The organism is Acetobacter thailandicus (assembly GCF_011516655.1).
In the GTDB taxonomy this organism is placed as follows: domain Bacteria; phylum Pseudomonadota; class Alphaproteobacteria; order Acetobacterales; family Acetobacteraceae; genus Acetobacter; species Acetobacter thailandicus.
The window spans coordinates 288,357-403,699 of sequence record NZ_WOSV01000003.1; the positions used below are offsets into that span (position 1 = coordinate 288,357).

At 50.3% G+C, this 115,343-nt stretch carries 98 protein-coding genes, 3 tRNA genes, 3 pseudogenes and 1 riboswitch (2 of these 105 cut by a window edge); of the genes and pseudogenes, 56 read left to right on the forward strand and 48 right to left on the reverse strand.

Annotated features, from left to right (window positions below; translation table 11 throughout):
* The 5 genes from GOB58_RS06370 to GOB58_RS06390 all read right to left on the reverse strand — a co-directional run.
* Positions 1 to 511 carry the 5' portion of a 1,2-dihydroxy-3-keto-5-methylthiopentene dioxygenase gene (locus GOB58_RS06370; RefSeq protein ID WP_173559631.1) on the reverse strand. It extends 35 nt beyond the left edge of the window, so 511 of the gene's 546 nt are visible here — the first part of the coding sequence; it begins with the start codon at positions 509 to 511; the stop codon falls past the left edge of the window.
* Entirely contained in the window at positions 508 to 1,116 is a 609-nt protein-coding gene (locus tag GOB58_RS06375) for a methylthioribulose 1-phosphate dehydratase (RefSeq protein ID WP_173559632.1), read from the reverse strand. The genes GOB58_RS06370 and GOB58_RS06375 overlap by 4 nt, the downstream gene beginning before the upstream one ends.
* 96 nt (positions 1,117 to 1,212) lie before the next feature.
* Positions 1,213 to 1,455, reverse strand: a complete 243-nt coding sequence (locus GOB58_RS06380; RefSeq protein ID WP_086554003.1) for a twin-arginine translocase TatA/TatE family subunit — start codon at positions 1,453 to 1,455, stop codon at positions 1,213 to 1,215.
* Between the two features lie 156 nt (positions 1,456 to 1,611).
* Positions 1,612 to 2,073: a CHAP domain-containing protein gene (locus GOB58_RS06385; RefSeq protein WP_173559633.1), complete on the reverse strand. Its 462-nt coding sequence runs from the start codon at positions 2,071 to 2,073 to the stop codon at positions 1,612 to 1,614.
* Positions 2,043 to 2,699, reverse strand: coding sequence for a regulatory protein RecX (locus tag GOB58_RS06390; protein ID WP_265792925.1), 657 nt, complete (start codon positions 2,697 to 2,699; stop codon positions 2,043 to 2,045). The genes GOB58_RS06385 and GOB58_RS06390 overlap by 31 nt, the downstream gene beginning before the upstream one ends.
* A gap of 237 nt (positions 2,700 to 2,936) precedes the next feature.
* Between GOB58_RS06390 and GOB58_RS06395 the strand changes: the two genes are divergently transcribed.
* The 6 genes from GOB58_RS06395 (at position 2,937) to GOB58_RS06420 (ending at position 11,081) form a co-directional block, all read left to right on the forward strand.
* Positions 2,937 to 4,133 carry an aspartate aminotransferase family protein gene (locus tag GOB58_RS06395; protein WP_173559635.1) on the forward strand — a complete coding sequence of 399 codons (1,197 nt, stop codon included), beginning with the start codon at positions 2,937 to 2,939 and terminating at the stop codon, positions 4,131 to 4,133.
* Complete coding sequence (gene argF, locus GOB58_RS06400) at positions 4,133 to 5,131, forward strand: ornithine carbamoyltransferase (protein ID WP_086553999.1); 999 nt, start codon at positions 4,133 to 4,135, stop codon at positions 5,129 to 5,131. The genes GOB58_RS06395 and argF overlap by 1 nt, the downstream gene beginning before the upstream one ends.
* 29 nt (positions 5,132 to 5,160) lie before the next feature.
* On the forward strand, positions 5,161 to 6,114 hold the full coding sequence (gene hslO / locus GOB58_RS06405; protein WP_086553998.1) for an Hsp33 family molecular chaperone HslO: 954 nt from the start codon (positions 5,161 to 5,163) through the stop codon (positions 6,112 to 6,114).
* Between the two features lie 139 nt (positions 6,115 to 6,253).
* Complete coding sequence (locus GOB58_RS06410) at positions 6,254 to 7,198, forward strand: RAD23 family protein (protein WP_173559636.1); 945 nt, start codon at positions 6,254 to 6,256, stop codon at positions 7,196 to 7,198.
* Between the two features lie 81 nt (positions 7,199 to 7,279).
* Complete coding sequence (gene hrpB, locus GOB58_RS06415; RefSeq protein ID WP_173559637.1) at positions 7,280 to 9,835, forward strand: ATP-dependent helicase HrpB; 2,556 nt, start codon at positions 7,280 to 7,282, stop codon at positions 9,833 to 9,835.
* A gap of 145 nt (positions 9,836 to 9,980) precedes the next feature.
* The gene (locus GOB58_RS06420) at positions 9,981 to 11,081 is read left to right on the forward strand and encodes a S1C family serine protease (RefSeq protein WP_173559638.1); all 1,101 of its coding nucleotides are present in this window, start codon (positions 9,981 to 9,983) and stop codon (positions 11,079 to 11,081) included.
* Positions 11,082 to 11,147: 66 nt separating this feature from the next.
* Here GOB58_RS06420 and GOB58_RS06425 read toward each other — a convergent pair whose 3' ends face one another.
* The 3 genes from GOB58_RS06425 to GOB58_RS06435 are packed head-to-tail and all read right to left on the reverse strand — an operon-like array spanning position 11,148 to position 12,995.
* Positions 11,148 to 12,164 carry a ferritin-like domain-containing protein gene (locus GOB58_RS06425; protein WP_173559718.1) on the reverse strand — a complete coding sequence of 339 codons (1,017 nt, stop codon included), beginning with the start codon at positions 12,162 to 12,164 and terminating at the stop codon, positions 11,148 to 11,150.
* The gene (locus GOB58_RS06430) at positions 12,148 to 12,288 is read right to left on the reverse strand and encodes a hypothetical protein (RefSeq protein WP_158092781.1); all 141 of its coding nucleotides are present in this window, start codon (positions 12,286 to 12,288) and stop codon (positions 12,148 to 12,150) included. The genes GOB58_RS06425 and GOB58_RS06430 overlap by 17 nt, the downstream gene beginning before the upstream one ends.
* 14 nt (positions 12,289 to 12,302) lie before the next feature.
* Positions 12,303 to 12,995, reverse strand: coding sequence for an ATP-dependent Clp protease proteolytic subunit (locus GOB58_RS06435; RefSeq protein ID WP_173559719.1), 693 nt, complete (start codon positions 12,993 to 12,995; stop codon positions 12,303 to 12,305).
* Between the two features lie 244 nt (positions 12,996 to 13,239).
* On the opposite strand from GOB58_RS06435, the gene GOB58_RS06440 reads away from it, so the two are divergent.
* The 5 genes from GOB58_RS06440 to recJ all read left to right on the forward strand — a co-directional run bounded on the left by GOB58_RS06440 (position 13,240) and on the right by recJ (position 19,771).
* Positions 13,240 to 14,169, forward strand: a complete 930-nt coding sequence (locus GOB58_RS06440; RefSeq protein ID WP_265792923.1) for a hypothetical protein — start codon at positions 13,240 to 13,242, stop codon at positions 14,167 to 14,169.
* 147 nt (positions 14,170 to 14,316) lie between these two features.
* Positions 14,317 to 15,552, forward strand: coding sequence for an LL-diaminopimelate aminotransferase (locus GOB58_RS06445; protein WP_086553993.1), 1,236 nt, complete (start codon positions 14,317 to 14,319; stop codon positions 15,550 to 15,552).
* Entirely contained in the window at positions 15,549 to 16,868 is a 1,320-nt protein-coding gene (locus tag GOB58_RS06450; RefSeq protein WP_086553992.1) for a homoserine dehydrogenase, read from the forward strand. The genes GOB58_RS06445 and GOB58_RS06450 overlap by 4 nt, the downstream gene beginning before the upstream one ends.
* 46 nt (positions 16,869 to 16,914) lie before the next feature.
* The gene (gene glpX, locus GOB58_RS06455; RefSeq protein WP_086636115.1) at positions 16,915 to 17,913 is read left to right on the forward strand and encodes a class II fructose-bisphosphatase; all 999 of its coding nucleotides are present in this window, start codon (positions 16,915 to 16,917) and stop codon (positions 17,911 to 17,913) included.
* A 34-nt stretch (positions 17,914 to 17,947) separates the two neighbouring features.
* Positions 17,948 to 19,771, forward strand: a complete 1,824-nt coding sequence (gene recJ, locus GOB58_RS06460) for a single-stranded-DNA-specific exonuclease RecJ (protein ID WP_173559639.1) — start codon at positions 17,948 to 17,950, stop codon at positions 19,769 to 19,771.
* 71 nt (positions 19,772 to 19,842) lie between these two features.
* Here recJ and rpoH read toward each other — a convergent pair whose 3' ends face one another.
* Positions 19,843 to 20,730: an RNA polymerase sigma factor RpoH gene (gene rpoH / locus GOB58_RS06465; protein ID WP_086553989.1), complete on the reverse strand. Its 888-nt coding sequence runs from the start codon at positions 20,728 to 20,730 to the stop codon at positions 19,843 to 19,845.
* A 442-nt stretch (positions 20,731 to 21,172) separates the two neighbouring features.
* Between rpoH and GOB58_RS06470 the strand changes: the two genes are divergently transcribed.
* Complete coding sequence (locus GOB58_RS06470) at positions 21,173 to 22,291, forward strand: aldose epimerase family protein (protein ID WP_173559640.1); 1,119 nt, start codon at positions 21,173 to 21,175, stop codon at positions 22,289 to 22,291.
* 68 nt (positions 22,292 to 22,359) lie between these two features.
* Here the strand turns inward: GOB58_RS06470 and glnA are convergent, their stop codons facing one another.
* Positions 22,360 to 23,805, reverse strand: a complete 1,446-nt coding sequence (gene glnA / locus GOB58_RS06475) for a type I glutamate--ammonia ligase (protein WP_086553988.1) — start codon at positions 23,803 to 23,805, stop codon at positions 22,360 to 22,362.
* Between the two features lie 118 nt (positions 23,806 to 23,923).
* Positions 23,924 to 24,262 carry a P-II family nitrogen regulator gene (locus GOB58_RS06480; RefSeq protein WP_086553987.1) on the reverse strand — a complete coding sequence of 113 codons (339 nt, stop codon included), beginning with the start codon at positions 24,260 to 24,262 and terminating at the stop codon, positions 23,924 to 23,926.
* A 232-nt stretch (positions 24,263 to 24,494) separates the two neighbouring features.
* Here GOB58_RS06480 and GOB58_RS06485 point away from each other — a divergent pair, with 232 nt between their 5' ends.
* From GOB58_RS06485 to GOB58_RS06505, 5 genes are all read left to right on the forward strand, one after another.
* On the forward strand, positions 24,495 to 25,667 hold the full coding sequence (locus GOB58_RS06485) for an aminotransferase (protein ID WP_086636117.1): 1,173 nt from the start codon (positions 24,495 to 24,497) through the stop codon (positions 25,665 to 25,667).
* Positions 25,668 to 25,746: 79 nt separating this feature from the next.
* Positions 25,747 to 25,822 (forward strand) — tRNA-His (locus tag GOB58_RS06490).
* A 340-nt stretch (positions 25,823 to 26,162) separates the two neighbouring features.
* Positions 26,163 to 27,104 carry an AEC family transporter gene (locus GOB58_RS06495; RefSeq protein WP_086636118.1) on the forward strand — a complete coding sequence of 314 codons (942 nt, stop codon included), beginning with the start codon at positions 26,163 to 26,165 and terminating at the stop codon, positions 27,102 to 27,104.
* 144 nt (positions 27,105 to 27,248) lie between these two features.
* Positions 27,249 to 28,124, forward strand: a complete 876-nt coding sequence (gene yghU / locus GOB58_RS06500) for a glutathione-dependent disulfide-bond oxidoreductase (protein WP_173559641.1) — start codon at positions 27,249 to 27,251, stop codon at positions 28,122 to 28,124.
* Between the two features lie 137 nt (positions 28,125 to 28,261).
* Positions 28,262 to 30,673, forward strand: coding sequence for a glucose/quinate/shikimate family membrane-bound PQQ-dependent dehydrogenase (locus GOB58_RS06505; protein WP_173559642.1), 2,412 nt, complete (start codon positions 28,262 to 28,264; stop codon positions 30,671 to 30,673).
* A 66-nt stretch (positions 30,674 to 30,739) separates the two neighbouring features.
* On the opposite strand, the gene GOB58_RS06510 is transcribed toward GOB58_RS06505, so the two are convergent.
* Positions 30,740 to 31,687 carry an RluA family pseudouridine synthase gene (locus GOB58_RS06510; RefSeq protein ID WP_407651735.1) on the reverse strand — a complete coding sequence of 316 codons (948 nt, stop codon included), beginning with the start codon at positions 31,685 to 31,687 and terminating at the stop codon, positions 30,740 to 30,742.
* 262 nt (positions 31,688 to 31,949) lie between these two features.
* On the opposite strand from GOB58_RS06510, the gene GOB58_RS06515 reads away from it, so the two are divergent.
* Both GOB58_RS06515 and GOB58_RS06520 read left to right on the forward strand, forming a co-directional pair.
* On the forward strand, positions 31,950 to 32,978 hold the full coding sequence (locus tag GOB58_RS06515) for a FecCD family ABC transporter permease (RefSeq protein ID WP_173559644.1): 1,029 nt from the start codon (positions 31,950 to 31,952) through the stop codon (positions 32,976 to 32,978).
* Entirely contained in the window at positions 32,978 to 33,778 is an 801-nt protein-coding gene (locus GOB58_RS06520) for an ABC transporter ATP-binding protein (protein WP_173559645.1), read from the forward strand. Before GOB58_RS06515 ends, GOB58_RS06520 begins: the two co-directional genes overlap by 1 nt.
* A 2-nt stretch (positions 33,779 to 33,780) precedes the next feature.
* On the opposite strand, the gene GOB58_RS06525 is transcribed toward GOB58_RS06520, so the two are convergent.
* Positions 33,781 to 35,241 carry a protein adenylyltransferase SelO gene (locus GOB58_RS06525; protein WP_173559721.1) on the reverse strand — a complete coding sequence of 487 codons (1,461 nt, stop codon included), beginning with the start codon at positions 35,239 to 35,241 and terminating at the stop codon, positions 33,781 to 33,783.
* A 239-nt stretch (positions 35,242 to 35,480) separates the two neighbouring features.
* On the opposite strand from GOB58_RS06525, the gene GOB58_RS06530 reads away from it, so the two are divergent.
* Both GOB58_RS06530 and GOB58_RS06535 read left to right on the forward strand, forming a co-directional pair.
* Complete coding sequence (locus tag GOB58_RS06530; protein WP_173559646.1) at positions 35,481 to 36,575, forward strand: branched-chain amino acid aminotransferase; 1,095 nt, start codon at positions 35,481 to 35,483, stop codon at positions 36,573 to 36,575.
* 136 nt (positions 36,576 to 36,711) lie between these two features.
* A complete protein-coding gene (locus GOB58_RS06535) occupies positions 36,712 to 37,161 on the forward strand; it encodes a cupin domain-containing protein (protein ID WP_086553978.1) in 450 nt (149 codons plus the stop codon).
* Positions 37,162 to 37,301: 140 nt separating this feature from the next.
* Here the strand turns inward: GOB58_RS06535 and GOB58_RS06540 are convergent, their stop codons facing one another.
* From GOB58_RS06540 to GOB58_RS06580, 9 genes are all read right to left on the reverse strand, one after another.
* On the reverse strand, positions 37,302 to 38,462 hold the full coding sequence (locus GOB58_RS06540) for an SMP-30/gluconolactonase/LRE family protein (RefSeq protein ID WP_173559647.1): 1,161 nt from the start codon (positions 38,460 to 38,462) through the stop codon (positions 37,302 to 37,304).
* A 71-nt stretch (positions 38,463 to 38,533) separates the two neighbouring features.
* Positions 38,534 to 39,805, reverse strand: coding sequence for a serine--tRNA ligase (gene serS / locus GOB58_RS06545; RefSeq protein WP_086555492.1), 1,272 nt, complete (start codon positions 39,803 to 39,805; stop codon positions 38,534 to 38,536).
* Between the two features lie 35 nt (positions 39,806 to 39,840).
* The gene (gene tatC, locus GOB58_RS06550; protein ID WP_086555491.1) at positions 39,841 to 40,647 is read right to left on the reverse strand and encodes a twin-arginine translocase subunit TatC; all 807 of its coding nucleotides are present in this window, start codon (positions 40,645 to 40,647) and stop codon (positions 39,841 to 39,843) included.
* Entirely contained in the window at positions 40,644 to 41,288 is a 645-nt protein-coding gene (gene tatB, locus GOB58_RS06555; protein WP_086555490.1) for a Sec-independent protein translocase protein TatB, read from the reverse strand. Before tatB ends, tatC begins: the two co-directional genes overlap by 4 nt.
* A 58-nt stretch (positions 41,289 to 41,346) precedes the next feature.
* On the reverse strand, positions 41,347 to 41,991 hold the full coding sequence (scpB, locus tag GOB58_RS06560) for an SMC-Scp complex subunit ScpB (protein WP_173559648.1): 645 nt from the start codon (positions 41,989 to 41,991) through the stop codon (positions 41,347 to 41,349).
* The gene (locus tag GOB58_RS06565) at positions 41,978 to 42,874 is read right to left on the reverse strand and encodes a segregation and condensation protein A (RefSeq protein ID WP_086555489.1); all 897 of its coding nucleotides are present in this window, start codon (positions 42,872 to 42,874) and stop codon (positions 41,978 to 41,980) included. Before GOB58_RS06565 ends, scpB begins: the two co-directional genes overlap by 14 nt.
* Positions 42,875 to 42,904: 30 nt before the next feature.
* The gene (locus GOB58_RS06570) at positions 42,905 to 43,900 is read right to left on the reverse strand and encodes an SPOR domain-containing protein (protein ID WP_173559649.1); all 996 of its coding nucleotides are present in this window, start codon (positions 43,898 to 43,900) and stop codon (positions 42,905 to 42,907) included.
* Complete coding sequence (argS, locus tag GOB58_RS06575; protein WP_173559650.1) at positions 43,900 to 45,687, reverse strand: arginine--tRNA ligase; 1,788 nt, start codon at positions 45,685 to 45,687, stop codon at positions 43,900 to 43,902. Before argS ends, GOB58_RS06570 begins: the two co-directional genes overlap by 1 nt.
* Before the next feature lie 42 nt (positions 45,688 to 45,729).
* Complete coding sequence (locus GOB58_RS06580; protein ID WP_086635713.1) at positions 45,730 to 46,917, reverse strand: deoxyguanosinetriphosphate triphosphohydrolase; 1,188 nt, start codon at positions 46,915 to 46,917, stop codon at positions 45,730 to 45,732.
* A 151-nt stretch (positions 46,918 to 47,068) separates the two neighbouring features.
* On the opposite strand from GOB58_RS06580, the gene GOB58_RS06585 reads away from it, so the two are divergent.
* From GOB58_RS06585 to GOB58_RS06595, 3 genes are read left to right on the forward strand one after another with little or no spacing between them, the layout of a single operon-like run.
* A complete protein-coding gene (locus tag GOB58_RS06585; protein WP_086555486.1) occupies positions 47,069 to 47,440 on the forward strand; it encodes a HesB/IscA family protein in 372 nt (123 codons plus the stop codon).
* The gene (xth, locus tag GOB58_RS06590; protein ID WP_173559651.1) at positions 47,437 to 48,219 is read left to right on the forward strand and encodes an exodeoxyribonuclease III; all 783 of its coding nucleotides are present in this window, start codon (positions 47,437 to 47,439) and stop codon (positions 48,217 to 48,219) included. The genes GOB58_RS06585 and xth overlap by 4 nt, the downstream gene beginning before the upstream one ends.
* A gap of 3 nt (positions 48,220 to 48,222) precedes the next feature.
* The gene (locus tag GOB58_RS06595; RefSeq protein ID WP_173559652.1) at positions 48,223 to 49,596 is read left to right on the forward strand and encodes an amidase; all 1,374 of its coding nucleotides are present in this window, start codon (positions 48,223 to 48,225) and stop codon (positions 49,594 to 49,596) included.
* A 13-nt stretch (positions 49,597 to 49,609) separates the two neighbouring features.
* Here GOB58_RS06595 and GOB58_RS13335 read toward each other — a convergent pair.
* Positions 49,610 to 50,313: pseudogene (locus GOB58_RS13335) on the reverse strand (IS5 family transposase).
* Between GOB58_RS13335 and GOB58_RS06605 the strand changes: the two are divergent.
* Both GOB58_RS06605 and GOB58_RS06610 read left to right on the forward strand, forming a co-directional pair.
* Positions 50,200 to 50,848: pseudogene (locus tag GOB58_RS06605) on the forward strand (IS5 family transposase); the annotation flags it as partial. The pseudogenes GOB58_RS13335 and GOB58_RS06605 overlap by 114 nt on opposite strands.
* A 681-nt stretch (positions 50,849 to 51,529) precedes the next feature.
* Complete coding sequence (locus tag GOB58_RS06610; protein WP_206752256.1) at positions 51,530 to 51,793, forward strand: hypothetical protein; 264 nt, start codon at positions 51,530 to 51,532, stop codon at positions 51,791 to 51,793.
* Positions 51,794 to 52,108: 315 nt separating this feature from the next.
* On the opposite strand, the gene GOB58_RS06615 is transcribed toward GOB58_RS06610, so the two are convergent.
* Positions 52,109 to 52,863 (reverse strand): IS5 family transposase gene (locus GOB58_RS06615; RefSeq protein ID WP_173559654.1). Its coding sequence is split into 2 segments (ribosomal slippage): positions 52,109 to 52,524 and positions 52,524 to 52,863, totalling 756 coding nucleotides; the frame shifts between segments, so codons are not numbered across the junction.
* Between the two features lie 395 nt (positions 52,864 to 53,258).
* On the opposite strand from GOB58_RS06615, the gene GOB58_RS06620 reads away from it, so the two are divergent.
* On the forward strand, positions 53,259 to 53,990 hold the full coding sequence (locus tag GOB58_RS06620; protein ID WP_173559655.1) for a hypothetical protein: 732 nt from the start codon (positions 53,259 to 53,261) through the stop codon (positions 53,988 to 53,990).
* Between the two features lie 215 nt (positions 53,991 to 54,205).
* Here GOB58_RS06620 and GOB58_RS06625 read toward each other — a convergent pair whose 3' ends face one another.
* Positions 54,206 to 55,093, reverse strand: a complete 888-nt coding sequence (locus GOB58_RS06625) for an arginase family protein (RefSeq protein ID WP_173559656.1) — start codon at positions 55,091 to 55,093, stop codon at positions 54,206 to 54,208.
* A gap of 353 nt (positions 55,094 to 55,446) precedes the next feature.
* Between GOB58_RS06625 and GOB58_RS06630 the strand changes: the two genes are divergently transcribed.
* The 5 genes from GOB58_RS06630 (at position 55,447) to GOB58_RS06650 (ending at position 61,534) form a co-directional block, all read left to right on the forward strand.
* Positions 55,447 to 57,630, forward strand: a complete 2,184-nt coding sequence (locus tag GOB58_RS06630) for a beta-N-acetylhexosaminidase (protein ID WP_173559657.1) — start codon at positions 55,447 to 55,449, stop codon at positions 57,628 to 57,630.
* Between the two features lie 266 nt (positions 57,631 to 57,896).
* Positions 57,897 to 58,751 carry a prolipoprotein diacylglyceryl transferase gene (gene lgt, locus GOB58_RS06635; RefSeq protein ID WP_173559658.1) on the forward strand — a complete coding sequence of 285 codons (855 nt, stop codon included), beginning with the start codon at positions 57,897 to 57,899 and terminating at the stop codon, positions 58,749 to 58,751.
* Positions 58,726 to 59,793, forward strand: coding sequence for a class I SAM-dependent methyltransferase (locus tag GOB58_RS06640; RefSeq protein ID WP_173559722.1), 1,068 nt, complete (start codon positions 58,726 to 58,728; stop codon positions 59,791 to 59,793). Before lgt ends, GOB58_RS06640 begins: the two co-directional genes overlap by 26 nt.
* On the forward strand, positions 59,790 to 60,593 hold the full coding sequence (gene pgeF / locus GOB58_RS06645; protein WP_173559659.1) for a peptidoglycan editing factor PgeF: 804 nt from the start codon (positions 59,790 to 59,792) through the stop codon (positions 60,591 to 60,593). The genes GOB58_RS06640 and pgeF overlap by 4 nt, the downstream gene beginning before the upstream one ends.
* Complete coding sequence (locus tag GOB58_RS06650; RefSeq protein ID WP_173559660.1) at positions 60,593 to 61,534, forward strand: hypothetical protein; 942 nt, start codon at positions 60,593 to 60,595, stop codon at positions 61,532 to 61,534. The genes pgeF and GOB58_RS06650 overlap by 1 nt, the downstream gene beginning before the upstream one ends.
* A gap of 72 nt (positions 61,535 to 61,606) precedes the next feature.
* On the opposite strand, the gene GOB58_RS06655 is transcribed toward GOB58_RS06650, so the two are convergent.
* Positions 61,607 to 61,924 (reverse strand): DMT family transporter, encoded by a 318-nt coding sequence (locus GOB58_RS06655; protein WP_086555112.1) that lies wholly within the window; start codon positions 61,922 to 61,924, stop codon positions 61,607 to 61,609.
* 146 nt (positions 61,925 to 62,070) lie between these two features.
* Here GOB58_RS06655 and GOB58_RS06660 point away from each other — a divergent pair, with 146 nt between their 5' ends.
* Positions 62,071 to 62,643, forward strand: a complete 573-nt coding sequence (locus GOB58_RS06660; RefSeq protein ID WP_086635695.1) for a hypothetical protein — start codon at positions 62,071 to 62,073, stop codon at positions 62,641 to 62,643.
* 135 nt (positions 62,644 to 62,778) lie between these two features.
* On the opposite strand, the gene GOB58_RS06665 is transcribed toward GOB58_RS06660, so the two are convergent.
* Positions 62,779 to 64,275 (reverse strand): peptide MFS transporter, encoded by a 1,497-nt coding sequence (locus tag GOB58_RS06665; RefSeq protein ID WP_086555111.1) that lies wholly within the window; start codon positions 64,273 to 64,275, stop codon positions 62,779 to 62,781.
* A 231-nt stretch (positions 64,276 to 64,506) separates the two neighbouring features.
* On the opposite strand from GOB58_RS06665, the gene GOB58_RS06670 reads away from it, so the two are divergent.
* Positions 64,507 to 65,727, forward strand: a complete 1,221-nt coding sequence (locus GOB58_RS06670) for an NADP-dependent isocitrate dehydrogenase (protein ID WP_086555100.1) — start codon at positions 64,507 to 64,509, stop codon at positions 65,725 to 65,727.
* Positions 65,728 to 65,886: 159 nt separating this feature from the next.
* Positions 65,887 to 66,909: an NAD(P)/FAD-dependent oxidoreductase gene (locus GOB58_RS06675; RefSeq protein WP_173559661.1), complete on the forward strand. Its 1,023-nt coding sequence runs from the start codon at positions 65,887 to 65,889 to the stop codon at positions 66,907 to 66,909.
* Positions 66,910 to 67,023: 114 nt separating this feature from the next.
* Here GOB58_RS06675 and GOB58_RS06680 read toward each other — a convergent pair whose 3' ends face one another.
* Together GOB58_RS06680 and typA are read right to left on the reverse strand one after the other, a co-directional pair.
* Complete coding sequence (locus GOB58_RS06680) at positions 67,024 to 67,311, reverse strand: hypothetical protein (protein WP_173559662.1); 288 nt, start codon at positions 67,309 to 67,311, stop codon at positions 67,024 to 67,026.
* Between the two features lie 304 nt (positions 67,312 to 67,615).
* Positions 67,616 to 69,439: a translational GTPase TypA gene (typA, locus tag GOB58_RS06685; RefSeq protein ID WP_086555098.1), complete on the reverse strand. Its 1,824-nt coding sequence runs from the start codon at positions 69,437 to 69,439 to the stop codon at positions 67,616 to 67,618.
* Between the two features lie 346 nt (positions 69,440 to 69,785).
* On the opposite strand from typA, the gene GOB58_RS06690 reads away from it, so the two are divergent.
* From GOB58_RS06690 to GOB58_RS06705, 4 genes are read left to right on the forward strand one after another with little or no spacing between them, the layout of a single operon-like run.
* The gene (locus GOB58_RS06690) at positions 69,786 to 70,052 is read left to right on the forward strand and encodes a FeoA family protein (protein ID WP_086555097.1); all 267 of its coding nucleotides are present in this window, start codon (positions 69,786 to 69,788) and stop codon (positions 70,050 to 70,052) included.
* Positions 70,049 to 71,887, forward strand: a complete 1,839-nt coding sequence (gene feoB, locus GOB58_RS06695) for a ferrous iron transport protein B (RefSeq protein WP_173559663.1) — start codon at positions 70,049 to 70,051, stop codon at positions 71,885 to 71,887. The genes GOB58_RS06690 and feoB overlap by 4 nt, the downstream gene beginning before the upstream one ends.
* A 15-nt stretch (positions 71,888 to 71,902) precedes the next feature.
* Positions 71,903 to 72,139, forward strand: coding sequence for a DUF6587 family protein (locus tag GOB58_RS06700; protein WP_173559664.1), 237 nt, complete (start codon positions 71,903 to 71,905; stop codon positions 72,137 to 72,139).
* Between the two features lie 3 nt (positions 72,140 to 72,142).
* Complete coding sequence (locus GOB58_RS06705; protein WP_265792893.1) at positions 72,143 to 72,550, forward strand: hypothetical protein; 408 nt, start codon at positions 72,143 to 72,145, stop codon at positions 72,548 to 72,550.
* Positions 72,551 to 72,569: 19 nt separating this feature from the next.
* Here the strand turns inward: GOB58_RS06705 and GOB58_RS06710 are convergent, their stop codons facing one another.
* A complete protein-coding gene (locus GOB58_RS06710) occupies positions 72,570 to 72,998 on the reverse strand; it encodes a hypothetical protein (RefSeq protein ID WP_086555094.1) in 429 nt (142 codons plus the stop codon).
* 256 nt (positions 72,999 to 73,254) lie between these two features.
* On the opposite strand from GOB58_RS06710, the gene GOB58_RS06715 reads away from it, so the two are divergent.
* The 3 genes from GOB58_RS06715 (at position 73,255) to lexA (ending at position 77,550) form a co-directional block, all read left to right on the forward strand.
* Positions 73,255 to 74,430, forward strand: a complete 1,176-nt coding sequence (locus GOB58_RS06715; RefSeq protein WP_173559665.1) for a serine hydrolase domain-containing protein — start codon at positions 73,255 to 73,257, stop codon at positions 74,428 to 74,430.
* Between the two features lie 138 nt (positions 74,431 to 74,568).
* Complete coding sequence (locus GOB58_RS06720) at positions 74,569 to 76,782, forward strand: TonB-dependent receptor (RefSeq protein ID WP_173559666.1); 2,214 nt, start codon at positions 74,569 to 74,571, stop codon at positions 76,780 to 76,782.
* 99 nt (positions 76,783 to 76,881) lie between these two features.
* Entirely contained in the window at positions 76,882 to 77,550 is a 669-nt protein-coding gene (lexA, locus tag GOB58_RS06725; protein ID WP_086555091.1) for a transcriptional repressor LexA, read from the forward strand.
* Between the two features lie 39 nt (positions 77,551 to 77,589).
* Here lexA and GOB58_RS06730 read toward each other — a convergent pair whose 3' ends face one another.
* From GOB58_RS06730 to GOB58_RS06745, 4 genes are read right to left on the reverse strand one after another with little or no spacing between them, the layout of a single operon-like run.
* On the reverse strand, positions 77,590 to 78,360 hold the full coding sequence (locus GOB58_RS06730) for an ABC transporter permease (protein ID WP_338421272.1): 771 nt from the start codon (positions 78,358 to 78,360) through the stop codon (positions 77,590 to 77,592).
* A 41-nt stretch (positions 78,361 to 78,401) separates the two neighbouring features.
* A complete protein-coding gene (locus tag GOB58_RS06735; RefSeq protein ID WP_086555089.1) occupies positions 78,402 to 79,226 on the reverse strand; it encodes an ABC transporter ATP-binding protein in 825 nt (274 codons plus the stop codon).
* Positions 79,223 to 80,548 carry a glycosyltransferase gene (locus GOB58_RS06740; RefSeq protein ID WP_173559668.1) on the reverse strand — a complete coding sequence of 442 codons (1,326 nt, stop codon included), beginning with the start codon at positions 80,546 to 80,548 and terminating at the stop codon, positions 79,223 to 79,225. Before GOB58_RS06740 ends, GOB58_RS06735 begins: the two co-directional genes overlap by 4 nt.
* Positions 80,548 to 84,567, reverse strand: coding sequence for an amino acid adenylation domain-containing protein (locus tag GOB58_RS06745; RefSeq protein ID WP_173559669.1), 4,020 nt, complete (start codon positions 84,565 to 84,567; stop codon positions 80,548 to 80,550). Before GOB58_RS06745 ends, GOB58_RS06740 begins: the two co-directional genes overlap by 1 nt.
* A gap of 768 nt (positions 84,568 to 85,335) precedes the next feature.
* Between GOB58_RS06745 and GOB58_RS13340 the strand changes: the two are divergent.
* Positions 85,336 to 86,049: pseudogene (locus GOB58_RS13340) on the forward strand (IS5 family transposase).
* 360 nt (positions 86,050 to 86,409) lie between these two features.
* Positions 86,410 to 87,000 (forward strand): CotH kinase family protein, encoded by a 591-nt coding sequence (locus GOB58_RS06755; RefSeq protein ID WP_173559724.1) that lies wholly within the window; start codon positions 86,410 to 86,412, stop codon positions 86,998 to 87,000.
* Between the two features lie 285 nt (positions 87,001 to 87,285).
* Here the strand turns inward: GOB58_RS06755 and GOB58_RS06760 are convergent.
* A tRNA-Glu gene (locus tag GOB58_RS06760) sits at positions 87,286 to 87,361 on the reverse strand.
* A gap of 143 nt (positions 87,362 to 87,504) precedes the next feature.
* Between GOB58_RS06760 and GOB58_RS06765 the strand changes: the two genes are divergently transcribed.
* From GOB58_RS06765 to GOB58_RS06785, 5 genes are all read left to right on the forward strand, one after another.
* The gene (locus GOB58_RS06765) at positions 87,505 to 87,960 is read left to right on the forward strand and encodes a helix-turn-helix transcriptional regulator (RefSeq protein WP_173559670.1); all 456 of its coding nucleotides are present in this window, start codon (positions 87,505 to 87,507) and stop codon (positions 87,958 to 87,960) included.
* Positions 87,944 to 88,687: a hypothetical protein gene (locus GOB58_RS06770; protein WP_173559671.1), complete on the forward strand. Its 744-nt coding sequence runs from the start codon at positions 87,944 to 87,946 to the stop codon at positions 88,685 to 88,687. The genes GOB58_RS06765 and GOB58_RS06770 overlap by 17 nt, the downstream gene beginning before the upstream one ends.
* A gap of 210 nt (positions 88,688 to 88,897) precedes the next feature.
* Complete coding sequence (locus tag GOB58_RS06775) at positions 88,898 to 90,088, forward strand: replication initiation protein (RefSeq protein WP_173559672.1); 1,191 nt, start codon at positions 88,898 to 88,900, stop codon at positions 90,086 to 90,088.
* 580 nt (positions 90,089 to 90,668) lie between these two features.
* Positions 90,669 to 91,004, forward strand: coding sequence for a plasmid mobilization relaxosome protein MobC (gene mobC / locus GOB58_RS06780; RefSeq protein ID WP_173559673.1), 336 nt, complete (start codon positions 90,669 to 90,671; stop codon positions 91,002 to 91,004).
* Positions 90,994 to 92,964, forward strand: a complete 1,971-nt coding sequence (locus GOB58_RS06785) for a hypothetical protein (RefSeq protein ID WP_173559674.1) — start codon at positions 90,994 to 90,996, stop codon at positions 92,962 to 92,964. Before mobC ends, GOB58_RS06785 begins: the two co-directional genes overlap by 11 nt.
* A 97-nt stretch (positions 92,965 to 93,061) precedes the next feature.
* Here GOB58_RS06785 and GOB58_RS06790 read toward each other — a convergent pair whose 3' ends face one another.
* Both GOB58_RS06790 and GOB58_RS06795 read right to left on the reverse strand, forming a co-directional pair.
* Positions 93,062 to 94,198 carry a tyrosine-type recombinase/integrase gene (locus GOB58_RS06790; protein ID WP_173559675.1) on the reverse strand — a complete coding sequence of 379 codons (1,137 nt, stop codon included), beginning with the start codon at positions 94,196 to 94,198 and terminating at the stop codon, positions 93,062 to 93,064.
* Between the two features lie 96 nt (positions 94,199 to 94,294).
* Positions 94,295 to 94,370: transfer RNA gene (locus GOB58_RS06795), tRNA-Glu, on the reverse strand.
* Between the two features lie 207 nt (positions 94,371 to 94,577).
* On the opposite strand from GOB58_RS06795, the gene GOB58_RS06800 reads away from it, so the two are divergent.
* Both GOB58_RS06800 and GOB58_RS06805 read left to right on the forward strand, forming a co-directional pair.
* Positions 94,578 to 96,794 carry a TonB-dependent receptor gene (locus GOB58_RS06800; protein WP_173559725.1) on the forward strand — a complete coding sequence of 739 codons (2,217 nt, stop codon included), beginning with the start codon at positions 94,578 to 94,580 and terminating at the stop codon, positions 96,792 to 96,794.
* Between the two features lie 359 nt (positions 96,795 to 97,153).
* On the forward strand, positions 97,154 to 97,543 hold the full coding sequence (locus tag GOB58_RS06805) for a helix-turn-helix domain-containing protein (protein WP_265792879.1): 390 nt from the start codon (positions 97,154 to 97,156) through the stop codon (positions 97,541 to 97,543).
* A gap of 148 nt (positions 97,544 to 97,691) precedes the next feature.
* Here GOB58_RS06805 and GOB58_RS06810 read toward each other — a convergent pair whose 3' ends face one another.
* From GOB58_RS06810 to GOB58_RS06850, 10 genes are all read right to left on the reverse strand, one after another.
* Entirely contained in the window at positions 97,692 to 99,248 is a 1,557-nt protein-coding gene (locus tag GOB58_RS06810; RefSeq protein ID WP_173559726.1) for a cobyric acid synthase, read from the reverse strand.
* Between the two features lie 14 nt (positions 99,249 to 99,262).
* Positions 99,263 to 99,889, reverse strand: coding sequence for a cob(I)yrinic acid a,c-diamide adenosyltransferase (gene cobO, locus GOB58_RS06815; protein ID WP_173559677.1), 627 nt, complete (start codon positions 99,887 to 99,889; stop codon positions 99,263 to 99,265).
* A 115-nt stretch (positions 99,890 to 100,004) separates the two neighbouring features.
* Entirely contained in the window at positions 100,005 to 100,547 is a 543-nt protein-coding gene (locus GOB58_RS06820) for a histidine phosphatase family protein (RefSeq protein WP_086555150.1), read from the reverse strand.
* A gap of 156 nt (positions 100,548 to 100,703) precedes the next feature.
* Positions 100,704 to 102,041, reverse strand: coding sequence for a cobyrinate a,c-diamide synthase (locus tag GOB58_RS06825; RefSeq protein WP_173559678.1), 1,338 nt, complete (start codon positions 102,039 to 102,041; stop codon positions 100,704 to 100,706).
* A complete protein-coding gene (gene cobN / locus GOB58_RS06830; protein WP_173559679.1) occupies positions 102,038 to 105,529 on the reverse strand; it encodes a cobaltochelatase subunit CobN in 3,492 nt (1,163 codons plus the stop codon). The genes GOB58_RS06825 and cobN overlap by 4 nt, the downstream gene beginning before the upstream one ends.
* A 24-nt stretch (positions 105,530 to 105,553) precedes the next feature.
* Entirely contained in the window at positions 105,554 to 106,600 is a 1,047-nt protein-coding gene (cobW, locus tag GOB58_RS06835) for a cobalamin biosynthesis protein CobW (RefSeq protein ID WP_173559680.1), read from the reverse strand.
* A complete protein-coding gene (locus GOB58_RS06840) occupies positions 106,597 to 107,028 on the reverse strand; it encodes a DUF1636 family protein (protein WP_173559681.1) in 432 nt (143 codons plus the stop codon). Before GOB58_RS06840 ends, cobW begins: the two co-directional genes overlap by 4 nt.
* Before the next feature lie 193 nt (positions 107,029 to 107,221).
* A riboswitch (cobalamin riboswitch) is annotated at positions 107,222 to 107,479 on the reverse strand.
* Between the two features lie 562 nt (positions 107,480 to 108,041).
* Positions 108,042 to 108,176: a hypothetical protein gene (locus GOB58_RS13210; RefSeq protein ID WP_265792874.1), complete on the reverse strand. Its 135-nt coding sequence runs from the start codon at positions 108,174 to 108,176 to the stop codon at positions 108,042 to 108,044.
* Positions 108,177 to 108,237: 61 nt separating this feature from the next.
* Positions 108,238 to 108,876 (reverse strand): LysE family translocator, encoded by a 639-nt coding sequence (locus GOB58_RS06845; protein ID WP_173559682.1) that lies wholly within the window; start codon positions 108,874 to 108,876, stop codon positions 108,238 to 108,240.
* 56 nt (positions 108,877 to 108,932) lie between these two features.
* Positions 108,933 to 109,880, reverse strand: a complete 948-nt coding sequence (locus GOB58_RS06850; protein ID WP_173559683.1) for a 2-hydroxyacid dehydrogenase — start codon at positions 109,878 to 109,880, stop codon at positions 108,933 to 108,935.
* A 204-nt stretch (positions 109,881 to 110,084) separates the two neighbouring features.
* On the opposite strand from GOB58_RS06850, the gene GOB58_RS06855 reads away from it, so the two are divergent.
* The gene (locus tag GOB58_RS06855) at positions 110,085 to 112,190 is read left to right on the forward strand and encodes a M13 family metallopeptidase (RefSeq protein WP_173559684.1); all 2,106 of its coding nucleotides are present in this window, start codon (positions 110,085 to 110,087) and stop codon (positions 112,188 to 112,190) included.
* 48 nt (positions 112,191 to 112,238) lie between these two features.
* Here GOB58_RS06855 and GOB58_RS06860 read toward each other — a convergent pair whose 3' ends face one another.
* Positions 112,239 to 113,303 (reverse strand): alpha/beta hydrolase, encoded by a 1,065-nt coding sequence (locus GOB58_RS06860; protein ID WP_242005248.1) that lies wholly within the window; start codon positions 113,301 to 113,303, stop codon positions 112,239 to 112,241.
* Positions 113,304 to 113,487: 184 nt separating this feature from the next.
* Here GOB58_RS06860 and GOB58_RS06865 point away from each other — a divergent pair, with 184 nt between their 5' ends.
* The 4 genes from GOB58_RS06865 to GOB58_RS06880 form a co-directional block, all read left to right on the forward strand.
* Positions 113,488 to 113,682: a zinc-finger domain-containing protein gene (locus GOB58_RS06865; RefSeq protein ID WP_086555142.1), complete on the forward strand. Its 195-nt coding sequence runs from the start codon at positions 113,488 to 113,490 to the stop codon at positions 113,680 to 113,682.
* Positions 113,683 to 113,712: 30 nt separating this feature from the next.
* Positions 113,713 to 114,273 (forward strand): thioredoxin family protein, encoded by a 561-nt coding sequence (locus tag GOB58_RS06870; RefSeq protein WP_173559686.1) that lies wholly within the window; start codon positions 113,713 to 113,715, stop codon positions 114,271 to 114,273.
* A 48-nt stretch (positions 114,274 to 114,321) separates the two neighbouring features.
* On the forward strand, positions 114,322 to 115,158 hold the full coding sequence (locus tag GOB58_RS06875; protein WP_173559687.1) for an aldo/keto reductase: 837 nt from the start codon (positions 114,322 to 114,324) through the stop codon (positions 115,156 to 115,158).
* A gap of 75 nt (positions 115,159 to 115,233) precedes the next feature.
* Positions 115,234 to 115,343, forward strand: partial view of a tyrosine-type recombinase/integrase gene (locus GOB58_RS06880; RefSeq protein ID WP_173559688.1) — the beginning only. Its footprint extends 853 nt past the window's final position; the window shows 110 of its 963 coding nt (coding positions 1-110); it begins with the start codon at positions 115,234 to 115,236; its stop codon lies beyond the right edge, outside the window.

Genomic DNA, 115,343 nt, shown 5'->3' on the forward strand with positions numbered 1-115,343 from the left:
CGGTGTCGGTATAATCCGCAATCCAGCCTTCCTTGTGCGTAAAGATACGCAGAGTGACAAAATCAGGAGCCGGGCCGCCATCAAACCAGTGCTTATACCCTTCAGGCACTGAGATCAGATCTGACTGACAGCATTCGACATCATAAATCCGGTCGTCAATATGCAGAACGAAATGACCGCTGCCATGCACAAAAAAACGCACTTCATCTTCGCTATGCGTATGCTCTGACAGGAATTTTTTGCGCAGTGCCCCATAGTTCGGCGTTTGTGCATTAACCCGCAGAACATCGGCCGAACCGGCACCTGTTTCACCCATAAGGCGATCAAGAAACGGACGGTATGCTGTAAGCACTGTGGTCTCATCAGCATCACGCGGAGGAATTTCAGGCCCCTCCCAACGCTCAAAACGCACATTAAAAGGTTTAAGGAGCGCAGCTATCTGCGCAGGGTCAGATGTTTGTACAACAGCCTGCCCGGGTGCTGTATCCTCAAAGATGGTAAGAGTGCTCATCGCGCCAGTTTCCTTCTTTCAAGCTCACAGGCCAGCAAAAACTCGAGCCCTTCAAGGCGTGCCAGAGCCGTTGTCATATTTTTACCCCAGACATAGACCCCGTGCCCGCGAATAATATACCCGGCAGACATACGACCAAAAAAGGGCTCAACAACGCCGGCCAGACGCGCAATATCCTGATCATTCTCAAACACAGGGACCGACACGCTGGTTTTGTGGGTTGTCTGCCCTTCAAACACTTTGAGCACTTCATAGTCTGAAAGCACCAGAGCAGGGTCGGCACTCAGCATAGACAAGACTGTGGCCGCAACTGAATGCCCATGCAGCACAGCACCCGCCGTCGGGTCGTTGCGATAAATCTGACAATGCAGCAATGTTTCAGCGCTTGGCACGTCCTGCTGACGCAGAGGCCTGCCCTGCATATCGACAGTGATAACGCCATCAGCCTGCAAAAAGCCCTTGTGCCCACCCGAGCGGGTTATCGCGATGGCACCATCCTCAAGGCGGCGGCTGATGTTACCCGCTGTAGCGGGCACCCAGCCTCTGCTGTCCATACGCTGCCCTGCCTGAAGAATATCTCTGACAGCATGTGCAAAATCAGTCATTACGCCCGCTCAACCTCTCTCTGAATACGCCGGATATGCAGGCGCGTCAGAGGCCTTGTATAATACGAAAAAATTCAGACCGCCACTGCAACAGATTTAGTGTGTTTTCTCACGCTGTGCGGTCTGCTCAGTTGTGGCAGACGGTGGCGGAGAAGGAATTTGCCCGCCTGAAACGGGTGGCTCCTGGTTCATGGGCTCATCGTCAGCCATATGTTTTTTAAATGACTTAAGGCCCTTAGCAAAATCACCCATAAGAGAGCTGATTTTACCACCGCCACCAAACACCACCACAACAACAGCCAGAACTATCAGCCAGTGCCAGATGCTAAAACTACCCATTCTGCTGCCCCTCATTGACCACACGCCAGCTCTGCGCGCGGTTATACTACCTTAAAATATTCTGCCATGCACATGACGTGTCAGATGATGATCTGACAAGCCCACGACATGATTTATATCTGTTTTGTCACAACGCCACGACAGATCTCTACCAGCCTAGGGCTGTATGAAGCCATAGGCAGGATAAACAGTTTTGCCCATCCCATCAATCGGGGCCCACCAGACCTTTACTTTCGTCCAGTTATTCGCTGCCGAAACATCCTGCACAGGGGCATTACGGGTCACCCGTCCGGGCTCCCAGTTTGCGTGATCAACAATAATCCAGCGACTATTTTTGACTTTACGCACAACAGACACATGCCCCGCCGGCAGGCGACGTGTTGAGCGAAACACCAGCACATCCCCCGGCTGTGGCACAGACGACCTGACATAACGCCCCTTCGCCTGCCACCACCAGCTTGCGGCATCACCATGCAACAAACTTACCTGAGAGTGCTCACGTGCGTAGGGTGCACACTGAAGCCTGCCATTCCACCCTCCCCCGCAGGCCGAGAGCACCAGCAAAGCAAGACAAAAAATGCTCTGCCTTACGACTCGGCACGCAGACGCTCGGTCCATTCTTCAGCTTCCTCTGCTTCCATATCGAGCACCCGCCGGGCCACATCATGACCAAAACCCGAGCGCGCAAAAACACCGAGTGCTTTATGACGCATAGCCTGCTCAGCCTGAGGCCCGTCATCTTCTGCCTGAGCGGTAACTCTGCTGTTCAGGCGCGGCAAAGAGGCAAAAGGCCCAAGCCGTCTTTTCCGTGCCAGCACAAGCGCTGCGGCAAGCTCTGTTTCCTGGGCCGAAAAACTTTCCACAGCACCTTCAAGAGCGGCCTCACGTAACGGGGCATCCACACCATGGGACGCCAGATGCGCCTGCACAGCCTTACCAGAGCGGCCGGACCGGACCAGCCGCCGCGCCCGCGCCCGTGCATAATCCTCATCATTAACCGCACCGAGCCGCACCATGTCAGCGGCGACCTCTTTAATAACGTCGCGCAGAGCTTCACTCTTACCAGTCAGATCATCCCGGTCCACTCCGGCTTTCAGGGCTGCACGCTCCCACCTGGCAACACGACGGAACAAAACCTGCTCAAGGTCATGGCGTGTCGCGGCAAACCGCGCGAGATGCGCCAGAGCGACCTCACGCAATCGTGTGCGATCAGGCGGTGGGGGGCATTCAGAAGGAATTGTCACAAAGACCACCTGCACTCCCGATAAAATACACGGTTATTCTTTTTCATCTGATGGCAGAAACCCGTTTTCTTCAAGACTTTTTAACGTAACATATTTGACTTATCGCCTTTTGCTGGCCCATCATAGCGTTGCATGACAGATCACCCGCTCCGTACAGGCAGCGGGCTTTTCTGTTTTTGTGCCTCCATCCGAACGCGTCCAGAAACTTTTAACGACGGTAATGTAAAGATATTCTCCATGATTCCAGCTCTGACCCCTACCTACAACCGCGCCAATCTTGCCTTTGAAAAAGGCGAAGGCGCATGGCTGTACACGACTGACGGGCGACGATTCCTGGACTTTGCCGCCGGCATAGCAACCTGCTCGCTCGGCCATGCACACCCTCACCTGGTTAACGCTATTCAGCAGCAGGCTGCAAAAGTTATGCATGTCTCAAACCTGTTTCGCATTCCTCAGGCTGAAAAGCTGGCACAGCGCCTGACAGAACACAGCTTTGCTGACAGTGTGTTCTTCTGCAACTCCGGGGCTGAAGCTAATGAGGGCATGGTAAAATTTGCACGCCGTGCACAGGCCCTTGCCGGCCACCCCGAACGCACTGAAATTATCTGCATGGACGGGGCTTTTCATGGCCGTACCCTTGCTATGCTTTCAGCAACAGGCAACCCAAAATATCTCGATGGTTTTGGCACACCCGTGCCTGACTTTATTCACGTACCTTTTAACGACATTGAAGCGGTCAAAAAAGCACTCACCGCACGCACCTGCGCCATTATGCTTGAACCCATCCAGGGCGAAAGCGGCATCAGGGCAGCCTCTGGCGAATTTTTAAGCCAGCTTCGTGCACTATGTGATGAAACCGGGGTTCTGCTGGCTTTTGATGAAGTGCAGACGGGTGTTGGCCGCACAGGCCGGCTCTTTGCTCATGAATGGGCCGGTGTCTTACCAGATGTGATGTCAACAGCTAAAGGTCTTGGCGGAGGCTTTCCGATCGGTGCGGTTCTGGCAACCGAGACTGTCGCAAAAGCTATGACTTTTGGCACCCATGGCACCACTTTTGGTGGCAGCCCTCTGGCCTGTGCCGCAGCCAATGCCGTGCTTGATGTACTGCTTGCACCCGGCTTTCTGGACCAGGTCTGTGCACGGGCCAGACTACTCGACACATTACTCGATGAGCTGATCACCCAACATCCGGGTGTTTTCGATGCGCGCCGCGGACGTGGCCTGCTGATCGGCCTGCATTGTGTGCCACCGGCAGGTAACGTGCTTGAGGCTGCAACTGAGGCCGGGCTGCTCTGTGTCACGGCTGGTGACAATGTGCTGCGCCTGCTTCCTCCACTGACGGTGACTGAAGATGAATGTCTTGAGGCTGTCTCCTGCCTTAAAAAAACTGCTGAGCTGCTCAGTGTAAACCAGAACGCTGCGGAGGCTGTATAATGTCTGACGTTTTATCTCCTGCTGTGTCTGCCTCATCTGACACCACTCTGCGGCATTTCCTCGACCTGAAAGATATTGACGCAACAACCCTGCGTCAGATTCTTGACGTTGCCCGCGATATCAAAAAAATGCAGCAGAACCGCCGTTTTCCGCTGCATCCCCGCACACCACTGGCGGGACGGACACTGGGGATCATTCTTTCCAAACCCTCTACCCGTACGCGTGTCTCCTTCGAGGTTGGCATCCGCCAGCTGGGGGGTGATGCCGTTATTCTCAGCCCCTCAGAAATGCAGCTTGGACGAGGCGAAACCATTGCTGACACAGGGCGGGTGCTGTCACGCTTTGTCGATTCACTGGTTCTGCGCACGGGCAAAACAGAGTCTCTGCATGCCCTGGCAAAATGGAGTTCGGTGCCCGTTATTAACGGCCTCACGCCCTCCTCTCATCCGGTACAGATTCTGGCTGACATCCTGACCTTTGAAGAAAAACGCGGCCCGGTAAAAGGACGGACTTTTGCCTGGACAGGTGACGGCAATAACGTACTGACCTCACTGATCGAAGGCGCTGTGCGTTTCGGTTTTACTCTGCGCGCTGCCACACCACCCGATATGCTGCCGCACCAGCCCACACTTGAGTGGGCTGCACGCGAAGGCGGAAAAATTGAGTGGACGCAAAGCCCCCAGGATGCCGTGCGCGGAGCCGACTGCGTTATCACAGATACCTGGATCAGCATGTCTGACTCGCAGGACGAAGCGACATCGCGCATTCTGAAACTCGAACCATACCGCGTTGATTCCAGGCTTATGGCCCTTGCTGCCCCTGACGCCCTTTTTATGCACTGCCTGCCTGCCCATATAGGCGAGGAAGTCACGCAGGATGTTTTTGAAGGAAAACACTCTGTTGTATTTGATGAGGCCGAAAACCGCCTTCATGCACAAAAAGGTATTCTTGCCTGGGCTATGGGTGGTGCCGACTGGCTCTCAATGGGTCAGGACTAACGCTTTAACGAAAAGAACTAAGGCTCTTTATGAAAACCCCTGCTTTTCTTGATCGACAGCGCCCCGATGTGCCCGATCTGGTTGTGCCTGGCGGCGTCACCCCTTTCTACCTTCAGGGGCGCCCGGTTCGTGGCAGGCTGGTACGCCCCGGTGTGCTGGCAGATGTAATGCTAACCCGCCATGACCACCATGCCGCTGTTACCCGCCTTGCCGGCAAAGCCCTCTCTGTTGTCGCAGCTCTTGCCTCTGCACTTAAATTTCAGGGCTCTTTCTCTCTGCAAATCAAAGGCAATGGTCCTGTCAGCCTGCTGGTCGCGGACTGTACCAACACTGGTGCGCTGCGTTTTTATATTCGCGCGGATGAAGAGGCTGTCACAGCTCTGCTCAGTGAAAAGCCAGAACCATCTGACTACGACCTGACTGGTGATGGTTACCTGGCACTGACGATTGATCAGGGGCCAGAAACAGAACGTCACCAGGGTATTGTCGATATCTCAGGCGACAGCCTGACTGATATGATCAGCCATTACTTCAAAACCAGTGAGCAGCATGCCTGCTGGATCAGCCTGCACTGTGAGCTGACTGATGCAGGATGGCGCACCGGAGCGCTCATTCTTGAACGGCTCGCTGACGACGGTGGTATTCATATTGAAACCGACGACACACCAGATGACAGCTGGAACACAGCCACCATTCTGGCATCGACCCTTAAAGCCAGCGAACTCCTGGACGATGCACTGCCCCCCAGAGAACTTCTGTTCAGATTATTCCACGCAGAAGGGCTGCAGATCGGTCAGCCACGTGCTCTGGCTTATGGATGTCGCTGCTCTCGTGCCCGGCTGACAGAAATTTTACAGAACTTTTCTGATGATGATCTCGACCACATGATGCTCGATGACAGGCTGATTACCATGACCTGCGAATTTTGTAACATCAGCTTTCATTTTCAGCGAGACGACATCAGCTCAGAGGATAATGACTGACAGATAAGACATCATTACCCTGCCACCATCTGTGTTAGTCTGATTGCCGCCGCACAATGAATGGCAGGGTCGTGAAGAAACGATTTTTTACACACACCCCGAGCCTGGACAGAATTCTGATTATAAGAAAGTTCGTGCCATGATGCCGTTTTCCCGTTTGCTCCGCCTGTCAATGGCGATGTCGATCCTTTCCTCTCCGGTGCTGCTCCTGTCAGGATGCGCAAACGATAAGCAGTCCGAACAGGCTTTTACCCCACTGAACTATTCTTATCTGAGCAGGCTCAACCTCAATGTTTCACGCATTGATATTCTTGATCAGACAACAGAAAACCCGGTTGAGGGTAATATTGCCGCATCTTCCCCTGTTCCTCCTGCGCAGGCTTTACGCCAGATGGCACAGGACAGACTGGCCGCTGTAGGAACGAATGGTGATGTTGCGCAATTTATTATCTCGCGCGCGTCTATCCTGAATAATGCCGGCGGCAACCTGGCCGGACAGATGAATACACGCCTCACCATTCTCAACCCTGAAGGCCTCACTGTTGCCAGCTCAGACATGCAGGTAACCCGGCAAATGCGCCCAAATTTGTCAGATGGCAACGCAGACAAACCGGCTAACCTCTATGCGCTGACCAAAGAGATGATGCAGGATATGAATGTTGAGCTGGAGTATCAGCTGCAACATAAAATGACCAGCTGGATGCTCGATGGCGGCGGCAAACCACTCAACTCAGCCGTACAAACACAGTCCCTTGACCAGCCAGGCAGCACACCAGCCGCAACCACGGACTCATCTGTCACACCAGCTGCAGCCGTTACTGTACCTCAGCAGTCAGCCTCTTCAGCTGCTACAGTATCCACCACCACAGGGGCATCAGCTATTCCTTCTGCAACCAGCTCAGACAATGCTCCTGTAACAATAACAGGTTACAGTGCTGCTCAGCCTTCCGCCACAAAAACACCATCACAGTCAGCGGAACCTGATGCGGTCTTCCCTGCAGGCGAAGACTCCTCTTCTGACAGCACCGCAACTCAGTCAAAGGTTATGTCCCCCCCTCCTCATACCCTGAAATTACCCGGGTAACCGAAGCAAAAGACAACACTGCAATCCTCTGATATAGCATCAGGAGATTGCAGTTCCCTACAGGTCTGCCATAACTGACTTATGTCAGCAGCAGCTTCTTCCTCCCTGTTCTCTGTGGCAGATACCCTGCCCATACGCGATGTTCTGCCAGAGCTTTATAATGCTCTGGAACAGGGCACATCAGCCATTCTGGTCGCACCGCCAGGTGCCGGTAAAACCACGACTGTTCCCCCCGTGCTTGCCCGCGCTTCGTGGCGCAAAGAAACTGACCGCGTCATTATGCTCGAACCCCGCAGGCTGGCAGCCCGTGCTGCAGCCCAGCGCATTGCCAGCCTGCTGGGCGAGGAAGCCGGCGGTTTTGCAGGCTATCGCACGCGCCTCGATTCAGCAGTCTCTGCCCGCACACGCATTGAAGTGCTGACGGAAGGGCTGTTTTTACGCCAGGTACTGAATGACCCTATGCTTGAAGGGGTTGCCTGCGTCATCATCGACGAAATACACGAACGCTCCCTTGAAGCTGACCTTGCTCTGGCTTTTTGCCTTGATCTGCAACGTAGTCTGCGCCCTGACCTGCGCCTTGTTGCAATGTCAGCCACAGCTGAAACAGACCGGCTCACAGCCCTGATGCAGGCTCCTGTCATCACCAGTGAAGGGCGCATTTTTCCGCTTACTGTGCAGCATGCAAAACGTGATATTGCGCATATTCGTGACCTGCCGGCGGCCACAGCAGCTGCGGTCCGCCAGGCACTCACGGATACTGAAAGTAATATCCTCGTCTTTTTACCAGGAAAGGGAGAGATACGACGCACAGCCGCTTTACTCGAAAATTGTGCAGCAGCTGTATTACCTCTGCATGGAGAGCTCCCTCCGGCTGAACAAAACCGCGTGCTGCGTCCTGACCCAGGCGGCCCCAGACGGGTTATCCTTGCGACCTCAATTGCTGAAACCTCTCTGACTGTTCCGGGTGTGCGGGTTGTTATTGATGGTGGCTTTCGCCGCGCCCCACGCTTTGATGCCGGAGCTGGCCTGTCACGCCTCGCCACTGTGCGCATTTCAAAAGCAGCAGCCAGACAACGTGCCGGCCGTGCCGGCCGTGAAGCGCCTGGCATTGCCATTCGCCTGTGGACAGCCGCAACTGAGCGCGGACTGCCTCAGCATGACCGTCCTGAAATTCTCGAATCTGATTTATCTGATTTTGTCCTCTCCACCACATTGTGGGCTGATACAACCGGCGACACGACATCATCCCTGCCCCTGCCTGATGCGCCTCCTGGCAGTGCTGTCGCAACAGCAACGCAGCTGCTTATGCTGCTTGGTGCACTCAATGACGATAAAACGATTACCAGCCTGGGGCGCAAAATGGCTGGCCTGGGCACGCACCCGCGCCTGGCTGCAATGATGCTGGCCGCCAGAACCAGAGAAGAGATGGCTCTTGCCGCCGATATTGCTGCTTTGCTGGAGGAGCGTGACCCCCTGCGCCCTGTAACAAGCGGCCGTAGTGGCCCTCCCACGCCGGCACTCTCAGATATTTCTCTGCGCCTTGACCTGATTGCAGGCCATGACCACCCCCAGGCAGACCGGGCAGCACTCGCAGCGATCAGGCAAACAGCAAATCGTTTTCGTACCCGCCTGGGGCTTCGGCCCGGGCATGCAGCACAAGGTGACCCCGCGGCTCTTCTGGCCGCTGGCTTTCCTGACCGGGTGGCCCTCTCACGCGGAGAAGCCGGGAGCTTTCGTCTGTCAGGTGGCAACAATGCAAAACTACGGCGCGATGACACACTGGCCGAAAAAAAACTCCTGGCTGTAGCAGGTCTTCATTTGCGCACATCGGCTGAAATTCGTCTGGCTGCCCCGCTTGACCCTGACGCGTTACCACCTGCTTTACTGGCACGCACAAAAGAACAGGTTGAAACCACGCTTGACCCTGTTTCGGGTGCTATTCTTGCCCGCAGACGCACGCGCATAGGCTGCCTGATCCTTAAAGATATCACCGAAAAAGTTGATACCGCCAATGCTGCGGCTCTCCTTCTCCAACAGGCTAAAGCAGCACCAGACACAACACTTGGCTGGACAGATGCCGCCCGTCAGCTTCAGGCGCGCGTTGAACTGGCGCGTAACCTTCCCGCAGCAGGCAACACCAGTGAAGAGGGATGGCCCGATTTTTCGACAGAAGCTCTTGCTGCCGGGATGGAAGAGTGGCTTGCCCCCTGGATGGATAATATAACCTCAGTAACGGCTCTGAAAGAACTGGACCTCTCCCAGCTTCTGCGCACTTACCTGGGCTATGCACGCACCCGCTGGCTGGATACGCACCTGCCTGTACAGCTGACATTTCCAGGCGGGAGCGCCGCTGTTGATTATACCCAGCCCGTGCCTGTGGCCTCAGCCAGAGCTCAGGTTTTTTATGGCACAACAGCGACACCACAACTCGCATCAGGCCTCGTTCCTCTTCGCCTGGCGCTGCTTTCACCCGCTGGCAGACCACAGGCTATTACGGCTGACCTGGAAAATTTCTGGAAAAATGGCTGGCTGGACATGAGGCGGGATATGCGAGGCCGCTACCCAAAACATGAGTGGCCAGAAAACCCGGCCCTTGCCCCGGCACAGCCAAAAGCAAAGCGAAGCTCAGGCAGATAATACTAAGAACCTGCGCTCACCTGTCTGTGCAATGTCACAGTGACAAACCAAAAAACACATGTTTTGATGTTTTGCTGGTTCATTGCGCTGACAGCTGTAAAAATGGAGCTGAGATGACTGTTTTAAAAAAACTGATACTGAGATCATGAAGCTTTTCTTACGCTGTTCGGCAGTTTGCCTTGCTACCCTTGCCGTCAGCGCAGGCTGGATCACATTACGTGCCAGAGCACAGCCGACTTACATCCCTCCGGCTCAGCCTATTGTACAACCACCTGGCACAGGCTCTTTTGCCCCCCTTGTCAAAAAAGTTGTGCCTGCAGTTGTCAACATTGCCGTGACGCGTGGCTCTGATTCTTCCGCGCAAAAAAAATTACCGAGCACTATTAAAGGGACACCTCTTGAACACCGCCTGCGCGAACGCATGCGCAAACATGGCAATAATATTCTTGAAGCCGGCTCAGGGTTCATCCTTGATCCAAGCGGGTTAATCGTCACTAATGGTCACGTTGTTGATGATGCTGACACTATTACCGTCTCGCTGCTTAACGGTAATGAATATACCGCACGCCTCGTCGGCATTGATAAACTGACAGATATCGCTGTGATAAAAATTGAAACACAGCATACCCTCCCTTACCTGGAATGGGGCGATAGCCGTCAGGTACAGGTAGGAGACTGGATTCTCGCTGCAGGTAATCCTTTTGGTCTGGGGTCATCCGTCACAGCAGGCATTGTTTCCGCACGCGGGCGCGATATAGGCACCGGCCCGTTTGATGATTTTTTACAGCTTGATGCCCCGATTAATCCTGGTAATTCAGGTGGCCCCACATTCAACCTGGCCGGTCAGGTCATTGCACTTAATACGGCCATTGTGTCACCTACAGGCGGGTCGGTAGGAATTGGCTTTTCTATTCCGTCAGAAATAGTCATCCCTGTTGTCGAGGCACTGCGCCGCTATGGTCACATTGACCGCGGATGGATGGGAGCAACCCTTGAAGATACTCCCTCACGTGATGGCGCAAAGGTTGTAGAGGTCGACAGAAACGGGCCTGCTGCCAAAAGCGGCATGCTGCGCGGTGACATTATAACAAAAATCAACAAAGACAGTATCAGCTCAGCACGCATCCTGATTCGTGCCATCGCGGCAGCTCAGCCTAATACGGACGTGCAGATTTCAGTTACCCGCAGGAACAAACCTGTCACTTTAACGCTGCATGTGGGACATCGCCCGGTTTCTGAGGATTAGCTCTCTTTTCCAGCCGGAGAGCAATGTCATGGCACTGCAAAACAGCAGCGCCATGACATACAGACTTTATGGCCGGTCTTTATGGCGCACAGCACTTACAATACCACGGACAAACTGCCATGTACGACCTGCCGTACAAATCGCTTTTGCCAGTCGTGGTGCTGCTTTAGGGCGGAGCAGACGAGGGTCATAACCGGAAAAACGACGGTCATCTTCCTCGATACATAACGCCATAAAATCAGGCAAATTCAGATCAATACTGGAAATCTCTTTTGTACCGGTAACTGTAAAATTATTATCCTGTGTATGTACTTCACCCTTGTCATCAACCGTTTTAACCAGAGTTAACCGCTCATAAATAAGGAAAAGCCAGACCGCAACAACCTTAAGCTCGAAATAAGGGCGACGGTACCACGGTAAAACAGCACGATACCAGGCCAGCCAGTTGGCAAATAATAAAATATGCCTGCATTCTTCCTGCATAACCGGCTCAAACGTCTCAATCAGCTCCGGTGGGAAAAAAGCTGAACGCTTTGCCAGTTCAAATAACCCAAAAGCAAAAAAACTGTCCACACACTCAGAGAAGCCTGTGACCATATATGCCCACTCAGCATCTTTGGGCTCGATATACGGCGGCTCCGGAGCCATAGGAATATTATAGGCCGCAACAAGTTTGCTCAGAACTTCTTTATGACGATTCTCTTCCCAGGCATTACGCGAAATCGCATCTCTGATATCCGGATCATCAACCAGACTGGCATAAGCTGCCATACGCAGCCGTGCTTTCCCCTCAGTCTGCACAGCAATATCCCAGATAGGCAGAGAGGTCACACGCCTGAGTGTTTCAGGGTCAAGCTTCGGCCAGTCAATGACTGATGGCTTATAGGGATTAAACGTATCACGAAACATCTGCGCCATAGCCTGCTTGTGTTCAGCAGAACCTGGAACCAGAGGTCCGCGATGTGCGCTCACCCAGTGCCGGGCCTGATAATCTGCTTTGACAACAGCGGCTGAATCAGGAGGAACTGGCAGATCATCAATTCTGTCAGGTAATTTTGTATAAATATCAGAAAGAGAGTTCATCATATAACGCCCGTTCGCTAAGGGCTTTTCTGACAAAACACAGAGCAAAACGCCGCAAAGCCAGAAAACTGCCCGGGAGTAGTAAATTACTGGCTTTTCTGATTCTGAGAATCAGAAAAGCCATACCGAAGCCAGAACTTAATGAATATCAGACAATTTCGAAATAATTCTGGTCACCAGACCATAATCAATCGCTTCCTGTGCAGACATCCAGTAATTACGATCTGTATCTTTCGAAATTTTTTCGTAAGAATGACCGGTTTCACGCGCAAACAACCTGTTAAGACGCTCGCGCATTTTAATAATTTCGCGTGCCTCGATATCAATATCAGTTGCCGGACCTCTTACACCGCCCATGGGCTGATGCAACAGGAAGCGCGTATTAGGTAAACAGAAACGACGGTCTTTGTGCCCGGCCGCAAAAATAAGGGCACCAGCCGAAGCAACCCAGCCTGTGCCAATCATGTTCACCGGCGCCACCGAATCGACAAAACGAATCATATCGTGAATCGTATCACCGCTCTCTACATGCCCTCCGGGAGAGTTCACATAAACATCAATCGGCTTGTCAGACTCACCTGCAAGCGCAAGCAATCTGCCAGTTACGTCACGTGCTATTTTGTCGTTAATACCGCCAAAAATAAGCACTTTTCTCTGCTTAAATAACTTTTCCTCAAGCTCTGCGGCCTGAGGTTTCTGCGTTTCTTTCTCAGACCCGCCTGGTGTTTCAGGGGTATCAGGAGCATCGGGCTCCTCATCATCAAGTCTGATCATGTCGCGGGAGAAAATACCCGTCATACCTGTCTCCGCATCATTTGTATCATGTGTCATGGCTACATCCTGCCCCTGCTCTGCGCCTGTGCCAAGTGGCAAAAGTAACAGGACAGCAATAACGTAAAAGAAAACTCCCTGCACAGATGATCTCGCCACCAGGCTGAGAAGCAGCTAGGATAGCCACAGACAGTGTTTACAACGGAGTATCTGCACCCACATGCCTAATGTATGTTCCCGGCAGTTCAGAAATCTGAAACAGAGTGTTCTGACCTGTTTACCCTGCAAGGCTACAAGACTGCCGGTGCAGCTGCTTTTCGCGGCGGGTGGCCTGCTGCTGAACGGGTGCAGCAACAACCATAAGGACTTTGTGGATAACAGCCTTGACTGGACACAAAAAATGCGAGGGGGAATTATCGCAACACAAAGGCCACCGCCGCCAGGAGCCAATGAGCCCTATCCGAATGTTGGTCTCGTCCCGACAACTGTCCCGCCCATGCCATCACCTGAAGCGCGTGCTCTGCTGACCGAACAGCTTATTCGTGACAAAAACCTGACACACCGCACCGAAGCCGCCAATGGCACACTGACACCTGACATCCCTCCTCCTCCCTCAGCCAGACTGACATCCTCTAAAAACTCTGCAGCTCCGGCACTGGCTGAAGGGCAAAATGGTGCCGTGATGGATGCCGCAACCGCGCCGCCGCAAACTGAGGCAAAAAAAACATCAGCTCCCCAGAGCAAAGCCCCTGCCGCACCACAACAGGAAGCAGAACTTGCCATGCCTGAAGTCACAGGCAAGGCGCAGGCGCTGCCCGTGGCTGACAGCGACCTGCCACAGATTGCGGAAGCGCCTCCGGCGGTACCCTCTGTAGCAGGGATTAATGTTCCCTCAGATGCGCTGATACCGGACGAAAAAACCCCGGACTATGATCTGGCTGACCCGACAGGCACAGCCCTGCACTTTATGCCCGGCTCTGACCAGCTTTCTGCCGGGCAGGATTCTGCGCTGATCAAGCTTGTTGGCAAAACCCCTCAGGGACCGTTCTATGTCCGGGCATCCGGCAGCTCCATCTCGCTGAGTGCCAGTGACCAGGCCGATGCTGTCCAGCTCGGGCTGCTTCGGGCCCAGCGTGTAGCCAGCCAGCTTATAGCTTTGCACGTACCTGCTAATGCTATTCATATTCGCGCTGAGTCTTTTGGCAGCGGTGCTCATGTATCAACCACACCATGAACACAGTCTCGCCATAACAAATCTATAGTAAAAAGTAATATAAGAAGCCCTTAAGGGGAGTTGCCTCATCCGTTTCTGCCACTACTATGACCTGTCTCGTAACCAGGCGGGCTCTGCCCGCATCCTCACCTCGGATATTTGCCGTCCATGACCGAAGAATTCCATCGTATCCGCCGCCTGCCCCCGTATGTTTTTGCCTCAGTTAACCAGGCGAAGGCGGCGGCCAGGGCCAGAGGTGAAGATATTATCGATCTGGGCATGGGTAACCCTGACAGCCCCACCCCACCTCACATTGTTAAAAAACTGATCGAAACAGTGCAGGATGCCCGCTCGCACCGTTATTCGGTCAGTAAAGGCATTCCGGGCCTGCGCCGCGCACTGGCCGGCTATTATGAACGCCGTTTTAATGTCAAACTCGACCCTGAACGCGAAGTGATTGCAACTCTGGGTTCGAAAGAAGGGCTGGCTAATCTGGCGTCAGCCATCACCAGTCCTGGTGACACTATTCTGGTGCCGAACCCGTCATACCCCATTCATCAGTTTGGCTTTATGATTGCAGGGGCCTCAGTACGCTCTATTCCGGCAACACCTGACGACAACATGCTCAGCGCACTTGACCGTGCCGTGCGACATTCAGTGCCTAAACCAACAGCTCTGATTGTAAATTTCCCGTCAAACCCGACGGCTTACCTGGCTGACCTCGATTTTTATAAAGAACTCGTAGCGTTTGCCAGAAAACATGAGATTTATATTCTCTCTGACCTGGCCTACGCAGAGATCTATTTTGGCAATCTGGTCCCTCCTTCGATTCTGGCTGTACCAGGCGCCAAAGATATCGCCGTTGAATTTACCTCGCTCTCCAAAACCTACTCTATGGCTGGCTGGCGTATGGGCTTTGCTGCAGGGAATGAACGCCTGGTCGCGGCCCTGACCCGCATCAAATCCTACCTGGATTATGGTGCCTTCACCCCCATTCAGGTTGCTGCTGTCGCGGCCCTTAACGGCCCGCAGGACTGCGTAAGTGAAATTCGTGCGCTTTATAAAGAACGCCGCGACGTTCTGATTCGCGGCCTGCATGCTGCCGGCTGGGATGTCCCCTCTCCGGAAGGATCAATGTTCGCGTGGGCGCCTATTCCCGAAAAATTCCGTGATCTTGGAAGCGTTGCCTTCTCTAAACTTCTGCTTGAAGAAGCAGGCGTTGCCGTAGCGCCAGGCCTGGGTTTTGGTGAATATGGTGAAGGCTTTGTCAGAATTGGCCTGGTCGAAAACACCCATCGCCTGCGCCAGGCAACACGGGCCATTCGTGGCTTTCTTGCTGCACATGGTGTAAAACAACCCGCTTCTTCTCCCTCCACCAGCAAGCCGGAGCCCGCCAGGTCGTGAGTGCTTTATCTTCTTCTTCTTCTCCTCTTCGTCTTGGTATTGCAGGGCTGGGTACAGTCGGCGCAGGCGTCATTAAACTGATTGAAGCTAATGCGGATCTGATCAGCGCACGTGCCGGCCGGGCTTTAAAAGTTGTGGCTGTCAGTGCGCGCAACCGCAAACAGGACCGCGGCATATGCCTTGATACCCTGCGCTGGTATGATAACGCAGCTGACCTCGTAAATGATGCTGAAGTTGATGTTATTGTTGAGCTTATTGGTGGTGCTGAAGGCACCGCCAGAACACTGGTTGAAGCCGCGCTGAAAGCTGGCAAACCTGTTGTTACCGCCAATAAAGCGCTTCTCGCACTACATGGGCCGGCACTGGCAAAACTGAGCGCTGACAATGCCGCACCTCTGCTTTTCGAAGCTGCTGTTGCGGGTGGTATCCCTGCCATTAAAACTGTCAGAGAGGGGCTTGCTGCTGACCGCCTTGAACGCATTGGCGGTATCCTTAATGGCACCTGCAACTACATTCTGACCGTCATGCGTGAAACCGGGCAGGATTTTGCAACCGTTCTGGCTGATGCGCAAAAACTGGGCTACGCTGAGGCTGACCCGTCAACAGACGTTGATGGCTGGGATGCTGCCCATAAGCTGGCTATTCTGGCAGGTCTCGCCTTTGGTCAGCCTGTTGTTTTTGACAGCCTTCACGTTGAGGGCATTCGCCAGATTGGCTCAGCTGATCTCGATTTCGCACGCAAACTGGGCTACCGCATCAAGCTGCTGGGGCTGGCCAGCCTGCGTGAAGACGGGCTTGAAGCCCGCGTAACACCATGTCTTGTCAGGGAAGATGCTCCCATTGCTCAGGTTGACGGTGTTTTTAACGCTGTCGTGACAGAAAGTGCCTTTGCCGGTCGCCTTATGATTGAAGGACGCGGCGCCGGTGCCGGCCCGACAGCCAGCGCTGTCACCGCCGATCTGATTGATATTGCACGCGGCAAGACAGTCTCTGTCTGGGGTGTCGAACATTCTGACAAGCCTGCCCTTCAGGCACTGCCACTTTCAGCCGGCAAAGGGGCTTTCTACCTGCGCCTGCTGGTGGAAGACCGCCCCGGCGTTATTGCCGATGTTTCCGCCGTACTACGCGACTGTGGGGTTTCACTTCGCAGTATGCTGCAACCCACCCCAGCCAGAAACGAAACAACACCTCATGTGCCTTTGATTCTGGTCACTCATCAGACATCTGAAGCCGCTATGCAGGACGCTGTTACACGCATCAAAGCTCTCAGCGTTGTGACAGCCTCTCCTGTCGTCATTCGTATCGAAACTGACTAAGTGGCTTAAACTCTGATACCCTCTGTATAATCAGGAAGGAATTTTTATGCCCGACTCACAGGACGCTAAGAGGTTTGTTGTTTCTGACCGCAACCTGGCACTCGAACTGGTGCGCGTTACCGAAGCCGCAGCTCTTGCCTCGTCTCACTGGACGGGTCGCGGCAAAAAAAATGAAGCTGATGATGCTGCCGTTGAGGGTATGCGCACAGCTTTTGACACGGTAGCCATTGATGGCACCGTTGTCATTGGTGAAGGCGAAATGGACGAAGCACCAATGCTCTACATTGGTGAAAAAGTCGGCTCAGGTGGCCCGGCAATGGATATAGCCGTTGATCCGCTTGAGGGTACGAACCTGTGCGCCAAAGATATGCCCAATGCCATTACGGTTGTGGCACTGGCCGAAAAAGGTAATTTCCTGCACGCACCTGATGTCTATATGGACAAAATTGCTGTTGGTTCAAACCTGCCTGAAGGCGTGGTTGACCTCGATTCCTCTATCGCGGCCAACCTGCGCAACCTGGCAAAAGCTAAAAATAAACCTATTGAAGAAATCGTTCTGTGCACGCTTGACCGTGAACGCCACGAAGAGCTGATTGCAAAAACCCGCGAGGCCGGTGCACGCGTGCGCCTGTTAAGCGATGGTGATGTTGCGGCAGTTATTGCAACCTGTATGGACACAAGCCAGGTTGATATCTATGCCGGCTCAGGCGGAGCCCCTGAAGGCGTACTGGCCGCGGCAGCTCTGCGCTGTGCTAACGGACAGATGCAGGCCCGTCTTTTATTTGAAGATGATGCACAGCGCGAACGTGCCAGAACAATGAACCCGGGTAAAAACCCTGACCGTAAACTTGGCCTGCATGACATGGCAGCCGGGTCGGTTCTGTTTTCAGCAACCGGGGTTACTTCCGGCACATTGCTGCGCGGCATTCGCCACTACACAACACATGCTGTAACGCATTCGCTCGTTATGCGCTCAAAATCGGGTACAATCCGGTTTATTGAAGGTCATCACAACTTCAATACAAAAACCTGGCTTCCTAAATAACCCACCTCTTTATAAAGAGTATACTTAACACGTTATGACCTCTCCCTGCCTGACCAAAGACCAGACACCCTCAGCGCATCATACTGTTCTGGGGGTTGAAAGCAGCGTCTCCGGACGCAGATGGCTTTACAGGCAGGGAGCAGATAACCCTGATGTCATACGTATGGGGGCCAGCATTGCCAGGCAGGCAGGCCTGCCCGAAATTATAGGGCGTCTCCTTGCTTTACGCGGGCTTACACCTGAAACACTGAGTTTATTCCTTACCCCCCGCCTTAAAACGGCTCTGCCAGACCTGAGTAAGCTACAGGATATGGAGCCCGCTGCGGCCCGCATGGCGAAGGCAGCCATGCAGCATGAAACCGTCGGCGTATTTGGTGACTATGACGTAGATGGTGCGTGCTCTTCAGCTATTCTGGCCTCTTTTTTTGAAGAGCTGGGCTGCACTGTTCATACCCATATCCCGGACAGAATGACCGAAGGCTATGGCCCTAACGTGCCAGCCCTTGAAAAACTGGCTGAACAGGGTGCGACGCTTATCATCTGCGCTGACTGCGGCACAGCAGCGGCTGATATTCTCAATCAGGTTACTGACAGGGCTGATATTATTGTTCTCGACCATCATAAGTCTGAGGATGCCCTGCCCGACATTCTGGCAACAGTTAACCCCAACCGTCCTGACTGTGCCTCTGGCCTGAAGCATATTTGCGCCGCAGCACTCGCGTTCCTCTCTCTCATCGCGACACAGAAGAAACTCCGCGAAGCGGACTGGTTCAAAACTCACCCTGAGCCAGACCTTATGCGCCAGCTTGACCTGGTGGCTCTGGCCACCATATGCGACGTCATGCCCCTGCGTGACCTGAACCGGGCTTTTGTCGCACAGGGTCTTAAAGTTATGGCGCGCCGGCAACGCACTGGTCTGGCTACCTTACTTGATGTTGCCGGGGTTACCCGCGCGCCGGATGCGTTTTCATGCGGGTTTGCTCTGGGGCCACGTATTAACGCAGGGGGGCGCATTGCTGAAGCCACGCTTGGCTTAAAACTGCTGCGCTGTGAAGACCCGCACGAAGCACGTGTCATGGCCGAACGGCTGGACGGTGTAAACCGCAACCGTCAGACCATTGAAGCAGATATTCTTGACCATGCCCTGCAGCTGGCCACTGAACAGCGTGAAGCAGGTCACTCCGTTATTCTGCTTGCCAGTAAAGCATGGCACCCGGGCGTTGCAGGCATTGTCGCAGGGCGCATTAAAGAACAGTTTAACCGCCCTGTTCTGGTTGGTACCGTGCAGGATGATGGCGCTGTTAAAGGTTCAGGTCGTTCTGTGCCTGGCATTGACCTCGGCACAGCCATCATAGCGGCCCGCCAGAGCGGTTTGCTTACAACAGGTGGCGGACACGCTATGGCAGCCGGCTTCTCTTTCCCTGAAGCGAATATGGCGCAGGTTCATACCTTTTTAGAAGAGCGTCTCGCAACAGCGGCAGCACTACCCGAAACGGTTGACCTTGAAGTGGACATCACGCTCTCTCCGGCCGGAGCAACTGTTGAGCTGGCCGAACAAATGACCCTGCTTGCTCCGTTTGGCACGGGCAATGCCGAGCCTCTGATTGCATTATCAGGCGTACATATTACTAAATCAGATCGTATCGGCGCGGATAAAAACACATTGCGCCTGTTTTTGCGTGGCACAGAGGGGGGACGGCTTAAAGCCCTTATCTTCCGTGCTGATAAAAGCCCTCTGACAGAAATCCTTGAAGATTCAACCCGCCCTTTGCTGCACATCGCCGGATATCTGCGCTCAGAAACATGGCGCGACCGTACGGACGCCACGTTCTTTATTCAGGACGTTGCTTTAGCCTGAAGCCTGAGCTCAAACAAAAAAGGGAGGCTGAACCTCCCTTATCCTGACATTTGAATAAAACCTGCTTTTACTTACTGCTGTTGTTCCTGCTCACGGCGGGCTTCAACTTCTTTCTTCATTGCAAGCTGTACTTTTTCAAAAGCACGTACCTCGATCTGCCTTACACGCTCACGCGAAATCGAATATTCAAGGGCAAGATTTTCAAGCGTTGTCGGCTCATCTTTCAGGCGACGTTCGCTGAAAATATGCCGTTCACGCTCATTCAGCGTTGCAAGAGCAGTTGCCAGCAAAGCTTTTCGACCTGAAAGCTCCTCATTCTCTGCGTAAACTTCTTCCTGGTTATGTTGCTCATCAACCAGACGATCCTGCCACTCCCCGGCCTCATCCGCACGCATTGGCGCATTCAGGCTGTGGTCAGGTGCAGACATACGGCGGTTCATGCTCACAACATCCTGCTCGGACACACCAAGCGTTGCAGCAATTTTATCAACCTGCTCAGGCTGCAGATCACCGTCTTCAATTGCCTGCATCTGCCCTTTAAGGCGACGGAGATTAAAGAACAGTTTTTTCTGTGCCGCGGTCGTACCCATTTTAACCAGAGACCAGCTGTGCAGAATATATTCCTGAATAGCGGCTCTGATCCACCACATAGCATAAGTTGCCAGACGGAAGCCTTTGTCGGGATCAAACCGTTTAACGGCCTGCATCATACCAACATTGCCTTCACTGATAAGCTCATTCATCGGCAAACCATACCCGCGGTAACCCATGGCAATTTTTGCAACAAGCCGCAGATGTGATGTGACAAGTTTATGTGCAGCCTTCACGTCCCCTTTATCTTTCCAGAGATAGGACAGGCGAAGTTCCTCTTCGGGGGAGAGGATAGGATATTTACGAATTTCCTGAAAATACCTTGATAAGTTATTTTCAGGACCAACATTAACAACAGAAGACACCATCGAACCAGTACTCCCTTGACCTGAAAACTCCCTGTTTCTACTACCAGGTATATTTTTTCTCCCGGTAGCATAACGCTAAAAGAGGCAAGCCTCAGTCAAAAGTAGACATTATTTACGTCTCTCTCCCCTTCACCCCCGTATGGGCGGTCTGAGGGGATCAGGCGTCCATCTTCCGGCTTCTTTAACAACACACCGGGATGGCTGAAAAGGATGACTCTGAATCATGGACGTGTCAAGAAAACTCTCTCAGAAAGTATCAGCACATCCGAAGGGAGGTCTGGTATATTCCCCACCATTAAATAATCTGTCTTTTCCAAATAAGACGAGAAATTTTTTAAGTATTTTTACATATTTTTCATTTATTCCCCGCTTCATATTTTCTGATAAATCAGAAAATATTCTGCACTATACAGCAACAAAACTTCTTATATCGGGGTCTGTAATGATCAGTCTCTTATCTCCCCTGCCTGTCATGACCCAAACACTAAAAAAAGAATCTTATGGTGCTCTGCCATCAGGTGAAACTGTTGAACTTTATACCCTGCACAACAAAAACGGGATGGAAGTACAGTTCATCTCTTACGGGGGGATTATCACCGCCATAAAAGTACCAGACAAAAACGGCAAAACAGATAACGTGGTTCTCGGCTTTTCAGACCTTGAGGGGTACAGCAAAAAAGATGCCGAAGCCAATATATGTTTTGGTGCCCTGATAGGGCGCTATGCTAACCGTATTGCCCGGGGCACGTTTGTGCTTGAAGATAAAACCTATCACACGCCGATAAACCTTCCGCCCAATACACTCCACGGCGGCAATACGGGTTTTAATAAAAAACTCTGGTATGTGCAGCCACTCTCTGGCCTGAAACAGGCAACAGGAGCAGAACTCACCCTGACCAGTGCTGACGGTGAAGAAGGCTTTCCCGGCAAGTTACAGGTCAAAGTCCGGTATATTCTGGATGATGATAACCAGCTGCACATTCACTATCATGCCACGACTGACAAACCGACAGTTATTAACCTGACAAATCACAGCTATTTTAATCTTGCTGGAGAAGGGTCAGGCTCGGTCGCAAACCACCGGTTAAAAATTAACGCCAGCCTTTTTACCCCGACTGATGCAAACGGTATTCCGACCGGGCAAATCAGTCCGGTTGCGCAAACACCCTTTGACTTCAGAGCAATGCACGCCATCGGAGATTTTTTACGCAGCAACGACCAGCAGATGCTACAGGCGCGCGGCTATGATCATAACTGGATTATCGACGGCTATGACGGCAAAACACTCCGCGAGGCCGCAATACTCAGTGACCCACAGTCAGGCCGTTCTCTGACTGTTCTGACCACACAACCCGCTATGCAGGTTTACACCGGCAACTCACTCAATGGTGCCTATGCCGGGCCTTCGGGACGGGCATATCGTCAGACAGATGGTGTCGCACTCGAAACGCAGCACTACCCTGATTCACCTAATCATCCGAGCTTTCCGACAACGACGCTGCTACCCGGACAGGAATATGATCAGACAACTGTTTTCAGATTTCAGACCGCCGCACCATAAGGCCATCAATAAAAAACGCGCCCCCTGAAACAGAGGGCGCGCCTTTTAGCTCATCACTCTGATAAAAATCAGACTGAGTAGTACATTTCGAACTCAACAGGGTGAGGTGTGTGTTCAAAGCGATACACATCTTCCCACTTGATGTTGATATAGCTTTCGATCTGGTCTTTGGTGAACACGCCACCAGCCAGCAGGAACTCATGATCAGCCTGCAGAGCTTCAAGAGCTTCACGCAGAGAGCCTGCAACTGTTGGAATCTGCTTCAGTTCTTCTGGTGGCAGATCATACAGATCTTTGTCCATCGCATCACCAGGGTGAATTTTGTTCTTGATACCATCAAGACCAGCCATCAGCATGGCAGAGAATGCGAGGTATGGGTTTGCTGTCGGATCAGGGAAACGCACTTCAACCCGCTTAGCTTTAGGGTTGGTTGCGTATGGGATACGGCAGGATGCTGAACGGTTGCGGGCTGAGTAAGCCAGCAGCACAGGAGCTTCAAACCCTGGGATCAGACGCTTGTAAGAGTTAGTTGACGGGTTAGTAAAAGCATTGAGTGCTTTTGCATGCTTAATGATACCGCCGATGTAATACAGGGCTGTGTCAGAAAGGTCTGCATAACCGTTGCCAGCAAATGTTGGCTTGCCGTCTTTCCAGATAGACTGGTGAACATGCATACCTGAGCCATTATCGCCATAAATTGGCTTTGGCATGAAGGTTGCTGTTTTGCCATAAGACTGAGCAACATTGTGGATACAGTATTTATAGATCTGCATGAAGTCAGCAGAACGCACCAGCGTGTCGAACTTCGTGCCCAGCTCATGCTGAGACTGTGCAACCTCGTGGTGATGCTTTTCAATCGGCAGACCCATCTCACCCATAGTGGCGAGCATTTCAGCGCGCAGGTCAGCTTCGCTGTCAACTGGTGCAACCGGGAAGTAACCACCCTTCTGGCCAGGACGATGACCCATGTTGCCTTCAGGATATTCTTTCAGAGAAGCGCCAGGACCTTCAATGCTGTCGAGCTGGAATTTACCATAGTTCGGGCCTGTGCCAAACAGCACGTTGTCGAAAATGAAAAATTCTGCTTCAGGACCGAAGAATGCGGTATCACCCAGGCCAGAAGCCTTCAGATACTGTTCAGCCAGCTTTGCTGTTGAACGTGGGTCACGGTTGTAAGGCTGCCCGGTTGATGGCTCGATAATATCGCAGAACAGAATCAGCTGAGGACGGGCTGAGAACGGGTCCATTACAGCTGTTTCAGGATCTGGCAGCAGAACCATGTCGCTCTCGTTAATCGCTTTCCAGCCAGCGATAGAGGAGCCATCGAACATGAAGCCTTCAACAAAGGTTTCATCTTCAATTGTGGTCACATACTGTGTTGTGTGGTGCCATTTACCGCGCGGATCTGTGAAGCGCAGATCAACCAGCTCTACAGAATGCTCTTTAATAAGATCAAAAACCCGCTTAACTGCTGCGGCTTTTGCATCGCCGGAAGATGCTGTCTTTTTAACCATTCTTTCCTCACTTTAAACCATCTGTTGCAAACCGGAGATACCGGCATGACTGAAAACTATCAAATACACGTCCTGAAACGTTGCTGTCAGGGTCAGCGCTCTCTGCTTTTTCCTGACATCAGATAGCGTCTTCTCCTCTTTCTCCCGTACGAATCCGTACCACATCATCAACCGGCATCACAAAGATCTTACCGTCACCGATCCGCCCCGTACGAGCCGCAGCAGATATGGCTTCAATCGCCCGTTCTGCCAGACTGGCGGGGCAGACGATCTCAATTTTTATCTTGGGGAGAAAATCAACAATATATTCGGCGCCACGATAAAGCTCGGTGTGGCCTTTCTGCCGGCCAAAACCTTTAGCTTCGATCACGGTAATGCCCTGCAACCCGAGTTCGTGAAGAGCCTCCTTCACTTCGTCGAGCTTAAAAGGCTTTATGATGGCTTCGATCTTTTTCATATCACATCGTCACTATATCACGGCGCTCTCTGTCAGGGTCCATCTTTTATGCAACCCTGTCCTCAGGCAACAGTAACCCGGGGCCGAGCAGTGACAAACTGGCACGGGTTGGCCGCAGGAGCAATCGGGCTTAGAAGCAATAATATCGATAAAGCACCAATACCCTTATTAATACAATGATATTAAATCATTTTTATGATTTCTGTTTTTCGAAAAGAAAGCGAATCTGCACATGACAAAACCCCTCAACCAGCAGCTTGAAGCACTACCCACAACGATTTTCACAGTGATGTCTGCGCTTGCACGTGAGCACAATGCCATCAACTTAGGTCAGGGTTTTCCTGACACTGAAGGCCCGCAGGACATTGTGCAGACAGCTGTGAACGCTCTGCTCGACGGTCAAAACCAGTACGCACCACTGACCGGCCTGCCGGAACTGCGCCAGGCCGTTGCCGAATCGAACAGGCGTTTTCAGGGACTTAACATTAACCCTGACACAGAAGTAGTGGTGACATCAGGAGCAACCGAGGCACTTGCTGCCTCCCTTATGGCCCTGATTGAGCCAGGCGATGAGGTCGTTCTGATAGAACCCCTCTATGACACCTATCTGCCTGTCGTGCTTCAGCTTGGCGGGGTTCCACGCCTGGTTCGACTCGAACATCCGGACTGGACCCTTCCTCGTCAGGCTCTGGCCGATGCTTTCTCTGCCCGAACCAAAGCCATCCTGCTCAACACGCCTATGAATCCCACCGGCAAAGTCTTCACTCACGATGAGCTGTCTTTCATTGCCGGCCTGCTCAGAGAGCACGATGCTTATGCGTTATGTGACGAGGTGTATGAACACCTGACTTTTGGCGCAAAGCATATCTCGCTTATGACGTTACCCGGCATGCGCGAGCGGTGCATTCGCATTGGCAGTGCAGGCAAAAGTTTTTCAATGACCGGCTGGAAAGTCGGATATGTCACAGCTCCGGCTCCGATAGCATCCGTCATTGCCAAAGCGCATCAGAATCTTGTCTTTGCAACGGCTCCCAACCTTCAGCGGGCTGTCGCTGCCGGGCTGCGCAAAGACACAGATTATTTTACACAAATAGCTGCGGACTTTGCGGGCAAACGCGACCTCCTTTCGGACGGGCTGCGCAAACTCGGCCTTGATGTGCTCCCCTGCCACGGCAGCTATTTTGTCATCGCTGATATTTCACCTCTGGCTCGTGGTGAAGATGACATGACATTTGCAAAAACTCTGACCATTGAAGCCGGGGTTGCAACCATACCAGCCTCAGCTTTTTACAGTCAGCTTAACGGCACACCGCCTGCGCACCTTCTCCGCTTTGCATTTTGCAAGCAGGAGCAGGTTTTGCGTGATGCACTGAGCCGTATAGAAACCTGGCAGAAACAGCGTTGAAAAATTTTCTTCAGGATTATGTCAGTTATGGATTGACGGACGCCCGTACCTTCTCTAAATGACGGCATCAAGCTGTGTGGCGGATGTAGCTCAGCTGGTAGAGCGCCGGTTTGTGGTACCGGTTGTCGCGGGTTCGAGCCCCGTCATTCGCCCCAGCTTGATATTTCCCTTGAAAATCAATGCGTTGCCAGAGCCAGGCGTAATAGAGCTTTAGCCGTGCGTCATACCCAGGCAGTGTGCCAGGGGTGAGCATGACGCTGGCATAGCGAAAGCTACCCGTAACGAAAAACGCCGGGACATTTTGTTAGGCGCGAAGCAACCTTATAGTCAGAAGTGACCATTGAGCCACTGCATTTCAAAAGGAAGTTACGGGTCTGAATACGTAACACCCCAGGTGCAATAACATACCTGCACTGTCATTTCTGCCATAATTTTCCCCTTTATCCTGTGTCATGTAACCCTGACAAACGTGAACCATCACAGAAAGGGACTATCATGAACGCCAGCATCATGATTAGTGCGATTGCTCCGGTTATTTTTATTATCGCACTTGGTTACTGTGCCGGCAGGAACAAAGATTTTGACGCACACCAGACAAAAGGCTTCAGTCGCCTTGCCCTGCGTTATGCGTTACCTGTGGCTTTGTTTCTTGGCATGGCACAATTTAACAAGTCTCTGTTACTTCAGCAGGGCCCCGTTATCGTCATTATGGTTCTGGGTTACTCCCTGTTTTTTTTAGCAAGCTACCTGATTTTACGAATGAAAAAGTTTGGCAAAACTGAAGCCATTCTGCTCGGTTATACAGTCAGTTCAACAGCTGCTCCCATTTATGGCCTGACCGTACTTGTACCAATTTATGGCCTGCAAACAGGAAGTGGTGTTGTCGGGCTGGCCGCACTTGTTACAAACCTTGTGCAGGTCTCAGTCGCTGTCTTTATGCTTCAGTCAGCCAGCATGGCAGAAGGCCAGGCTGCCTCCATCAGCACCATATTAAAAGACACTCTTAAAAACCCGCTGGTATGGGCACCTGTACTCGGTGCGGTCATCTCCGTTTCAGGCATAACATTACCCGATATCACGATATCAACACTTAAGCCTCTTGCCGTTTGTGCCGCTGCGGTTGCCATCTTTGCCTGCGGCCTCACCCTGTCCTCTTTCCCTGTTAACCTGACATCAAAAATAGTTATTTTCGGCTCTGCAACCTGCATTATCTTTCAGCCGTTGCTCTTCTTCGTGTTTATTAAAGCATGGGGACTTAAAAGTACTATGGCAAAGGCAACCTTTGTGGCCAGCGCCATGCCAACTTCAACACCGTCTGTCTTATTTGCTCAGCAATATGGCAAATGCCAGGCTGAAACATCGAGTATCATGCTGGTGACAACAGTGGGGATGATTGTGGCCATTCCTGCAGCTGTACTGTTAAGCGCCTGGCTGTAACAGCCCGCCGGCCCTGCACAACCTTATTCCGGTTCCTGGCAAACAAAGGAATTAAAATAGATTACACAATTTCTGCGTTAGTGTTGCTATACCCGTCTGCTTCACCGCTTTCTGTGCAACAACACACCGTGAAAGGTATTTTTTATGAAACAGCCCGACACCTACACCCCCCCGGACGTCTGGAAATGGAATAAAAATACCGGGGGGAAATATGCAGCCATCAACCGACCAGTTGCCGGTGCAACCCACGATAAAGCACTCCCCGTTGGCAAGCACCCGCTCCAGCTCTACTCGCTTGGTACACCTAATGGCGTTAAGGTCACCATTCTGCTTGAGGAGCTGCTGGCAGCCGGGCACACAGGCGCTGAATACGATGCCTGGCTGATTAACATCGGCCAGGGTGACCAGTTCAGCTCCGGATTTGTTGCAGCTAACCCCAATTCAAAAATTCCGGCCCTGGTTGATCACAGCGGAGCCGAACCTCAGCGGGTTTTTGAATCAGGTTCTATCCTTTTATATCTTGCTGAGAAATTTGGTGCCTTTTTACCTGCGTCCCCCTCACAGCGCACAGAATGCCTGAACTGGCTGTTCTGGCAAATGGGAAGCGCGCCTTTTGTTGGTGGTGGCTTCGGGCATTTTTACGCGTATGCACCAGTCAAAATTGAATATGCAATTGACCGCTTCGCTATGGAAACCAAGCGACTGCTTGATGTGCTTAACCGTCAGCTTGCCGACCACCCCTTTGTTGCAGGACATGAGTATAGCATTGCCGATATGGCCATTTTTCCGTGGTATGGCGGGCTGGTCGAAGGCTGGCTTTATAATGCCGCCCATTTTCTGAGCGTTGATGACTACCACCACGTAAAGCGCTGGGCTGATCAGTTACTTCAGCGCCCGGCGGTGCAGCGTGGCCGCATGGTCAACCGCACTTTTGGCGACCCTGCCACACAGCTTCATGAACGGCATGATGCCTCAGATTTTGAGACGAAAACCGCTGATAAGCTCACATCAGGCAGCTAAGTGCTGCCAGGCGCAGACACTATAACCAAACCTGCACTTAACCATAGAAATGAAATAAAGTACCGTCTGTGTCCTTTTTTTATCCTGCGCCATGGGATAGATCGTAGCGACGTTCTTTCTTTCAATCAGGAGTATCCATGATCCTGACTATCCTCCTGTTTGCACTAACAGGCCTTTTCCTTACAGCCGGAGGCGCTTACCTGGCAGTACTGGGCGGTTCAGCCTTTTATCTGTTCAGCGGCGTTATCCTGCTTGTTTCCACCGTAATGCTTTTCAGGCGCAAAAGCGCGGTATTATGGCTTTACGCTGCTCTTGTGTTTGCCACACTCGGCTGGGCTGTAAACGAAGCTGGCTTTGACTTCTGGACACTGGCTCCCCGTCTGGATATCATTCCGCCTCTGGGGCTGCTGCTGCTGCTCCCCTTCGTCTCACGCAAGCTGACAGCCAGCAAAGTCGCACTTTTACCGCTCGCACTAAGCATTCTCTGCACCCTGGGCGTTGCCGGCTATGCCATAACGCAGGACCCGCAGGATATTGCCGGCTCACTCCCCTCCGTGGCACAGCAGGGTGAACCTGTTACCCCGGGAGACACTGCCGAAGCTGCCGCAGGTGACTGGCCCGCTTATGGCCGCACGCAGTTTGGTGACCGCTTCTCACCCCTGACACAGATCACACCTGCAAATGTTAAAAATCTGAAGGTGGCATGGACCTTCCGCACCCATGATCTGAAAACAGCGAACGACCCGGGTGAAATTACAGACGAAGTTACCCCGATCAAAATCCGGGACACACTTTATCTGTGCACACCGCACCAGATTTTGTTTGCCCTTGACCCCGCTACCGGCAAGCAGAAATGGAAATTTGACCCTAAAATCAAATATAACCCTTCCTTCCAGCACATGACCTGTCGTGGCGTTTCTTACGCTGAAACACCGGCAGTCACTCCTGTTGCAGCTGAAGCCGACAACACGGCAGCAGCAACTGATGCACCCGCTGCTCCTGCCGCTCCGGCTGATGACTGCACGGCACGTATCTTCCTGCCAACAAATGACGGCCGCCTGATCGCTCTGAACGCTGACACAGGTGAACTCTGCCACGGCTTTGCTAACAATGGCGCACTCGACCTGAGTGACGGCATGCCAATGAAGAGAGATGGTTTTTATGAACCGACATCTCCGCCGGTTGTTACCAAAAAAGCAGTTATCATCTCCGGCGCTGTCACCGATAACTATTCAACACATGAACCATCTGGCGTAACCCGTGCATTTGATGTGCGTACAGGTAAACTGCTGTGGGCGTTCGATGCAGGTAACCCTGACCCGAACGAGCTGCCATCAGCCACTCATCAGTATGTTGCCAACTCACCTAACTCATGGATCACGGCTTCCTACGATGCAGGCCTGAACCAGATCTACATCCCAACAGGCGTTGCAACACCTGACATCTGGGGCGGCAACCGTACCCCTCAGCAGGAAAAATATGCCTCTGGCATTCTGGCTCTTGATGCTGACACAGGCAAACAGGTCTGGTTCTATCAGACAGTTCACCACGATTTGTGGGATATGGACATTCCTTCTCAGCCCAGCCTGGTCGATATTCGTCAGAAAGACGGTACTGTTATCCCGGCACTCTATGCACCGGCAAAAACAGGCAACATCTTTGTGCTTGACCGCCGCAATGGTAACCTGATCGTACCGGCACCTGAAACACCAGTGCCACAGGGTGCTGCACCGGGTGATCATGTTACACCAACACAGCCTTACTCTCAGCTGACCTTCCGTCCGAAAGAGCGCCTGAAGGATTCTGACATGTGGGGCGGCACGATGTTCGACCAGATGGTCTGCCGCATCATGTTCAAACGCCTGCGCTATGATGGTCCGTTTACTCCACCATCACTGCAGGGGTCGCTGATCTTCCCTGGTAACCTTGGCATGTTCGAATGGGGTGGCCTGGCTGTTGACCCGGTCAGACAGGTAGCTTTTGCTAACCCGATTGCTATTCCGTTCGTTTCAACTCTTATCCCGCGTGGTCCGGGCAACCCTGCACACCCTGACCCGAAAGCCGGTCCTTCCGGCTCAGAAAGCGGTGTTCAGCCACAGTACGGCACACCTTATGGTGTTGACCTGCATGCCTTCCTGTCACCGCTGGGTATTCCCTGCAAACAGCCAGGCTGGGGTTATGTTGCTGGTATTGATCTGAAAACAAACAAGATCATCTGGATGCACCGTAACGGCACCACCTATGACAGCTCACCTCTGCCGCTGCCTTTCAAAGTGGGGATCCCTTCACTTGGCGGACCGCTGATTACAGCCGGTGGCGTTGCTTTCCTGACTTCAACTGCTGATTATTATATCCGCGCTTATGATGTCACCACAGGTAAGCAGCTCTGGCAGGACCGTCTGCCAGCGGGTGGTCAGTCTACACCCATGACATATGAAACAAACGGACGTCAGTTTGTTGTTTCTGCCGATGGTGGTCATGGTTCTTTCGGCACCAGACTGGGCGATTATATCACCGCCTATGCTCTGCCAGAAAAAACACAGCACTAAGCCCGCACTTAACAGAGCTGGTAAAAAAGAAGGGGGAGCAGATATTCTGCTCCCCCTTTTTCTGTGTCAGGCTTCTAATATTTCAGCCAGCTGCACCATGTCATCGGGAGCCGGAGCCTCAAAAAGCAAAGCCTCGCCTGTACGCGGGTGTGTAAACCCAAGGCGGGTCGCATGTAATGCCTGCCGCGGGAAGTCGAGTGCAGCAGCCCGTGCCGTAGCAGAAAATCCCTTCGCGACAGCGGGAATGCGCCGCAGATAAACCGGGTCACCTATCAGCGGGTATCCATGTGCTGAAAAATGCACTCTGATCTGGTGCGTACGCCCGGTTGCGAGTTTACACGTTACCAGTGACGCACTCCCCTGAAAGTTTTTAAGCGTTTTATAGTGCGTTAAAGCCCACTTCCCACTGCGTGGTGTAATGGTCATACGTTTACGATCACGCTTGTCACGCCCGATATTGCCTTCAAAATCTCCCTCTGCCGGAGCAGGACAGCCCCAGCACAAGGCAAGATAAGCCCGGTCAATCCGCCGGGCTGCGAAATCCTCTGACAAAGCCAGATGCGCTTTCTCTGTTTTGGCCACAACCATCAGGCCCGATGTATCTTTATCAAGACGATGAACTATGCCTGGCCGTTTCTGCCCGCCAATTCCCTGCAGGCTGTCTCCGCAATGGGCAACAAGGCCATTCACCAGAGTACCTGTCTCATTGCCCGGGGCAGGATGTACAACCAGCCCCGCAGGCTTATTAAGCACAAGCAGGTCGCTGTCTTCATAATAAATATCAAATGCCATCGCCTCGCCCTCCGGCACAGCCGGCACAGCCGATGGCACACTCAGAGAATAACTCTGACCTGCTTTCACCGTCTCGGCAGGTTCGGTTACACTCTGCCCGTCACGCGTAAGGTGCCCTGCCTCGATCAAAGTTTTCACACGTGAACGCGACAAGCCGCCCGAATGTAGTGCAATAAACCGGTCAACCCGCTCACCCGCCTGTTCAGACTTCACAACAAAAATGAGTGTCTCTCCTGCGGCAAAATCAGCCTCAGGGTTTTCATCAGTTGAATCAGAGTATGTCACGCGATTTTCCTGCCTTATACACGAAGAGGGGAACGTCAGATGAGAGAGTTTTTTATGCAAACCATTTCTCTTACAACAGGCTGGTGCTACACAGAAAAACTGTCTTTCTTCATATCCCGCCCTTTCCTGCGGGTCTATAAGCAGGAGTAACCCGACGATCTCCCGGCCTCCTCCCCTCCGCAGCTATGACGTACACTCTGTGCATGAAGCTTACCGCAAAACTCTGCGCAAACGCGGCATTACCCTGCTGATCCTGACGGGAGCTATTATACTCTCCTGCCTTACTGACTTTGCCATCGGTCCCTCCGGGCTTTCTCCATCCGCTTTGTTACACACCCTGCTGCACCCTGACACAGTACCAGCCACGCAACGGCTTATCGTCTGGCAGATCCGCCTGCCTTACACTCTGATGGCCCTGTGTGTGGGGGCGGCACTCGGACTGGCAGGGGCCGAAATGCAGACTATCCTGGCTAATCCGCTTGCCAGCCCTTTTACGCTTGGCGTTTCAGCGGCGGCGGCCTTTGGCGCTTCCCTTATTCTGGTCACAGGTCTGCATACAGCTCTGGTTTCTCAAAGTACGCTCATTACAGCCAGCGCGTTCATCTGTGCCCTGCTTTCCGTACTGTTATTAGATAAAATCAGCCAGAGCAGAGTCGCCAGTACCAACGTCGTCGTGCTGACAGGTATCGCCCTGGTTTTTACCTTTCAGGCTCTCGTATCTCTTATGCAGTTTATCGCCAATGAAGATGCCTTACAGGATCTTGTATTCTGGACTCTGGGCAGTCTGACCCGCGCATCATGGGCAAAAGTCGGAGTAATTGCTGGTGTCGGAGGGGTCGTCAGCCTGTTTTCATTCAGGGCCGCGTGGCAACTCACCACATTACGTATGGGAGAAGAAAGAGCAGCAAGCCTTGGGATAGATGTCGCGCGCATTCGCCGGGCCTCACTCATACGTATCAGCCTGCTTTCAGCTCTGGCCGTCTCGTTTGTCGGGGTTATCGGTTTTGTCGGGCTGGTTGCACCACATATTGCGCGCCGGCTTCTCGGCGAAGATCACCGCTTTTACCTGCCAGGCAGCATGGCAACGGGAGCGCTTATCCTCTCTCTTTCCGCCCTGATTGCACGCGTACTGGTGCCCGGCCTTATTGTGCCGACAGGTATCGTAACATCTCTCGCAGGCATCCCATTTTTCCTGATTATCGTGCTTCGCCGTGAGGAGCTGAACTAATGCCACCAGTCGGCCCCCTGACGGTTAAAAACCTGAATGCAGGCTTCGGCCGACGTCGCATTTTGCACGACCTCTCTCCCAAACCATTTGTATCAGGGCAGATTTGTGCTCTCACAGGGCCTAATGGCAGCGGAAAATCAACTTTTCTGCGTGCTCTCTCCGGCCTGATACCATCACAGGCGACACTCACCCTCGGAGATGAAAACCTCGCGCACCTGCCTCTGGCACAAAGGGCACAACGCTGTTTATATCTGCCTCAGACATTACCAGCCGCTGTGCAGCTGCCTGTTATTGAAGCCCTGATGGCTGCGCAACGCGCCTGCGGCCCCAGGCGGCATGAAGAAATCACAATATCAGAGACCGAACATGCTCTGGCATGGCTGGACAGGCTCTCCGTCAGCCACCTGGCCCTGAAAAATATGAGCACACTCTCAGGCGGACAAAGGCAGCTGATCGGGCTTGCTCAGGCCCTCAGCCGAAGACCTGTGTCTCTCCTGCTTGATGAACCCCTCAGTGCCCTCGACCTGCACCATCAGTTTGCCGTTATGCGACTTTTACAGCAGGAAACCAGAGAACGCCCGCTCATCACCCTGATTGTACTGCACGACCTGAATATCGCCCTGAACATGGCAGATCGTGTTCTCCTGCTGCATGAAGGTCGCATAAAAGCAGATGGCCTTCCAGCTGAGGTGCTGACCCCGGAGGTGTTGCGTGATGTCTACCGCGTTCATGCACATGTCGAACGTGGCCAGAGTGGACGACCATTTATTCAGATCAGCGGTATTGCAGAAAAAACCTGAAGCTACGTGCCGCAGAATGTGTTCTGCACCTGCTCATGCGCCTCTGCCGGGCGGGCATAACGCTCTTTGCCGGGCTGCTCTTCAAAAGGACGCGACGTCACAGCCAGCAGTTCTTCAAAGGCTGTCATGTCATTATGCGAAACGGCCTGTGTGATCATCTCTTCAACAAGATGATTGCGCGGAATGTACAGCGGGTTAACACGCTGCATCGCCTGTGCACGCTGTGTCGTGCCAGGCAAAGGTTCTGCGGCCAGTCTGGCCTGCCACTGTGCTGCCCAGGGGTGCAATGCCTCAGGCAGATATGCTGTCGGGGTGCTCAGTGCTGCTTCAGTACTCAGGCTTCTGAACGTTGCCGTATAATCCAGACGCTGGGCCTGCATCACCTCAAACAGGCTGCGTACCAGACCTGCATCTCCCTCCTGAGCTGTCTGCAGCCCCAGTTTCTGACGTAAGCCTGCCAGATAAATTTGCTGAAACTGCCCCTCAAACACGGCCAGCTCTGCACGGGCAAGCTCAAGAGCCGTGTTCCGATCTTCAGATATGACAGGCAGAAGGGCTTCAGCCAGGCGGGTCAGGTTCCACAACCCTATCTCTGGCTGTCTGCCATAAGCATAACGGCCTCTTTTATCGATAAAACTGAAAACCGTATCCGGGTCATAATGCTCCATAAAAGCACAGGGGCCATAATCAATTGTCTCACCTGATATGGCCATATTATCCGTGTTCATCACACCATGCACAAAGCCATATAACATCCACTGAGCAAGCAGCTGACACTGACTGGCTATAACCTCACGCAACAACGCACAGGCAGCCCCGCCCTCGTGAGAAGCCTCAGGGTAATGATGCGTTAGAGCATAATCAGTCAGCAGGCGCAGTCCTTCAAAATCTTCCTGTGCGGCAAAAAACTGAAACGTCCCCACACGTATGAAACCCGAGGCCACACGTGTCAGCACGGCACCAGGCAGGGGTGTTTCACGATATACCGGCTGGCCGGTTGTCACCGCTGCCAGCGCGCGTGTTGTTGGCACACCCAGGGCCGCCATGGCCTCACTGACAATGTACTCACGCAGCACCGGGCCGAGCGCAGCACGGCCATCACCACTACGTGAAAACCTTGTGCGCCCCGCACCCTTGAGCTGAATTTCTTTCACATGCCCGTTCTGGTCTGTCACACTACCCAGCAACATAGCGCGGCCATCACCCAGCTTAGGTACAAACTGCCCGAACTGGTGCCCCGCATAGACCTGCGCGACAGGTATGACCCCTTCAGGCATTGCATTGCCTGAGAGCATAGCCACACCCTCTCTGCTGCGCAGCCAGTGACAGTCCAGCCCCAGCTCACCGGCAAGAGCGGTATTAAGCTGCACGATCTGCGGCGCGACAACCGGAGACAAAGGCGGATGCACGTAAAACCGTTCAGGAAGTGTTGTATAAGTCTGTGCTGGCAGAACTGGTATCATTCTCATGCTCTTAAATTCGGAGATAAAATTATATCTTCACTCACTAACCAACGCCTGTATTACATGGCTGGCAGAAAATAATCCTGATAAAAATTTTCACTTCCCGCTGACGGCAGGCAATATCGTGACCAGGCACTCTGGCTCTGTCAAAGCAATATATGATAGATCATATCAGAAAGAAATTATGACCTGCTGAAGCTGAAATTTCAGCCATTATGAACGCGGAGACGTCAGACCCGATGAGCCAGCCTATAAAAACCGCTTTCACTATCACACCAAAAGCTGACCGTATTTCAGCCGCTGAACGTGAAGAGCTCCTTAAAGCCCCAGGGTTTGGCCGTGTCTTTTCTGAACATATGGCCGTTGTGACCTACACTGAGGGTAAGGGATGGCACACACCTGAAATTCTGCCTCGCCAGCCTTTACAGCTCGACCCTGCTGCCTCTGTGCTGCACTACGCGCAGGAAATTTTTGAAGGCATGAAAGCCTATCGCAGCCCCACTGGTGAGCCATTACTGTTCAGACCAGATGCAAATGCCCGCCGTTTTCGCCGGTCAGCCGAACGTATGGCTATGGCTCAGGTGCCTGAAGAGCTGTTTCTTGATGCAGTGAAACAGCTGGTGAAAATTGATGCTGACTGGATTCCCGCTCCTGAGGTCGGCACGCTGTATATTCGTCCGTTCATGATCGCAACAGAGGTTGCTCTGGGTGTTAAGCCTTCGGCAGAATATAAATTCATCGTCATTGCCTGCGCTGCCGGTGATTATTTCTCTAAAGACGCCGGCCCGGTTACCGTATGGGTTGAAGAAAATACCGTGCGGGCCTCACGCGGTGGCACCGGTGAAGCCAAATGTGGCGGCAACTATGCAGCCAGCCTGACAGCCCAGCAGGAAGCGAAAGAGAATGGCTGCCATCAGGTTCTCTTCCTTGACGCCAGTGAGCGTAAATGGATTGAGGAAATGGGCGGCATGAACATCGTTGCTGCTCTTGATGATGGATCACTCCTTACGCCTCCTCTTAAAGGAACCATCCTGCACGGTATCACACGGGACTCCCTGCTCACTCTGGCACGCAGCCAGGGGCTGACAGTGCGTGAAGAGCCTTATGCCATCGACCAGCTTTATGCTGATATTGCCTCCGGCCGTCTGCGTGAGCTGTTTGCCTGTGGCACTGCCGCTGTTGTCACCCCAATTGGCACACTGAAAACCTCAAAAGGTGAGCATGTCATCAGTAAAGAAACAGGTGCAGTAACGGCCTCTCTGCGTCAGGCTCTGTGTGATATGCAGTTTGGCCGCACTCATGACACCCAGGGCTGGGTTCATACCGTCGGCTAAAGCAGAAGATCCCGCTTACGCATCTCAGTCCGGCCCCCGTCAGAGGCCGGATCATGCTCTCTTTACTGGCATGCGGCATATTATCAGTGCTTTGATGCATAGGAATAAAAAGCCACAGACAGTAAAGAGGAGCATTATGTCAAAATTCGCCTTTGCAGTTTTTACCACGGCTTGCCTGGCGATCACGCCGGCTCTTGCTCAGAAACCGCATACCACATCCTCAGCGCATGCTGACGTGCTGGTCAAAAGCAGCACCTCCTGGAACGGTAAACCCTATACAACTTACCCTGCCGGGCAACCTCAGCTGACAATGCTCAGAATGTCCATTCCCGCCAATACTGCTCTGCCATGGCACACGCATCCTTTTCCTAATTCGGTATATGTTTTACAGGGGCAGCTGACGATTGAGGACAAAGCCAGCGGTAAAAAACAGGTTTTTCATGCTGGTGAAGGCTTTACGGAATCAGTTGATGATGTTCACCGCGGGGTCAGTGGTTCAACACCAACTGTTCTTATTATCACCTACTCAGGCACACCAGGTGCGGCAACATTCAAAGCAGAACCCGGGCAGAAACCTGAATATTAAAAACCCTATAACGAGAAGATCATCACCTGATGATCTTCTCCAAAAAACTAAGATAACAAAGGTGCGAAGACACCGCACAACGATCAAATTTATGATGATGAACGCCTTAGGATAACCTGTCTTTTTCTATAATAATGTCGTTATGGTGCCTTATCAGCTGTTTGTAACGGTGCAATGCGCATCAGAAGATAAGGGCGCTCCTGCTTATCTTTTCCGGCATTAAAAACCGGCAGACGTGACCACTGCCCTACCGTCAGCAAAAGACTGTCACCATCAAGCGCTATGCTGTCAGGGGCAATAAGGCGCGGGTCCTGGGCAACAATGCTCAGCTCACCATCGGGAGCACGACGCACCACAGCATGACGCTCAATATCTGTCAGATATAAACTGCCATCAGGCGCTGTCGCCATACCATCCATTATGCCGACCTCACCTTCATCTGTGACGGCTGACTTCAGGACTTCCTCAGAAAGGTGAAAGTCTGCCAGCTCTGCTGTCGGGGCACTATAAAGCCGTCGCGATGATAAAGGAGACCAGTAAAGCCTTGAAGAATCAGCATTCAGAGCAAGGCCATCAACACCACCCTGCCCCATAACCGGATGATTGGGGTCATAACGCCTCAGCTCATGATCAACCTGCATCACCAGCCCTGGTACAGGACGCACTGACACTGACCCTTCAAGAATACGGCGCATTTTACCACTGGCAAGGTCAACGGCGATCAGAGCAGGATGGGTCTTCTCTGATGTATCGGACACAAATGCCGTACCTGCCTTACCGTGTGTCAGATCAACACGCACATCATTCACATGACTGTCAGACGAAACAGCGGGCTTTGTAAAAGGGTATGATCTGACGATCTTACCTGCAACAGGATCTATATGCAGCAACGCAGGCTGCGGTTTAACTTTATGGCCGGCTCTGACACCTTCATCCACCACCCAGAGCTGCCCCTTTGCATCAACCGTCATACCCAGCGGGGATATCATGTCATGCTGTGCCAGCGCACCAGGGAAAGGCGTGAGTTTGCCCGGGCTCCACACTGCCAGGACGGGACCAGGGTGCCACTGCGCACTCTCAGGAAATGACAGTATAATACGCCCGTCTGGCAGGCGCGCTATGCCCGATGGCTGCGCTTTTTCAAAGCGATCAGCAACCGTAACATTCTCTGTCGGTGCAGAAGCATGATCGACGCTATCCGCTGCAGCGGCTGCACCGGTATATGCCAGTGCGACAATCAGCGCACTGCCACAGCAGGAGAGAAAAGCTTTCTTTCGCATTTTTAAAAAAGGCGTTTTCATTTATCTTATCTCCTGCACGGTCATGTCGTTTCTCTGCCCGCTATAGCCATAAACGGGCTGAGGCAAACGTATCAGGCTGTAATGCGCTCTATACCTCCCATATAGGGACGCAGAACCTCAGGCACCACAACCGAGCCATCTTCCTGCTGATAATTTTCCATCACTGCAATCAGAGTACGACCAACAGCAAGGCCGGATCCGTTCAGTGTATGCACAAAAACCGGCGAACCTCCGCCCTGCGGACGGAAACGGGCATTCATACGCCGGGCCTGGAAATCACGCGTGTTTGAACATGAAGAAATCTCGCGCCAGGCGTCCTGCCCTGGCAACCAGGCTTCCAGATCGAAGGTTTTTACCGCACCAAAACCTGTATCGCCCGCGCAAAGCAGCACGCGCCGATAAGGTATTTTCAGCTTTTCAAGCACTGTTTCGGCGCAGCGTGTCATCCGTTCATGTTCAGCGCTGCTCTCTTCAGGCGTGGTGACAGACACCATTTCAACTTTTTCAAACTGATGCTGGCGCAGCATACCACGCACATCACGCCCGGCAGAGCCTGCCTCACTACGAAAACACTGCGTCAGCGCTGTCATACGCAGCGGAAGGCTGCCCGCTGCCAGAATGTCACCACTGACTGACGCTGTCAGCGGCACCTCAGCTGTTGGCACCAGCCAGCGACCATCTTCTGTACGAAACGACTGATCAGCAAATTTAGGCAGCTTATCTGTGCCATACATCGCGGCATCATTAACCAGCACAGGCACCAGTGTTTCGGTATAATCATGCTCCTGCACGTGCAGATCGAGCATAAACTGCCCCAGTGCCCGTGACAGACGAGCCAGAGCCCCTTTCAGCACGACAAAACGGGCACCTGACAGCTTAGCTGCTGTGCCAAAATCCATCTGTCCCAGTGCTTCACCCAGTTCAAAGTGCTGACGCGGAGCGAAAGAAAATGCCGGTCGTGTACCCCACTCATGCTGCACGACATTAGCGCTTTCATCCGGTCCTTCAGGTACATCAGCATCAAGGCGGTTTGGCAGAGAAGCCAGCACACCTGAGCTCTCACCATCAAGAAAAGCAATTTTCTCTTCAAAAGCTTCCATCTCAGCACGCAGACCAACGGCCTCAGCCTCCAGCGCCGAGGTATCTTCACCTCTGCCTTTCAGCGGGCCAATTTCACGCGCCAGCGCTTTACGGCGGGCCTGCTTTTCCTGCAGGGCAGTTTGTGCCTGTCGGCGTTCTTCGTCCCATACCAGCAGTTTATCAGCGACAGGCGCCAGGCCACGGCGGGCAAGGTCAGCATCAAATGCGGCGGGGTCTGCGCGAAGGGCGCGAATATCATGCATAAGGGCACCAAAATTTCTGTTTATTAAAACAACGATTACTCTGCTTCAGCCTCTTCTGTCTTAACCCGTTTAGGCTCAACAAGCCGGGCAGACACAATAGAGACTTCGTAAAGCAGGATGAGCGGAACAGCCAGCCCCGTCTGTGTAATGATATCGGGTGGCATGAAAATAGCACCGGCGACAAACGCACCCACGATCGCATAACGACGATAACGACGCAGCATATCAGATGTCACAATACCAACGCGCGCCAGCAGAGTCAGCACAACAGGCAGCTCGAACGAAACACCAAATGCCATAATCAGCTTCATGACCAGAGAAAGATATTCTGACACTTTAGCCTGAAGCTCAATCTGCACATTCCCGTCTCCTGCCGGAGACTGAAACGACAGAAAAAACCGCCAGGCGACAGGAAAAATAAAGTAGTAAGCCAGCCCTGCCCCGAGCAGAAACAGGACAGGTGTCGCAACGAGAAAGGGAGCAAACGCTCTTTTCTCTGACCTGTAGAGACCAGGTGCGATAAAGATCCAGGCCTGCATTGCTACAACAGGGAATGAGAGAAAAGCCGCGCCAAAAAAAGCAACCCGGATGTAGGTGAAAAAGGCTTCGTATAACGCCGTATAAATCAGATGGGGCTGCTCGCCTTTCTGGCGCATAATCTCCCCCAGAGGGCGCGCCAGAAACAGGTAAATATCACCTGCAAAATGATAGCATATACCAAAACATATGAGAAACGCCCCGATCGACCAGAGCAGGCGCTTACGTAACTCAATCAGATGATCAAGCAACGGCATAGGCTGATCGTTAATAGGGTTCTCACTCATAGGCTCGTGCTCAGTCATAACGATATATCCGGCGTGTCGTGGTGCCCTTCAGGTAATGCCTGGTTAACAACGCCGGGAGCAACCCGACGATGCCCATGCACCACCCTGACCGGCGGCAAAATAGCAGGAGGATGATACTGCGCCTGGTCACACAAAATACGTCTGACAACAGCAGGCGGCAGCTCGGCAGGAGCATCTGTTACACCGGCTTCAATCTCCGCATTCTGATATAACTGCTCATGACTGTCGGCCGCACCCGAGAAAACAGGCGCGCTGACATGTGGCACTTCAGCCTGAGATAAAGGCGGCAGAATACCCGGGCCCGGCAGTCTGTCCAGTGCTCTGGGGCCGGCAGGTGGTGCATTAAGTGCCGGAGGGGGCGCAAGCGTACGCGCCATACTGCCATCAGAATCAATGGCTTTCATAATACGGCCCCGTACATCCATACTACGCAGGTCACGTACATGATCGCGCACTTCTGACAGATCAGCCTCGCGCACCATTTCATCAACATGAGACTGAAATTCGCCTGCTACGCCACGAATTTTTTTCAGAACTTTTGCAAGACTTTTTGCTGCAACCGGCAGATCTTTGGGGCCAATAACGATTAAAGCCACCAGCCCAATCAGAAGAATTTCAGACCATGCAAAGTCAAACATCAGTCACATCCTGACGATAACACAGCCCTGTACCAGCTTTACACTTCATCACTCTTTTTTACTCCGGCACAGATACAGCCTCACCATCATCCTCACTTTCTGCTGTTGATGCAGCTGAAAGCAACGGTGGGACGTCTCTTAAAAGTTCTTCGCGAGCCGGAAGATCCGATAACGCACGCAAACCAAAATAACGCAAAAAGTCAGGTGTGGTACCCCATAAAACAGGCCTGCCAGGAATTTCCTTACGCCCGCGTGGCGAAATCAGCGACGCCTCAATAAGCGTATTCATCACATTCTGCCCGAGCGTTACACCGCGTATCTCTTCTACATCAACACGTGTGCAGGGCTGGTGATAGGCAATAATTGCCAGTGTCTCCATCACCGCACGAGGCAACCGCCGCGGACGCTCCATAACCCGTGTCAGGACATGAGCAAGGTCAGGCGCGGTGCGAAACTGCCAGCCTCCGGCAATTTCGACAAGCTGCACCCCCCGCCCCTCATAACGGGCAGACAGATTTTTCAGAACAGAGAGGCTAAATGCTGCTGCGTCCTCCACCTTCTCTGGCACAAGCTGACGTACAGCAAGCAGTTCAGATACTCTCGACAACCTGACCGGCTCTGTTTCAGCAAAAATCAGCGCTTCTGCAAGACGTATGGCTTCCTCAGGCAATGAGGGCACATCCTGAACTTTAGAGATCATCATCAGCACTCCGGGTAACCGGCTGAACGGGGCTGCCCGCACTCTGACTGGCACGCACTAAAATCTGACCAAACATTTCATCCTGCCGCAACTCAAGGTTCCCTGTTTTAGCCAGCTCAAGACCTGCGATCAGAATACTGGCTTTTGCTGCACGGTTGCGATGTAATTCTTCACGGCGCGTGACAGCACCTGTCAGTGCCTGAGGCAAAAACATTTCAAGGCTACGCCAGCCAGGCGGGGCCTCACCCAGCAGGCGTGTCAGCCGCGTCAGAGCCTCTTTCACAGTCCAGAAAGAAGGCCTGGGAGGAGCATAAGGACGCTTTGCTACCGTGCGCCGCATGGCGCTCATATAAGCACGCATAAGCTGAGGGATATCAAGCACCAGACCCGAGCGGTCTATTTCGGTCAGATCTTCTGCCGTGCCGCGCTCCCATACATCGCGCCCGGTGTGAGGTCGCGCTTCAAGCCACTGAGCCAGCTGATTCATACAGGCAAGCTCTCTCAGGCGTGCCTGTAATAATTCAGCCGCCTCTTCTCCCTCCGCTGCCTGCTCGCTCTCCGGCGGTAAAAGCAGGCGCGACTTCAGCCAGGTCAGCCAGGCCGTCATCACCAGCCAGTCAGCAGCCAGTTCAAGGCGAATATGACGTACCTTTTCAACAACGATCAGATATTGCTCAACAACCTGAAGCACTGAGATACGACTTAAATCGACTTTTTGTGCACGAGCGAGTTCAAGAAGGAGGTCAAGGGGGCCTTCATACCCCTCAAGCCGCAACACAGGAGGATGCAACAAAGCGGCATCCTGCTGCTCCGTCTCCGCTGCGGTTGAGGAAGGCAGAGCCAGCGGCTGGTGCTGGTCTGCACTATCAGATTTTTTATCTGTCATTGTGCAGACCACACCAGCCTTAGCATGACGTTAGTGAACCTGTGTGCAGGCCAGCCCACGTTCACGCACAGCACTACAAAACGCACGTGTATCAGCTGAAGACGCAAAACCTGTCACACGCAGACGATAAAAAATTGCATTATCACGCTGTATTTTTTCGACTGACGGTTTACGTGAGCCAAAAAGGTCAGAGTAGCGCGTCTGCAGCCTTGTCCACTCTTTCATAGCCTGCTCCGGTGATTGCAAAGCCGCAAGCTGCACCTGATATTTCCCACCGGATGAAGCGGGTGCAACAGGCTGCGTTGCTGTGACCACCTTTTTCTCAGGTACTTTTTTTACCGGTTCGATCGGTGCCTGAGGCGGTGTTTTATCATCCACCGGAGCCTCAGGAGTTTCAGGCGCAGGCAGGGCATCAGACTGAATCACCGGATCCTGACTATCTGCAGGCTGCATCACACCAGCCGCAGCTTTATCGTCATTTTGCGCAACAGCAGAAGTGTCAGGAGCGGCAGGAGGAGTCTGGCTCTGCTCTGTACCGGCTGGTGCGCCGGCAACATCAGGCGATGCACCTGCACTGCCAGCAGTCGTATCCTGTTTTTCTGCACTTTGCCCGTATTGCTCAGCAAGCCCGCCGGGGTTGGGCTTTTCGGGCCCGGGCGTCAGGTGGGCCTGCCCATCATCAGCCTCAGGCACAATCATATTATCAAGCTGCATACCACCCGGATCAACCGGTTTTGTGCGCATTGCGACAGATGGCGGACCAATAACGGGAATCCCCCCCTGATGGTGCCCCAGCAAAGCCCACCCGCCGATACTTACCAGCAGAAGACCACCCAGGCCTGCTGTACCATAAACAAGCCAGCGGGTGCTTGCATCGCTGTTCAGCGCATTGGTCAGAACCCGAAAAGCAGACCCGCCTGCCTTACGAGGCGGCGGCTGATGCCCCCCCATACGCTCACGCGCATAGTCAGCAGATCTGCGATTTTCCTGGTATTGTTCTTCGTTCTGACTCTGGTCGTCAGACATCAGCGCATTTCCTCTACTGGTTCGACACCCATTACAGCCAGACCTGAACGAATAACCGTTGCCACAGCAGCAACAAGAGCCAGGCGGGCACGGGTTGCCTCAGGCGCTTCAGGCTGCAAAAAGCGTAAAGCTGCATCGTCACGCCCGTGGTTCCACAAAGAGTGAAAATCACCGGCAAGATCCGTCAGATAAAAAGCAACACGATGCGGCTCTCTGGCCTGAGCGGCGGCTTCAACAAGACGCGGCCACTCAGCCAGGCGGCGGATAAGAGCCATTTCAACATCGGCACTCAGCGTATCCAGCGGCACTGCAGCTAAAACTTCAGCATCAGTTGCGCCATAGCTACCCTCTTCAGTCGCGGCACGTAAAACAGAACGACACCGGGCATGAGCATACTGCACATAAAAAACCGGGTTATCACGCTGCTTTGCCACAACATGATCAAGATCAAACTCCATCTGCGCATCGCTCTTGCGGGTCAGCATAGTAAAGCGCACAACGTCCTTACCGACTTCGTCAATCAGGTCACGCAGCGTGACAAATGTGCCTGCCCGTTTGGACATTCTGACAGGCTCACCATTTCTCAGAATATGAACGATCTGACACAGCACAACCTCAAGCGGTGTGCTGCCACCGGTTACAGCTTTCACTGCGGCTTTCATACGCTTAACATAGCCACCGTGATCAGCACCCCAGATATCAATCATCACCTGGGCACCACGTGCAACCTTATCAGCATGATAGCCAATATCATTCGCAAAATAGGTATTGGTACCGTCAGATTTTTTCAGAGGACGGTCAACGTCATCACCAAAGTCAGTCGCACGGAAAAGAAGCTGCTCGCGTTCCTCCCAGTCATCAGGAAGCTTACCTTTAGGAGGCTCAAGCACACCCTCGTAAAGCAGGCCTTCTTTTTCAAGGTGAGCAATGGCAGCATCAACAGCCCCGTCACGCAGCACCTGCGCCTCTGACGTAAAGACATCATGCTTCACACCCAGGGCGTGCATGTCTTCTTTAATCGCCACCAGCATATGAGCTACAGTGAAGTTGCGAACGGTACCGAGCCATTCACTCTCAGGCAGAGGGGCCGCGTCATCACCCGCCAGAGTGCGACCATATTGCCCGACCAGATCCTCACCCACAGGAATGAGGTAATCCCCTTTATACTGAAGACCATTAGGTGTCAGAGCCGCAAACTCGTCTTCCGTCAGCTTTGTGCCCAGCGCCTGAAGATAACGCCAGTAAGCTGCCCAGGCCAGAGCCCTGACCTGAGTGCCGGCATCATTAATATAAAATTCGCGGGTTACATCAAAACCGGTTTTTGCCAGCAGGCTGGCTGTAACATCGCCCACAACAGCGCCACGGCAATGCCCGACATGCATTGGCCCGGTAGGGTTTGCTGAAACGTACTCAACATTAACCTTTACCCCGTTACCGGTCTGAGCATCACCATATGCCTCACCCGCTTTAAGGATAACCGGCAGAATATGACGCAATGTATCGGGCTTAAGTGTGAGGTTAACAAAACCAGGACCAGCCGAAGCCGCACTGGCTACCCCTTCGGTTTTTTCAAGCAGAGCTGCGAGTTCACCTGCAATATCAGCAGGCTTGCGGCGTGCAGTTTTTGCCAGCAAAAGGGCCGCATTTGTCGCCATGTCGCCGTGTGAAGGGTCTCGCGTTGGAGTGACCTCAATACGGGCGAGTGTTTCTTCGGGCACGTCAGGCAACAGTGTATGCACTGCGGCAAGAACCTGGTGACGATAATGCTGGAACAAACACTCTGACATACGCGTAAAAATCCTAATACAAAACGATACAACGCCGGGGTTTCAACCTGTTACTGACAGGTCCGTCAAGCGGCGATACTCATCAATAGCAAAACGGTCGGTCATAGACGCCACATAATCGGCCACTGTACGACGCAAAGCCATATCATTGCCAGAAGGGGCTCTCTCACGCCAGACATCAGGCAGCAGATCAGGCGACTCCGTCAGCACAGTAAACAGACCAGAGGTAACCTTTCTGGCTTTATACCCCATGCGGTTAACCCGCCAGTGCCTGTAAAGCCGGGCAAAGAGGAATTTTCGAATTCCTTTATTTGCTGCCCACATTTCGGGGCTGAAAGCAATAACAGGCTGCGAGGCTGCACGAATATCCTCAACGCTCTGGGGGGCGAGGTCCTGGAGGTTCCTCCGCGATGTCACCAGCACGTCTGTCACCAGAGCATTGATTACCCTGCGCACAACCTCATGGCGGATACGCTGCGCTTTTTGTGGCACATCAGTATAATCAGCTGCAATCCTGCGCACTTCAGCCAGAATACCCCCGACCAGAGGCACATCAGTAAGATCATCAAGTGTCAGCAGGCCCGACTTCACACCATCATCAAGGTCGTGACCATGATAGGCAATATCATCGGCCAGAGCAGCAACCTGCGCTTCAGCTGACGCAAAGCCGGTAAGGTCAAGCGGCCATGCCGCATCAAACTCACGCAGCCATGGACCTGGCTTTTTAACCGGCCCGTTATGTTTGGCCAGCCCTTCTATCGTCTCCCATGTCAGGTTCAGACCGTTAAACGTGAGGTAGCGCCGCTCAAGCAGCGTAACCTGACGCAGTGCCTGCGTATTATGATCGAACCCTTCCCAGTTATACATCAGCTCGGCCAGGGCATCCTCTCCCGCATGACCAAAAGGAGTATGCCCAAGGTCATGCGCCAGAGCCACCGCTTCGGTCAGATCTTCATCAAGGTGTAAAGCACGCGCCATAGAGCGGGCAACCTGTGCCACCTCGAGAGAATGCGTCAGCCTGGTACGAAAAAAATCACCGACATGATTAACAAAGACCTGAGTTTTATACTGTAACCGCCTGAAGCCTGAAGAATGTACCACCCGGTCCCTGTCACGCTGCCAGGGAGAACGCGTAAGTGACTCAGCCTCATCGTACTGCCTGCGACCACGCCCCTCCCCTCTCTGCACGGCATAAGGCGCACATGTTGCGAGATGTTCCTGTAAAGACATTCTTTCTCCTGCCCGACCTGCTGCAAAGCCCGCTGACAGAAGAGCCAGAAGGCGGTTATAAACAGGCATAATAGGGCATTGTTCAAAATTTCACCAACTTCTCTGCATTTTCCCCTTCAAACACCTTTACCGGAACGCTATTTATAACAGCATGACCCAGCCACAGCCCTTCTCCGTCTCCGATGCTGCTGCCAAGCGCATTGCCTCTGTTCTTGCCAGCCGCAGGCAGTCTGCCGCGGGGCAGAATACTCCCCTGCCGGCCGCTCTGCGCGTTTCTGTTGATGCAGGCGGCTGCAACGGCTTTCAGTATCGCTTTGGCCTGATTACCCAGGCAGAGATCGCTGAAGATGATACGCACTTTGAGAAAAATGACGTGCTGGTTGTGGTTGACCCTGCCAGCCTTGAGTTACTTGAAGGTGCTCAGCTTGATTTTTCTGACAAGCTGATGGGCGCACATTTTACAGTTAACAATCCCAATGCAGCCTCATCCTGCGGTTGTGGCACAAGCTTTTCCCTCGCATGAAATTCGCCACCTGGAATGTAAATTCCGTTCGCCTGCGCCAGAACCTGATTGCAGACTGGCTGGAGCGACACGACCCTGATGTGCTGATGATGCAGGAAATCAAATGTGAAACGGCAGCGTTTCCGGCTGATTTCTTTATAGAACGCGGCTATGCCTCTGCCGTGGTCGGGCAGAAATCCTATAACGGTGTAGCCACACTGGTTAAAGGTGACAGAACAGAAATTGTCACTGACCACCTGCCCGGCTTTGATAACCCGGCAGCCCGCTATGTTGAAATACGCACGCAGGGGCTGGTCTTTGGCAACCTCTATCTGCCCAATGGCAATTCAGGCGGAGAAGAAGGATACGCCACCAAGCTGGCCTTTTTTGAAGCACTGACAGCGCGGGCTGAGCACTATCTGCGCGAAGAAACTGATTTTATCTTTGCCGGAGATTATAATGTCTGCCCCGCAGCCGGCGACTGTGCGCCCGGAGCCCTCGCACCCGATGATGCTCTGGTCCGGCCACAGACACGTGCAGCCTTCCGCCGTCTGATCTGGCTGGGGCTGACAGATGCTCTGCGCGCACTGCACCCGACAGAGACACTCTACACTTTCTGGGATTATCAGGCCGGAGCATGGCAGCGAAACAGCGGCATACGCATTGACCACGCCCTGCTTTCACCCAGGGTCGCTGAACGCCTTGTCAGCGTATTCCCTGACAAAGACGAGCGCGCTATGGAGCGACCTTCAGACCACGTGCCGCTTCTTGTCACCCTGCGCGACAAAACTGAGGGATAATTCATGACTGATACTTTTCCTTCTTTGTTTGCCGCAGCATGCGCTCTGGCTCAGGGCAAGGTCAGCAGCCGGCACCTGACAGAGCTGGCTCTGGCACGTATTCATGACAAAGAAGGAGAAGGCCGTCAGACTTTTAGCGTCGTACACGCTGACAGTGCACGAAAACAGGCTGACCTGACGGATACCCGACGCAGGGCCGGTGAGCCAATCCCCCCGCTTGCCGGACTGCTGATGTCCGTAAAAGATCTGTTTGACGAAGCAGGCAGCATCACCAGGGCCGGCTCAGTCGTACTCAGTGATGCCCCGCCGGCACAGCAGGATGCGCCTGCCATTGCTCTGGCCCGTCAGGCTGGCCTTATTTCTATCGGACGGACAACAATGACGGAGTTTGCTTTCTCCGGCGCTGGCATGAACCCGCATACCGGCACCCCGGCAAACCCGTGGGACAGAGCAAACAGGCGTATTCCGGGCGGCTCATCTTCCGGAGCGGCAGTTTCTGTCTCTGATGGTATGGCTTTTGTGGGTATAGGCAGTGACACCGGGGGGTCATGCCGTATTCCCGCAGCGCTGACGGGGCTTACCGGATATAAACCAACAGCCAGCCGCATTTCAACCAGAGGAACTGTCCCGCTTTCCTCAACTCTTGATTCTGTTGGCAGTCTGGGCCGTACTGTATCATGCTGCTGGGCTGCAGACCGTGCGCTTGCAGGCCTGCCTGTTGACTGGAGCGCACGACCTGAAGCCCGCAAAACCAGCCGGCCACGCCTGGGTGTACTACAAAGCTATGTGCTGGACGGTATGGATGACACTGTTGCCAGCACGTGGCATGCCGCACTGAAGCAGCTGGAGAAATCTGGTGCCATTCTGGAAGATGTATGCTTTAGCGAGCTTGAAAATTTACCGCAGATTAACCGGCTCGGGGGCTTTCCTGCACCTGAATCCCTCGCGTGGCATGCCCCGCTGCTGGAGCATAAATCAGAAGCTTATGATCCCTTTGTGCTCAAACGCATTTTACGCGGCAAAGAACAAAGTGCGGTTGATTACCTGACACTGCAACACGAACGGCAGGCACTTATTAACAGGGCAGCGCAGGTCATAGCCCCCTATGATGCACTTATCATGCCAACAGTGCCGGTTATTGCACCACATATTGCTGACCTCGTGGCAGATGAAACACTGCTGACACGTACTAACCTGCTGCTGCTGCGAAACCCGACTGTTGCCAACTTTATCAATGGCTGTGCTATCAGCCTGCCCTGCCACGCAGCCGGCGCTGCCCCTGTAGGCCTTATGGCCATGCAAACAGGCCACAAAGACTCTCACCTGTTTCATGTTGCGGCGTGGCTTGAAGAGGCTTTAAGGCTCGGAAAACAATAACCAGGCTCAGGACTCATTCTTTGAGATAGAAAATGAAGCTTGCAGCGATATGGATTGCGGACATGAAGGTATGAGCGCAGCGGTCGTATCGTGTTGCCACCCGTCGCCAGTCTTTAAGCTTTGCGAACATGTTTTCGATCAGGTGACGCTTTTTATACAGATGCCAGTCGTAAGGTGGCTTTGATTTCCGGTTCTTTTTCGGCGGAATACAGGCTGTGATAGTGCGTTCTGCAAGCCATAACCTGATCCTGTTGCTGTCATAGCCCCTGTCCCCGATGATTTCTTCTGTCTTGTCGGGGAGATCTGCCAGCAGCACGTCTGCGCCTTTGAAGTCACTGACCTGTCCTGCAGTCAGATGCAGGCGGACAGGCCGCCCCTGATCATCGCACATGGCATGCAGTTTTGAGTTCAGACCGCCTTTTGCGCGTCCGGTATGGCGGGGAAAAGCCCCTTTTTGAGGAGAGACGCTGCCATTCTGTGCACTTTAAGATGTGTGGCATCGATCATCAGGCGCTTCGAACGGCCCGCCTGTTCTGCCAGGGTTTTAAAGATCCTGTCAAAGACACCCAGGCGGCTCCAGCGGATGAAGCGATTATATAAAGTCTTGTGCGCTCGGGCTGCGGTTGGGAGATGCTGCCAGTACATTTTGGTCCATGGCAAACCATTTACTGGTGGTTTCGCAGACTGATGCGCCGTTTTCTGTTTCAGACGATCCATGATGTCTGCCTGATGCTCGATCGTGAAGCCGCAGGACGCGAAGCCAGCCTATCCGGGGGCGTCATCGACAGCCAGAGCGTTAAGGCTCCTCATGCAAAGACCCGTGGCTATGACGCCGGCAAGAAGATCGTTGGTCGTAAGCGCCATATCGCAGTTGATACAGAGGGCCGACTGCTTCTGATTAGGCTGACGCCAGATGATATTTCAGACAGTGCAGGGGAACAGATGATCCTGGATGCCATCCGCAAACGCTGATCATGGGTGAAGCATCTTTATTGCAGATGGAGCTTATGACCGCTTTTAATTGATGGATAAAGCCGCTTTTCTCGACTTCACGGTCGAGATCATCCGGCGCTCAGATACAGCAAAAGGGTTTGAGATTCTGCCACGCCGGTGGGTCGTCGAACGCACCTTCGGCTGGATGGTCCGCTGGCGCCGTCTCGTCAAGGATTACGAGAAACGGATCGACGTTGCCGAGGCCATGATCCACATCGCTATGGGAAGCCTCATGCTTCGCAGAAACGCTCATCCATGAATTTCCAAAAAGGCTCTAAGTGCAAATCTTTTTCATCTTTTCGTTAAAACCGTATCGCGCTGCACCAAAAGAATTACTATAACGCCTGCGGCTTATCGGGCAGGAGAGAAGCAGAAGAGAAAGTCATCACTGATTACAGTTCAAAACGACAGGAAGAACAAAAAACTATTAAAAACAAATATTATAATATGAAAAAAGAAACCATAGTTTTCTGATTACCAACCTTATAGATAAAAAGACCAAATTTTTTAGAAGAGTATGGTATTTATCGATATAAATATTAACTGAAAAAAATATAAGAAAGAAAAAATACCATCTATAAATGATATTCTTGATGGTATTGGACATGCATCTTGGAATTTTTCTACATCTCTTGCTAATGGATTAATTAGATTTTCTGATGATATATTACCGTTTGTACCTGGGGTTGACTCATCCTTAATGAAAAAATCTTTTAATGATTACCAGCAAGATTTAAGAATGATTAAAGCTTTAAAAGATTTAATTAGTCATAAAAAAAATATATGAAATTCTAAAAATTATAGTAGAATATTTTGTTGAAAATATTGATTATAATAAATTAATAGAAATTGAAAATAGAATAAAAATTTCAAATGAAAAAAAGAACATATTATAAATAATTTAAGTAATTTTTCTATTGAATTTGTTACAAAATATGAATTGCAAAAAATTATTACAGATAGAATAATATATGCTATAGTTGAAGACGTAGCTGTGTCTACCGCAATATCAAAGATATGTTCTTTTGCTGCGTCGCAAACATTAACAGTTATTGCCATAGAAGGTATGCTTAAAAAAGCAGGAGATGCGTCAGATAGACTTAAAGTTAAATATCCTGGTTTATGGTACAGGCTTTCCACGAAAGGATATGATATGTTGTATTTTATTTTTAAAAATGAATTAAATAAAATATTTCTTTTTTAAATTTACAACAAAATATGTTTAAAAATGAATAAAAAATATAGTTTTTTGTTTTTTGATTTTATAATTAATATTTTTATGGGAATAATAAGTGTTTTAACTACATATTTAACTATAATAACAGCATTAATGTTTAATGGTTGGAAAGAAGTTATAGTTCCAATATTTGCTTTTTTAACTGGAGCTCATATTTATATTTTTTTAGGCAAATTAAAAAAGAAAAGATTATTTCATAATAAAAAATGAAATTAATTTTTTTATAAACTTATCCTTGCCTTTTTTGACAAAAAAGCAAACAGTGTTTCCTACGGCGTGTCGTCAGTTAAGCAGGATGATAACTGAAACGAACTGGACGGCTGCGAGGAACGTTGATTTCATCTTGTCGTAGCGCGTTGCGATAGCGTGGAACTGTTTGAGTTTATTGAAGAACCTCTCGACAAGGTTACGCTCCCTGTAAAGAGCGAAGTCAGTTTCCCGTCGTGTCATTCTGTTGCGTTTATGCGAGATAACAGGGGTAATCCCGCACTCTGTCAGTTTGTCGGTGAGCCTGTCTGCATCATAAGCTTTGTCTGCGAGGAAAGCATCCGGATCGATGTTTTCGAGCATCGGTTCTGCCTGGCTGATATCTGCGTCCTGCCCCGGTGTGATATTGATCTCCACCGGATTGCCCAGGGCATCGCAGATGGCGTGGATCTTTGTGCTCAGTCCGCCTCGTGATCGTCCGATAGCCTGATCCGAGCCCCTTTTTTGAGAGCTCCGGCACTATGCTGATGCGCCCGGACAATCGCGCTGTCTATCATCATGTATTCATTGTCATGACCGGCCGCCAGATAACGAAAAATCCGCTCAGTAACACCACTTTCACAGCAGCGGCGCAGACGCCGGTGAATGTTCTTCCAGTCTCCGAAACGGGCTGGAAGATCACGCCAGGGGATGCCGGCACGATAGCGATACAGTAATGCCTCCACGAACAGACGGTTGTCCGTCGCCGTGCCACCAACATGACCTTCACGACCGGGAAGAAGGCCTTTTATCCGGTCCCATTGATCATCGCGTAAACCGTAGCGCCGCATCCGTTTCTCTCCTCCAAAACCGGGAAAATAGTCAGCACAGAACGCCGGAAAGTAAAACCCTCACCTGCCAAACTCAGGGCTTAACTGACGACACGCCGTAGAAATGATTTTATATTTTCCTTGGCCAGTAAACTGATTTCGGCTGATCAGAGGTCCTGTTGTTTATGATGAGGCGATAAACCGTTTTCTGACATACCTGCGCCCCGACCAGAAAAGGCAGCTACCGTTAACCGTAATCTTGATAATGTTGTCAGAGCCCGGATTGATCCGGCAACGGAGAATTGTAGCATGAGCCTTCCTGATGGTACGAGAAAAGCAGGTAGCATCAGTCTGCCTGGCGGACGAAGCCACATCACTCTGCCAGCTGACAGTCTCGGCAATTTCGAGATTCTCCGATGATCCCCGTCACAGCAGAGATGATCAATGCCGGTGACATTGATGAAGAATATGCTGACCTGATGAAGCGTATCACCTTCCTGCTCGATCTGTGGCACGATAAACCAGCCAGTAATAATGACCCATACGGGCGTATGGTCTATTTCCTGCTCTGGCTGCGCCAAGAGGTTCAGGCACGGCGCATACCAATACCTCTTGATCGCTCTTACCTTGGCACTCTCAAATATCTGACAGGGTCAGGAGATGTCCGTGATTCTGATGATGTCGGCCGGGCTATGGGAGAGATAATTCACATTCTTCAGGGACGTGGGCTGATCAAGCCGCGTCATTACCCGCTGCTGGTCTCTCTGATGGATGATTTTATCGCTGCTGTAGAGAAAAACAGGCCAGGTCTGGCAGAAACTGATGCGTTCTTCAGAGAATATTGCCAGAAGCGTGATGACATTGTTGCCGGCACCCTCAAACCACCTATCGAACCCACAAAAGAACGAAACCGTTTTGACTTTGCCAGCGCAAAATCTCTGGCGCCGGTATTACCAGGAGAGACGAACTTTGACTTTGGGTTGAGGCGGCAAATGATTCGTACAACCTATCCCCTTATGGGATATCGCCCGCTCAATGTCTACAAACCTCCCATGCCAGCCCCTGTACCTGGCCTTGAGCGCATGGCGCCGGATTTTACAGCTCTGCGTGACCAGGAGAGGAGGAAGGCCGCCGGAGAAGATAAGTAACGCCTTAATAAAAAGGGTTTATTATAATTCCCTTTATCGAGAGTATGTTCTCAACTGGCAGCCATGAAGAAAACAGAAATGCATTTTGAAACGACAATAAAAAATTAAATCTCATGGCTGTATCTTATAAATACAGCGTATAAATTCTCTCCTCCCGAGAAAAACCTCTCACATTAAAAAATAAACCTAAATAAAATAGCTGGAGATCTTGGTTATTATAATTTTGTGCGACCAATTAAAGGAAGACGTGCGAGCATATTTTTTAGCGCCAGAGCATCCCACGGCATATGTTCAGCAATACCCAAACCAACCACATCAGCTATTTCTGATATATCATTCAGTAGTTGTATCACCTGCGCCATTGATACTTCCCCCTGCGCGATACCCTTAAAGGTATCAGGCGGCACATTGGGCTGAGCAAAAAGCACAGAATGAAAAAAACGTGGATTGAAAACATCGAGATCTAAATGAATAGCTAAATACTTTGCTCCTGTTGATCTGAACCAGTCCAGAACAAGTTTACTTCCCTTTTGCGCCAGCTCTTCAGGCCCTGCATTTTTCAGGCCCAGACGTTTAATTTCACCGGCCTCCCACTCAGTCGGGTCATGTAGTCCGGCAAATAAAACATTCTCTGGCTTAACAGGGTAAGCCACAGCTTGTGTGAAATCTGCATCCCCCAGCCCCAGCAAATTTCCAAGAACCATGGCGTGGGCATGATTAAAGTGTTCTGGTGTCATAATGTCCGGGTGTGTATCAACCCACAGTACGGCCAGTTCATCCTTGTAACGCTCACTAAGATAAGCAAACGGGGCAAGATCTACCAGGCAATCCCCTCCCAGAACGACCAGACGATCAGGGTTGTGCTTATCAATCAGACCGCGTGCAGTATGAAGCTGCTCAAGTAATACCTGGCGCCCTACTATTCCATTTTCTTCAGATAAAGGTTTCTCCGTCGGTGCCTTAACAGGTACTTCTTCAACCGGTCCATTTGTGACTGGTGCAAGCCAGCTTAGAAGCTGAGAACCAAAAAAATAAGGAGGGTTATTACCACCCTGCCATTGAGGAAAAAGAAGACGGAGTGTTTTATCTGAGGAGAGAGTCATGGATTTCTTTTTCTACGTAGACGTTAGATACAGATACACATTTAAACTTTTACAACTCAGCAGCTATTATAACCCACTTAATCTGACAGCGCTTTAATAACAGGGTAAAAAATTCGCTCTCCCGGCGGGTATCAGCCCTTTGTCTAACCTGCTCAGACATTATAAGCCCTGAGCAAACATATCCACCGTCTTCAGACCTTCGTCCGACGAAACAGGGTGCCCCCTCTCCAGGTCACTGTGACACTTGGTTACCTCCGTGCTATTTTTTGTGTAACATAGGCACAGAGCACACAGGGGTTGGGTCATAGCACCCGATACATCTGACACACTTCTTACTGGCGGAGAGTAACCCGTTGAAACTGCGTTTACGTCAGCTTTATATGATCGCACCCTGTGTCAGCATAATATTGTGCGCTCAACCGCAAAGAGGCTTTGCCGCCGACACCCCTGCCCCTCCGGTCGTTCTGCCTCACCCCACGACATTACAAATCACACAAACGCAGCCCATTGCTCTGCCACAGCATATTCAGCTTATATGGCACGGACAAAAAACACCTGTGCTGACAGCCGCAGTTGCACGCTTTCATACACGACTTGAAATGCTCTCCGGCACCAAAATTTCATTCTCAGCAGCGGCTCAAAAAACACATAACTTTGCTCTTGTTATCTCATGCCCGGAGAAAGGAGATTTCTTCCCTTCCCTCGGCATGAACGAAGCTTATTCCCTCAAAGTCAGCCCGGCCGGAGCTGAAATTTCAGCACAAAGCGCCGCTGGCATTCTGCATGGCCTCACCTCACTGCTCCAGCTGGTCAGCCAGACCTCAGCCGGGCCAGTGCTGCAACCGGCAACCATGACAGATGCTCCGCGCTTCAGGTGGCGTGGTCTGATGCTCGATGTCAGCCGTCATTTTATGAGCCTGTCCACCATCAAACGGCAGATTGATGCCATGGAAATGGTTAAGCTCAACGTGCTGCACCTTCATTTATCAGATGGCCAGGGTTTCCGTGTCGAAAGTAAGCTTTTCCCGCGCCTGCAAAGCATATCCTCACACGGACAATATTATACACAGGATGAGGTCCGCGCCCTCATCCACTACGCTGCCGAGCGTGGCATTCGTATCGTTCCGGAATTTGATACACCTGGCCACAGCTTTGCCCTGCTTGAAGCTTATCCGCTTTATGCCGCTCAGGCCCCGCTCAACATGACTGACCGGGCAGAACGGAACCGGGCGGCCCTCGACCCGACAAAACCTGAAACATACGAATTCATTTCAAAGCTTTATGGCGAAATGGCAGCCCTTTTTCCCGATGCCTACTTCCATATTGGCGGGGATGAAGTTGTCGCAAAACAATGGACTGAAGCGCCCGCAATTTCAGCCTATATAAAACAACACAAGCTAAATGGCCCGGCAGAACTCCAGGCAGAATTCACCACCAAAGCTATCGATATGCTGAGTAAAGACCACAAGACAGCGATCGGATGGGACGAAATTACAGCAGCATCTATCCCGCAACGCACTGTTGTTGAAGTCTGGCGTGGCGCAGCGCACACTGCAGAAGCGACGGCAGACGGCCACCCTGTTATTCTTTCAGAGCGTTATTATCTCGACCGTCTCCTGCCTTCTGCTCAGCATTATCAGGATGACCCGCTAGCCTCACCTCAGAACACTTCTGAGGCAGAAGCCGCGGCTCGTACCAGTGGTCCAGGAGGTACAATCACAACGCAAAGTAAGCCGACAGATACCCAGCCTCTTTCAGAAGCCCAGAAGAAACTCGTGCTCGGGGGTGAAGCGGCTTTATGGACTGAAATTGTCTCTGAAGACATGCTGGATGCCCGCCTGTGGCCACGACTTGCAGCAATTGCTGAACGTTTCTGGTCGCAGCCTGAAAACTGCCAGCCGGATACCCTGTCTGCCCGTTTAGGTGTGACCCGGAACAGGCTGGAAACTCTTGGCATTCAAAGCGATGAAAGCACTGAAAAACGCATTACTCAGCTTGCACCGGGAAAGGAAAAAAGCGTCAGGATACTCCTTAGCGTCACCAGCCCGGTAAGAAATTATGCTCACAACCACGAATTTCTGCAAATTCGCCATAAACAGACAGCAACCGAACAGCAACTAAATACCCTTGCCGATATTGCCAGCCCTGACTCGCCACAGGCAGAAAGCTTTAACAAGCGGGCAGCAGCGTTCATGGATGGGCAGATAGAACTCAGAGACTCACTGATTACTGATCTGCAGCTCTGGTCGGGTAATAATGCCCGGTTTATAAAGGCCGCAGCCCGCTATCCGGCTTTGAAAGACGGACTTCAGGCCTCAGCACTCCTCCATGACCTTGCAATGGCGGGGCTGGCAGCCCTGGGTGACAAGCGCACACTGCACTGGCGTAACAAAGGATGTGCTGCTGTTCAAATCGCAAAGGAACAGATTGCAGCATCAGAAAATATAAAAATCGTTTCAAAAACCCAGCAGCCTGAAGGAGATCTTCTTCAGGATATTACACCGGGAGTAGAATCTCTCATGAGATGCTCAGAGTGAGATTTTCTAAGAATTACATGAATAAATTATAAAAATTAGTCTCCTGGAGAGCGTGTTACTGCGCTTTATACTCGCACCACGCTGACCACCTCCTCCGGTGACCATTTCACAGACTTTCGTCTTCCGCCGTAACTATACAAACATAACTATACAAAATCTCTCATCATGCTTGAAGATAGAGAAAGCCGGTATATACAGGACTATCTTATAACCAATAACTTTTCCCTCTGCTTTTTTCTTCTGGCTTTAACCGGATATACTCCCGCATGCTGCCTGTTATTCTTTTCCCTCAGATTGACCCGGTACTGGTAAATATTGGACCGTTTCCCATTCGCTGGTACGCTCTTTCTTACATAGTCGGTTTACTCCTTGCTCTGTTTCTTGTTCGCAGGCTTGTTCCTCTTACGCCACGGGCCTCATCAGTCGAACAGGTTGATGACTTTTTTGGCTGGGGCGCACTTGGTGTCGTACTGGGGGGGCGTCTCGGTTATATCCTGTTTTATCAGTCAGAATATTATTTAAGCCATCCGCTCTCTATCTTCGAGGTCTGGCATGGTGGCATGTCATTTCATGGCGGTGTTGTGGGTGTTATTCTGGCCATGTTTTTTTATGCCAGACAGCAAAAAATTAACTTTTTTGCCTTTTCTGACAGAATAACCGTTGCCATTCCTATCGGGCTGGGTCTGGGGCGTATCGCCAACTTTATTAATGGGGAGCTCTGGGGGCGCGAAGCCTCGACATCAGTACCCTGGGCAATGATTTTCCCCGGCGGCGGCGATGTCCCTCGTCACCCCTCTCAGCTCTACGAAGCTCTGACCGAAGGCCTGCTGCTCTTTCTGGTCATGTATACAGCATCACGCAGCCACAAAATCAGAGAACATGCCGGCATGCTTGGCGGCCTCTTTCTGACAGGTTATGGTGTTGCCCGCAGCTTTTGCGAATTTTTTCGCGAACCTGATTCTTTTCTTGGCTTTTTACCTGGAGGAATCACAATGGGGCAGGTTCTGTGTGTACCAATGATCATTATCGGTATCACTCTGATGGCCCGTGCCTGGTTTGCTCCACCTTATGCCGGTTTGCCTGATACCCGTGATAATGCCCAAGACACCGCTAAGAACTGACCCTCTCAAAAATCTTTCAGCTCTGCCTCCCGGGGCTGAAAGGCTTGATGTTTTTATGGCCCGTGCCAACGCCCATTATTACGCGACGCATCCTCTTTTATCAGATTTTGTAACCTCCCCTGAAATCTCTCAGATTTTTGGGGAGCTTCTTGGTGCCTGGGCTGTGGCAGTCTGGTATAATATGGGACGTCCCTCACCCATTATTCTGGCAGAAGCAGGACCCGGCCGGGGTACATTAATGGCAGACGCCCTGCGCCTGATAACCCGCGTAGCCCCTGACATGGCACGTGCAGCTGACGTCCATCTGATAGAAACATCTCCTCTTATGCGTGCCGCACAGGCAGATGCCTTGCGACCTTACACCAGCCCCACATGGCATGACAGCCTGACAGAACTGCCTGAGCAGCCTTTTATTCTGCTGGCTAACGAGTTTCTTGATGCTTTGCCTGTACGGCAGTTTGTACATACACCGGCACAAGGCTGGCACGAGCATTACGTCACCGGTGAGAACCTTATCTCTGTCAGCTGCCCCCCTCCCCAACTGCCGGATAAACGTACCTTTGAAGACAGCACGGTCGTCGAACTCTGCGAGCCTGCATTAGATATTGCCCGGCTTCTCGGCCTGCGTATGACCCGTCACGCCGGGGCTGCCTTATTTATTGATTACGGGCATTTTTCACAGCTAACCGGAGATTCTCTTCAGGCGCTGCGCCACGCCCGGCCGGCGCATCCACTCAAAGCAGCGGGAGAGGCTGACCTGACAACCCATGTTGACTTTCTTGCCTTCGCTACTGCGGCACAGCAGTCAGGGGCGCAAACATGGGGGGCCATAACACAAGGTACTTTTTTGCGCACACTGGGGCTGATGGAACGCACTGAACAGCTGGCCGCTCATGCCAGCCCGGCCGATGCGCAGAACTTACACCACGCCACAGCACGACTGGCAGCCCCTGAAAAAATGGGGCATCTTTTCAAAGTTCTTGCTCTCACCTCTGTGGGCATGAGTCCCCCTCCTGGTTTTACGAAAGGACCGGCTGCATGACATCTGCCGCCTCACTGCCTCAGCAGGCACTTTCACCTCTCACCAGCATACTCCTTAAACAGGCCCGTCACGGTTTTTTCACCCGTGAAGGAGGTGTTTCAACCGGACCTTATGCCAGCCTGAACTGCTCTGTACGCTCTGAAGATACCCCCGCACACCTGCGTGAAAACAGACGCCGCATTGCTGACTGGATCAAAGTGCCTGAAAACGGGCTGACAAGCCTGTCTCAGGTACACGGAAAACGGGTTATCACTGTCACTGAACCACTCCCCGCCGGCCAGCTGGAAGAAGCTGATGCCATGGTAACACGCAATCCGGCTATTGCACTGGGCACTATTACAGCTGACTGCGCACCGGTATTATTTGCTTCTGCTGACGGGCAGCTTGTCGGAGCGGCTCATGCAGGCTGGCGCGGTGCTCTGGCTGGCGTGATTGAAGCTACTCTTGACGTCATGCAGCACGAAGGAGCGCCTGTTGCCGGAATTTATGCCACCGTCGGCCCCTGCATCGCCCAGAGCAGCTACGAAACCGGTGAAGACATGCATTCTGAGATAACAAAGAGCGACCCTGACGCCGCACGCTTTTTTATACCAGGGAAACGAACCGGCCATTATCAGTTCGACTTAGGCGGATGGTGCCTTTTCAGACTTAAAAGAGCAGGTGTGCAACATGCTTCTCTGCTCGGCGTTGATACATTTTCTAATGAAAAACAATTTTTCAGCCATCGTCGCCGCACGCTGACTGGCAATGGCCCGCTGGGGCATCAGCTTTCTGTTATCTCACCAGGAGCGCGCGCATAATGCTCTTCACTTTACGTCAGACAACTCTTCTCCCTTTGTCTGCCCTTCTGATGCTCGGTGGCTGTATGCATGTACCCCGCCCTTTTTCAGACCCAGGTGCAAAGGCACGACAGCTTGCAGCTAACGCGCCGCCCTCGCGTCTTGATGTACCTCAGCCAGAACACACAGATCTTTCTCCGGCTAACTCAGCACTGCTATCGCAGGATATCGCTGAAGCGCTCCTTCAGCAGACTATCCCTGCAATTGCACAGCCTGCCAGAAAAGGGGACTGGTGGCTTAAGGTCACAACTGAGCAGCGTAACGATATGATTGTGCCGCTCTACACTGTCATGACACCGCAAAACACCGTGCGGGCAACACAGGAAGGCGTGCCCATTCCTGAAGAAATGTGGAACGAAGCCACCCCTGAATTTTTAAAGCAGGTTGCCAGCGACGCTGCTCCGCGCGTTTCTGCTGTGCTAAGCGGTATCCAGGCAGACCAGATGAATAAAGACCCCAACAGCCTGAAACACAGACCCGCACGCGTTTATTTCTCTGGTGTGAAGGGTGCTCCGGGGGATGGCAACATCTCACTGGCACGGGCTTTTGTAACCTATTTTCACAACACCCCTGATGTCCTGCAAAACAACCCCGCTGATGTTGACTTCACCGTAAACTGCCATGTTACCCTGACCAATGCTCCTGCCGGCACCACCAGCCACCCACAGCAGCACATTGAAATTGTCTGGCAGGTTTTAGATAAGAATGGCAAAGAAGCCGGAGCAGCAACGCAGCTGCACGACATTGATGCCCACTCTCTTGATAATTACTGGGGTGATGTTGCCAGCGCAGCGGCACAGGAAGCTGCAGCAGCTGTAGATCAGATTCTTAGTCGCTATTCAGGACGTGATGACGCCCCTCTTCCCGACCCGGCCTCAAAGAAAAAATCTTCAGATAAATAAGTAGCTGCCATATCCCCTTCTGCGCAAAATTTCCGCAGAAGGGGATACAAAATTATTAAGCAGCCTGATGTATTAATTGCCGCATAATTTAAGCCCGATAACACACAGCACAATACCACTGATGAACACCAGCCGCATGGCTGAAACAGGCTCATGAAAAACGATCATACCGAACACAACAGTGCCTGCAGCCCCCAGGGCTGTCCAGACAGCATATGCTGTACCCATAGGGATACTACGCGTTGCCAGCTGTATAAGGCTGATGCTGGTCACCATGCACACTAACAGTCCGGCAAACCAGCCAATATCGCTCAGACTTTTTGTAAAACGTAAACAGGTTGTAAACCCTATTTCGAGAATACCGCTTACGATTAAATAAAACCAGTCCAACAAAAAATTCCTTTTTTTCATATCGTTAAAAATAAAATATCTTTTCTTATTATCACGGCATAAAAAAAACAACTTCTCTTTCTCAAATATATTAAATATTTTATAATATATTTGTTATTTCTATAAAATTTAAAGAAGGATTTTTAATGATAGAAATTTCAAAACATAAAATTGTCCTATTATTCTTTTTTACTCTGCTTACAGGACATGCGACATCTTATGCACAAAATATTAGTGAAGAAGATAAACTGACACAAAAAATTATCGAATTTTACAACTACACCGGAAATGATGATGTTTATTATTTAAATGATTTATTTAAAATTAAATTAAAACGGGAAGTTTCAGAGAATAGTAATACATACACTGACAGGTATGTTTATATTAATAAAGTTTACTCTATTAATGTTGCCCATATTTCTGTCGCCGTCAAACGCCTGTCAGACAATAATAATATTTACTTTGATATCGCTGCTCTGTCTGCGCAGTGCTGGAACTTTCGTTCATTTGCAAATGCAATGACTGAACCTCCTTCTGAAACAAACAGTGTTATGAATGATCCTGACTATGCCATATATCAGCGCCAGCTCTCACAGCAGCATGTTGTCTGGGTCAGCCCTGTAAGCGGCAATAAGCTCTCGCTCGATTATATAAATGACCCCATGAAATACGGTGGTCGTGACTGTATCAGAGCAATTACGATTGCAAGAGAACACTGACATTCTTCTGCCGCAGGTGCACACTCTGAATATCGCAGGCCAGGGGCAGTGACCGGCCAGCCCCATATTTCTGAGGCAGGCCGGTCACACCACTTTAAACATCGGCCCGGACTGACCGCATAAAGCCGGGCTCTCTCAGGCTTCTGACTGCTCCTGCGCAGCACGATGCTGTGCATCCCACTTACGTGTAAATGGAAGGCAGATAACAAACAATAATGTGCAGATTACAGCTGTAAAAAACAATATACGAAATAAACCTGCATAAGCATGCAACGTCGTGACCAGATCTGTGGCAGCAACGCCCTCGCCAATGGCAGCATAGTTTGCCATGATACTTCCCAGATACATAGCAACACCGTTTGACACACAATAGCTGCCCATCATAAATGCGCCAACATTTGCAGGAACATACCGGGCAACCACAGCAAGCCCCAGCGCACTGATCAGCAGTTCACCCACTGATAACGCCCCGTAAGCCCAGAACATAACCCATGGCGATACCAGCGTTGTACTTGTTGCCGCACTCCACCACCAGATCAGAAAAGCCAGAGCAACAAGAGCAAAACCGGCTATAAATTTTTCAGCAATAGGAAAATTCCAGCCACGTTTTTCTATCGTGCCGTAAACCCATGACAGAACAGGACTGGCTGCCATAATCCACAAAGGATTCAGCGCCTGAAACTGCCCCGCAGACATAGAAAACAGCGTATGCCCGAACAGGGTAAACTGTGAGCTGACATCACGCAGCGCAAACAATGTAAGAGAAGTGACCATCTGCTGATAAAAAATGAAATACAGCATCGTCTGTACGATCAGCAGATAAGCAAGCCTTAAGCCGGGTCTGAAAGCCTCCTCCGCTTTAGCGTAAAGATAAATCCAGATACCAAGGGTCACAATAGCGGCCAGCCAGACGCAGCCTCTGCCCAGTGAGGGAGAGCCAAGCACTGCCAGCAGAACAGCGCCTGCAACCACCATAGCGCCAATCACTGCACCCATACGGCCCCATGCTACGGGCTCAAAGTCAGGAGCTGAACCAATATGCTGCAACCGGCTACGAAACAGCAGATAGCTCAGCACGCCAAAGGCCAGACCAGCAGAGCAAACAAAGAAAGGAGGCCCCCAGCCAAAACGCTGCTGCAGCCAGGGTGTCAGCAAAAGGGAGAAGGTAGAACCGACATTGATGCTCATGTAATAAATTGTAAAAGCAACGTCGATCTTTGCATCATCGCCTTCGTAAATGCGGCGTACAAGGTTAGCGGCATTTGCTTTAAACAGGCCATTACCCAGCGCAATCACTGATAATGCTGCGAAAAGGGCCATCTGACCGCCAAAGTCAAAACCCAGCAGGGCATAACCCAGCGTCAGCACAATACCCCCCATAAGCATGGTGCGACGAGAGCCCAGCACGGCATCACCAAGCCAGCCACCAACAGCCGGAGCTGCGTAAGTGATAGCTGCAAATGTGCCCCACAGCAGGTTGGCCTGTTTGTCGCCAAAACCCAGCCGCTGGACCATATAAAGCAGCAGGATCCCCTGCATGCCATAAAAACCAAACCGCTCCCATAACTCTATGGCAAGCACGACAGAGAAAGACTGCGCCCTGGCAGGTGCGCGAGGTAAAGATGCTGTCATAAGGCTCCGACCATATTGTAATCTCTTTTCCAGAACAGATATACCTGCGCTGTGCAGGTTTGTTGCTGACAGGCTTTTACACGAAGTGATTTTAAATCGCACCTGTAACAAAGCCAGAGATATCATATCTCGTCAGAAACAAGTCCGTACCAGAACGCTTACCCCACAGCCCGGCGGTTAACCGGCACTGTGTCGTATTCTCACATTTTTTTCGGAACTGGTGTTATTTCAATGGCAAAGATCAAGGTAAAAAATCCCATCGTAGAAATGGACGGCGATGAAATGACCCGCATTATCTGGCATTTTATTCGCGAAAAACTGATTCTCCCCTATCTTGATGTCGATCTGAAATACTACGACCTGGGAATCGAACACCGTGATGCAACCGATGACCAGGTAACAGTCGACGCAGCTGAAGCCACAAAACGCTACGGCGTCGCAGTAAAATGCGCGACCATTACACCTGATGAAGCCCGCGTTGAAGAATTTGGCCTCAAACGTATGTACCGTTCACCCAACGGCACTATCCGTAACATTCTTGATGGTACAATCTTCCGTGAGCCAATCGTCTGCTCAAACGTCCCTCGTCTTGTACCACACTGGACAAAACCAATTGTCATCGGCCGTCATGCTTATGGTGATATTTACCGCGCAGCAGAAACCAAAATCCCGGGGCCTGGCAAAGTTACCCTGAACTACGTTCCTGCTGACGGTGGTGAAAGCATCACCCTCGATGTGCATGATTTTAAAGGTCCAGGCGTAACCCTTGGCATGCACAACACCCGTGCATCAATCGAAGGCTTTGCCCGCGCCTCTCTCTCCTACGGCAGAGACCGTAACCTGCCCGTTTACCTCTCTACCAAAAATACCATCCTCAAAGCTTATGATGGTATGTTTAAGGATGTTTTCCAGGAGGTTTATGAGCGCGAATTCAGGGCAGATTTTGAAAAAGCCGGCCTGACCTATGAACACCGCCTGATTGACGACATGGTGGCCTGTGCCCTGAAATGGAACGGCGGCTATGTATGGGCCTGTAAAAACTATGACGGTGACGTAGAAAGCGACATCGTAGCACAGGGATTTGGCAGCCTGGGCCTTATGACCTCTGTTCTGCTCAGCCCGACAGGTGATGTTGTTGAAGCCGAAGCTGCACATGGCACGGTGACCCGTCACTACCGTGAGCACCAGAAAGGCAAGGCAACCAGCACCAACCCGATTGCCTCTATCTTTGCATGGACACGGGGACTGGCTTACCGCGGTCGCTTTGATAATACCCCCGATGTTGTACATTTTGCCGGCACACTTGAGAAAGTCTGCATCGACACCGTCGAATCAGGTAAAATGACTAAAGATCTCGCGATGCTTGTCGGCAAAGATACCCCATGGCTCGACACACAGTCATTCCTTGATGCGCTGGATGCCGGTCTGAAAAAAGAATTCGCTAAATCCTGATCATCTGATCTCTGCGAAAAATATTATGAAAGGGGAGCCTTCTCACAGGGGCTCCCTTTTTTTGTGAAAACCGCTAATGTGCCTGCCCGCACAGCACTCGTCCATTTTATGGGCCTGCCTCATTCAGTCAGTCATACCTCAGAAAGGTTTTTTAACATCATGGCCGACACGCCCGTTGAAACAGATGTTGTCATTATTGGCGCAGGTCCGGCTGGACTCTTCGCCGCATTTCAGTGCGCTATGCTACGCCTGAACTGCCTGCTCATTGATGTTCTGCCAGAAGTTGGTGGTCAGTGTATCGCCCTTTACCCTGAAAAGCCCATCTATGACATTCCGGCCTGCCCGGCGATTGAAGCCTCTCAGCTGATCGCTCAGCTGGAAAAGCAAATTGCACCCTTTAATATTCCGCGCCTGCTTAAGCATCGCGTTGATGACGTTTCTGGCAACCGGGGCGACTTTTCTGTCAAAACTGACAAAGGTACAACCGTTAAAGCAAAAGCCATTATTATTGCTGCCGGAGCCGGTGCATTTGGCCCGAACCGCCCACCGCTTGAAGGTCTGGAGCACTTTGAAGAAACTGGCTCGGTGCAATATTATGTCCGCCGAAAAGCTGACTTTGCAAACCGTAATATTGTGATTGCAGGAGGCGGGGATTCCGCACTCGACTGGGCACTCGCACTCAAAGATAATGCAAAAAAGCTGTATCTTGTACATCGTCGCGACCGTTTTCGTGGTGCGCCTGAAAGTTTACGACTGCTTGATGATGCTGTGGCTGCCGGGCAGATTGAAAAAATCACCCCATATCAGCTCCACGCCCTTCATGGAGAAAACGGTAAACTCAGTGCCGTTGAAGTCATTGATCTGGATGGCACAACCCGTAAACTGGAGGCTGACACTCTCCTGCCCTTCTTTGGCCTGGCCACCGACCTGGGGCCCATAGCCACATGGGATATTCAAACAGCACGCTCTGTTATTCCGGTCCGTCCCTCTGACTGCGAAACATCACGCGCAGGTATTTTTGCCATTGGCGACATTGCGAGTTACCCAGGAAAGCTAAAACTTATTTTGCAGAGCTTTAGTGAAGCAGCCATGGCAACACATGCCATTCACCCGATTGTACACCCTGACCAGGCTTTGCACTTTGAGCATTCGACAACACGCGGCGTACCGGCAACCGCCTGAATATTAAAGAAGGGCCAGATACATAAAAAAACAGAACCTCGGAGTTACCTCCGGGTTCTGTTTCAGTCTCAGAGCTCAGGGGGGAGTTATACTCCACCCTGAAAAGAGACTTGCTTACTGAGCAGCTGCTGTTGAATCAGCGGCTGCTTTTGGCTTGTGATGACCATGATGGCCGTGTTTTTTACCATCATGCTGATGCTGGCCGTGATGAGCACCTTTCTTAGCAACGTCACCACTTTTAGAAGCGGAATCTGACGGAGGAGCTGGTGGCACATCACCTTTAGCAGGGACTTCAGAAGAAGCAGCAGGTGGTGCAGGAGGAGCTTCCTGAGCAAAAGAAGGGGCAGCTGCACCCATCAGAGCAACGACAGAAGCGGCTGAAAGAAAATGACGAAACTTCATCGAAAAATTTCTCCTTAAATAAGTCAGGTTCCTCACGGTCACGATTTTATCGATATATCGCTGACACGTTCATACACAAACCCGACTAACATCCTGTTTATAACACGATCGCAAGACATCGTCTTGATATAAATTTTATAAATAAACGCGATTTGCCAGTATTTAAACTTATACTGATTATATTGCTGACATAATCCTGTTGTCAGGCATTACAAAACAACCTGCCATACCCCAATACCCGTTTTTGCACATAAAAAAAGCCAGCCTGCTATGCACAGGCTGGCCCTCTTCTAACGATAATGCCTCAGGCGTTATCGCCCTTACGTTCACGTTTTTTACGCTCATTCGGGTCAAGATAACGCTTACGCAGACGAACAGCTGAAGGTGTAACCTCAACCAGCTCATCATCTTCAATGTAAGCAATAGCCTGCTCAAGCGACATACGACGTGGCGGAACCAGCAGAAGTGCATCATCTTTACCGGCTGCACGAATGTTGGTCAGCTTCTTTTCACGAACCGGATTTACTTCCAGGTCATTTTCACGTGAATGCTCACCAATGATCATACCAACGTAAACTTTTTCACCGGCATCAACAAACAGCGTGCCACGGTCCTGCAGCGAGAACAGAGAGTACTGTGTGGTTGCACCATCTTCAGCTGAAATCAGCGAACCGTTACGACGGCCTTCAATCGTGCCTGCATATGGCTGATAGCCATGGAAGAGACGGTTCATGATACCCGTACCGCGTGTATCGGTCAGGAACTCACCATGATAACCAATCAGACCACGTGAAGGGATAATAAAGGTCAGACGAACTTTATCACCACCTGACGGGCGCATATCCTGCATCTGGCCTTTACGCAGAGACATCTTCTCTACGACAACACCTGAATAAGGCTCGTCCACGTCGATCATAACTTCTTCGTATGGCTCTTCGCGCTCACCTGTCTCCTCGTTAGTGCGATACAGCACGCGGGGACGACCGATTGTCAGCTCAAAGCCTTCACGACGCATGGTTTCAATCAGAACACCAAGCTGAAGCTCGCCACGGCCTGCGACTTCAAAAGCTTCGCTTTCGGGGCTTTCTGTCACGCGGATCGCAACGTTACCTTCTGTTTCCTTAAACAGACGGTCACGAATCTGACGTGATGTCACTTTCTTGCCTTCACGACCACCCAGAGGGCCATCATTGAGGCGGAATGTCATAGACAGGGTTGGCGGATCAACCGGGATAGATTCCAGAGGCTCAGCCACTTCAGGCGCTGCGATTGTGTCAGGAATAGTCGCTTCTGACAGACCAGCAACAGCAACGATATCACCGGCTTCAACTTCATCAACCGCGACGCGATCAAGCCCACGGAAAGACAGCAGTTTCGTCAGACGGCCTGTTTCAACCACAGAACCATCACGACGGAGCACCTTAACGGGCATATTAACTTTAGCACGTCCCTGCTCAACACGACCGGTCAGTACGCGACCAAGGAAGTTGTCATTTTCAAGAATAGTCGCCGTCATAGCGAACGGCTTTTCTTTATCCAGTGCAGGTGATGGCACATGACGCAGAATCAGGTCGAACATCGGGCTGAGGTCTTTACGTGCCCCGTCAAGTTCTTCATCTGCCCAGCCCTGACGGCCTGAAGCGTACAGCATCGGGAAGTCAAGCTGCTCTTCATTTGCATCGAGTGAAGCAAACAGATCAAAAATTTCGTTATGAACTTCGTCCGGGCGGGCATCGCCACGGTCAATTTTGTTCACAACAACAATTGGTTTCAGACCACGTGCCAGTGCTTTACCAACCACAAATTTTGTCTGTGGCAGTGCACCTTCAGCAGAATCGACCAGCACAATTGCACCGTCAACCATGCTCAGAATACGCTCAACTTCACCGCCAAAGTCAGCATGTCCGGGTGTATCAATAATGTTGATACGGGTATCATTCCATACAACAGATGTACATTTAGCCAGAATGGTGATGCCACGCTCGCGTTCCAGGTCATTGCTGTCCATCGCGCGTTCAGCAACCTGCTGATGCTCATGGAAGGAGCCGGACTGCTTAAGCAATTCATCAACGAGTGTAGTTTTGCCATGATCAACGTGAGCAATGATGGCGATATTGCGGATATCCATGAAGAGTGCCTGATTTTCCCTGCGGGTTCTTCCGCCCCCCATTCGCTAAAAAAGGAGGCAGTTAAGACGTCACATAAATAAAGTTCTGGCTTGTCATTAAACGTCAGCGGGCAGAATTGCACGTAAAATCATTATGAAAACGACACACTGCTCTTATTTTTACCTGTCAGAGAACGGTTTTCTGCCCCTCCGGCCCGTTTATGGCTCATATATCCTGCCTGCAATGGACAGATCACCGGCATGAGAGTATTTTACAGTTGAGGATCATTCGCAACACGGACATGACAGGCATCCGGTTCAGAGGACCCTCCCTACCCGCCACCTCTCAGGACAGGACCAGTCAGCCGTGCGCCTCAGTAAGCTTCCGCTTTATGAAACAGCAGTCATCGACCGTGTTACCCCTCTGACATCATCAGACACGATTGCCCGGCGCCTGAGTGAGCTGGGTTTTGTACCAGGTGAACCGGTCAGGGTCGTAGCTCTGGGCCCGCTGGGAGGAGACCCCATGGCGGTAGAAATAGGCTTTACGCGCTTTGCACTGAGACATTCTGAGGCAGAACGCATCATATTACGCACACCTGCCCCGCTGCCTGACCAGAAGCATTCTGCATGACCTCCGACAAGCCTTTACAGGTTGCTCTGGCTGGCAACCCGAACTGCGGAAAAACAGCTCTTTTTAACCAGCTGACTGGCAGCCGCCAGAAGGTGGCCAATTATGCGGGTGTTACCGTAGAACGAAAAATGGGGAAACTCGTCACCCCGGCTGGCCGCAAAGTTAAAATTCTTGACCTGCCTGGCACTTACAGCCTGTCTGCTGCCAGCCCTGATGAAATGGTCACCCGTGATGTCTGTCGCGGTGTTTACCGGGGTGAGCCTGCCCCTGACCTGCTGATCAGTGTTGTAGCAGCCACCAACCTGCGCCTGCATCTGCGTTTTATGCTTGAGCTCCGGCAACTCGGGCGCCCGATGATTGTCGTGCTCAACATGATTGACGCAGCAGGTAAACAGGGCCTGCATATCGACCTGAAGCGACTGGAAAAAGAACTCGGACTACCAGTTGTCACTGCCGTCGGTATTAAACGTGGCGGTGCAGATAATGTGCTCAGAGCACTTGATTCCCCTCCGGTCGCTCCACCTCCTCCACTGCCAGATGACACAGATCTGCATGAGGAAATCAGACGCATTATGGCGCTCTGCGTCAGCGTTCATGAAGACCGCAAACAGCAGCTTGAAGAAAAACTCGACCGCTGGGTGCTGCACCCCGTCTGGGGCATGTGTATTTTATTCGTGCTGCTCTTTATCATGTTCCAGGCAGTTTTCTCCTGGGCCCAGCCGGTTATGGATCTGCTCGACAGCATCATGAAACAAGTGGCTGACCTGACACGTGCAGTGCTGCCTGCTGGCCAGATCAGTAACCTGCTGACAGATGGCATCATTGCCGGTGCCGGCACAGTCATCGTCTTTTTGCCGCAGATTCTTATTTTATTTTTATGGATTCTGGCCCTCGAGGAATCGGGGTATCTGCCCAGAGCAGCCTTCATGCTTGATAAAATAATGGCTGCAGCCGGGCTGAGTGGCCGCTCTTTCATTCCTCTTCTTTCCAGCTTTGCCTGTGCTGTACCCGGCATTATGGCTACCCGTACGATTCAGAGCCCGCGTGACCGGATGGTGACAATTCTGATCGCCCCGCTCATGACATGCTCTGCCCGGCTGCCTGTTTACACACTTCTTATCAGCGCTTTTGTTCCCTCACGGCATATTCTCAAAATCTTTAATCTCCAGGGGCTGGTGCTCTTTCTTTTATATGGTGCCGGAATACTGAGCGCACTGCTTGTCTCGCGGCTTTTTAAACGTAGCGGCGCAAACGAACCACCTTTACTGATGGAACTGCCCAACTACCGACTGCCAGGTCTGCAAAGCCTTGCCATTGAGCTCTGGCAGCGCGCTCGTATATTCCTCTCACGCGTCGGCAGTATTATCGTCACACTCAGTGTCATCATGTGGGCACTTTCGAGCTTCCCTGCGCCACCGCCAGGGGGCACGCTGCCTGCTATTGATTATAGTCTGGCTGGTCGAATCGGCCATTTTCTGCTTCCTCTGTTTGCTCCTCTTGGCTTTAACTGGCAGATCTGTGTGGCCCTCATCCCGGGTCTGGCAGCACGTGAAGTCGCAATCAGTGCTCTTGCCACGGTTTATTCGGTCGGCTCGTCAGAAGCTGATGCTGCGGCTCAGCTTGCACCTTTACTCTCTTCTCAGTGGAGCGTTGCAACTGCTTTGTCTTTACTGGCATGGTATGTTTACGCCCCGCAGTGTTTTTCAACCCTGGCCGTTATTAAACGCGAAACCCGGTCATGGCGCATGGTCTGCATCACTGCGGGTTATCTCTTTGGCATGGCCTATGCGGCATCTCTGCTCACCTATCACATAACCCGGTTCTTTAGTGGTTAAAGCAGGAAGCGAAACATGGTTCAGATTCTCATCGTCAGCATTCTTGTTCTATTCTGTGCCGGTTACTGGCTGCAAAGGCTGGCTCCCTCTTTAATGAAACCTTTCTGGCGGGGGCTGGCTCTTACTCTCAGCAGCCTGCACGTGCTGCCAGGCCTGCGCGGCAAAGCTGAGAAACTGGCCTCACCCGGCATTACCCGCACCGGATGTCGCGGCTGCAAAGGCTGCGATTCCAAAGGTGGAGGTTGCCATTAACCTGTGTTTCTGAGCAAGGTGCTGCCTGAAACAGGCACTATCAGAACACAGGACCACCCCGTGACAGAAACAGACAACATTCCCCGCACACCTAAAGCGCTGACCGCCGCCGTCATTATTATGGGTGTACTTATCATTGTTGGTACTGTCACACTGGTGGGACTGATCATTCATCGCATCGGCCATCACAGCAACGCACAATCTGCTCTGCCTGCGCATGTACCATTACAGGACGCTGTCACAACCCAGACCGAACTCCCGCTAGGAACAACGCTGACTGGTATGACCCGTGTGCAGGACGACCTGCTGGCTTTGCAGGTAAATGAAAACGGTGAGCAGAAAATTCTTCTGTGGCAGGTCAGTACCCGCCGCCTACTGCCTGGCCTGACTATACCGGCAGCAAAACACTAAAAACTAACCTGATTATTAATCAGGTGACATCATCCTGAAACTGAGAAAAATACTGGTGATCTACCTCTCTCTGATGACGACGAAGCTGCTCAAACTCTGAAACACCACGCCAGAAGGCAAAAGGCTGCTGCCGGCTCATCAGCACTTCGAGTGTTTCGCCACGTTTTTCTGCTATCTCTTCAAAAAGGGCATATGCGTCCTCGATGACGTATCGCATGGACGCACCTCCATAATACACCAGAGGGTGATGCTCCAGCTGGCGGCAACGAAACAGGAAAAGCTCAAGCGCTTTTCCTGCCTCTTTTCTCAGCTCTGAAAGTTTATCAGCTTCAAAACTGATCCGGCCTGACAGCCCTATAAACTCACCAGACATCATAAATGTTTTCGTATTCAGCGTTACAACAGCCGGCACGCCTCTGACGATCATAATATCACGTATTACTTCCACCTGACCTGAACCTTACACCAACGCCCTGCCGGTCTTGTCAGCTCAGAGCCTGACGAAAAGCTCTGTCTGGTCATTCGGCTCACTATGTCTTCGGGAATATCAGAATTTAAGATATTTTATGACAAAAAATTTAATTTTCTGATCAGTATTTTTCTCTCGCTGAAAAGCAGAAATTGATAAATCTCTTTTCCACTCGGCTGTTCCATTATTTTTTCAAACCCTTAGCGTTGCAGGCCGGTTAAGGAGCTCAGATAACATGACACAGTCTTTTTCTTATACAGGCCGACGACGCTTCCTGACACAGGCCCTGGCCGGAACGATGACTCTGGGGCTGCCGTCATACGTTTTTGCTCAGGCACCAGCTGACTTTAATGGTAACACGATTGACAGGCTATTTCTGAATGCCGTCAGCGAACACGAGATACCAGGTGCTGTGGCTGCAATTGGCAGCAAAGGGAAAACAATATGGCGGGGTGTCTTTGGCCACCAGGCTCTGATACCCCACCCCGAATCCATGACCTGGCATACGCTCTTTGATATGGCCTCTCTTACGAAGCCTCTTATCACGGCTCCCTCAGTCATGCAGCTGTATGAACAAGGCAAAATAAAACTCGACACGCCTGCCTGCCACTATCTGCCTGATTTTGCCGCTCAGGGAAAAGAGCATATTACGATACGCCATCTGCTGACACATTACTCAGGCCTGCAACCCGACCTTGACCTGGGGACACCATGGTCAGGCAAAGAAATTGCTGCACAGCTGGCCTGTAACGCCGTACCACAGAACAAAGCCGGCAAAAAATTCGTCTATAGCGATATTAATTATGTTGTTCTCGGACTGATTGTGGAGGTCCTCTCAGGGCTGCCGCCCGATATCTATGCCACACGTCATATTCTGCAGCCTCTTGGTCTTAAACGGTCATTCTTCAGGCCTGATCCTGCATTATATGATGATATTGCTCCCACTCAGTTCGATGAAAACGGCACTATGCTGCGCGGAGTCGTTCACGATCCTACAGCAAGAAGAATGGGCGGTGTGGCAGGCCATGCCGGCCTTTTCTCATGCGCTGATGACATCATCACATACGCAAAAGCACTTCTGGCACGCCGCGCTGGACAGCCGTCGCTTTTTCCGCTCTCACAGAAAACTGTTATCATGATGTCTACCCCGCAGCAGCCACATAAAAAAACAGATCTGCGCGGCCTGGGGTGGGATATTAACACCCATTATTCAACACCACGTGGCGCTGTTTTTCCGCTGACCTCATTTGGTCATACCGGTTTTACCGGCACATCGCTCTGGCTGGTGCCTGAGACGCAGACTTTTGTAATGATTTTAACGAACCGTGTGCATCCTGACGGAAAAGGCAAGATCATTCCGCTTCGCCATGATGTCGCGACGGAAGCTGCCATAGCACTCCGCCAGAATTAAGGCTTACTGGTTATCCCGCTGATATTCAGAGGGATAATTTTATGACTGAGTATATTCCTTCATATATAGACAAATCACATAAGTTACGGCAGAAGAACGTTTATTCCGTGTTATTCCTTCTGAAATCTGATTGTCCTGATGAAATACTCTCTCTCCGCTCTGCTCCTTCTCTCAACCACTGTTATCGGCGAAGGTGCTACGGCTTTTGCACAAACAAACCTGCAGACAACGACACATTCAGGAGCAGGGAAAGCGCAGCCAGCAGGAAAAAGAGAAGCCATTACTGTCACAGGGCATACAGCAGCAGGCGCTCTGGCAAACTATAACAAACCCGATGCAACACTCGGACCGCTAGGCACACGCCGCACACTTGATACGCCAATGTCGATTATGACAGTGCCTCACGATGTCATTGTTAATCAGCAGGCCCGCAATATTAACGACCTGATGTCTTATATGCCCTCAGTACAGCTTGAAATTCGCGGCGACCCAAATACCAGCCGCCCCCAGTCTCGCGGGTTTGAAGCTGATGTTGTTTCAAACACCCGCATGGACGGACTAAACATTGTATCGACCACCCCCTATGCGGCTGAGCAGTTTGATAACCTTCAGGTGCTTAATGGCCTGGCCGGTGCATTATATGGCACACAAAACCCCGCAGGTACCTTTGAATACAGTCTGAAACGCCCCACTGATAACCGCTTTAACCGCCTGACTGTCGGTGTAGATTCGATCGGCACTGTTATGGAGCATGCAGACCTGTCAGGCCGGCTTGGCCGCAATAAATGGTTTGGCTATCGTATCAACCTGCTGCACGGCAATGGCACAAGCTATGTTCAGGACAGCTGGGTACGCCGTAACCTTGTCAGTGCTGACTTTGACTTTCGCCTGGATAGTAAAACAACGATTGAAGTTGATGCCAGCCACTACACATATGATGAGCGCGGCACACCAGGCGGCTTTGCTTTTGGTGACACAATTGATCTGCCCAAAGCCCCTGATATGGGAAAAGCCGGCCTGGGTCAGAAATACGCCGGCTTCAACATGGAAACCAATACATTTCTGGCCAAAATCAAACATCGCTTTAACGACAACTGGAGCATGACACTGGGCGGCCTGTATCAGGATGCTATCCGCCAGGTTTTTGCTACGGCCAACACGCTGACCGATAACAGTGGCGATTATACACAAAGTATCGCAGCAGCGACCACGGCTAATGACTTCAGAGTAGGCAGTAACCTGGCTTATATTAACGGGCGGGTTTTTACCGGCCCGGTCAGACATGATCTGGTGATTGGTACCAACGGTTATATGATGGGTAACTATAACCCCACAACCGGTGAAAAATTTACGCTTGGGAGCTCAAACCTCTATAATCCGCAAAAACTGCCTGGCCAGCAGCCCTACTATCACGGTCGCTACCGCTCGGCTTACGTTATGAACCAGTCGTTTATTGTGGGAGATACAATACGTCTGGACAAACACTGGTCAATTATGGGCACATTATCATGGAGCTGGATACGCACTGACAGCTGGAGCAACCCGCTGGCAGCTGCTTACAAACACTCTGTTTACAAACGCTCTGCTGCATTCAGCCCTATGACCAGTCTGATTTACAAACTAACCGATAATCAGACAGCCTACTTTACCTATGGCCGTTCGGTGCAGCCTGGCACAGTCGCCCCCGCGGGTGCAGCCAATGTGAACGAATATACCAGCCCGCTGCGTAGTGAAGAATATGAAGTGGGCTACAAAATCATGTTCAGAAAACTCCAGATCAACGTCGCCGGCTTTCGTATGACCCGCCCGTTTGGCTATACTGATCCCACAACGCACATCTTTAACACCTATGGCAACCAGCGCAATTATGGTGTTGAAGCACAAATTGCCGGTTATATTCTGCCCAACCTCTCTGTTCTGGCCGGCATGACCTGGCTTGATGCTCAGATGGGTAACACTGGCAACGTCGCCACCAGCCATAAAGAAGTTGTTGGTGCTCCTCCTGTACAGGCTAACGTTTTACTGGATTATCGCCTGCCTGCTTCAACGGGTGATATTGCTTCACGCCTGGCTTTCAATGCCTCGGTGCATTACACCGGCCGCCGCGCTGCAAACCTGACCAACTCCACCTATGCGGCCTCATACGTTACACTTGACCTTGGCACACGCTTTGCCTTCAGAGCCGCACAACACCCGTGGATGGCCCGCTTTGGTGTCTCAAACGTGGCAAATGAACGTTACTGGGCATCTGTTTACCCGACCTCAATCAACGGAGCGAGTGCTACAGCCAATAACAGTGCCTATGCCGGCCTGCCGCGTACGTTTCATTTCACTCTTGAGGCTGACTTCTGAACCTTATGCAACCACGATCAAATCTTGACCTGAAAAAAGAACCTATATAGAACAAAAAATATTATCCCTCTGAGATTCTGCCGAAAAGGTGCCTGAGTTATGCTAACACGCAAACAATATGCCCTTTTGCAGTTTATTGACTCGTACCTCAAAAAAACCGGCTTTTCACCCTCATTTGATGAGATGAAAACCGCCATGGGGTTGCGTTCTAAATCAGGGATACATCGCCTTATTTCAGGTCTGGAAGAACGCGGTTTTCTGAAGCGACACCACCACCGTGCCCGTGCACTGGAAGTGCTGCAACGACCTGAAATGCTGGCTAACGAAGCCGAAGAGCCATTACCGCACAACGTTGTCAGAGGGAAATTTTCATCCCCTCAGGCGCCTTCCTGCAAAGTTCCCCTCTACGGGCGGATTGCCGCCGGCCTGCCTATTATGGCCATGCCGGAAACACTTTCTTACATCGACATCCCTTCTGACCTGACAGGTTCAGGTGAGTATTATGCGCTGGAAGTCGCCGGGGATTCCATGATTAATGACGGGATACTGGACGGCGATACCGTTGTGATAAGACGCACTGAACACGCAGAAAGTGGTCAGATTATCGTTGCTCTGATTGACGAGAATGAGGTCACACTCAAACGTCTGCGTCGTAAAGGCAAAACGATTGCACTTGAAGCGGCTAACCCCAGCTATGAAACGCGTATTATACCAGCGGAAAGACTGAGAATTCAGGGAACGCTGGCTGGTCTGATACGCCGGTACTGATACGGGTTACTGTACCGAAACAGGCTCTGCTGCCGGCCTTTAATCAGGCCGAACACGTGAAAACGCAAATGTTGCAGCAAAAGCCGCGACAATATTGACTACAATTAAAATAAACACCGACATAAGCGGATCATAATAATACTGACCGCCCAGTGCACCCCGCATCCCATCAATACCATAGGATAACGGGTTAAGAGAGGTCAGTGTTACCACCAGCAGCTTTTGTCCCTCCAGAGGGAACACCGCCCCGGACAAATAAAATAAGGGGGTTGCAACAAAATTTACAATCTGCCCAAAACTCTGTGTGTCTTTAAGAATAGAGCCCAGAATACTGCCAATAAACGAAAAGAAAATCGCAATCAGCACCGCAAAGCCAAAGGCTATCAAAACACCTCCGGCAGGCACTTTATGTAAGCCGGCAACAGAGCAGACCACCCCAACCAGAACTGCCTGAATCAGCGCAACAGTTGTCACGCCCAGCGCACGCCCGAACAAAATACATGTGCGCGAAGCCGGAGCAACCATCGTCTCTTTAATAAAGCCAAACTGCCGGTCCCATAGCAGATCATTGCCAGCAAATACTGTATTAAACAAAATGCACGAACCCAGCACACCCGGTACCAGAAAGGCAAAATAATCCCCCCGGCCGGCCTGCTGGTAAATAGGAGAAAAACCAAGCCCCAGCGCTACCAGGAACAGGAATGGCTGAGCAAGAGCTGAAAAAACACGTCCAGGTGCGCGCAAATACGCCATTACCTGACGTCTCCACAGACAATAAATCAGATCCATGGCTGTTCTCCACCACTGCATTGCAGTGCCGTAAATATATTCTGTAAAACTATACTGTTCATTTAATTATCCGCTTCAGGCAAAGCATCTTCTATTTCTGTTTTGCCTGCAAAAAATACAGATTCGCGCTCTGATAACTGACCGGTCAGAGATAAAAATGCATCTTCAAGCGTCTGACCTTTTGCGTGACTGATCACATCAGAGACAGAACCGGCTGCTATAATTTTACCCTGATTAATCACAGCCACTGTATCTGCAAAACGCTCTACCTCATCGAGGTAATGTGTTGTCAGAAAAACTGTCAGATTTTGTGTTTTTTTAAGAAAATGAAGATGGTCCCACAATAATCTCCGACTTTGCGGATCAAGCCCCAGTGTCGGCTCATCAAGAAAAATAAGCACCGGCTGATGCAGCAAAGCACGAGCCAGTTCAACCCGTCGTTTAAGCCCGCCTGAAAGTTTTTCGACAATAACACGCTGATGGGACGTAATGTTAAACAGCTCAAGAACTTCAGCTATTCTTCTTTTACGCTCACTGCGCGGTATTTGATAAAAAGAGCAGTGCATCCATAAATTTTCATACACTGTGGCAGTCTGATCAAGCGTACAATCCTGAAACACAACACCGAAGCGCCGTCTGACTTCATAAGCCTGACGTGCAACATCCATCCCGTCTATTTTAATCACCCCTTTATCAGGCGGCAATAATGTTGTGAGCATTTTAATAGTCGTGGTTTTGCCTGCGCCATTTGGCCCAAGGAAAGCAAAAACCTCGCCAGCTTTCACACTAAAACTGATATCGTTAACAGCACGCTTCTTGCCGTATTCTTTAACGACATTCTGCACACTGATCATGTCTGATGCCTGAAATGCCGCAGTCTCTTTCATAAGCCGGCGGGCTCCGCCTGTTTTTTTTCTTTTGTCTTAACCGGAGTTTCCCTGAACATACCCCATTTATCCAGCGTATCAATTGCTGCCTGAATACCATCCTCTGAGCGAATTTCTTCCCCCAGAATTTTAGCAGCTTTAAGGAAACGTGACCCCTGCGCCATATGAATAACATCGGCAAGCTGCTCAGATGTCAGAGTTTTCCGGTCAAGCATAACAGGATTAATCCCTATTTCGTGCATACGCCACCTCCAGAAAAACTGATCTGCTACGAATGGCAACAAAATTTGTGGAATACCGGCACGAGCCGCTGCCGCCACAGTGCCTGCACCACCGTGATGCACGGCGAGTGAAACCCGAGGGAAAAGCCAGTCATGCGGCACACTGTCTACAAAAAAGATCCTCTCATCAGCAGAGACTAACTGGTTTTTAGCTAAAGCTCCCCAGCCTGTAGCCACAACGGCTCTGCGCCCGGATTTACGTATTGCGTCAAGTATTTTACGTGTAAATTCTTCAGAACGGCCGGTTCTCATACTGCCAAAACCAACATAAATTGGCTTATCGTTGCCGCTCTCAAGAAAAGCAACGAGATCTGCAGGCGCTATCCATGCATCTGCCTGGTCGTAAAACCAGTTACCAGTCACTGCTATTCGGTCAGAACGCCAGTCAGAAGGCTGAGGCAGCAGATACCTGCTGTAGGCATACAAAATATATCTGTTGCCTGAATCCCCATATTCTGAAGACCATGGCCCCATCCATGAAAACTGCTCCAGGCCCAGCTCCTTACGAATGATAGAAGCCGGGTTAGCCAGAACACGCCACACGATCAGCCTTACAAGATGCCCCAGCAAAAAATTAACAATTCCGGGCATACGTTTTTTCGGTGAAGGCCACAGGGGGGGAATCTCTTTGCTCGGCGTCAGTGGCATAAACTGCGTCTGAACAAAAGGGATACCACGTTTCTCTGACAAAGAGGCACCAAGCACAGTGCCAGAGCCAGAGCCAATAATCAGATCTGCACCTTCTGTCGCTTCCCAGCCCTGCTGTGCCCACAAAGGCATCCAGGTTGTCATAACCTGAGATACCTTTTTACCAATCGTGAAGGGATGCCCTTCATCAAGTGCAGCATGCTCTTTAGCCATCAGCTCAGCAAAGTCAGACCGCAGGGGGGCATGCGTAAGGCCTGAAGTTTCAATCAGCTCCTTATGATTGTCAGATGTCGCAATAACGATGTCATGGCCTTTTTCCTTAAGCCTGCGCCCCAGCGCTACGAAAGGACGCGCATCACCCTGAGTTCCAATTGTAATGATAACAATTTTCATTATTTTACCTCATGAGCACAGCGTGAATCAGACGGGCTTAATGGAAAACCATATGGCAACCCCCCGCCCTCATCTCTGCTATTCTTTAGATAATCATTTAAAATAAAAGAAATTTTTTCAATATTTCCGGTTTTAAGCATATCCTGATGTCGCGCTGCCTGCTCGCAGACCATTACCCGCCCGGATGTATAATTTTTCCACTGCTCAGGGTTGTCGAACCTTACGCCCTCAGAGGCATCTCCTCCCTTTGCCGCGGCACGAATAAACAGAATATCTGTATCAGATTTACATGGTATATATTTCTGCAACATCGCCATATTACGCAATGTAACCTGGAGAAATACCTTAGCCAGATTTCTCTGATCTTTCTGACCATAGACTGCGCTTTGAGGAATCTGAGAAATATCAATCCCTTCAAGAAAGAGAGCGGCAACCTCTTCAGCAGTTTTTGGTTCAGGCCTGTCAGGATCTGTCCTGATATCAAGAAACTGTAATGCCAGACGGACATTTTCTTCAGAGGCAAGAGTAATATTACGGTGTGATTCTTCAAAAGGATAAGAATCAAGCATAGCAAGCATCTGAATCTGCTCGCCTCTTGCTCTCAGCTGTGCACTCAGCCCATGAGCGATTACACCTCCCATCGACCAGCCTACAAAGCAATACGGTCCATGCGGATGAATTTTTAAAATTTCATCGAGGTAAATATCTATCAGTTCTTCAACTGTTTCGGGGCTGTTCTCATTAAGCAATAACCCGGCATCCTGCAGGGCATAAACCGGATGTTCAGACGGTAAGAGTGCCACAAGCTCTTTAAAACTCCAGCTTATACCCAGAACCGGATGAATACAGAAAACCGGAGCTCCCTCACCTTGCGGACGTAAAGGCAGCACAACAGAAAGCGGGTCAGCGGCCTCACCTTTACCAGCAAGGAACGGAGCCAGAGCAACAACTGTCGCTTCAGTAAAAATTTGCCCGACAGGCAGTTCGTATCCCAGCTCAGACAGTCTTGCGACCATCTGCAACACCATAAGGCTATCCCCACCCAGACTGAAGAAGCTGGTATGAATATCAACTTCTGTAACGTGAAGGAGCTCTGCCCATATATCTGCCAGTATTTTCTCTTCATGCGTGCGGGGCAAAACTTTTTCGGAAAAAATTTCTTCTTTCGGTGTCAGAGCCTTCAGCATACGCCGGTCAAGCTTACCGGCACTTGTCCGTGGTAAATGATCAACATACACAATGCGCCCGGGGACCATCTGCGCAGGCAGTTTTTCACTTATCTGCCGACGTATCACAACCGAATCATGCTGATCTGCCACCAGACAGGCAACCAGCACTGTCGTCATATCATCAGCTGATTTTTCAGCCAGAACAGCCGCCTGCCTGACGCCAGGCAATTGCATAAGAACACTTTCGACCTCTCCGGTCTCAATACGCATGCCTCTGATCTTTACCTGATCATCAGCGCGCCCTGACAGCCAGACCAGACCATCGGCTGTACGGACGGCTCTGTCACCTGTGCGATATGCCCGCTCGCCTGAAGGAGCGACAATGAAACGCTCCTGCGTCAGGTCAGGGCGGTTCAGATACCCTGTTGCCACCCCTGCACCGGCAATGAGCAATTCGCCTGTTACACCGTCAGGCAGCGCGTTACCGTCGCGGTTCACTATAAACAGGCTGGTATTGGCCAGAGGCCGCCCCACTGGCGGGTTAGCACAGCTCTCAGCTGTTAACCTGTATGCTGTTGACCAGATCGTTGTCTCTGTCGGACCATAAACATTGAACACAGCGCGGCTATTAGCAAACAGTTCAGATGCAAGCCCGGGAGAAAGAGCCTCCCCCCCAGTTAACAACGTCAGGCCACATAAAGCTGAAGTAAGACCACTACCGGTAAATGTTTTATATAATGTTGGTGTAGCCTGAAGGAATGTCACACCACAGAGATGAATTTTTTGTACCATCATGTGCGGATTACGTACATCCGCATGTGTTGCCACCACGACGCAACCACCAGCCACCACAGGCATCAGCAACTCAAGAACAGAAATATCAAACGTCAGCCCGGTTACTGCAAGCAGTCGGTCATTCTTTGTGAAATCAACTGTTTCTGTCATTGATAATAGTAAATTATACAGTGCAGAACATGGCACAACCACTCCTTTGGGGCGTCCTGTCGTACCGGATGTAAAACTTACATAAGCTGTCTGTGGCGGCACGCTGAATGCCGCACCGGATAAATCTGTTATCGGTAACTCTTCTTTTTTATCCAAACTCAGAACCAGAACAGCGTACCCATCAAACCATGATGTCAATGCATGGTCGCCAATAATCACCAGCGCCGGATTAGCCTCTTCAAGTATGACTGCGGCTCGCCCCCGGGGGCTTTCAGTATCAATTGCCACCCACGCGCAACCGGCTTTAAGAATAGCCAGAAGAGCAATAACCATCCGCCTGTCACGAGGCAGTGCCACAGCAACCAGGTGACCAGGAGCAAGGCCCGCTGCCTTCAGACGTTTGGCAAGATGTTCAGCCTCCTCATACAAAAAACGTGAGGACACTGTCCCATCACAGTCAATAAGAGCAGACTCATGCCCTTTCCTGTCTAAAGACTGCATAAGGAGAGAGGCGGCATCATTGTCAGGCCACAGCCGCACCGCTGCTTCTTCCTCCGCGGCATGAAGCGCTTCTTCCTCCGCGGAAACAAGCGTAACAGAACTGATACACTGCCCAGGCCGCTCAAGAATCTTATTAACCATCAGGCGAATACGCTCCAGATGGGCATCAAGCTCTTCTGCAGTGTATAAAGCAGGGTTCGCATCAGCCTGAATGACCAGCCCTCTGCCATCCTGCCGGTCAAATACAAAAAAGGTCAGATCCTGCATTGAGCCATTACTGATATTGCGATTACGGGCCACACACTCACCAAAAGCAAGCCTGTAGTTAAATGGCTCAATATTAATACCCAGACGGGTTATATGCTGCCCGGTCTCAAGCAGACCAAGAGTACGACGAAGCTCCTCGTAGCGAAAAAGCTGATGCCTGAGCGCACGCATCATCACACTACGTGACTGCTGCACGAGGTCAGAGAAAGTAATACCTTCATCAAAATGGAAACGCAGTACGATCCCGTTTGCCACCATACCGGGTGTTTTACGCAATATGCGGTTAACACGCGCACTGACAGGCATGCCGACAACAAGATCATTCTGCTCTGTCACCAGAAAAATATAAGCCGCGAGCAACGCAGTCAGCGTCTGCGGTAAAGACCCGCCATACGCTTTGCCAACTTCGGTAATACGCTCCACACTTTCGGCTGACAAAGAAATTTCGCGAGCCAGCTCGCCACCATTCTCGCCGGTAAGCGGCTTATGCGGACGAACAGACAAAGACACGGGCTCAGGCAGATCTGTCAGCTCACGCCGCCAGTATTCCTTATCCGCTTCATAGCGACGTGATTCGCCATAAATACGCTCCTGCTCTGACAAAATCTCTGGTGAATTATACTCTGATAACCCGGGCTCGCGCCCCTCAGCACGGGCGGAATAAACCTGTGCCACACGTGCAGCAACCAGCCCGCCGGTAAACCCGTCGAGGACGATGTGATGGCCACAATGAAACCAGACATAACGCTGATGACCAAGCCTGATCAGAGCATTTTTCCACAAAGACTGGGTTGTAATATCAGTCGGTTTACGGGTTTCTTTCTGCATCCAGTCCCAGGCAGAAGTATCAGGATCCGGATAATTACTCATATCAATAAGAGGAAAAGTGACGTCGTCACTGATAAAAGTAAGATATAAATTTTCGCTGTCAGAGAAAATACGCGACCGTAAAATCGCTATTTCATGTCGCACTTCATACAAAGAACGAAGAAACAATTCTTCATCAATATCTCCGTCAAGATAAAGCGCCTCTGCAATATTAAATGATGAACCAGGAGGCGCAATGTACTGGGCCATCCATAGCCCGCGCTGCGCCGTCGTAATAGGAAGTAAATCCGGTAACTCTTTTCTGCTCATAACGCCCTCTGAAGACCACACCAGCGACCCGAAACCCACATAACTAAAACCACGTTTATTTCTTCTTTTTCATAAATAACTTTATATTAACCATGACAGCTATAATCTTATTGAGTATCAACACATCATTAAGACTTTTATCATTGAATCACATCAAAAATAGAAAAAAACTTTATTATAAGAGATAATTTTTATATTTATAAAATAAAAAAGCCTTTTCATTTTTCTATAACAAACAGAACATTCAAAAAATTTTGCCTCTGAGATTCGGTTTTTCGGATAACATAAAGTTAACAAAATTACAAATTTGAATCTTTATAATTATAAAGATTTATCATTTTACGTTAACCATTACGCTCTGAGTGCGACACCATAAAAGGGCACGACAGAGCCAGCTGAATAGCAGCCCGGGCTAATCGCGATTGCAGGTACATCCCACGCCGGAACGATATAAACTATCCGCGAACTAAGTTCTGAGATCTGCCTTATTGGCACCTCCGATTCAGCCTCCTGATAATATTATGAATTACCCCAATACTTACTTTATCAAAATGGGCATATACTACTCATGGTAATAACAGAAACGCACAAATATGCAAATATTAATTTTTTATATAAGTATTAATTTTTTAAAAACCAGAAACCATGACAACTAATACTTTATTTAATTTGAAAACTCTAAAAGGGAGACGCTTATCTATGAGCGTAGTTCTGTAATGTCGTGCAGCATGACCTCGGCGTCCGGCACGCCAATCACATCCCTGCCCCTTGCCTCATCTTGCACACGGCGTGCCCCGCGTGGATGACCGGCGTGTTCTGAGCGGGATCGTTTATGTGATCCGCAACGGGCTTCAGTGGAAAGATGCTCCCAACCGCAGCCCGAGCGCACAAGACCTTATATAATCGCTTCATCCGGTGGAGCCGCCTGGGTGTCTTTGACAGGATCTTTAAAACCCTGGCAGAACAGGGGGGCCGTTCGAAGCGCCTGATGATCGATGCGACGCATCTCAAAGCACACAGAACGGCAGCGTCCCTTCTCAAAAAGGGGCTTTTCCCCGCCATACCGGACGCACAAAAGACGGTCTGAACTCAAAACTGCATGCCATGTGCGACGATCAGGGGCGATCTGTTCGCCTGCATCTGACTGCAGGACAGGTCAGTGACTTCAAAGGCGCAGACGTGCTGCAGGCAGATCTCCCCGACAAGACAGAAGAAATCATCGGGGACAGGGGCTATGACAGCAACAGGATCAGGTTATTGCCTGCAGAACGCACTATCACAGCCTGTATTCCGCCGAAAAAGAACCGGAAATCAAAGCCACCTTACGACTGGCATCTGTATAAAAAGCGTCACCTGATCGAAAACATGTTCGCAAAGCTCAAAGACTGGCGACGGGTGGCAACACGATACGACCGCTGCGCTCATGCCTTCATGTCCGCAATCCATATCGCCGCAAGCTTCATCTTCTATCTCAAAGAATGAGTCCTGAACCTAGCGATCTTATACGGCGATTCCGTCCTTTTCTCAGGTTCCTGTACACTCTCAGTACAGGGGCAGACATCGGCATATACCACAAAGAAAAACCTGAAAATCTCAGCTATTACCAATGCAGGTGGCAATTCTGTTGATCTGAAAATGAGTGACTGGGTTCAGACCAGCAAGATAGACCTGAAGGCATTCGGGGCATTTCCTGCCTATGGTAGCACTTATTACTCAGGCATTGTTCTAGACAGGACAATGATCCGGGATACGCTAAGTTACAGAACATGGGCAGCTATCAGAAAATCAGGGGGCTGGTAAAAACCCGGCTACATGGCTGGGGTATAACAGCGTCAGACTGGGATTACTCCTACCCAAAGAAACCGAAAGAAACCGAAAGAAACCGGCTTAGAAAGGCTTGTATCCTATATCGCAGATTGTCAGTCGGGCAAAGCCTCTCTCGCAGATTTTGAAAGCTATGCGAATAAGCAATCCTGGCTTGACTATCTGCTGTTTATTGAGCTGGCAGCCTCTCAGGACAGCATGATTAACAATCTGTTTCTGGAATCATGGGATGGCGGGAGTATCTGGCACATCATGGCGTATGATATGGATGAAACATTCGGTATCATATGGAATTATACGCCAGCTCAGGTTCAGCCTGGGGTTATAGGGTGGATAACAAACTATAATGCAGCATGGACTATGCTGCGTGAATATTTTGCAGATGATTTAGCTGCGAAATGGAAATATTTGCGTGATAATAACGTGATTTCATCTGATACGCTCGACAAAACAATCCGCAGGCTCACAGGCACGATTTCAACTGACGATTTCACTGCGGATGTTACTGCCTGGGGAACAAACAGCCTGTCGACCTATGGCTTTCTCATTACGTGGATACAGGGACGCATTGCCAGGCTCGATGAACAGTGGGGCTATAACGCGTCATAACAGCGCATGACGAACGAAACCGCCTGAAAGGGCGGCTTCTTATTTCTGGACTAAAAAAATATAACGGAAGAACAGAGCGGGGGTTCTGCCCCTGCATCTGACGAGGATCTGCGCCGCTCTCAGGCTGATCAGCGCGATCAACCATACCAAATCCGGCACTGGCCCGACTTCTGACACAACGCTAAGGATAAATAAGGAGGCATTAATGTTTGCCAGATAAATATTTAATATTTTCAGATGAACATATGCCGACGATATCAGATTTTAAAAAACTAATAAAATCATTGGCGTCCCGTACGGGATTCGAACCCGTGTTGCCGCCGTGAGAGGGCAAAAAAAGTTTAATTCTATCCATTCCTTATTCTCCTAAATGGTTCAAACTACATATTATTATATCCTCTGATATCACTGTTTGTCACGTGTCTTCACTTACAAAGTGGCGCAGAAATGGCGCAAGAATGGCGCAGACTGGCTTAGAGCCTATAATAATGATATCTTTGGCAAATGTCTGATGTTCCTTTTTTGTTCAAGTTAACCCCTGCTGTGCTGAATTATGAGTCAGCGGCGGCTTACCTTGGCATTAGTCCAGGTAGGCTTAGGAACCTGATGTGGCTAGGCATTGGTCCTAAAAAGATATCATACGGGAAGAGAGACGTAAGATTCAGGGTTCAAGACCTGAATGAGTTCATAGCCTCTAAGGCGGAACAATTCCCGAACAACGAAGGGATTAAGAGACCGAGAGGTAGACCCAGAAAGGTGCCTATGCCTTCCGTCTACGATATGGATGGCGGGGATGTGAGGTGGTTCTTTGAGGTTCAGGATACTTTGAAATTAATGGACCAAATTACATATTGGGATATCTTCTGGCGTATCACCTACTCATCATCGTTTGCCTGTTTGGTCTTAATTATCTTTATGTATTTTTATAAGAGGAATGAAAAACGTGGTTCCGACTATTAATTCATTACTTTCTCAGTCTGGTGGAGGAATTATTGTAGCTATATTGTTCGCTATTTTTCACGTCAGTTATACAAGCCTAGTTAAGCGTGGAGAAAATAAAGAAAATGAAGAACGCAAGAGCGAACTTCAGAAAAACATTGAAGAAATAAAGGGAGAAATATCAAAAAATACAGAAACACATAAAATAATAACAGGTCGATCTTTGGACCGGGAAATAAAATACAATCAAAAAGAGTACGAGGGCTTATCTGAATGTTGGTTAAATATGAGGAGCGCCTTTGAATTAGCAAATAAAATTGCTAACGAACCGTCAATGCTTCCTAATGTGAATGCATATGATGAGCATCAATTAGAATCATATCTAAATACTTTAAACATAAGTGATGATGACAAAAAAATAATACAACATTCTAGTAAAAAGAGTGCAGAATTGTTTTATATACTTTTGCATATGAATATAGAGAAAATAAAAAATACAAGTAATGATTTTTTAAATTCTTTATATAAGTACCAAATATTCATAGAGGATGATATTTATGAAAAGTTTTACGATTTGTTTCGGATTTTAGATGCTATTATCGTTTGGAAACGCCAAATATACAATCAATACTGTTCAGAGGAAACTAAAGAGGAGGCGAGAAGTAATATAAAAGCGCATTTAGGAGAAGGGGCCAAAAAGAAAATGTCTGTTCTTCTTGAGGAAATAAAAGAAAAAATCAAAAAATAATTTTGTAATTTTATGTTTCTGATATATTATATAAAAATACCTTCGTAAGCGTTAACTTACGAAGGATTTAAAAACTTAATTTGGATGCGCTAGGAACACATTCAAACAATTTACACTGAACATTTTTAGATTAAAGCATATAAAGTATTTAGTCAACAAAAACGTTAAATGTTTGAATAATTTTTAGCCATTCTCAAAATGGAGAAAATTATGAAAGCATTAGACTTAATAAAATTGCCAAATTGGCACAATAAAAATGATAAGATTATTGATAAATCCTTGAAGCAATCTTGCGAGATTGCACCGCATCTTAAAAACCTTGCAAATAATCTTATCATCAATATGCCTCGAATGGTTCGAGCTTCTCAAAATCTGAAATCAATCAGCATTGAGAAATCAAGCCATCTTTTCAGGCTTGATAATGCTATTAGTCTGCCTTGGATATCGTTCAACACAGATAAAGCCATTAACTGCCTGTTGCTGGATATAGACCATGACGAAGGCTTGGCTATGTGGGAAGACCTCCCAGACAACATAAAGCCCCACCTTGTCATTGACCCTTGGAGTGGCAGAAGTCTTGCCATTATCCAGCTTGCTACACCCGTGCTCACGGGAGAGGGGGCAAGGCTCGGACCACAATTTTTAGCAAATCTTGCTCATGAAATGATGGCTTCCTATTTTGAAGCCACAGCTTTGCCACACAGCAACGTTGTTAAGAATCCTTGGGGGTTATCGAGCAACATCATCGGAACGCTATCCAGACGCTCACAGCAACCTTCTACTGGCATACTATGGGATACACACCAGCAGATTAATCCTGAACTCTGCTGGCATACGGTTCCAGGAAAATATGAGATTGAATTACGTGATATCATCGACGTATTTAAATCTTACTATGAAAATTATGCTCCAAAAAGCACAAAGAGAAAATTCATCAACAGAGGTGAGCCTTCATCTCTTGGTAAAAATTGCCTGATATTCGATTTGTTGAGGTTCTGGTGTTATGACCACAATGAGTCATCTTTTCAGGCAATTTATCAGAAATGTATCGATTTAGATTTTCAAGAGAATACCAATCTTCCAAAATCTGATATTAAATCCATTTCAAAATCCATATCCAAATTTATGAACACCAGATTTAACCCGCGCACAAACCTAGATTCCAGAAGAGGAATTATGGGTTTGAAGGGCTCTCCTCTGAATAAAGAAGAACGCCAAAGAGTGAGTGCGAGACGTACACACTCCATTCAAAACGATAGGAGAGACGCAAAAATTAAATGGGGATTGGAAAATTTTCCAAAGGATAAAAAATTATCTCAAAGGGTTTTTTCAAAAATATCAGGATTATCTTTAAAAACAGTAGAAAGAAACTGGGAAAATATCAAAAATATGGCAGGTTAAAAACTGCCGTCATATGGTGCCCTATCAGGTATTACAGATTTTAAAAAAATCAGAGATGGGAATCTTAGTCAAATCTAAAGGAATCCTACATCTTTAAAATTGGAATCCTATATTAACCCATAGTCACCAAAAATTTTTTCGCCGAGCCTATTAACTGCGTTGAAGGGTCACTTTGACCAACAATAAGCCATTTATGGCGCTACGCAGTTCCCCTTCCTCAAATTACATGAGGAAGGGGTTAGGGGATGGTTTTGTTCTTGCGCAAGCATTTTTTGAATGCTACGCGAAACATTTAAATATTATTCTGTTAGAGCGATAATAAAAACGATATAACTTTTAAATATTTTTTAAGTTAGAAAAGGATAAAATCACGCTGCATTTTAATAAATTATTTTTTCTATAAAAAGTAATGTATTTTAATTACATGTTATTATATTTTTATTCTGTTTTTCTCTCTCTATTATTATAATTATTATACATTCTTTTTATAATAGCCAGTCATGGGAGGCGTTGCCCCCCAACTGGCAAGGGGCTCTGCCCCGTTGACCCCGAAGAATGGAGAAACAAGGAGGAAAGGAAAATGGCGACAGCACAAAGAGACAGATTTTTTATAAAATTAAATCCTGATGAAAAGGCAAAATGGAAGAAACACGCTGAAGAAATTGGATATAATAATATTTCTTCCATGTTGCGAGAAATGGTTCGTGAAAGCATTGCCAGCGGAACAACTGGAAATGAATTAAAGGACGAACTTCTAAAAATCAGGCGTGAGATTTCAGCAATTGGCAATAATATTAACCAAATTGCGAAGCACTCAAACCAGACAAAAACAGCACACGACATTCCTGATTTGTCCAAAATTAAAAAAAATATTGCACGAGTTGTTCAGGTAATGAGGGGCAGAATTGATAATTAAAGGCGGGGCTGTTTCGTGCAAATCTGGCACATCAAAGACAGCATCCCATATTTTTGAAGGACCAACCAACGAGCAAATAGAAGCTCTTCAGGGCAACCCTGAAGACATGAAAGACATGCTAAACGACGCACGTCAGCAGGGCTTAAAATATGCTTTTGAGCACTTTAAAATCTCTCCTGAAAAAGAGATTACCAGAGCCGAGGCTTATAAAGACTTTCAAGCAATCGCTGATGAATACGGCTTTAGTCTTTCTGATTCTGTGATTGTTGAACATCGCAAAGCCCGCCAGAATGACGAAAACAGCCCTATACACTGGCACATGATAGCGCCTTATCTGAATCCAGAGACAGGCAAAGCTGTTGATTTGAAAAATAATTTTGCCAGAAATGAGAAGCTTTCACGCTTATCAGAAATCAGAACAGGGCAAACTTTAATCAAAGGTCAACATAATGAAGCGGTGTTTTACACCCTTCAAAAAGAAGGAAAAATATCAGAAGCCAACCAGGTTAAGCACCTAATGGAAGGAGATTTGCCACTTCCATCATATAGCCAAGATAGCCACCAAAAAGCAGGAAGAAGAGGAATTAATCTACCAGAAGAAAAGAATAATATCAAAGAGATATATAAATTATGCGATGGGATAAAGTCATTTAAGAGTGCTTTGGAAGAAAAAGGTTACTCTATAAAAGAGGGAAATAAAAAAGATACATATATTATAGAAAAGGATGGTTTGTTGATTGGTTCAGCAAATCGTTTGCTTTCTATGAAAAAAGAAATATTTAAAGAGGAGTTTAAAAATGCAACAACAACAAGGAAAAAACTTAGGTTCGGAAGCGATAAGCAAGAAGCCAACAATTCAGCAAGCGACATACAGCCAAGCCAAGAAATCAGCACTCAACACATCCCAGATAATAGAACTTCTGACAGAGCAGCCGGCAGAAGAATCACCGATTCAGCAAATCCTGGAACTACTCCAGGACATTCAAAGTCAGCAAAAAGCACTGCTCAAAACATCCGAGCAAACAGCAAAAATACTTCATACGCTGTTGCAAAAGCTCGCATAAATTCTTCTGCTGGCGTTGCTTCCGTAAAAGTTGAAAGTGATGACAAAACAGCTTCAGCCGCTGGAATTAGAGCAGGAAATGCTGTTATTGAAGAATGGAAAAATCTCGAAAGATTAAATGAAGAAATTGATGAATTTTTTCAAAATCTTGAAAAGATGAATAAATTAAATAAGATTTCAAAAGAAAGATTTCTTAAAAAATCAGCACTGAAAAATGTAAATTCTTCCTTAAAAGAAAAATATGATGTTTTGAAAAATAGACCGAAGGTAAGAAGCTGGAAAGATATTAAATACGATTTAGAAAATAAACCGTTTCAAGATTATTTAAAATCTAAAAAAGAAAAAGAGCAATGCGAAGAAAAAATAAAAATTCTTGAAAAGAAAAAATATGGAATGTTTAAATCTTTCAATAAAGAATATAAAAAATATATTAAAACATTAGAAGAATTAAAAGAATTACTTACAGAATTATGCAGTAAAGAAAATAATTTATCAGACAAATATGACATTAAATTAAGAATTTCTTATGACGAAGCAAAAAGCGAACAAGATAAACAAAAAAGAGATCAGGAAGATTATGACAAGAAACATGATATTGAAAAAACAAGAGATGATTTTGCAAAATTGAAAAATATTAAAGAAGATATTTTAAACAATGATAAAGATATAATTGAAGATGTTCATAAAAACGGCCCTGAAAATGAGCTTAAAAAACGCCAAGAAGAAGAACAGAAACAATTAGAAGAATTACACGAGAAACAGAAAAAAGAAGCCGAGAAAACGGCAAAGCTTTCACAAGCACGAACAAATGCTATGTTGAAAAAAATGGATGGTTCAAAAAAATCACAAGAAGAACTTGAAGCCGAAGAACTCAACACACTCGGCTTTAAGCCTTGATTTCATTAGACAAAACTCCCCCTACCCCCCTCTCGCGTGCTTCGAGAGGGGGAACTTCGTAGCGCAACAAGTTGCTTTGTATTGGGCACAGAGCCCATCACTCTTCTTTATATGCAATCCTCAATATTTTTTCTTGTTCTTCTGCAAAATTAGCCAAGTCTTCGAGGATAGGTTGGTAGTATCTGTCCAGAGATTTTAAATCTCTGTGACCCGTGACGCGACACAAGTCCAACGGATTGGTGAAGATTTTAGCCAATCTTGAAGTTGCTTCATGGCGCAAATCATGGAAGGTCAGGTCTTTTAATCCTGCTTTTTTAACATAACGACCATATCGAACAGAAAAAGCATCCTCGGTTCCAACATTAAAAATTTTGTCTGTTGGCTTTGGTTCATGTTCATAAGAGGCAAGCTTTTCAATCAGGAGGCGACGAGCCCCAGGCATCAAAGGGCGCTTTTCTGGTCCATGTTCTTCTCTATGTTTCTCGTTTTTCGTTCGAGCTAGTGAGATTGTCTTGCCATCAAGGTCAATATCACACCAACGAAGAGATAAGGACTCACCACGTCTACAAGCCTGCTCAATCGACCATTTCACAAGCCAGATATCATCAAGACAGACAGAATCCGCCATGCATTCAATCAGGCGATTATATTCCGATTTTTCTGCATTAACGTCATTAAGCCGACGATTCCGCTTCTTGTCCGCGCCTGCTGGACGCTTGACGATTCTACCCGAGGCAGGATTTTGAGTTAGCGGGATATCCCACTCGCTAATAGCGTGCTGAATGATTGAGGCTAACAGATTGAGCCGTTTGACGCACGTAGAAGGGGCTAGCCCAGATTCAAGCATTCTGTCCCGAAATTTCCGAACATCTCCCGAGTTCAGCTTTGAGAGCCTTGTTTGTGCAATCTCATCGCGCAGGATGGCAGGAACGTGTCCAATCCTGTCAGTGGTCCTATTCTGCATATTGTCATCACGAAAACGTGATACTAACGATTCAACAGTATGTTTGTCTAGTGGGGACGTATCTCGAAAGAGTCCCAATTCAGCTTCGGCGGATTTCTCATTAATCCAGCGTTTGGCGATAGCAGCGGACTCAAAAGTCTTAATGACACGTTTGCCATCTATCTGCTTGCGAGCCTGATACTGTTTTGGGGCTCGATAGTAGATTCCCTTTGGTAGGGTTCTGCCTGTTGCAGGGTCTCGATTCTCAGGTTTTGAAGTTGCTTCAGACATATCTTTCACCCCTACCATTTTTACAGGAGTGGCGCAGAAATGGCGTGAATAATCTGATTTTTAAGCCTGATTTCTTGGAAAACCCAATAAAATCAATGGTGTCCCGTACGGGATTTGAACCCGTGTTGCCGCCGTGAGAGGGCGGTGTCCTGGGCCCCTAGACGAACGGGACTAAAGGCAGCTCTGATTTAAAAGAGCACCCACAAAAAGGCAAGAGGCAAATGATGATAAAAATTTGCCCCTTTAAACAATATGTTATAACATAACATTCTTTGGTCAGTTATGTATCTCAACTCTTTATAAAACTGAAAGTGTTTCTGGCATGCGGAAATCCGCGCTTTTGTATTCCTGCCTGCTCATAACGACTGACATCCTGTGGATGACAGGCGCCGCAAAAAGTCAGCCTGCACAGCTGACACCTTCTTTTCACCCACTCTGCGAAACACAAAAAACATGTAAGAAAACAAGCAAAAAGCCTGAGACTGTAACAAAAAAAATCAGTAAAGATCAGCACTCTGAGTATGTTACTGTTACAGCCCACCTTGACCAGGCACGCTCTGAACTACAGCCCGACACCGGCGCAACGGTTTATAAGTTTAGCCGCAAAGCACTGGAAACCATTCCTGGTGGTGATAACGCACCACTCAACCAGGTCTTGTTGCAGGCACCGGGCGTTGCACAGGACAGCTATGGTCAGATTCACGTACGCGGCGACCATAACTCCGTTCAGTTCAGACTGGACGGCGTACAGCTACCCGAAGGTCTGAGTGTCTTTGGACAGACACTGATGACCCGCTTTGCAAACAACATGTCACTGACTACAGGCGCTCTCCCCAGTGAATTTGGCTTTAACCAGGCCGGGGTGATCGACATTACAACGAAAAACGGCAGAACAAACTCAGGCGGTAATGTTTCCATTTATGGCGGCGCGCGTGACTATTTCTTCCCCTCCGTGCAATATGGTGGTCATTCAGGAAAGTGGGATTACTTCGCGACGGCTGACTTCGTGCATAACCGGGTTGGTATTGAAAACACCACACGCTCCTTCAACGCGATCCATGATCTGACCAACCAGTATCATTTTCTGGGACACCTGAGATACACGCCTGACAGCACAACACGTATCAGCCTTATTGCCGGGGTATCAAACGCTGAATACCAGCTCCCCAACAACCCCGGCCAGCAAACCCAGTTTGCCAACCCGGACTATAGCAGCAGTAACCTCGCCTCACAGTTACGCGGCAGCACAGACAGCAGCAACCTGGATGAACACCAGAAAGAGATAACTGACTTCGCCATTCTCTCTTTACAAAAAGATATTGGTGCTTTTTCTCTGCAAAGTTCAGCATTCACAAGTTACAGCAGCCTGCGTTACTCTCCTGATCCGCTGGGAGACCTCGTATTTAATGGTATTTCTCAGCGAGCAGCACGCTCTGTTTTCAACAGCGGCACGCAGCATGATGTGACCTGGCATGCCGCTCCTCAGCACACCATACGCTTCGGCTTTCAGATTTTTGCAGGCCGTTCAGTTTCAAAAACAGATTCTAAAGTATTCAGAGCAACCCGAACAGATGCTGACGGAAGCCCTGTTTACTCCTCCTCTCCTTCCACCATTTATGATGGCAGTGGCAAAACAGGCATTCAGTATGGCCTGTATCTTCAGGATGAATGGACCCCCCTTAAAAATCTGACTATCAATTACGGTATGCGTTTTGATGGCATGAGTTTTTATTCGAGTGCGACACAGTTCAGCCCGCGCCTGAACATTGTATGGAAACCATGGCGCGGCGGTGTACTCCATGCCGGGTATTCACGCTACTTCACCCCCCCGCCGGCTGAAAATGTCAGCTCCCTCTCTGTTGAGAAATTTGCCGGAACCAGTGGTGCCTCGCCTGGCATCCTGAATAATGCCGTCAAAGCTGAGCGAGACCATTATTTCGATGCAGGATTTGAACAAACTATTCTGCCAGGCTGGCGCGTTTCATTTGATGCTTACTATAAAATAGCACATAATCTGATTGATGACGGGCAGTTTGGTGCGCCTATTATTCTGAGCAGCTTTAACTATCGCCGCGGACAGGTCAACGGCTACGAGGTCAGCACCTCCTATACCAGAGGCGCACTGTCTCTTTATGGTAATTTTGCATGGTCACGCGCCATTGGCAAAGACATTACCAGCGCCCAGTTTAATTTTGACCCTGATGACCTTGCCTATATACGCAGCCGCTGGATTCATCTGGATCATGACCAGCGCTGGACAGCGTCTGCCGGCGCTTCATACACTTTCTTCAGTCACGGCTGGCACCCTCTGCTGCTTAGCTCAAGCATGGTATATGGAAGCGGGTTAAGAGCTGACGGAGCAACTGTACCGAACGGTGTTTCTTTGCCACAATATGTCACTTTTAATTTCTCAGCCGTGCAAACACTTAAAAACCTGTTTGGCTACCGGTTTGCAGGCAATACGCAGATAAGGCTTGATGTTTTAAATCTGTTTGACAAAACCTATATGCTGCGCGACGGGAGTGGCATTGGCGTTGGCGCACCTCAATATGGTCTGCGCCGTACTATTCTTACAGGAATTTCTCAAAACTTCTAAAATATAAAAGAACGTTTATTTGTGTTTGTTTTTTATTTTTCAAAAACAAACACAAATATTTAGAATATATAAATACATATACAATCAAAAACAAATAAAAATAATAATTTAAATAAAAATAATAATTTAAATAAAAATAATAATAAATATAAGTAAAAAACAAAAATTTATATAAGTATAAATACATATTAAAATTAAAAATATTATTTTTATTATTTTCTTAACACGACCAGAAAATTAAAAGAAATCATAAGCTTGTATTAAATAGAATTATATGACACATTCTAGCCCGCTGTAAAAAACGCCAGCGAAAAAAGCCTGTAAACATTTTTCATAAACGAAATAAAGCAGAAAAAACCGTGAATAATCAAGATATTAAACAACAGATCATCTCACCTGGGAATGACCTCGGCCAGAGAATGAAAATTCTTCGCAAAGCTTCAGGCATGACACAGCAGCAGGTTGCAGATTCCCTTGGTGTATCCCGCCCTGCTATCGCTTTCTGGGAAACCGGACGGGAAGGCAGTGCTCGCAAACATATTCCCAAACTTGCTGAACTTTTTGGTGTTGACCCGGAGATTTTTTTAACCGGCCATACGCAGATCGACATTCCGCTTGTTGTCTCTCCTGATGAGCATGACATGATTGGTCTGTACCGTATGCTTGATGCATCACGCAAAGTATCTGCTCAGAAATGGCTGGAAAGACAGGTTAAGACGCAACAGAAAAACCTGGAAAAGCTGACCTGAAAAATAATACACCAGTCAGGATTATGACATTATATTTAAGCCGCAACATCCAGTATTATAACAATAAAAAATTACACTTGCGATATATACAGCCGATTTACTTACCCCTCTCTGAAAGAGGCAGATTTCGGCTGTTTTCACATAGAATTTAAGAAAAATTTCTATTCTGCAGTGCCGTAACCGGGTACGAAGCCAGGTCAAGCAATGCATCAAGGTCAATAAAATGTTCCAGATGGTCCGCCAGACTATTCAGAGCATCTTCGACTATCATGTCATGATGCGCTATTTTCTGAAAACCATCTTCCTGTTCATACCAAAAACCACCTGGCGTAAAATCTGCACCTCCGGCACGTGATAAAAGCGCCATACGGCCATCCCTGCCACCAAAAATACCATGAAGATAAGTACCATAAACCTGTCCGCTGGCTGAAACGGCTCCTTCAGGTTGTCCGTCAAGCTCAAGCAAAGGACGACGACAACCAGCACCATCTGTTTCACCCAGATGCATCTCGTAGCCCGAGACGCTGGCCTGCATACCACTCACAATACCTTTTTTCTCAACAAGATGTTTAGATTCTGTCAGCACTGTTTCCACATCAAGCAGCCCCAGCCCTGCAACTGTCTCAACATCCCCCTCAACGCCTTTCGGATCGGCAATATGGTGGCCCAGCATCTGATACCCGCCACAAATACCCATCACATGCCCGCCACGGGCGAGATGGTCCTGCAAATCATGCTCCCAGCCCTCTGAACGGAACACCATAAGGTCAGACAAACTCCCTTTAGAACCGGGCAAAATTACGAGATCACACTCAGGCAAACGTGTCCCAGGTCTGACCATTATCAGATCAACAGCAGGCTCTGCACGCAGAGGATCCAGATCATCAAAATTTGCAATAAGAGGGAGCAAAGGCACAACCACTCTTAAACGGGGAACAGTATAACCCTCTCCGTCGCCTTCCTCAGTGTAGATATCCTCTCTGCTCTGATCCGTATTCAGATCAGAAGCATCTTCAGCAGGCAGATAACGCACAGCAGGCAGATCAGGTACAAGCCCGAGAGCGGCCCAGCCTGTGTGCCCGCAAATGACTTCCATGCCGTCATAAAACAGCGAAGTATCTCCGCGCATTTTATTGACAATAAAGCCTTTAATTAGCGCAGCATCCTCCGGAGCAATCACAACCTGTGTCCCCACGAGGCTTGCAATTACGCCTCCCCTGTCTATATCGCCAACCAGAACAACCGGCGCCTGCACGGCCTGCGCAAAACCCATATTGGCAATATCAGTCATCCGCAAATTCACTTCGGATGCAGATCCTGCACCTTCAACCAGGACAAGATCAGCCTGCGCTGCCAACTTCCAAAAGCTTTTCAGCACCTCAGGCATCAGCCGGTCTTTACGGGACTGATACTGACGCGCTTCTACTGTTTCAAGCACATGCCCATGCACAACAAGCTGCGCGCCTGTCTCCCCCTGAGGCTTGAGCAAAACCGGGTTCATATCCACTTCGGGCTGAACACCACACGCCAGCGCCTGAAGGGCCTGCGCCCGCCCTATTTCTCCGCCATCTGCCGTCACGGCTGCATTATTCGACATATTTTGCGGTTTAAAGGGCAAAACTTTCAGCCCACGGCGGGTAAAAGCCCGTGCCAGACCAGCCAGTAATGTTGATTTTCCAACCCCTGACCCTGTTCCCTGAATCATCAGAACACGCGCTGTCAAAACTCCACTCCCTTCTGAGCTTTTACGCCACTGCGAAAGTGATGTTTAACAAGAGTCATTTCGGTCACCAGGTCCGCAGCCTCGGTCAGTTCAGGTTTGGCATTGCGCCCCGTTATCACGACATGCTGCCCCTCCGGCCGCGCCTTCAGCACATCAAGAATATGAGGCAAAGAGAGATACTCATAACGCAGGGCAATATTCAGCTCATCAAGCACAACGAGCCCGACATCAGCGTTAGCAAGCGCATCAGCCGCAAAACGCCAGGCTTCTTCGCAGGTTGCAATGTCACGTGCTTTATCCTGCGTCTCCCAGGTAAATCCTTCACCCGGCGCATGCCAGGAAACAAGGGGATCGAAACGTTCAAGAGCACGCCTCTCTCCCGTATCCCAGGCGCCTTTAATAAACTGCACAACAGCAACACGGCGCCCGTAACCCAGTGTCCGCAAAGCCATACCAAACGCTGCCGTTGATTTACCTTTACCCGGCCCGGTATGCACCATCAGCAACCCTTTTTCGAGAGTTTTTGACGCTACCTCACGGTCCTGAACCTCTTTACGCTTACGCATTTTTTCACGGTGATGTGCCTCTGCACCCTGTAATGAAGACGAAAGCGTCTGATTCATAGTAAATCCTGATCTTATTTATTTAATAAAATATTTTCTGAAACAACAGAAAAAGAAAGATCACTCATAAATACTCTTTTCCCGGAAATTTATAGATTTCAAAGACTATACATCGTTAAATCACACTGAACAACCTTGCAAAGCCCTGTGGTATAGATGGCGAAAGCAGTTGTGGCTTTTCTCCCGCAGCCAGTCCGGTCAGCAGACGCAAAGGGCCACCGTGGGATAAAATGCATGATGAAACACCACTTTCTTTAATATCCTGCCAGACTGCGGTTATACGCTGCATCAGGGATAACCCGCTCTCGCCCCCGGGGGGTGCAAAACCTGCCGGATCAGCGGCCCATGCATCCAGCTGTATACGACTGATCTCACTCCAGCACTGTCCTTCCCACTCACCAAAATCCAGTTCAGCCAGACGCGGGTCAATGCGCAGCTCCATACAGGTAGTTTTGACGAGCTTCTCAGCCATATCACGGCATCGGGCCGCGGGTGAGCTGTATACCACCTGACACGAAGCCCCCTGAGCCAGCACAGACAAACCAGCAGTCAGCCTCTCCCAGCCGGGGCGCAGAGGCACCTCCTGACGACCATAGCACATACCCTCTGCGACCATAACGGGGGCATGCCGGGCCAGTAACACAGAAAAACGCTGCACACTCTTTCTCCTCAGGATTTTCCTGCCTGCTATAACCTCTGTGTCAGAATAAAAATGATCTGCTTTTCTGCTACAGACACACTTCATTCTGCCACGATCATAACAACCAGCCGGATGTGCGGTCTATGCTAGCATCATATCATGCAGGCCCTGTCATCAGAAAGCCGTGTCATTGCAAGCCAGCACGTGAAAAAATGATCCGGACACCAGACCTCGCCTGCCTCCGCATGCACCAAGTGGTGTGCCATCGCCTGCTACCAGATCAGCCAGCGGGGCATCCTCTCCCGCATCCAGCACAGAAGCATAATGGAATTCATGCCCTCGCAAACGGCTGCCAGCTTTGCCAAGCACCGTATCTGCCCGCAATGTTGCCTCCCGATACCCAAGATTTAATTTGCGCCGTGCAAATGATGTACTATGCGCAAGCAAACCGGACATAGCGTGCTTTTTTCCTTCTGCATCTTCAAGGCATTGCCCCAGCACCATATAACCACCGCATTCACCATGCACCGGGCGGGTGCGAGAAAAATGCTGAAGGCCACTTATAAAATGTCTGGCCTGCGCAAGTCCTCCGGCATGCAGCTCGGGGTATCCTCCAGGCAGCCAGCATACGTCACAGCTCTCATCAGGTACTTCATCTGCCAGCGGCGAAAAAGGCACCAGCTCTGCCCCTGCCTGACGCCAGAACATGGCCAGATGACCGTAGAGAAAAGAAAATGCATCATCCTCCGCCACAGCAATACGCTGCCCTGGCGGCGATAAAACAGCATGCCGTGTCAATTCAGCAGTCACAGGCATTGCAGCCACCGGGGCAGCCAGAGCCAGCACAGAATCAAGATCCAGCTCCTGCTCCGCTTTATCTGCCAGTTTTTCAATCCAGTCTGTCAGGGCACCATGCTCACGCGCCTGCACCAGCCCAAGGTGCCTCTCTGGTAATGATTGACCAGCCTGACGCATCAGCGCACCACATGCTGCCAGACCAGCGGCCTCGATCGCGCCTGTCGTCAGCCTGACATGACGCGGCGATGCCACACGATTAAGAACAACACCGGCAATTGTCACATCGGGGTGCCATGAAGCAAAGCCTTTAGCAATCGGCCCGACAGACTGCCCCTGCCCTGACACATCAAGCACCAGCAAAACAGGAATACCAAAACGTGCGGCGATATCTGAAGGGGAGCCACGTGCGCCCTCCGGCCCGGTCAGACCGTCAAACAACCCCATAGCTGATTCAACAATAACCAGATCAGCGTCATGTCCTGCTGCCTGCAGCAGGCAGGCCTGTAAATCAGGTGGCATACACCAGCTGTCAATGTTGAGGCCATACCGGCCCGTAATAGCCGCATGAAAAGCAGGATCGATATAATCAGGACCTGTTTTAATCGCACTCACCCGCAGCCCTCTGCGCTTAAAAGCCGCCAGCAGAGCAACTGTCAGTGTTGTTTTACCCCCTCCTGAACGTGGAGCAGACACCATGAGGGCACGTACTGTCATATGGAACTTTCTCCTGAACCCTCGAGCGCGGCAGCAACACTATTAGAGCGGGGGTGCCACAATCCACGCTGCATGGCTGACGTAAACCATGCTCGCATAGCCTCCCACGCAGCAGGGTTAACCTTTTGTAAAAAGGCGCTGCAACTCTCATCACCTAAAGTCCGGGCAAAGACCAGGTCAAACTGTCTGTCAAAGCGTGCCGGCACCGTTGCTGCAAAACCGTGCAATGCCTCGACCCCGCGTGTCATCTCGGCCGCACCGGCATATCCGTGCCGCTGCATGCCTTCTATCCAGCGCGGGTTAGCAAGCCGGCCTCTGACAATACGGGCAACTTCCTGTTCAGTCGCGCGCAGGCGGGGAGCATCAGGCCGGGACGTATCACCATGCCACAATGCCGGCCGCGCCCCGAGTGATGCCGCCGCTGCGGCAAGTCCGCCCTCATGTGCAGCATTTTCAGGGCTTTCGAGCATATCTGTTTCAGCGTAATCCTGCACATGCAAAACAGCATTCGCACGCTGCAACAAAGCAGCCAGACCTTCAATATTCTGCTGGCCATCACGCCCGCCGCCATATGTCCAGGCGGAGCCCTTCAGCCAGGCCTGCCCAAGCTCATCGGCTTTGCCCCATGTACCATTATGCAGATGCGCTTCGACACCAGTGCCATAGCTCCCCATAGCCGCACCAAATATACGGGCACCTGCCTGCTTCAGGGCATCTCCCTCAAGCCCTTTAACCGAAGCGGCAAGCGGGTTCCACTCAGCGGCCTCATCTCTCGCGGCAACAGCAGAAACGACCTGGTCAAACAAAGCAATCTGATCAGGGAAAGCATCACGAAACAAACCTGATATACGCAGTGTAACATCAACACGCGGGCGATCGAGCACCGCCAGTGGTATAATTTCAAACCCCTGCACATGCCCCGTGCCGGTTTTACGGGTTATTTCAACCCCCATCAGACGCAGGGCCAGAGCCATATCCTCTCCTCCTGTACGCAAAGAAGAAGAACCCCATAAATCCATAACCAGATGCGTCAGCGGCTCACCCTGCTCCTGCAAATGACGGGTAAGCAGCAATTTTTCCATTTTTGCAGCAAGCTGCATAGCAGAGGGTGTTGGCAGGGCACGCGGGTCGAGAGTAAAAAGATTTCGCCCGGTGGGCAGCACATCAGCCCGCCCGCGCGTTGGCGCACCAGCCGGCCCCGCCGGCACAAGGCGCCCTGCCAGCGCATCACGCAGAGCATTCGCCTCTGCCTCTGCACTTAAAGCCACACGCCGGGCAATGTCGTCACGGTCATACCCCTGACCACAGGCCTGCGAAATCGTATCGACCAGAGTGTCATAACCAGGTGCACGCTGACCAAAAATATGCAGACCATCACGGATCTGCAAATCTTTTACATCACACAAATAGGCATCAAGGCGGGCAAGTGCTTCGTCTTCATCTTCATCTCCGGGACGTACGCCACTCTCTGCCAGGACCCCGGTACGGGTTGCGCGCTCAAGAATTTCCTGTCGCAACAAGGCCCCGCGCCTGAAATCAAGCCCGTCAGCCTCAGCATACTCATCAATCAGCCTTTCCAGGATCTGCATATCTTCTGACAGACCAGCCTGCATCACCGGCGGCGTCATATGTCCGATTGTTACTGCCCCAAGGCGCCGTCTGGCTGCAGCTGCCTCACCAGGGTTATTGACAATAAACGGATAAATAACCGGCAGACCACCTGTCAGCACAGCAGAGGAGCAGGAGGGCGAGAGCGCTGCCGCTTTACCTGGCAGCCACTCAAGTGTGCCATGTGTACCCAGGTGCACCATGGCATCAAGATGACGGCAAACACGTAACCACAGATAAAACGCAATATAAGCATGACAAGGCGGACTATCAGGGTCGTGATACTGCGCTTTACGGTCAGTCGCGCGTCCTCTGTCAGGCTGCACGGCCAGTGTAATCGCTCCGCATGGCACAACACGCAAATGAAACACACCCTGATGCACGGCGGAATCATCTTCCGGTTCACCCCAGGCCGCACAGACACTCTGCATAAAGGCCGGCGGCAGTTTTTGTGTCAGCTGCCTGTACTGATCAAGAGAAAGAACAGGCCGGGGTGCCTGTTGTGTCATCATCTGCACCAGCTCTGCCTGCGTGGGCAGTATGCCTGTTTCATACCCCTCAGCCTGCATCAGCCTCAGGATGGAAGAAAGGCTGGCGAAACTATCAAGCCCGACGGCATGAGCAGTGTGACCTGTGTCACAGCCCTGCGCACCAGGCACGCCAGCACCAGGATAGTCAGACAACACAAGCCCGACCTGCCTGTGCTCAGGCAGCAGGCAACGCAGGCGTAACCAGCCCATAATACGCGCAACAGCCTGCTCTGTACCCGGAGCATAAATCTGGCGGGATGCAGGCTGACCAGGTGCAGTTTCCTCACGGAAGGAGACGGGAAAACTCGCAATGCTGCCATCAAGCTCAGGTAAAACAACCTGCATGGCCAGGTCAGCACGTGAGAGCCCTCTGGCGCTTGCCTGCCACAGTCCCTGGGTTGTGCCAGGCTGCAACAGCTGAATAACAGGCACACCGACTGAAAGAAGAGGAGACTGCCCATCCCTGTCACGGGAGGAAAATACCGTAGCATTCACCAGACAATCAGGGTGTACCTGCGCCAGCCAGTCATTAAGCGCGCCGGCTACTTTTGTATCCCGCAAAGATGTGACAAACACCATATCGACACGGCAACCATGCTGTGACAACTGACGCGCCAGCTCTTCAGGTGCGCTGTGGTCACCCACCAGCAAATGGGCGCGATAAAACACCACGACAACTCTGGCTGCTGCTCCCTCCGGCAAGGCAGCACACCAGCCAGACGGCAGCTGAAGCGGTGACGGAGCAGCAGGAAAAGTACGATAAACGCCCCAGTCTGGCAGCGGTTCAGGCGCCTGCCCTGCATCAGGCACGCCCCTGACAATGGCCTCCATGACCTCCAGCGCACAGGTCATATTGCGTGGCCCGCCATAGCGGAAAAACCCGATCAGGCGTTTTCTCTGCTCCGGATCAATCGTGGACAGAGAGGCCAGCAAAGGATCATCTTCCTCTGCCTCCCCCTCTTTCCGGCGGGTATGCACACAGTCACCAGGCAAAAACACAAGTGGCACGCCCTTTGCCCTGCACCAGCCCGAAAGCTCCTCGGCACCATAACGCCAGTAATCAAGTCCCCCAAGCAGGCGCACAACCACACAACGCGCCTGGCTCAGTGTTGTATCGATAAATAAATCGACAGACATAGGATGCCGCAGGCGTGCCAGTGGCACGACCTGTATACTGGTATGCGTGCTCTGTCCGGCATGCTCCGCGGCCCGGCGGGTAATCGCGTCACGCAGCCCCAGAAGATCTGTCTCAGTAAACGAAAGAACAATCAGCTCTGCGGGATCAAGCCCCAGATCTTCTGCCTGGTCCTGTTCATCAAGTGTGCGGTTTTCACGAACAAGAAGGTGCATAACGTGCCAGCCTGCCTTTAAGGATTATACGCCTGCCAGAGCCTGGCGCACGGCAGCTTCCTCAAGCCCTTTCTGGCCAATGACCACAATCTGGCCAGTACGCGCCCCAGCTGCAGGCAGCGAACGGTCAAATTCGTAGCGAAAACGCGTACCAACACCCTGCACGGCCAGACGCATGGCTTTACCCTGCACGGCAGCAAAACCTTTCATACGCAAAACATCAAAACGCGCGGCAACATCCTGCAAACGACTCAGAAATGTCTCAACATCTTTTTGCTCGGGCACTTCAACAACGAAACTCTCAAAATCATCATGCTCATGCTCGCCCTCTTCCGCATCATGATGGGAAGGACGTGCATCAAGGTCTGCCTCAGCTTCAGCGCCAATACCCAGCAGGATAGCAGGATCTACCCGACCCTCTGCTGCACGGATAATCTGCACCGGACGCGGAGCCAGACGGCGGATCTCTGCCTCAACTTTTGCCAGCTCCCCTGTATCAGTCAGGTCTGTTTTATTCAGCACAACCAGATCAGCAGCGTTCAGCTGGTCTTCAAACACCTCAGCCAGAGGGTTGTCATGGTCGAGAGACGGGTCAGCTTCGCGCTGGCGGGCAACGGCCTCCGGATCATCAGCAAAACGACCGGTGGCAATAGCAGGCGCATCAACCACGGTTATAACACCATCAACCGTCATACGGCTTCTTATCGTAGGCCAGCCAAAGGCTTTCAGTAACGGTTTTGGCAGCGCCAGACCTGAAGTTTCGATCACGACATGCTCTGGTGGATCCGCACGATCGAGCAATGCCTCCATCGCCGGCAGGAAGTCGTCAGCGACGGTACAGCACAGGCAGCCATTCACCAGTTCAACGACATCATCATCGCGACAGCCTTCAATACCGCAGCCACGCAAAATTTCACCGTCTACACCAAGAGAGCCAAACTCATTAACCACCACAGCAATGCGATGCCCTTTGGCATTTTGCAAAATATGCCGCAACAGCGTGGTTTTACCTGCCCCCAGAAAACCACTGATGATAGTAACCGGAACGCGCGAAGGAAGTGCTTTATTCATGACTGTTCATCCTCTCTCTCATAAAGACACGCCGGGACACGCCCCAGCACCATATCAGACAAGGCTGCCGGGCGACGCGATGGCATAACCGTACCCTTTTTACTGGCAGCATATAAACGGGCATATGTCAGTATATCTTCGGCTTTTTCAGGGCCAAGGTGGCCCATAAGCCAGGTCCAGCGCCCTTTCATGGCAATTGCAGCTGTGCACCCGCGATCACACGATGCCAGACATTCAACACCTCTGATTTCAGCAGCAGGAATTAATGCGGGATCCTGCACTTTTTCTGCATCAGTCAGAGCCAGCAAACGATCGTACAGCTGTGCACCAGGCGGGCGGTCCATAGCCGGGCCACCACGGCGACAGGTAAGGCACACATGCAGGATGGGGATATCCGGCATATCTGCTGATGAAGAGGACGCTGACATTCTGTCTCCTGACACACAGCCCCGCGCAGCAAGGGCCAGACACAACCCGGGTGCAGAAAAAAGCAGCCCCCCAGTCATGACAGAAAAAGACTGAGAGCATGCATAGCATATCGCTACACACTGGTTACAAACCGGGCACCCCGCCAGATGTAACACTGCATCGGATTTCGCTATAAAACCACCAGATTAACAAGGCTGGCTTTATATAATGGCAGGTCTCCTGGCTTATGGGCTGTCAGCCTGAAAAGCCTGCTTACGCATAGCTCAGACCAACATCATACCCTGCTCCTTCCCGCACCTGTTACAGCCGGTGGAGGCTGCCGGCAAACCGGCAGCAGAGGTATGATAAACTCACTTACAGTTGCGGGGGCAGCGACGGATTAACAGCCTGAGCCATGCACCGTTCTTCCCTTTTCATTCCTCACGGAACACCATTGCGCGGACAATGATCGTAAACCTCTTTTTTTTCAAGAGCGGACAAAATAACTAACCTGATCGAGATGTGTCACCCACAGGAGCAGGAGTAACCTTCTGCCCACTTAGAAAACAAAGTAATCGTTCAACATTTATCATAAAAATTACGCCAGATAATTTTATACATTAACTAATTTTCATTTATGACGTAAAACGATATTGTTGCCTGACACATCAGGCATTTCTCTTTCCATGCTATATCAGCAAAGAAACAGTAATCAGCATAAGAAAGAAAATAAAAGAGTTTGATTATTTTATAAAAAACATTCTACTTGATGACCAGATAGGAACAAAACCCAACGAAAATCGTGTTCTTGTTATAGGATTTTTACCATCAGGCATGGGAATAACTTCATCTATATCATCATTATATTTAAGATTTATACCTTATTACAGTGAATTTTCTATTATCGTAGGAATGATCACATCATCAATATTTGTAGGATATATACAGATAACAGCAAGAGGAGGTATTCAGAATAAAAATAAAGAAAAAAGAATTTTACTGTTAAAAAAACACAAAAATTACTTAGTTATTCTTACTTTTTTTCAATTTCAGGGATTTTAATTTCAGTTCTTTCTTTTAAATTCCCACCACAAAATGCAACTGATGAAAACTTTTTTATTCCTATGATTTTATTAATTGTATTTGCCGTGATGGGTGTTCTCGCCATACCTTTCACCTTTATGGCGCGTCGTATCAGCTGGCTGGTAAACCCACGATAACACCACCCGCTAGTCAGCACGCGACAAGGCCAGACGAAGCCCAAATGCAATAAACAAACAACCGGTAATGCGGTCGAGCACTTTCACTGTAGCTGGCTTTTTAAGCAGGTTACTTAAAGGCAAAGCCGCTGCTGTCAGCACAACAAACCACAGCACTGTCATGGCGCAATGAATAAGAGCAAGAAAAAGCGAGTATGCTGCGACAAACGCACCAGAAGGAACGAACTGCGGCAGGAATGTAATATAAAAGACCCCAATTTTAGGGTTAAGCATATTAGTCAGAAAGCCTTTACGTAAAAACTGACCAGTCGAACCTGAAATGGATTTTGCAGCCCCCTCCGCCTGAGCCATGGCCTCACGCGGGCGAAACAAAAATAACACACCAAGATATGTCAGATAGGCTGCGCCCGCCCATTTCACGCATTCATATGCCAGTTCTGAGGCTTTAAGCACTGCGCCCAGCCCCAGTGAAACCACCAGCCCCCAGATCAGCAGGCCGATAATAATACCCAGCCCGGTTTGTGCCGCAGCACGACGCCCGCCCACAGCAACAGAGCGCAACATCAGCGCAGTATCAGTACCCGGTATAACGGTCAGCACTGCTGCAGCAGCCAGAAACGAAAGCATAAGAGGGATATCAATAGTCATAACAGCGGCCTTTTCTGCTGGCTTTCGGGGATATATACTCACTGTCCAGGAGTTTTTTAATAACCTTTTTGTGGGTCATAACGCAAAGGCACATCCTCCCCCCGCTCAAAAGCACGAATAACCCCGACAACATAACCTGCCCGTGCGGTGCGAGAGGCCTCTGATGCCACATGAGGCGTAATCAGCACTCCGGGGTGCGACCATAAAGGCGACTCTGCGGGCAGCGGTTCATGCTCAAACACATCAAGCACGGCATTATGCAACGTGCCATCATCAAGTGCTCGCAAAAGATCACTCGTAACGACAAGCCGGCCACGCCCCACATTAATCAGCCCCGCTGGTTTCTGAAGCTGTTTTAAAACATCGCAGGTTATAATTCCGCGGGTCAAAGATGTTTCGGGCAACAAACACACCAGAATGCTGCAGCTGCGCAAAAATGTTTCAAGCTCTGCAGTTCCGGCGTAGCTGGTAATATGATCATAAGATTTTTTATGCTGCGACCACCCGACAACGGGAAAACCAGCCTGCACCAGGCTTTGTGCAACAGCTGAACCCAGCGCCCCCAGCCCCATAATACCAACCGGCGTCTCAGAGGACAGGCGCACCGGGGGCACACCCTGACGCGCCCATATCTGCTTATGCTGTGCGCTGTGCCAGCGTGGTGCCTCGCGCAGAAGAGAAAAGACAGCCCAGCGCACATAATCCTGCATCTGTGCAGCAGTGTCCTCTCCTCCCATACGAATAACCGGTAAATTTGCAGGCAGATCGGGGTCTGTCAGAATATGGTCAACTCCGGCTGCTACGCTCAGTATCGCTTTAAGGCGGGGCATCTGCGCAAGCCGTCCGGGTTCAGGCTGCCAGACAAAAGCATAGTCAATACTGGCCAGGTCAGCCGTTTTGTCGTGCCAGTCAATAACAGTCAGTTCAGGCATGAGGCGGTTAAATATAGTTTGCCACACCACGAAAGACCCGGGACCACCCGCTTTCACTATAAGAGATAACATATCCCCTCCCTGTTGCTTAACGAACTCCGGGAAAACAATAACGATGCAGAAAAATTAATATCTCAGGCGTAATATATTTTCATCATATAGGCACATCCGCTGAAATATGTTTAAATTACATCTTCGTGACTGGTTTTTTCTTAAAACCCGTGTTGTGAAAAGCATTTTAACTATGCAACGTTGCGTCTAACTTACGGAGATATCATGGCAGCCTTTAAGCGTCATACCCGTTCCTCTCTCAAACTGGCTCTTTTTGCCACTGTCGGAATAGGGATTGGCTGTAGTTTAACTCCCGCCCACGCTGATGACACGCCTCCTGCAGCGCCGGAAGTGCTTATGCCGGCCTCGTCATTTGCTCCATGGGGGTTTAACCTGAGTGGTCGTGATACCGCTATCATCCCGGGCAATAATTTTTTCGAATATGCAAATGGTACTTACCTGAAAGATCTGACTATTCCGTCAGATATGACCAGCTATGGACCGTTTAATGCTCTGGCTGAACTTTCACGTCAGCGCGTGCAGAACATTCTGAACGAACTTTCTGCACACCCGGTTAAAACACCGCATAGCACAGATGAAAAGCTCGGCACATTTTACGCATCCTTTATGAACGAAAAAGCCGTTGAAAAACGCGGCATCAGCCCTCTTAAAAAAGACCTGAAAACCCTTCGTTCTCTCACCGATGCACAAAGCTTTGCCACACTGTCAGGCTCAGCTTTCACATCTTTTACGACCTCTCCGTTTTCACTCAGCGTTTCACCTGACTCAAAAGACCCCACGCATTACTCAGTCTACCTTGATCAGGGCGGTCTCGGACTACCCGACCGTGACTACTACCTGAAACCTCAGTTTGCAGAACAGAGAAAAGCGTATCAGGCCTATATCACGCAAATTCTTACCCTCATCAGATGGCCAGAGCCCTCTAAAACGGCAGATGCTGTCATTGCCTTTGAAACAAAACTGGCTGAGGCACACTGGGCCCGCGCAGATATGCGAGACCCAAACAAAACCTATAACCCGATGACAGTCAGCGATCTGATTAAAACCGCGCCTGGCTTTGACTGGAAAAGCTGGATGCTTGCTGCCGGCCTGCCAGCTGAAGGCCTTGAAGCCAGCACCATTATCGTACAGGAGCCCTCAGCCATTACCGGAGAAGCAGCTGTTCTCGCCAGCACTGCCCCCGAACTGCTGCGCTCATGGCAGGCATTTCACACCGCCAGCAACGCTGCCGGTTATCTGCCTGACGAATTTGTTCAGGCAAGCTTCACCTTCCATAAAGTTCTGAGCGGTCAGCCTGCTCTGCCAGCACGCTGGAAGCGCGGTGTCAGCGCTACAAACTCAGCAATGGGCATGGCATTAGGCAAGGTTTATGTTGAGAAATTCTTCCCGGCAGAAGACCGCGCAGCTATGGAGCAGCTGACTGAAAACCTCAAAACAGCCTTCCACACCCGCCTGCAGCACAACAGCTGGATGACCCCGGCAACACGTCAGGCTGCTCTGACCAAACTCGACAGCCTGGAAATTCAGGTCGGTTACCCCAAAAAATGGCGTGACTATTCCGGCCTTGAAGTGAACCTGAAAGACCTTTACGGCAACGTCAAAAATGGCATTGCTTTCGAGTGGGCTTATGAACTGAGCCACCTGGGTAAAACAGTTGACCGTGATGAATGGGATATGACCCCTCAGACAGTCAATGCCTATAACAACCCGCTGTTTAACGAGATTGTTTTCCCCGCAGCTATTCTGCAGCCGCCATTCTTTAACGCAAAGGCCGATGCCGCCATTAATTACGGTGCCATTGGTGGCGTTATCGGTCATGAAATGACCCATTCGTTTGACGATGAAGGGCGGCAGTTTGACGAACATGGTCGCCTGCGTGACTGGTGGACTAAAAAGGACACAGAACGCTTTCAGAAACTGGCAGCCCGTCTGGGTGCTCAGTACGACGCCTTTGAAGTGCTGCCTGGTGTGCATGTCAATGGCAAGCTGACTATGGGTGAAAACATTGCTGATCTGGGCGGTCTGACCCTGGGGCTTGATGCGTATCACGCCTCACTGAATGGTGAGAAAGCTCCGGTTATTGATGGCCTGACAGGTGACCAGAGAGTCTTCCTCGGCTGGGCACAGGTCTGGCGCCAGAAACTGCGTGAAAACACAGTTAAAAGCCTGGTGGTGGTTGACCCGCACTCACCGCCGGAAGCTCGTGTAAACCTGCCCATGCACAACATCGATGCATGGTATAAAGCATGGAATGTCAAAAAAGGGGATGCGCTCTATCTCGCACCCTCTCAGCGCGTAAAAATCTGGTAACAGAACACCAGGGTCTTTCCTCTGCCAGCCAGAGGAAAGACCTTTACGTCAGGGCGTCACAACCTCATCAAGCCTGGCGGGTATAAAAAATGGTATGCCCCCCTTACCCGGGCCACGCAGCCCCTTCTGTTCTGCAACCCATACACCTGCACTGACATCTCCCCCTGAAGGCAGCCAGCTCTGCGGTGTTGTCATCCAGCTCAGCATATCATGAGCCACACGCTCACCTCCCTGATCTCTGAGCAGCAGATGATGTCCCCCAGGGATCATGTCAAAACGTACATCTTTTTTCTCAGCTCTCCTGACAGATAAATCATGCCAGACACGTGCCATAGCAAAAGCCGGCACAAGCTGATCATTATCGCCATAGACACATAGTATGTTACCCTGGTCATGCTTTGCCGCAGCCGCTGCCTGCTGCATCAGGGTTACAAGCCCCCGCAATGCTATCCACTGTGTTGTACGAAGTGTCAGCGGATCATAATAAAGACGAATAAGAGCTGCCATATTATCTGTAGCCACCACATGCACAGAGGCACTCTGTTCAGGCACAAGGGTATGCGGCGACAGCGATGCAAAAACTGATAACAGCATATCAGCTGTAAAACCCGGATCCCACACTGCCGGAGCAAGCAGAATTGTACCAGCAACAGCAGGGGCGTCAGGCTGAGCCATAAGCACCATAAGCACCGCCCCTCCCATACTTTCACCGGCAAGATATATAGGCGTACGGGGATACATTTTTTTTAGCTGGTCAATCAGTTCTCGTGTATCAGCAACCATCCGCGCAGTACCTGCCCATGCACCACGTTGTGGTGCGGCACCAAAACCACGCTGATCAGGAGCTGCGACCGTTACACCGGCCTGCGTAAAAAACGAAGCCCGGCTTTCCCATGCATCGCGACTATCATTAAAACCATGCAAGGCAAGCAACACAGCTTTTGGCTGCCCCTGTGCTTTCCAGATACGCACCGGCAACGCTGCGCCATCACTCATGGTAAATATATGGTCCGGCGCGACAAGCACAGAAGCCTGTTGCCAGCGTAGCGGAGGCTTTGGCGCAGGGGGCGCGCCTGTCGTGCAGCCACTCAGCGCTATGAACATCCAGGTCATAACACAGCCGGCAATGACCCTCTGACACCATAATTTTAACATTTTAAAAATACTCAGAGACTCTTCGCTCACGGATATGGGAAGAAGAGTGAATGGAAACATTTTGTCTGCAGGGGTATCATGCCAGACAAGAGTGCAATACCAGAAACAGATCTGGCCTGGCCAGAAGACAAGGAACAGCCCTATGCTTATTCAGGCAGAAAACCAGACACCACGCCCGCGACTGGGCTATATCGAGACTATTGTTGTCGATTCCCGCAAAATATACTGCAATGGAGGCTCTGATACTCTGGGGCACCCTGGAGTATGGCTGAAAATAGGAGACCAGCAGACTGTTTGTCCCTATTGCTCACGCCTGTTTATTCTGCAGCCTGAATAATTACTTATCAACTTAATTTACAGGTATTTTATGTCCAGTTTTCATTTCCGGCCATTACGCTCAAAGTCCCATAAAACGATTAAACTCTTCACAGCAGCCCTGTCTCTTGTCGTAGCTCAGGCAACTCTGCCTGCTTACGCACATGCAGAAAGCGGTGGTGATGTTCCGCAGATTAGCGACCTGAAGTTTGCCGCTGCAGTTCATCCTTACGCTTCTCCTGAGGCTGCACCGCAGGCAGTAAAGGATGCTTTTGAAGAAGCACAAAAAACAGACAAACTGGTTATGCTGATTTTTGGTGCTAACTGGTGCCCTGACTGCCTGATGCTTGAAGGCGCTTTAAAAAATGCATCCGTTGCACCATGGGTAAATAAGAATTTTGCCATCGCAAATATTAACGTCGATCATTTTCAGTACAATACAGACATTGCTGCAAAATTTGGCGTTAAAATTAAAGCCATTCCTCTTGTTCTGGTTATCACCCCCGCTGGCAAAGTGCTTAACAGTGACGGTACGCTGGCACTGGGCGAAGCCAGGAGTATGTCGGCACAGGCTATGGTGAATAAGCTCAACGAATGGAAAAACCGGCGATAACACCGGATGATCCGGACTTCTCACTTATCACATTCAGGGAAATGATAAATGACTCTGCCACAAGTTACTCTGAGCGATGGCACGACACTGCCAGCTATCGTATTTGGCACCTATAAACTTAATGGTGCCTCCGGCGTTGAAGCAATGAAAAATGCTATTGATGTTGGTTATACCGGGCTGGATAGTGCCTTCAACTATGAGAATGAGGGTGCTCTTGGCAGAGCCTTGCGCGAGTGTGGGCACAAGCGTGAAGATCTCCGCATCAGTTCAAAGCTGCCAGGCCGGCACCATGCCTATGATGAGGCTCTGGCAACGATTGAGGAATCTCTCTACCGTGCTAATGTTGAATATTACGACATCTACTTCATTCACTGGCCGAACCCGAAAGTGGGTAAATATGTCGAAGCATGGAAAGCACTGATAGAGGCCAGAAAACGCGGCTATGTGCGCTCTATTGCCGTCTGCAATTTTTTACCGGAACATCTTCAGCGTCTGCAGGATGAAACAGGCGTACTCCCTTCAGTTAATCAGATTGAGCTGCACCCTTATTTTCCACAGGCCGAAGCACGTGCCTGGCACAAAAAACATCATATCGTCACACAATCCTGGAGTCCCCTGGGGCGTGCTAATGATATTTTGCAAAACCCTGTTCTGAACACTATCGCGCAAAAACTGAATAAAAGCATTTCGCAGGTTATTCTGCGCTGGCACCATCAGCTTGAATGTATTCCTCTTCCTAAAGCTTCGGGTCGCAAACATCAGATTGAAAATATGTCAATTTTTGACTTCAGCCTTTCTGATGAGGATATGAAGGCTATTGCTTCTCTGGCTCGCCCTGATGGGCGCACCTTTAATCAGGATCCTTCTTTTTACGAAGAATTCTGAAACTGAATGATATTCAGAATACATTCCGTGTTATGCTTTCGTCAGATATAACAACTTACGGAAAATGTAATCTATATGGCGCTACCCACCTCTCCCGCGCTTCGTGGTCCGGTACTCCCGGCACTGATCGCCACAGCGGGAGACAGTGCCCGCCAGCGCTTTATGGAATTTTTTGCCGCGCAAAT

Coding starts and splice junctions, on each gene's coding strand:
- GOB58_RS06375 (WP_173559632.1), bottom strand. CDS start 1,116: ATGACTGATTTTGCACATGCTGTCAGAGATATTCTTCAGGCAGGGCAG.
- GOB58_RS06380 (WP_086554003.1), bottom strand. CDS start 1,455: ATGGGTAGTTTTAGCATCTGGCACTGGCTGATAGTTCTGGCTGTTGTT.
- GOB58_RS06385 (WP_173559633.1), bottom strand. CDS start 2,073: ATGGACCGAGCGTCTGCGTGCCGAGTCGTAAGGCAGAGCATTTTTTGT.
- GOB58_RS06395 (WP_173559635.1), top strand. CDS start 2,937: ATGATTCCAGCTCTGACCCCTACCTACAACCGCGCCAATCTTGCCTTT.
- argF (WP_086553999.1), top strand. CDS start 4,133: ATGTCTGACGTTTTATCTCCTGCTGTGTCTGCCTCATCTGACACCACT.
- hslO (WP_086553998.1), top strand. CDS start 5,161: ATGAAAACCCCTGCTTTTCTTGATCGACAGCGCCCCGATGTGCCCGAT.
- GOB58_RS06410 (WP_173559636.1), top strand. CDS start 6,254: ATGATGCCGTTTTCCCGTTTGCTCCGCCTGTCAATGGCGATGTCGATC.
- hrpB (WP_173559637.1), top strand. CDS start 7,280: ATGTCAGCAGCAGCTTCTTCCTCCCTGTTCTCTGTGGCAGATACCCTG.
- GOB58_RS06420 (WP_173559638.1), top strand. CDS start 9,981: ATGAAGCTTTTCTTACGCTGTTCGGCAGTTTGCCTTGCTACCCTTGCC.
- GOB58_RS06425 (WP_173559718.1), bottom strand. CDS start 12,164: ATGAACTCTCTTTCTGATATTTATACAAAATTACCTGACAGAATTGAT.
- GOB58_RS06430 (WP_158092781.1), bottom strand. CDS start 12,288: ATGGCTTTTCTGATTCTCAGAATCAGAAAAGCCAGTAATTTACTACTC.
- GOB58_RS06435 (WP_173559719.1), bottom strand. CDS start 12,995: ATGACACATGATACAAATGATGCGGAGACAGGTATGACGGGTATTTTC.
- GOB58_RS06445 (WP_086553993.1), top strand. CDS start 14,317: ATGACCGAAGAATTCCATCGTATCCGCCGCCTGCCCCCGTATGTTTTT.
- glpX (WP_086636115.1), top strand. CDS start 16,915: ATGCCCGACTCACAGGACGCTAAGAGGTTTGTTGTTTCTGACCGCAAC.
- recJ (WP_173559639.1), top strand. CDS start 17,948: ATGACCTCTCCCTGCCTGACCAAAGACCAGACACCCTCAGCGCATCAT.
- rpoH (WP_086553989.1), bottom strand. CDS start 20,730: ATGGTGTCTTCTGTTGTTAATGTTGGTCCTGAAAATAACTTATCAAGG.
- GOB58_RS06470 (WP_173559640.1), top strand. CDS start 21,173: ATGATCAGTCTCTTATCTCCCCTGCCTGTCATGACCCAAACACTAAAA.
- glnA (WP_086553988.1), bottom strand. CDS start 23,805: ATGGTTAAAAAGACAGCATCTTCCGGCGATGCAAAAGCCGCAGCAGTT.
- GOB58_RS06480 (WP_086553987.1), bottom strand. CDS start 24,262: ATGAAAAAGATCGAAGCCATCATAAAGCCTTTTAAGCTCGACGAAGTG.
- GOB58_RS06485 (WP_086636117.1), top strand. CDS start 24,495: ATGACAAAACCCCTCAACCAGCAGCTTGAAGCACTACCCACAACGATT.
- GOB58_RS06495 (WP_086636118.1), top strand. CDS start 26,163: ATGAACGCCAGCATCATGATTAGTGCGATTGCTCCGGTTATTTTTATT.
- yghU (WP_173559641.1), top strand. CDS start 27,249: ATGAAACAGCCCGACACCTACACCCCCCCGGACGTCTGGAAATGGAAT.
- GOB58_RS06505 (WP_173559642.1), top strand. CDS start 28,262: ATGATCCTGACTATCCTCCTGTTTGCACTAACAGGCCTTTTCCTTACA.
- GOB58_RS06520 (WP_173559645.1), top strand. CDS start 32,978: ATGCCACCAGTCGGCCCCCTGACGGTTAAAAACCTGAATGCAGGCTTC.
- GOB58_RS06525 (WP_173559721.1), bottom strand. CDS start 35,241: ATGATACCAGTTCTGCCAGCACAGACTTATACAACACTTCCTGAACGG.
- GOB58_RS06530 (WP_173559646.1), top strand. CDS start 35,481: ATGAGCCAGCCTATAAAAACCGCTTTCACTATCACACCAAAAGCTGAC.
- GOB58_RS06535 (WP_086553978.1), top strand. CDS start 36,712: ATGTCAAAATTCGCCTTTGCAGTTTTTACCACGGCTTGCCTGGCGATC.
- GOB58_RS06540 (WP_173559647.1), bottom strand. CDS start 38,462: ATGAAAACGCCTTTTTTAAAAATGCGAAAGAAAGCTTTTCTCTCCTGC.
- serS (WP_086555492.1), bottom strand. CDS start 39,805: ATGCATGATATTCGCGCCCTTCGCGCAGACCCCGCCGCATTTGATGCT.
- tatC (WP_086555491.1), bottom strand. CDS start 40,647: ATGACTGAGCACGAGCCTATGAGTGAGAACCCTATTAACGATCAGCCT.
- tatB (WP_086555490.1), bottom strand. CDS start 41,288: ATGTTTGACTTTGCATGGTCTGAAATTCTTCTGATTGGGCTGGTGGCT.
- scpB (WP_173559648.1), bottom strand. CDS start 41,991: ATGATGATCTCTAAAGTTCAGGATGTGCCCTCATTGCCTGAGGAAGCC.
- GOB58_RS06565 (WP_086555489.1), bottom strand. CDS start 42,874: ATGACAGATAAAAAATCTGATAGTGCAGACCAGCACCAGCCGCTGGCT.
- GOB58_RS06570 (WP_173559649.1), bottom strand. CDS start 43,900: ATGTCTGACGACCAGAGTCAGAACGAAGAACAATACCAGGAAAATCGC.
- argS (WP_173559650.1), bottom strand. CDS start 45,687: ATGTCAGAGTGTTTGTTCCAGCATTATCGTCACCAGGTTCTTGCCGCA.
- GOB58_RS06580 (WP_086635713.1), bottom strand. CDS start 46,917: ATGTCTTTACAGGAACATCTCGCAACATGTGCGCCTTATGCCGTGCAG.
- GOB58_RS06585 (WP_086555486.1), top strand. CDS start 47,069: ATGACCCAGCCACAGCCCTTCTCCGTCTCCGATGCTGCTGCCAAGCGC.
- xth (WP_173559651.1), top strand. CDS start 47,437: ATGAAATTCGCCACCTGGAATGTAAATTCCGTTCGCCTGCGCCAGAAC.
- GOB58_RS06595 (WP_173559652.1), top strand. CDS start 48,223: ATGACTGATACTTTTCCTTCTTTGTTTGCCGCAGCATGCGCTCTGGCT.
- GOB58_RS06620 (WP_173559655.1), top strand. CDS start 53,259: ATGATCCCCGTCACAGCAGAGATGATCAATGCCGGTGACATTGATGAA.
- GOB58_RS06625 (WP_173559656.1), bottom strand. CDS start 55,093: ATGACTCTCTCCTCAGATAAAACACTCCGTCTTCTTTTTCCTCAATGG.
- lgt (WP_173559658.1), top strand. CDS start 57,897: ATGCTGCCTGTTATTCTTTTCCCTCAGATTGACCCGGTACTGGTAAAT.
- GOB58_RS06640 (WP_173559722.1), top strand. CDS start 58,726: ATGCCCAAGACACCGCTAAGAACTGACCCTCTCAAAAATCTTTCAGCT.
- pgeF (WP_173559659.1), top strand. CDS start 59,790: ATGACATCTGCCGCCTCACTGCCTCAGCAGGCACTTTCACCTCTCACC.
- GOB58_RS06650 (WP_173559660.1), top strand. CDS start 60,593: ATGCTCTTCACTTTACGTCAGACAACTCTTCTCCCTTTGTCTGCCCTT.
- GOB58_RS06660 (WP_086635695.1), top strand. CDS start 62,071: ATGATAGAAATTTCAAAACATAAAATTGTCCTATTATTCTTTTTTACT.
- GOB58_RS06665 (WP_086555111.1), bottom strand. CDS start 64,275: ATGACAGCATCTTTACCTCGCGCACCTGCCAGGGCGCAGTCTTTCTCT.
- GOB58_RS06670 (WP_086555100.1), top strand. CDS start 64,507: ATGGCAAAGATCAAGGTAAAAAATCCCATCGTAGAAATGGACGGCGAT.
- GOB58_RS06675 (WP_173559661.1), top strand. CDS start 65,887: ATGGCCGACACGCCCGTTGAAACAGATGTTGTCATTATTGGCGCAGGT.
- GOB58_RS06680 (WP_173559662.1), bottom strand. CDS start 67,311: ATGAAGTTTCGTCATTTTCTTTCAGCCGCTTCTGTCGTTGCTCTGATG.
- typA (WP_086555098.1), bottom strand. CDS start 69,439: ATGGATATCCGCAATATCGCCATCATTGCTCACGTTGATCATGGCAAA.
- feoB (WP_173559663.1), top strand. CDS start 70,049: ATGACCTCCGACAAGCCTTTACAGGTTGCTCTGGCTGGCAACCCGAAC.
- GOB58_RS06700 (WP_173559664.1), top strand. CDS start 71,903: ATGGTTCAGATTCTCATCGTCAGCATTCTTGTTCTATTCTGTGCCGGT.
- GOB58_RS06715 (WP_173559665.1), top strand. CDS start 73,255: ATGACACAGTCTTTTTCTTATACAGGCCGACGACGCTTCCTGACACAG.
- GOB58_RS06720 (WP_173559666.1), top strand. CDS start 74,569: ATGAAATACTCTCTCTCCGCTCTGCTCCTTCTCTCAACCACTGTTATC.
- lexA (WP_086555091.1), top strand. CDS start 76,882: ATGCTAACACGCAAACAATATGCCCTTTTGCAGTTTATTGACTCGTAC.
- GOB58_RS06730 (WP_338421272.1), bottom strand. CDS start 78,360: ATGCAGTGGTGGAGAACAGCCATGGATCTGATTTATTGTCTGTGGAGA.
- GOB58_RS06735 (WP_086555089.1), bottom strand. CDS start 79,226: ATGAAAGAGACTGCGGCATTTCAGGCATCAGACATGATCAGTGTGCAG.
- GOB58_RS06740 (WP_173559668.1), bottom strand. CDS start 80,548: ATGAAAATTGTTATCATTACAATTGGAACTCAGGGTGATGCGCGTCCT.
- GOB58_RS06745 (WP_173559669.1), bottom strand. CDS start 84,567: ATGAGCAGAAAAGAGTTACCGGATTTACTTCCTATTACGACGGCGCAG.
- GOB58_RS06765 (WP_173559670.1), top strand. CDS start 87,505: ATGTCTGATGTTCCTTTTTTGTTCAAGTTAACCCCTGCTGTGCTGAAT.
- GOB58_RS06775 (WP_173559672.1), top strand. CDS start 88,898: ATGAAAGCATTAGACTTAATAAAATTGCCAAATTGGCACAATAAAAAT.
- mobC (WP_173559673.1), top strand. CDS start 90,669: ATGGCGACAGCACAAAGAGACAGATTTTTTATAAAATTAAATCCTGAT.
- GOB58_RS06790 (WP_173559675.1), bottom strand. CDS start 94,198: ATGTCTGAAGCAACTTCAAAACCTGAGAATCGAGACCCTGCAACAGGC.
- GOB58_RS06800 (WP_173559725.1), top strand. CDS start 94,578: ATGACAGGCGCCGCAAAAAGTCAGCCTGCACAGCTGACACCTTCTTTT.
- GOB58_RS06810 (WP_173559726.1), bottom strand. CDS start 99,248: ATGATTCAGGGAACAGGGTCAGGGGTTGGAAAATCAACATTACTGGCT.
- cobO (WP_173559677.1), bottom strand. CDS start 99,889: ATGAATCAGACGCTTTCGTCTTCATTACAGGGTGCAGAGGCACATCAC.
- GOB58_RS06825 (WP_173559678.1), bottom strand. CDS start 102,041: ATGACAGTACGTGCCCTCATGGTGTCTGCTCCACGTTCAGGAGGGGGT.
- cobN (WP_173559679.1), bottom strand. CDS start 105,529: ATGCACCTTCTTGTTCGTGAAAACCGCACACTTGATGAACAGGACCAG.
- cobW (WP_173559680.1), bottom strand. CDS start 106,600: ATGAATAAAGCACTTCCTTCGCGCGTTCCGGTTACTATCATCAGTGGT.
- GOB58_RS06840 (WP_173559681.1), bottom strand. CDS start 107,028: ATGTCAGCGTCCTCTTCATCAGCAGATATGCCGGATATCCCCATCCTG.
- GOB58_RS13210 (WP_265792874.1), bottom strand. CDS start 108,176: ATGGCGAGAACACCCATCACGGCAAATACAATTAATAAAATCATAGGA.
- GOB58_RS06845 (WP_173559682.1), bottom strand. CDS start 108,876: ATGACTATTGATATCCCTCTTATGCTTTCGTTTCTGGCTGCTGCAGCA.
- GOB58_RS06850 (WP_173559683.1), bottom strand. CDS start 109,880: ATGTTATCTCTTATAGTGAAAGCGGGTGGTCCCGGGTCTTTCGTGGTG.
- GOB58_RS06855 (WP_173559684.1), top strand. CDS start 110,085: ATGGCAGCCTTTAAGCGTCATACCCGTTCCTCTCTCAAACTGGCTCTT.
- GOB58_RS06860 (WP_242005248.1), bottom strand. CDS start 113,303: ATGACCTGGATGTTCATAGCGCTGAGTGGCTGCACGACAGGCGCGCCC.
- GOB58_RS06865 (WP_086555142.1), top strand. CDS start 113,488: ATGCTTATTCAGGCAGAAAACCAGACACCACGCCCGCGACTGGGCTAT.
- GOB58_RS06870 (WP_173559686.1), top strand. CDS start 113,713: ATGTCCAGTTTTCATTTCCGGCCATTACGCTCAAAGTCCCATAAAACG.
- GOB58_RS06875 (WP_173559687.1), top strand. CDS start 114,322: ATGACTCTGCCACAAGTTACTCTGAGCGATGGCACGACACTGCCAGCT.